Annotated in this window: 101 protein-coding genes and 3 pseudogenes (2 of these 104 only partly in view); 51 read left to right on the forward strand and 53 right to left on the reverse strand. The window is 63.9% G+C overall.

Annotated features, from left to right (window positions below; translation table 11 throughout):
• Window positions 1-111 carry the final stretch of an RNA 2'-phosphotransferase gene (locus N0B28_RS14840; RefSeq protein ID WP_253086992.1) on the forward strand. 441 nt of this gene lie to the left of the window's left edge, so only the last 111 of its 552 coding nucleotides appear in the window; its start codon lies off the left edge, out of view; it ends in the stop codon at window positions 109-111.
• On the opposite strand, the gene N0B28_RS14845 is transcribed toward N0B28_RS14840, so the two are convergent.
• Window positions 108-656: an XRE family transcriptional regulator gene (locus N0B28_RS14845; protein WP_043862935.1), complete on the reverse strand. Its 549-nt coding sequence runs from the start codon at window positions 654-656 to the stop codon at window positions 108-110. The genes N0B28_RS14840 and N0B28_RS14845 overlap by 4 nt on opposite strands.
• Window positions 657-817: 161 nt before the next feature.
• Between N0B28_RS14845 and N0B28_RS14850 the strand changes: the two genes are divergently transcribed.
• Both N0B28_RS14850 and N0B28_RS14855 read left to right on the forward strand, forming a co-directional pair.
• On the forward strand, window positions 818-1600 hold the full coding sequence (locus N0B28_RS14850; protein ID WP_043862936.1) for an aldolase: 783 nt from the start codon (window positions 818-820) through the stop codon (window positions 1598-1600).
• Between the two features lie 25 nt (window positions 1601-1625).
• On the forward strand, window positions 1626-2510 hold the full coding sequence (locus tag N0B28_RS14855; protein WP_100633914.1) for a dihydrodipicolinate synthase family protein: 885 nt from the start codon (window positions 1626-1628) through the stop codon (window positions 2508-2510).
• 81 nt (window positions 2511-2591) lie between these two features.
• Here the strand turns inward: N0B28_RS14855 and N0B28_RS14860 are convergent, their stop codons facing one another.
• The 4 genes from N0B28_RS14860 to N0B28_RS14875 form a co-directional block, all read right to left on the reverse strand.
• Entirely contained in the window at window positions 2592-4820 is a 2229-nt protein-coding gene (locus N0B28_RS14860; RefSeq protein ID WP_100633912.1) for a TonB-dependent siderophore receptor, read from the reverse strand.
• Between the two features lie 150 nt (window positions 4821-4970).
• Entirely contained in the window at window positions 4971-6389 is a 1419-nt protein-coding gene (locus N0B28_RS14865) for a TIGR00366 family protein (RefSeq protein ID WP_104573086.1), read from the reverse strand.
• 143 nt (window positions 6390-6532) lie between these two features.
• Entirely contained in the window at window positions 6533-7189 is a 657-nt protein-coding gene (locus N0B28_RS14870; protein WP_054915387.1) for a CoA transferase subunit B, read from the reverse strand.
• Between the two features lie 36 nt (window positions 7190-7225).
• Window positions 7226-7924, reverse strand: coding sequence for a CoA transferase subunit A (locus N0B28_RS14875; RefSeq protein ID WP_043862941.1), 699 nt, complete (start codon window positions 7922-7924; stop codon window positions 7226-7228).
• Between the two features lie 206 nt (window positions 7925-8130).
• On the opposite strand from N0B28_RS14875, the gene N0B28_RS14880 reads away from it, so the two are divergent.
• Window positions 8131-8952, forward strand: a complete 822-nt coding sequence (locus N0B28_RS14880) for an aldo/keto reductase (protein ID WP_043862942.1) — start codon at window positions 8131-8133, stop codon at window positions 8950-8952.
• Here the strand turns inward: N0B28_RS14880 and N0B28_RS14885 are convergent, their stop codons facing one another.
• Genes N0B28_RS14885 through lexA form a run of 4 tightly spaced genes read right to left on the reverse strand, consistent with a single transcriptional unit; the run spans window position 8953 to window position 14686 of the window.
• Window positions 8953-12051 (reverse strand): error-prone DNA polymerase, encoded by a 3099-nt coding sequence (locus N0B28_RS14885; RefSeq protein ID WP_275727126.1) that lies wholly within the window; start codon window positions 12049-12051, stop codon window positions 8953-8955. It abuts the gene before it with no gap.
• Window positions 12027-13445 carry a DNA polymerase Y family protein gene (locus tag N0B28_RS14890; RefSeq protein WP_078480165.1) on the reverse strand — a complete coding sequence of 473 codons (1419 nt, stop codon included), beginning with the start codon at window positions 13443-13445 and terminating at the stop codon, window positions 12027-12029. The genes N0B28_RS14885 and N0B28_RS14890 overlap by 25 nt, the downstream gene beginning before the upstream one ends.
• Before the next feature lie 6 nt (window positions 13446-13451).
• Window positions 13452-14069: a translesion DNA synthesis-associated protein ImuA gene (gene imuA, locus N0B28_RS14895; protein WP_043862945.1), complete on the reverse strand. Its 618-nt coding sequence runs from the start codon at window positions 14067-14069 to the stop codon at window positions 13452-13454.
• Window positions 14069-14686 carry a transcriptional repressor LexA gene (lexA, locus tag N0B28_RS14900; protein WP_054915390.1) on the reverse strand — a complete coding sequence of 206 codons (618 nt, stop codon included), beginning with the start codon at window positions 14684-14686 and terminating at the stop codon, window positions 14069-14071. The genes imuA and lexA overlap by 1 nt, the downstream gene beginning before the upstream one ends.
• 91 nt (window positions 14687-14777) lie before the next feature.
• Between lexA and N0B28_RS14905 the strand changes: the two genes are divergently transcribed.
• The 11 genes from N0B28_RS14905 to N0B28_RS14955 all read left to right on the forward strand — a co-directional run bounded on the left by N0B28_RS14905 (window position 14778) and on the right by N0B28_RS14955 (window position 29751).
• Window positions 14778-15434: an HAD-IA family hydrolase gene (locus N0B28_RS14905; protein WP_054915391.1), complete on the forward strand. Its 657-nt coding sequence runs from the start codon at window positions 14778-14780 to the stop codon at window positions 15432-15434.
• 430 nt (window positions 15435-15864) lie between these two features.
• The gene (gene glgA, locus N0B28_RS14910) at window positions 15865-17427 is read left to right on the forward strand and encodes a glycogen synthase GlgA (protein ID WP_058541106.1); all 1563 of its coding nucleotides are present in this window, start codon (window positions 15865-15867) and stop codon (window positions 17425-17427) included.
• 13 nt (window positions 17428-17440) lie between these two features.
• Window positions 17441-19213, forward strand: a complete 1773-nt coding sequence (gene treZ / locus N0B28_RS14915) for a malto-oligosyltrehalose trehalohydrolase (RefSeq protein WP_058541107.1) — start codon at window positions 17441-17443, stop codon at window positions 19211-19213.
• Entirely contained in the window at window positions 19206-21278 is a 2073-nt protein-coding gene (malQ, locus tag N0B28_RS14920) for a 4-alpha-glucanotransferase (RefSeq protein ID WP_054915393.1), read from the forward strand. The genes treZ and malQ overlap by 8 nt, the downstream gene beginning before the upstream one ends.
• On the forward strand, window positions 21275-24079 hold the full coding sequence (locus N0B28_RS14925; protein WP_275727132.1) for a malto-oligosyltrehalose synthase: 2805 nt from the start codon (window positions 21275-21277) through the stop codon (window positions 24077-24079). Before malQ ends, N0B28_RS14925 begins: the two co-directional genes overlap by 4 nt.
• Window positions 24076-24378 (forward strand): DUF2934 domain-containing protein, encoded by a 303-nt coding sequence (locus N0B28_RS14930; RefSeq protein WP_275727135.1) that lies wholly within the window; start codon window positions 24076-24078, stop codon window positions 24376-24378. Before N0B28_RS14925 ends, N0B28_RS14930 begins: the two co-directional genes overlap by 4 nt.
• A 102-nt stretch (window positions 24379-24480) precedes the next feature.
• Window positions 24481-26646, forward strand: coding sequence for a glycogen debranching protein GlgX (gene glgX, locus N0B28_RS14935; protein ID WP_054915395.1), 2166 nt, complete (start codon window positions 24481-24483; stop codon window positions 26644-26646).
• A 318-nt stretch (window positions 26647-26964) separates the two neighbouring features.
• Entirely contained in the window at window positions 26965-28023 is a 1059-nt protein-coding gene (locus N0B28_RS14940; protein ID WP_043862954.1) for an autotransporter outer membrane beta-barrel domain-containing protein, read from the forward strand.
• Window positions 28024-28141: 118 nt separating this feature from the next.
• Window positions 28142-29227, forward strand: coding sequence for a helix-turn-helix transcriptional regulator (locus tag N0B28_RS14945; RefSeq protein ID WP_043862955.1), 1086 nt, complete (start codon window positions 28142-28144; stop codon window positions 29225-29227).
• Window positions 29224-29469: a hypothetical protein gene (locus N0B28_RS14950; protein ID WP_275727141.1), complete on the forward strand. Its 246-nt coding sequence runs from the start codon at window positions 29224-29226 to the stop codon at window positions 29467-29469. The genes N0B28_RS14945 and N0B28_RS14950 overlap by 4 nt, the downstream gene beginning before the upstream one ends.
• Before the next feature lie 30 nt (window positions 29470-29499).
• Entirely contained in the window at window positions 29500-29751 is a 252-nt protein-coding gene (locus N0B28_RS14955) for a hypothetical protein (protein WP_275727144.1), read from the forward strand.
• On the opposite strand, the gene N0B28_RS14960 is transcribed toward N0B28_RS14955, so the two are convergent.
• Window positions 29748-30098, reverse strand: a complete 351-nt coding sequence (locus tag N0B28_RS14960; RefSeq protein WP_275727146.1) for a hypothetical protein — start codon at window positions 30096-30098, stop codon at window positions 29748-29750. The genes N0B28_RS14955 and N0B28_RS14960 overlap by 4 nt on opposite strands.
• 251 nt (window positions 30099-30349) lie before the next feature.
• On the opposite strand from N0B28_RS14960, the gene N0B28_RS14965 reads away from it, so the two are divergent.
• From N0B28_RS14965 to fdhE, 5 genes are all read left to right on the forward strand, one after another.
• Complete coding sequence (locus N0B28_RS14965) at window positions 30350-30550, forward strand: YceK/YidQ family lipoprotein (RefSeq protein WP_078480171.1); 201 nt, start codon at window positions 30350-30352, stop codon at window positions 30548-30550.
• Between the two features lie 230 nt (window positions 30551-30780).
• Window positions 30781-33831: a formate dehydrogenase-N subunit alpha gene (fdnG, locus tag N0B28_RS14970; protein ID WP_123752496.1), complete on the forward strand. Its 3051-nt coding sequence runs from the start codon at window positions 30781-30783 to the stop codon at window positions 33829-33831.
• A gap of 19 nt (window positions 33832-33850) precedes the next feature.
• Window positions 33851-34741 (forward strand): formate dehydrogenase subunit beta, encoded by an 891-nt coding sequence (gene fdxH, locus N0B28_RS14975; protein WP_269210608.1) that lies wholly within the window; start codon window positions 33851-33853, stop codon window positions 34739-34741.
• Window positions 34738-35385, forward strand: a complete 648-nt coding sequence (locus tag N0B28_RS14980) for a formate dehydrogenase subunit gamma (protein WP_043862960.1) — start codon at window positions 34738-34740, stop codon at window positions 35383-35385. The genes fdxH and N0B28_RS14980 overlap by 4 nt, the downstream gene beginning before the upstream one ends.
• Window positions 35382-36272: a formate dehydrogenase accessory protein FdhE gene (gene fdhE / locus N0B28_RS14985; protein ID WP_043862961.1), complete on the forward strand. Its 891-nt coding sequence runs from the start codon at window positions 35382-35384 to the stop codon at window positions 36270-36272. Before N0B28_RS14980 ends, fdhE begins: the two co-directional genes overlap by 4 nt.
• On the opposite strand, the gene N0B28_RS14990 is transcribed toward fdhE, so the two are convergent.
• The gene (locus N0B28_RS14990; RefSeq protein WP_275727151.1) at window positions 36269-36721 is read right to left on the reverse strand and encodes a GNAT family N-acetyltransferase; all 453 of its coding nucleotides are present in this window, start codon (window positions 36719-36721) and stop codon (window positions 36269-36271) included. The two genes, fdhE and N0B28_RS14990, sit on opposite strands and share 4 nt — an antisense overlap.
• A 112-nt stretch (window positions 36722-36833) precedes the next feature.
• Between N0B28_RS14990 and N0B28_RS14995 the strand changes: the two genes are divergently transcribed.
• A complete protein-coding gene (locus N0B28_RS14995) occupies window positions 36834-38357 on the forward strand; it encodes an FAD-dependent oxidoreductase (protein ID WP_253086984.1) in 1524 nt (507 codons plus the stop codon).
• A gap of 5 nt (window positions 38358-38362) precedes the next feature.
• Here N0B28_RS14995 and N0B28_RS15000 read toward each other — a convergent pair whose 3' ends face one another.
• Window positions 38363-39556 (reverse strand): sugar transporter, encoded by a 1194-nt coding sequence (locus N0B28_RS15000; RefSeq protein WP_275727155.1) that lies wholly within the window; start codon window positions 39554-39556, stop codon window positions 38363-38365.
• A 369-nt stretch (window positions 39557-39925) separates the two neighbouring features.
• On the opposite strand from N0B28_RS15000, the gene N0B28_RS15005 reads away from it, so the two are divergent.
• The 4 genes from N0B28_RS15005 (at window position 39926) to N0B28_RS15020 (ending at window position 43285) form a co-directional block, all read left to right on the forward strand.
• The gene (locus N0B28_RS15005) at window positions 39926-40639 is read left to right on the forward strand and encodes a GNAT family N-acetyltransferase (protein ID WP_229589264.1); all 714 of its coding nucleotides are present in this window, start codon (window positions 39926-39928) and stop codon (window positions 40637-40639) included.
• A gap of 137 nt (window positions 40640-40776) precedes the next feature.
• A complete protein-coding gene (locus N0B28_RS15010) occupies window positions 40777-41469 on the forward strand; it encodes an N-acetyltransferase (RefSeq protein WP_116054480.1) in 693 nt (230 codons plus the stop codon).
• Between the two features lie 234 nt (window positions 41470-41703).
• Window positions 41704-42393, forward strand: coding sequence for a hypothetical protein (locus tag N0B28_RS15015; RefSeq protein ID WP_054915400.1), 690 nt, complete (start codon window positions 41704-41706; stop codon window positions 42391-42393).
• A 304-nt stretch (window positions 42394-42697) separates the two neighbouring features.
• Complete coding sequence (locus N0B28_RS15020) at window positions 42698-43285, forward strand: biliverdin-producing heme oxygenase (protein WP_275727161.1); 588 nt, start codon at window positions 42698-42700, stop codon at window positions 43283-43285.
• Window positions 43286-43375: 90 nt separating this feature from the next.
• Here N0B28_RS15020 and N0B28_RS15025 read toward each other — a convergent pair whose 3' ends face one another.
• The gene (locus N0B28_RS15025; protein WP_054915402.1) at window positions 43376-44776 is read right to left on the reverse strand and encodes an amino acid permease; all 1401 of its coding nucleotides are present in this window, start codon (window positions 44774-44776) and stop codon (window positions 43376-43378) included.
• Between the two features lie 334 nt (window positions 44777-45110).
• Between N0B28_RS15025 and gcvA the strand changes: the two genes are divergently transcribed.
• The 8 genes from gcvA to N0B28_RS15065 all read left to right on the forward strand — a co-directional run bounded on the left by gcvA (window position 45111) and on the right by N0B28_RS15065 (window position 54211).
• Window positions 45111-46001: a transcriptional regulator GcvA gene (gene gcvA / locus N0B28_RS15030; RefSeq protein WP_043862969.1), complete on the forward strand. Its 891-nt coding sequence runs from the start codon at window positions 45111-45113 to the stop codon at window positions 45999-46001.
• Between the two features lie 90 nt (window positions 46002-46091).
• Window positions 46092-47342 (forward strand): aspartate aminotransferase family protein, encoded by a 1251-nt coding sequence (locus N0B28_RS15035; protein ID WP_054915403.1) that lies wholly within the window; start codon window positions 46092-46094, stop codon window positions 47340-47342.
• 70 nt (window positions 47343-47412) lie between these two features.
• Complete coding sequence (locus N0B28_RS15040; RefSeq protein WP_229589267.1) at window positions 47413-48321, forward strand: WD40 repeat domain-containing protein; 909 nt, start codon at window positions 47413-47415, stop codon at window positions 48319-48321.
• Between the two features lie 128 nt (window positions 48322-48449).
• Window positions 48450-48908: a (2Fe-2S)-binding protein gene (locus tag N0B28_RS15045; protein WP_043862972.1), complete on the forward strand. Its 459-nt coding sequence runs from the start codon at window positions 48450-48452 to the stop codon at window positions 48906-48908.
• The gene (locus N0B28_RS15050) at window positions 48908-51166 is read left to right on the forward strand and encodes a xanthine dehydrogenase family protein molybdopterin-binding subunit (RefSeq protein ID WP_275727172.1); all 2259 of its coding nucleotides are present in this window, start codon (window positions 48908-48910) and stop codon (window positions 51164-51166) included. Before N0B28_RS15045 ends, N0B28_RS15050 begins: the two co-directional genes overlap by 1 nt.
• 24 nt (window positions 51167-51190) lie before the next feature.
• Entirely contained in the window at window positions 51191-52540 is a 1350-nt protein-coding gene (locus tag N0B28_RS15055) for a cytochrome c (protein WP_275727175.1), read from the forward strand.
• Window positions 52541-52593: 53 nt separating this feature from the next.
• Window positions 52594-53640 (forward strand): XdhC family protein, encoded by a 1047-nt coding sequence (locus N0B28_RS15060; protein WP_275727178.1) that lies wholly within the window; start codon window positions 52594-52596, stop codon window positions 53638-53640.
• Window positions 53624-54211 carry a nucleotidyltransferase family protein gene (locus N0B28_RS15065; protein ID WP_275727180.1) on the forward strand — a complete coding sequence of 196 codons (588 nt, stop codon included), beginning with the start codon at window positions 53624-53626 and terminating at the stop codon, window positions 54209-54211. Before N0B28_RS15060 ends, N0B28_RS15065 begins: the two co-directional genes overlap by 17 nt.
• A 45-nt stretch (window positions 54212-54256) precedes the next feature.
• Here the strand turns inward: N0B28_RS15065 and N0B28_RS15070 are convergent, their stop codons facing one another.
• On the reverse strand, window positions 54257-55402 hold the full coding sequence (locus N0B28_RS15070) for a serine hydrolase domain-containing protein (RefSeq protein ID WP_123752485.1): 1146 nt from the start codon (window positions 55400-55402) through the stop codon (window positions 54257-54259).
• A 187-nt stretch (window positions 55403-55589) separates the two neighbouring features.
• Complete coding sequence (locus N0B28_RS15075; protein WP_275727182.1) at window positions 55590-56657, reverse strand: fatty acid desaturase; 1068 nt, start codon at window positions 56655-56657, stop codon at window positions 55590-55592.
• Window positions 56658-56954: 297 nt separating this feature from the next.
• Here N0B28_RS15075 and N0B28_RS15080 point away from each other — a divergent pair, with 297 nt between their 5' ends.
• On the forward strand, window positions 56955-57518 hold the full coding sequence (locus tag N0B28_RS15080) for a recombinase family protein (RefSeq protein WP_043862978.1): 564 nt from the start codon (window positions 56955-56957) through the stop codon (window positions 57516-57518).
• A gap of 56 nt (window positions 57519-57574) precedes the next feature.
• Here the strand turns inward: N0B28_RS15080 and N0B28_RS15085 are convergent, their stop codons facing one another.
• Together N0B28_RS15085 and N0B28_RS15090 are read right to left on the reverse strand one after the other, a co-directional pair.
• Complete coding sequence (locus N0B28_RS15085; protein ID WP_043862979.1) at window positions 57575-59068, reverse strand: DUF1254 domain-containing protein; 1494 nt, start codon at window positions 59066-59068, stop codon at window positions 57575-57577.
• A 33-nt stretch (window positions 59069-59101) separates the two neighbouring features.
• Window positions 59102-60556, reverse strand: a complete 1455-nt coding sequence (locus tag N0B28_RS15090; RefSeq protein WP_078480184.1) for a DUF1254 domain-containing protein — start codon at window positions 60554-60556, stop codon at window positions 59102-59104.
• 175 nt (window positions 60557-60731) lie between these two features.
• Between N0B28_RS15090 and N0B28_RS15095 the strand changes: the two genes are divergently transcribed.
• The 9 genes from N0B28_RS15095 (at window position 60732) to N0B28_RS15135 (ending at window position 71839) form a co-directional block, all read left to right on the forward strand.
• Entirely contained in the window at window positions 60732-62906 is a 2175-nt protein-coding gene (locus N0B28_RS15095) for a TonB-dependent siderophore receptor (RefSeq protein ID WP_275727188.1), read from the forward strand.
• Between the two features lie 562 nt (window positions 62907-63468).
• Complete coding sequence (locus N0B28_RS15100) at window positions 63469-65010, forward strand: class I adenylate-forming enzyme family protein (protein ID WP_275727191.1); 1542 nt, start codon at window positions 63469-63471, stop codon at window positions 65008-65010.
• Window positions 65011-65026: 16 nt separating this feature from the next.
• Complete coding sequence (locus N0B28_RS15105; protein WP_275727194.1) at window positions 65027-66061, forward strand: class I SAM-dependent methyltransferase; 1035 nt, start codon at window positions 65027-65029, stop codon at window positions 66059-66061.
• Between the two features lie 91 nt (window positions 66062-66152).
• Window positions 66153-67235: an acyl-CoA dehydrogenase family protein gene (locus N0B28_RS15110; RefSeq protein ID WP_256589753.1), complete on the forward strand. Its 1083-nt coding sequence runs from the start codon at window positions 66153-66155 to the stop codon at window positions 67233-67235.
• Window positions 67236-67271: 36 nt separating this feature from the next.
• On the forward strand, window positions 67272-67658 hold the full coding sequence (locus N0B28_RS15115; RefSeq protein WP_043862984.1) for an ectoine synthase: 387 nt from the start codon (window positions 67272-67274) through the stop codon (window positions 67656-67658).
• Between the two features lie 48 nt (window positions 67659-67706).
• A complete protein-coding gene (locus tag N0B28_RS15120) occupies window positions 67707-68933 on the forward strand; it encodes an MFS transporter (protein ID WP_104573061.1) in 1227 nt (408 codons plus the stop codon).
• 111 nt (window positions 68934-69044) lie between these two features.
• Window positions 69045-69677 (forward strand): hypothetical protein, encoded by a 633-nt coding sequence (locus N0B28_RS15125; RefSeq protein ID WP_104573060.1) that lies wholly within the window; start codon window positions 69045-69047, stop codon window positions 69675-69677.
• Window positions 69678-69876: 199 nt separating this feature from the next.
• Window positions 69877-70443, forward strand: coding sequence for a hypothetical protein (locus tag N0B28_RS15130; RefSeq protein WP_123752480.1), 567 nt, complete (start codon window positions 69877-69879; stop codon window positions 70441-70443).
• Window positions 70444-70855: 412 nt separating this feature from the next.
• Window positions 70856-71839, forward strand: a complete 984-nt coding sequence (locus tag N0B28_RS15135; RefSeq protein WP_043862986.1) for an LLM class oxidoreductase — start codon at window positions 70856-70858, stop codon at window positions 71837-71839.
• A gap of 38 nt (window positions 71840-71877) precedes the next feature.
• Here N0B28_RS15135 and N0B28_RS15140 read toward each other — a convergent pair.
• The 6 genes and pseudogenes from N0B28_RS15140 to N0B28_RS15165 form a co-directional block, all read right to left on the reverse strand.
• Window positions 71878-72060, reverse strand: a pseudogene (locus tag N0B28_RS15140) (potassium transporter); the annotation flags it as partial.
• Window positions 72061-72254: 194 nt separating this feature from the next.
• Window positions 72255-72557, reverse strand: a complete 303-nt coding sequence (locus N0B28_RS15145; protein WP_043862987.1) for a hypothetical protein — start codon at window positions 72555-72557, stop codon at window positions 72255-72257.
• Between the two features lie 228 nt (window positions 72558-72785).
• On the reverse strand, window positions 72786-73886 hold the full coding sequence (locus tag N0B28_RS15150; protein ID WP_275727204.1) for a low temperature requirement protein A: 1101 nt from the start codon (window positions 73884-73886) through the stop codon (window positions 72786-72788).
• 98 nt (window positions 73887-73984) lie between these two features.
• Window positions 73985-74317: a thioredoxin domain-containing protein gene (locus N0B28_RS15155; RefSeq protein WP_275727206.1), complete on the reverse strand. Its 333-nt coding sequence runs from the start codon at window positions 74315-74317 to the stop codon at window positions 73985-73987.
• Window positions 74295-74525: a thioredoxin domain-containing protein gene (locus tag N0B28_RS15160; protein WP_275727209.1), complete on the reverse strand. Its 231-nt coding sequence runs from the start codon at window positions 74523-74525 to the stop codon at window positions 74295-74297. The genes N0B28_RS15155 and N0B28_RS15160 overlap by 23 nt, the downstream gene beginning before the upstream one ends.
• 11 nt (window positions 74526-74536) lie before the next feature.
• Window positions 74537-75079 carry a redoxin domain-containing protein gene (locus tag N0B28_RS15165; protein ID WP_043862990.1) on the reverse strand — a complete coding sequence of 181 codons (543 nt, stop codon included), beginning with the start codon at window positions 75077-75079 and terminating at the stop codon, window positions 74537-74539.
• 510 nt (window positions 75080-75589) lie between these two features.
• On the opposite strand from N0B28_RS15165, the pseudogene N0B28_RS15170 reads away from it, so the two are divergent.
• Window positions 75590-75760, forward strand: a pseudogene (locus N0B28_RS15170) (FAD-dependent oxidoreductase); the annotation flags it as partial.
• Window positions 75761-76020: 260 nt separating this feature from the next.
• On the opposite strand, the gene N0B28_RS15175 reads toward N0B28_RS15170, so the two are convergent.
• Window positions 76021-76977 carry a LysR family transcriptional regulator gene (locus tag N0B28_RS15175; RefSeq protein ID WP_078480192.1) on the reverse strand — a complete coding sequence of 319 codons (957 nt, stop codon included), beginning with the start codon at window positions 76975-76977 and terminating at the stop codon, window positions 76021-76023.
• Window positions 76978-77018: 41 nt separating this feature from the next.
• Between N0B28_RS15175 and N0B28_RS15180 the strand changes: the two genes are divergently transcribed.
• Both N0B28_RS15180 and N0B28_RS15185 read left to right on the forward strand, forming a co-directional pair.
• Window positions 77019-77450: a GFA family protein gene (locus N0B28_RS15180; RefSeq protein ID WP_012051932.1), complete on the forward strand. Its 432-nt coding sequence runs from the start codon at window positions 77019-77021 to the stop codon at window positions 77448-77450.
• 411 nt (window positions 77451-77861) lie between these two features.
• Entirely contained in the window at window positions 77862-78170 is a 309-nt protein-coding gene (locus tag N0B28_RS15185) for a DUF3077 domain-containing protein (protein ID WP_275727221.1), read from the forward strand.
• Window positions 78171-78331: 161 nt separating this feature from the next.
• Here N0B28_RS15185 and N0B28_RS15190 read toward each other — a convergent pair whose 3' ends face one another.
• From N0B28_RS15190 to N0B28_RS15200, 3 genes are all read right to left on the reverse strand, one after another.
• Window positions 78332-79132: a hypothetical protein gene (locus tag N0B28_RS15190; RefSeq protein ID WP_275727224.1), complete on the reverse strand. Its 801-nt coding sequence runs from the start codon at window positions 79130-79132 to the stop codon at window positions 78332-78334.
• Window positions 79133-79608: 476 nt separating this feature from the next.
• Window positions 79609-79851: a hypothetical protein gene (locus N0B28_RS15195; RefSeq protein ID WP_275727227.1), complete on the reverse strand. Its 243-nt coding sequence runs from the start codon at window positions 79849-79851 to the stop codon at window positions 79609-79611.
• A gap of 203 nt (window positions 79852-80054) precedes the next feature.
• The gene (locus tag N0B28_RS15200) at window positions 80055-81527 is read right to left on the reverse strand and encodes a DNA/RNA helicase domain-containing protein (RefSeq protein ID WP_275727230.1); all 1473 of its coding nucleotides are present in this window, start codon (window positions 81525-81527) and stop codon (window positions 80055-80057) included.
• Window positions 81528-82293: 766 nt separating this feature from the next.
• Between N0B28_RS15200 and N0B28_RS15205 the strand changes: the two genes are divergently transcribed.
• Complete coding sequence (locus tag N0B28_RS15205; protein ID WP_078480193.1) at window positions 82294-82602, forward strand: DUF3077 domain-containing protein; 309 nt, start codon at window positions 82294-82296, stop codon at window positions 82600-82602.
• Window positions 82603-82728: 126 nt separating this feature from the next.
• On the opposite strand, the gene N0B28_RS15210 is transcribed toward N0B28_RS15205, so the two are convergent.
• Window positions 82729-83697, reverse strand: a complete 969-nt coding sequence (locus N0B28_RS15210) for an AraC family transcriptional regulator (RefSeq protein WP_043862992.1) — start codon at window positions 83695-83697, stop codon at window positions 82729-82731.
• A 103-nt stretch (window positions 83698-83800) separates the two neighbouring features.
• On the opposite strand from N0B28_RS15210, the gene N0B28_RS15215 reads away from it, so the two are divergent.
• Window positions 83801-85048, forward strand: a complete 1248-nt coding sequence (locus tag N0B28_RS15215) for an MFS transporter (RefSeq protein ID WP_275727236.1) — start codon at window positions 83801-83803, stop codon at window positions 85046-85048.
• 95 nt (window positions 85049-85143) lie between these two features.
• On the opposite strand, the gene N0B28_RS15220 is transcribed toward N0B28_RS15215, so the two are convergent.
• The 18 genes and pseudogenes from N0B28_RS15220 to paaF all read right to left on the reverse strand — a co-directional run bounded on the left by N0B28_RS15220 (window position 85144) and on the right by paaF (window position 104453).
• The gene (locus N0B28_RS15220; protein ID WP_147303882.1) at window positions 85144-85533 is read right to left on the reverse strand and encodes a hypothetical protein; all 390 of its coding nucleotides are present in this window, start codon (window positions 85531-85533) and stop codon (window positions 85144-85146) included.
• Window positions 85534-85661: 128 nt separating this feature from the next.
• Entirely contained in the window at window positions 85662-86528 is an 867-nt protein-coding gene (locus N0B28_RS15225) for a transporter (RefSeq protein ID WP_043862995.1), read from the reverse strand.
• 88 nt (window positions 86529-86616) lie between these two features.
• The gene (locus tag N0B28_RS15230) at window positions 86617-88710 is read right to left on the reverse strand and encodes a PQQ-dependent dehydrogenase, methanol/ethanol family (protein ID WP_275727242.1); all 2094 of its coding nucleotides are present in this window, start codon (window positions 88708-88710) and stop codon (window positions 86617-86619) included.
• 244 nt (window positions 88711-88954) lie between these two features.
• The gene (gene paaZ / locus N0B28_RS15235; protein ID WP_275727244.1) at window positions 88955-91009 is read right to left on the reverse strand and encodes a phenylacetic acid degradation bifunctional protein PaaZ; all 2055 of its coding nucleotides are present in this window, start codon (window positions 91007-91009) and stop codon (window positions 88955-88957) included.
• Window positions 91010-91041: 32 nt separating this feature from the next.
• Window positions 91042-92283: an OprD family porin gene (locus N0B28_RS15240; RefSeq protein WP_043862998.1), complete on the reverse strand. Its 1242-nt coding sequence runs from the start codon at window positions 92281-92283 to the stop codon at window positions 91042-91044.
• A 31-nt stretch (window positions 92284-92314) separates the two neighbouring features.
• Window positions 92315-93877: pseudogene (locus N0B28_RS15245) on the reverse strand (cation acetate symporter); the annotation flags it as partial.
• Window positions 93874-94182 (reverse strand): DUF485 domain-containing protein, encoded by a 309-nt coding sequence (locus tag N0B28_RS15250; protein WP_043863000.1) that lies wholly within the window; start codon window positions 94180-94182, stop codon window positions 93874-93876. The gene N0B28_RS15250 and the pseudogene N0B28_RS15245, both read right to left, overlap by 4 nt.
• Before the next feature lie 118 nt (window positions 94183-94300).
• Window positions 94301-95377, reverse strand: coding sequence for a 1,2-phenylacetyl-CoA epoxidase subunit PaaE (gene paaE, locus N0B28_RS15255; protein WP_275727248.1), 1077 nt, complete (start codon window positions 95375-95377; stop codon window positions 94301-94303).
• Between the two features lie 31 nt (window positions 95378-95408).
• On the reverse strand, window positions 95409-95942 hold the full coding sequence (gene paaD, locus N0B28_RS15260) for a 1,2-phenylacetyl-CoA epoxidase subunit PaaD (protein WP_054915435.1): 534 nt from the start codon (window positions 95940-95942) through the stop codon (window positions 95409-95411).
• The gene (gene paaC, locus N0B28_RS15265; protein WP_088515418.1) at window positions 95929-96693 is read right to left on the reverse strand and encodes a 1,2-phenylacetyl-CoA epoxidase subunit PaaC; all 765 of its coding nucleotides are present in this window, start codon (window positions 96691-96693) and stop codon (window positions 95929-95931) included. Before paaC ends, paaD begins: the two co-directional genes overlap by 14 nt.
• An 8-nt stretch (window positions 96694-96701) precedes the next feature.
• On the reverse strand, window positions 96702-96983 hold the full coding sequence (gene paaB / locus N0B28_RS15270) for a 1,2-phenylacetyl-CoA epoxidase subunit PaaB (RefSeq protein WP_043863004.1): 282 nt from the start codon (window positions 96981-96983) through the stop codon (window positions 96702-96704).
• Between the two features lie 25 nt (window positions 96984-97008).
• Window positions 97009-97998, reverse strand: coding sequence for a 1,2-phenylacetyl-CoA epoxidase subunit PaaA (gene paaA / locus N0B28_RS15275; RefSeq protein WP_054915436.1), 990 nt, complete (start codon window positions 97996-97998; stop codon window positions 97009-97011).
• A 229-nt stretch (window positions 97999-98227) separates the two neighbouring features.
• On the reverse strand, window positions 98228-99544 hold the full coding sequence (gene paaK, locus N0B28_RS15280) for a phenylacetate--CoA ligase PaaK (protein WP_054915437.1): 1317 nt from the start codon (window positions 99542-99544) through the stop codon (window positions 98228-98230).
• 82 nt (window positions 99545-99626) lie between these two features.
• The gene (gene pcaF, locus N0B28_RS15285) at window positions 99627-100832 is read right to left on the reverse strand and encodes a 3-oxoadipyl-CoA thiolase (protein ID WP_058541129.1); all 1206 of its coding nucleotides are present in this window, start codon (window positions 100830-100832) and stop codon (window positions 99627-99629) included.
• Window positions 100825-101274: a hydroxyphenylacetyl-CoA thioesterase PaaI gene (gene paaI / locus N0B28_RS15290; protein WP_043863008.1), complete on the reverse strand. Its 450-nt coding sequence runs from the start codon at window positions 101272-101274 to the stop codon at window positions 100825-100827. The genes pcaF and paaI overlap by 8 nt, the downstream gene beginning before the upstream one ends.
• Window positions 101267-102841: a 3-hydroxyacyl-CoA dehydrogenase PaaH gene (gene paaH / locus N0B28_RS15295; RefSeq protein WP_275727257.1), complete on the reverse strand. Its 1575-nt coding sequence runs from the start codon at window positions 102839-102841 to the stop codon at window positions 101267-101269. The genes paaI and paaH overlap by 8 nt, the downstream gene beginning before the upstream one ends.
• A 2-nt stretch (window positions 102842-102843) precedes the next feature.
• Window positions 102844-103635 (reverse strand): 2-(1,2-epoxy-1,2-dihydrophenyl)acetyl-CoA isomerase PaaG, encoded by a 792-nt coding sequence (paaG, locus tag N0B28_RS15300; RefSeq protein WP_043863010.1) that lies wholly within the window; start codon window positions 103633-103635, stop codon window positions 102844-102846.
• Window positions 103636-103679: 44 nt separating this feature from the next.
• On the reverse strand, window positions 103680-104453 hold the full coding sequence (gene paaF / locus N0B28_RS15305; RefSeq protein ID WP_275727260.1) for a 2,3-dehydroadipyl-CoA hydratase PaaF: 774 nt from the start codon (window positions 104451-104453) through the stop codon (window positions 103680-103682).
• Between the two features lie 261 nt (window positions 104454-104714).
• Between paaF and paaY the strand changes: the two genes are divergently transcribed.
• The 3 genes from paaY (at window position 104715) to feaR (ending at window position 107283) form a co-directional block, all read left to right on the forward strand.
• Window positions 104715-105311, forward strand: a complete 597-nt coding sequence (gene paaY, locus N0B28_RS15310; RefSeq protein WP_043863012.1) for a phenylacetic acid degradation protein PaaY — start codon at window positions 104715-104717, stop codon at window positions 105309-105311.
• A 73-nt stretch (window positions 105312-105384) separates the two neighbouring features.
• Entirely contained in the window at window positions 105385-106308 is a 924-nt protein-coding gene (gene paaX / locus N0B28_RS15315; protein WP_054915441.1) for a phenylacetic acid degradation operon negative regulatory protein PaaX, read from the forward strand.
• A 66-nt stretch (window positions 106309-106374) separates the two neighbouring features.
• The gene (feaR, locus tag N0B28_RS15320; RefSeq protein WP_043863014.1) at window positions 106375-107283 is read left to right on the forward strand and encodes a transcriptional regulator FeaR; all 909 of its coding nucleotides are present in this window, start codon (window positions 106375-106377) and stop codon (window positions 107281-107283) included.
• Between the two features lie 23 nt (window positions 107284-107306).
• Here the strand turns inward: feaR and N0B28_RS15325 are convergent, their stop codons facing one another.
• The 7 genes from N0B28_RS15325 to N0B28_RS15355 all read right to left on the reverse strand — a co-directional run.
• A complete protein-coding gene (locus tag N0B28_RS15325; RefSeq protein ID WP_058541132.1) occupies window positions 107307-108806 on the reverse strand; it encodes an aldehyde dehydrogenase family protein in 1500 nt (499 codons plus the stop codon).
• Window positions 108807-108985: 179 nt separating this feature from the next.
• Window positions 108986-109414 carry a MarR family transcriptional regulator gene (locus N0B28_RS15330; RefSeq protein ID WP_043863016.1) on the reverse strand — a complete coding sequence of 143 codons (429 nt, stop codon included), beginning with the start codon at window positions 109412-109414 and terminating at the stop codon, window positions 108986-108988.
• A complete protein-coding gene (gene hemE / locus N0B28_RS15335; protein WP_054915444.1) occupies window positions 109407-110492 on the reverse strand; it encodes a uroporphyrinogen decarboxylase in 1086 nt (361 codons plus the stop codon). Before hemE ends, N0B28_RS15330 begins: the two co-directional genes overlap by 8 nt.
• A 27-nt stretch (window positions 110493-110519) precedes the next feature.
• On the reverse strand, window positions 110520-111206 hold the full coding sequence (rpe, locus tag N0B28_RS15340) for a ribulose-phosphate 3-epimerase (RefSeq protein WP_043863018.1): 687 nt from the start codon (window positions 111204-111206) through the stop codon (window positions 110520-110522).
• Between the two features lie 12 nt (window positions 111207-111218).
• Window positions 111219-112145, reverse strand: a complete 927-nt coding sequence (locus tag N0B28_RS15345; RefSeq protein WP_043863019.1) for an alpha/beta hydrolase — start codon at window positions 112143-112145, stop codon at window positions 111219-111221.
• Between the two features lie 58 nt (window positions 112146-112203).
• Entirely contained in the window at window positions 112204-113781 is a 1578-nt protein-coding gene (locus N0B28_RS15350; RefSeq protein WP_052504287.1) for a class I adenylate-forming enzyme family protein, read from the reverse strand.
• Window positions 113768-114648, reverse strand: partial view of a phosphopantetheine-binding protein gene (locus tag N0B28_RS15355; protein ID WP_054915445.1) — the 3' portion only. 736 nt of this gene lie beyond the right edge of the window; 881 of the gene's 1617 nt are visible here — the last part of the coding sequence; its start codon lies off the right edge, out of view — the gene reads right to left on this strand; the stop codon is at window positions 113768-113770. Before N0B28_RS15355 ends, N0B28_RS15350 begins: the two co-directional genes overlap by 14 nt.

A 114648-nucleotide genomic window follows, 5' to 3' on the forward strand; every position in this document is an offset into this window, starting at 1 on the left:
CACGTCGATGCAGCGGCAATGCACGCCCAGGGCCTGGCGTTCTTCCAGGCCGACAATGGCGTATGGCTGACGGCCCACGTGCCGGTGGCGTTCATTCGACAGCCCGGTTAAACCGGCGAATCGGCGTCGTGCACCACCACCAGCAACTGCGCCTGCACCGCCCCGACCGAGCGTAGCCGGTGCGGTGTCTGGGCATTAAAGTGCAGCGCATCGCCGCGCTCGAGCAACACCCGCTCGTGCATGAAGTCCACTTCCACCTGCCCTTCGTGCACGAACAGGAACTCTTCGCCAAGGTGCTCCTTGAACGTCGAGTCGCTGAAGTCCGCCGGCGGGCAGATGATGAACGGCAGCAGGCTGCGCTGGCCGATATGCTGGGCCAGCACCGCGTAGCCCGGCCCTTCGGCGCTGCCGGACAACGCCTGGCGTTCACCCCGGCGTACCAGGCTGTAGCGCGCCTGCGCAGGCTGGTCTTCGGCGAACAGTTCTTCCACGTTCACGTTCAACGCCCGCGCCAGTTTCAGCGCCGCCGCAATCGAAGGCGTGTTCAGACCCCGCTCCACCTTGGACAGGTAGCTCTTGGTCATGGCCGTTTTCTCGGCCAGCGTCTCAAGCGTCAGCCCAAGTTTTTTTCTTAATACTTTCAATCGGATAGACATTTAACGCCGCTATTCCCGGTGCAATGGGCAACCTTTCCCTTGCCAATGACACTTTGTGTCATATAGCCTTGCTTGTGTCATGAGGTTGACCACCCCGCTCACCTTCCAAGCAACCGGGGCGGGCCAGCCCTGACGTCCGATCCGCCACCGAGGAAACCCCAATGGCCAAGACATTAGCACTCCCCAAGGACCAACTGGTCAAGCAGGCCCTGGAACAGATGCAGGGCTCGCTTGCCGATAATACGTGGACTGTGCGTGAAAAGCTGGCGCTGACCTGCCGAATCCTGTTCGACAACGGCCACGACTCCGGCCTGGCCGGGCAGATCAGTGCCCGCGGCCCGCAACCGGGCACCTTCTACACCCAGCAACTGGGGCTGGGCTTCGATGAAATCACCGCCAGCAACCTGCTATTGGTCAACGAGGACCTGGAGGTGCTCGAAGGCAGCGGCATGCCCAACCCGGCCAATCGCTTTCACAGCTGGGTGTACCGCGCACGCCCGGATGTGAACTGCATCATCCACACCCACCCGACCCACATCGCCGCGCTGTCGATGCTCGAGGTACCGTTGCAGGTGTCGCACATGGACCTCTGCCCGCTGTACGAGGACTGCGCGTTTCTCGAAGGCTGGCCCGGGGTGCCGGTGGGCAACGAGGAAGGCGAGCTGATCAGCGCGGCGCTGGGCGACAAGCGCGCCATCCTGCTCTCGCACCACGGCCAGCTGTCGACCGGCGCCAGCATCGAGGAAGCCTGTGTGATCGCGCAGTTGATCGAGCGCGCGGCGCGCCTGCAGTTGCTGGCGATGTCAGCCGGCCAGATCAAGCCCATCGAGCCGGTGCTGGGGCGCGAAGCGCACGACTGGATCGCCCGCCCCAAGCGCCACGGCGCGGCGTTCGCCTACTATGCCCGGCAGTGCCTGCGTCAGCATGCCGATTGCCTGAACTGAACCTGTTTTCTGCGGAGTGTTTTTCATGTCCACGACTTTTCACGGCATCATCGGCTACACCATCACCCCGTTCAGCGCCGACGGCACCCAGCTCGACCTGGCGGCCCTTGGCCGCTCCATCGATCGGCTGATCGAAGGTGGCGTACAGGCCATCGCACCCCTGGGCAGCACGGGCGAAGGCGCCTACCTGAGCGACCGCGAGTGGGACCAGGTGGCCGAGTTCAGCCTGGCGCACATTGGCGGGCGGGTACCGACCATTGTCAGCGTCTCGGACCTGACCACCGCCAGCGCCATGCGCCGCGCGCGCTTTGCCGAGGCCCATGGGGCAGATGCGGTGATGGTATTGCCGGCGGCCTACTGGAAGCTGAGCGAGGCCGAGATCCTGCAGCACTACCAGAGCATCGGCGACTGCATCGGCGTGCCGATCATGCTCTACAACAACCCGGCCACCAGCGGCACCGACCTGTCGGTGGAGCTGATCATGCGCATCGTGCGCCAGGTCGAGAACGTGACCATGGTCAAGGAGAGTACCGGCGACATCCAGCGCATGCACAAACTGCAGCAGTTGGGCGAAGGCCAGGTGCCGTTCTACAACGGCTGCAACCCGTTGGCCCTGGAAGCGTTCGTGGCCGGTGCCACGGGCTGGTGCACGGCGGCAGCCAACCTGATTCCGGCGCTCAACCAGCAGCTGTACCAGGCCGTGCTGGGTAACGACCTTGAGGCGGCGCGGGCGCTGTTCTACCGGCAGTTGCCATTGCTGGAGTTCATCCTCAAGGGCGGCTTGCCAGCGACGGTGAAGGCAGGGTTGGCGTTGACCGGGCTGGAGGTGGGCGAGCCGCGCAGGCCGGTGTTCGGGCTGGATGACGCCGGGCGTGAGCGGTTGCGCGGGTTGCTCGAACAGATGGGGTAAGGCCTTATCACGGCCTCAGCGCACGGTATCGCCGGCCAACAGGGCATGCATCGCCAGCCCTGTTGGCTCGGCTTCAGGGCGCTACAACCGCCAATCCAGGCTCACCGTCAGCGTGCGCGGATCACCCCAGTACACCCCGTTGTAGAACCCCACGTTGTTGTAGTACCTGGTATCCAGCAGGTTCTTCACGTTCAAGGACGCCGACAGGTGTTCGTCGAACTCGTAACGGGACATCAACCCCACCACCGTGTAGGACCGCTGGCGAATGTCAGCCGGCGCCGTGATGATCCGGCCATCGCTGCCTCGCCCCACCGGACGATTGCCGCTGCGGTAGATGTCGCTCTGCCAATCCACCGACCCACCCACGGTCAACCTGTCCATCACCCTGTAGGTGCTGTTCCAGCGCACCATGTTCAACGGCTGGGTGGTGTTGCGCCGCTTGTGCTCGGCATCCAGCGAGTGGGTGTAGCTGTAGCCCAGGGTCATGTTCCACCCCGCCATCACCTCGCCAGCGACCTCCGCCTCGAAGCCCTCCACGGTATTGCCCTTGCCGCCGGACTTGTAATACTGCTCGCCGTTGGGCCCTACCGGAATGGAATCGTCCACCTCGGCCACGTTGTCCTGCTTGCTGCGAAACACCGCCGTCGACAGGTTCAGGCGCTCGTCCAGCAGGCTGCCCTTCAGGCCCACCTCGTAGTTGCTGCCCACCACCGGTTCCAGGTACTTGTCGTCGACATCCTTGTAGTTCTGCGGCTTGAAGATGTCGGTGTAGCTGGCGTACACGGTGTATTGGTCGGTGATGTCGTACAGAACGCCCGCATAGGGTGTCCACACGTCATTGTGGGTGCGGCTGGAGCGCGGGTTCTCCACCACCTGCCCCGCCGCATCGAATGCCCATGAGCGCCCCGTGACCTTCCAGCTGCCGTAGCGGCTGCCCAGCACCAGGTGCAGTGCATCGGTCACGTTCAGCCGGGTGGCGACATAGCCGGCCTTCTGCTGCGTGGTATCGCGCGAACCATCCAGGTTGGTCACGGTATCGGCGAACTTGTCTACCCCGCCCAGGTACTTCCAGTCGGGGATGGTCGTGTAGCCGGGCGGCAGGTCCAGGGGCCGCTTGAGCGGCGCGCTGTTGCGCCGCTGCGACTCGCCATAGCCGATCATGAATTCGTGCTCGCGCCCCAGCAGCGCAAAGGGCCCGCCCAGGTTGAGGTCGGCGGCGCTCATTTTCTCGTCGCCGATGAAGTGGCTGACCCAGGCATTCATGCCGCTGCGGTCGGCCTCGGGGAAGCCCTGGCCACCGAAGTACACCTTGCCGTCGGTTTCGCTCTGGCGGTAGGTGTAGGCCGCCTTGAGGTGCCAGTCGCCGCCCAGGCGCTGGTCGAGGGTGGCGAACACGGTCTCGTCCTTGAGCGGCCACGAACTCCACGGCGCCGAGATGTTGTTCGAACGCGGCAGCTTGGCCTTGCCACCGGAGGCGTTCCAGTACGGCACGGTGCCCCACGAGGCACCCTGTACATGCTTGTTCTGGTAGTCGTACCCCACCGCCAGCACGGTGTCGTCGCTCAGGTCGCCCTCGAGAATGCCGTAGGCCACCTCGCGCTGGGTCTGGTAGCGGTCGCGAAACGAATGGGCGTCGCGGTAGGCCAGCACGCTGCGCCCGCGCAGACGACCGTCGAAGGCCAGCGGCCCGCCCACGTCGACATAGCTGTAGTAGTTGTCGTAGCTGCCGCCACGCAGGCCGGTTTTCACCGCCAGTTCATGGGTGGGGCGCTTGCGCATCATGTTGATGGTGCCCGACGGGTCGCCGGCGCCGGTGGTCAGCCCGGTGGCGCCACGCACCACTTCGATGCGGTCGTAGATGATGGTGTCCGAGTCGGACTTGAGCCCCGCGAAGGTGTTGAGCATGCCGTCGATCTGGAAGTTGTCGATGGCATAGCCGCGCGAGTTGTACGTGGGGCGCTCGGAGTCGTTGCGCTGCACCACCACGCCCGTCACCTGGCCCATGGCTTCGGAGAGGTTGTCGAGCTGGAAGTCGTCCAGCTGCTGGCGGGTCAGCACCGACATCGACTGCGGGGTGTCCTTGATCGACAGGTTCAGGCGGGTGGCGGTGCTCATGCTGCCGGTGGTGTAGGCCCCGGTGTTTTCGGTGGTGCTGCCCAGGCCCTGGGCACTCACGTTGGTCGAACCCAGCTCCAGCGCCTGGGGGGCGGCGTCGGGCAGGGGTTCGTTGTCAGCCAGTGCGACGGCGCTGCAGGCGGTGCCGTACAGGCCCAGTGTCAACGTCATGGAACGGGTAATCGGCGCGAACATCGCGGCCTTCTCCTTGTTTTACGACGGGAAATTCCGTTTAGAAATACACAGCGGGACATCATCGGATCACCCTTAATACGAATGCTTATCGATTTAATTTAGGCATGAAAAAGGCGATCCGAAGATCGCCTTTTTTACCCGCCGGATGCGCTACGGCATCACAGGTGGCGTGTACTGCAACGTGGTGCCCAGCGCCCAGAGCAAGAACAGCACCAGCGGCACGTGCACCAGCAACTGCACGAACGAGAAGCCGATCAGGTCGCGCGCCTTGAGCCCCAGCACGCCCAGCAGCGGCAGCATGTAGAACGGGTTGATCAGGTTGGGCAGCGCCTCGGCGGCGTTGTAGATCTGCACCGCCCAGCCCAGGTGGTACTGCAGGTCGTTGGCCACCAGCATCACGTAGGGCGCCTCGATGATCCACTTGCCGCCACCGGAGGGAATGAAGAAGCCCAGCACCGCGGAGTACACGCCCATCAGCAAGGCGTAGGTGTCATGCGAGGCGATCTGCACGAAGAAGGTGGAGATATGGTGCGCCAGGGTTTGCGCGTCCACGCCCTTGACCTGGGTGAGGATGGCCGCGATCGAGCCGTACAGCGGGAACTGGATCAGTACCCCGGTGGTGGTCGGCACCGCACGGCTCACCGCATCCAGGAAGCTGCGCGGGCGCCAGTGCAGCAAGGCGCCGAGCATGATGAACAGAAAGTTGTAGGTATTGAGCCCCGAGATCGCGGTGATGGCCGGCTTGGTCGAGAACTCGTGGTACAGCCAGCCAGCCGCCAGGGCCACCAGCAGCAGGGTCAGCACCGGGCTGTATTCCAGCCATTCACCCGGGCGCGTGCGCTGCGCCGGTGGTGGTGCGCTGAAGCTGGGGTCGATGCCACAGGCCTGAGCATCGCGGGCACTCTGCGGGCCGGGTGCAGTGGCGTAGGCCACGATCAGCGACACGATGACCAGCGCCGCCAGCATCACGCCCGACTGCCAGAGGAAGATGGTTTCGGTGAACGGGATCACCCCGGTGATCGCCAGGATCGACGGCGGCAGGCTGGCCGGGTTGGCTTGCAGCTGCGCGGCCGACGAGGACAGGCCCAGGGCCCATACGGCGCCCAGGCCCAGGTAGGCGGCGGCACCGGCGGCGCGGTAGTCCATCTTCAGGTCGGTACGGCGCGCCAGGGCGCGTACCAGCAGGCCGCCGAACACCAGCGACAGGCCCCAGTTGAGCAGCGAGGCGACCATCGATATCAGCGCCACCCAGCACACGGCCGAACGGCCGTTCTTCGGAATACGCGCCAGGCGGTCGATGAGTTTCACCGCCGGCGGCGAGCTGGCCACCACATAGCCGCCGATGACCACGAAGGCCATCTGCATGGTGAAGGGGATCAGGCTCCAGAACCCGTCACCGAAGGCGGTGGCGGTATCGAGGGGTTTGGCGCCCATGGCCAGGGCGGCCAGTGACACCAGCACCACGGCCAGGGCGGCGAACACCCAGGAGTCGGGGAACCAGCGTTCGGCCCAGTTGGAGCAACGCAGGGCAAAGCGGGCGGAGCGGCTGTCTTGGAGTTCGGCGGCCACGGGATTTTCCTTCTTATTGATTTTTTTTGAACGGCTGAAGGCCCCTTCGCCGGCAAGGCCGGCTCCTGCACAGGAATGCGTGGTTCCCTGCAGGAGCCGGCCTTGCCGGCGAAGAGGCCAGCACAGGCAAGGCGGTTATCAGCCTAGAACGTCATCTCTTTCACATCATCGGCCACGATCAGCTTGCCGGCGGTCTTGGCGACGATCTCTTCCACGCTCACCCCCGGCGCTGTCTCGCGCAGGATGAACGCACCATTCTCGATCTCAAGATAGGCCAGGTCGGTCAGCACCTTGCGGATGCAGCCGGCACCGGTCAGCGGCAGGCTGCAGCGCGACAGCAGCTTGGACTCGCCGTCCTTGGAGGCATGGGTCATGGTGACGATGATGTTCTCGGCACCGGCCACCAGGTCCATCGCCCCGCCCATGCCCTTGACCAGTTTGCCCGGGATCATCCAGGAGGCGATGTTGCCCTCCACGTCCACCTCGAATGCCCCCAGCACGGTGAGGTCGACATGGCCGCCACGGATCATCGCGAAGGACTCGGCCGAGTTGAAGATCGACGCGCCGGTGCGGGCGGTCACGGTCTGCTTGCCGGCGTTGATCATGTCGGCGTCCAGCTGCGCTTCGGTGGGGAATTCCCCCATGCCCAGCAGGCCGTTCTCCGATTGCAGCATCACGTCCATATCCGCCGGGACGTAGTTGGCCACCAGGGTCGGGATGCCGATGCCAAGGTTGACGTAGTAGCCGTCCTTGAGTTCACGGGCTACACGTTGTGCCATTTGTTCGCGGGTAAGTGCCATGCTCAGGTTCTCTTTGTTGTTCTGCGCGGGGTCGGGTCAGGCTTTGACGGTGCGTTTTTCGATACGCTTCTCGAACGTGCCGACGATGACCCGGTCGACGTAGATGCCCGGGGTATGGATCTCGGTAGGCAGCAGCACGCCTGGCTCGACGATCTCCTCGACCTCCACCACGGTGATCTTGCCGGCGGTGGCGGCCAGCGGGTTGAAGTTCTGCGCGGTGTTGCGGTACACCACGTTGCCGTAGTGGTCGGCCTTCCAGCCCTTGACGATGGCGAAGTCACCGGTGATGGCTTCTTCGAGGATGTACTTGCGCCCGTTGAATTCGCGCACTTCCTTGCCTTCGGCCACCGGGGTGCCGTAGCCGGTGGCGGTGAAGAAGGCCGGGATGCCGGCGCCGCCGGCGCGCATCTTCTCGGCCAGGGTGCCTTGCGGGGTAAGTTCCACTTCCAGCTCGCCGCTGAGCAGCTGACGCTCGAACTCGGCGTTTTCGCCCACATACGAGGCGACCATCTTGCGGATCTGGTGGTCTTCGAGCAGCACGCCCAGGCCGAAGCCGTCGACGCCGCAGTTGTTGGACACCACGGTCAGGCCGCGCACGCCACGGCGCTTGATCTCGGCAATGAGGTTTTCAGGGATGCCGCACAGGCCGAAGCCGCCTGCCAGTACGGTCATGTTGTCGGCAAGGCCTTCGAGGGCCTCTTCATAGGTCGCTACGCGCTTGTCCAGTCCGGCCATGCTGATTCGCCTTTTGTAGTTGTAGAACCGACGAGGGTCGTCGGAGAGCGTCTGGGGCCATCTTCACCCTTGGCCACTCATTTGTTAATTTTGTTTTTTTGATGGATTGATTGGTTATTCAAATCAATGTCGACGCGGGTAGGCTTGACCCGCCACAAAACCCTAAAGGACAGTAGACCACCCTCCCCACTTTGCAGGAGCCTTCCATGCGTACGCTCGAACTCGGCGACTCCACCGTACCCGTCATCGGCCAGGGCACCTGGTACATGGGCGAAGACCCCGGCCAGCAGAAAGCCGAGGTCGCAGCCCTGCAGCACGGCATCGACCTGGGCCTGACGTTGATCGACACCGCCGAAATGTATGCCGAGGGCGGCGCCGAGCGGGTGGTGGGCCAGGCCATCCAGGGGCGTCGCGAGCAGGTCTGCGTGGTCAGCAAGGTGTACCCGCACAACGCCAGCCGCAGCGGCATCCCCGCCGCCTGCGAGCGCAGCCTGCAGCGCCTGGGCACCGACCATATCGACCTGTACCTGCTGCACTGGCGCGGCCAGTACCCGCTGGAGGAAACCGTCGAAGCCTTCGAGCGCCTGCGCGAGGCCGGCAAGATCCGGCGCTGGGGCGTGTCCAACTTCGATACCGATGACCTGCGCGAGCTGGACAACCCGGCCTGCGCCACCAACCAGGTGCTGTACAACCCCGAGCAGCGCGGCATCGAGTTCGACCTGCTGCCCTACAGCCACAAGCGCCACTTGCCAACCATGGCCTACTGCCCGCTGGCCCAGGCCGGACGCCTGCTCAAAAACGCGACCCTCAACCAGATCGCCGAACGCCATGGCGCCACCGCGGCCCAGGTGGCGCTGGCCTGGGTAACCCGTGAAGACGGCGTGATCGCGATCCCCAAGGCGGTGGACAAGCGCCATGTGCAGCTCAATGCCGCCGCGGCCAGCCTGACCTTGAGCAGCGAAGACCTGCGCGCCATCGACCGCGCCTTCCCGCCGCCCACCCGCAAGCAGCGCCTGGCGATGGTGTGATCAGCGAAAGTCGCGGCTGCGCACATCCAGCCCGTGCAACAGCGGGCTGAGGTCTTCCAGGCGCTTCGCGATCAGGTGGCGCACGCCGTCGGCGCATTCGAGCGTACCCATCACCCGCAGCAGCTGCGAGCCCACCAGCACCCGGCGCTGACGCTCGGCCAGCTCGCGCCACACCACCACGTTGACCATGCCGAACTCATCCTCCAGGGTCACGAAGGTCACGCCGCTGGCAGTGCCTGGCCGCTGGCGCCCGGTGACCAGCCCCGCCACGCTCACCGCATCGCCGTGTTCGGCCCCCTCCAGGGCCTGCGAACTGCGACAGCCCAGGCCATTCAGGCGTCGGCGCAGCAGGCTCAGCGGGTGCGGGCCCAATGTGGTGCCGACGCTGGCATAGTCGGCAAACAGGTCCTCGCCCACACTGGGCACCGGCAGGTTCACCGGCACTTCACGGGGCGGCTCCACCCCGGCGAACAGCGGCAGTTGCGCCTGCACCGCCGCCACTTCCCAACGCGCCTGATAACGGTGCCCGGCCAGGGCGCCCAGGGCCCCGGCATCGGCCAGCAGCGCCCGCGCCCGCGCATCCAGGCCGGCACGCAGGCACAGGTCGGCCACATCGCCGAACGCCCGCTGCGCCCTGGCCTGTGCCAGGCGCAGGGCATCGTCCTGGCGAAAGCCGCGCACCTGGCGCAGGCCAAGGCGCAGCGCCAGTTCATCGCCGCCCACCGGCTCCAGGCTGCAGTCCCACTGGCTGTGCTGCACATCCACCGGGCGAATCTGGATGCGGTGGCGGCGCGCGTCCTGCAGGATCTGGTCCGGGCTGTAGAAGCCCATCGGCCAGCTGTTGATCAGCGCACAGGCGAAGATCGCCGGCTCGTGGCACTTGAGCCAGCAACTGGCGTAGGTCAGCAAGGCAAAGCTGGCCGCGTGGGACTCGGGGAAGCCGTAGCTGCCAAAGCCCTTGATCTGCTCGAAGATGCGCTCGGCGAACTCGACGCTGTAGCCGTTGTTCAGCATGCCCCGGGTCAGCCGCTCGCGGTGTGGCTCCAGCCCGCCGTGACGTTTCCAGGCGGCCATCGAACGGCGCAACTGGTCGGCCTCGCCTGCCGTATAGTCGGCGGCCACCATGGCCAGCTCCATCACCTGTTCCTGAAACAGCGGCACACCCAGGGTGCGCTCGAAGACCTTCTTCAGCGCATCCGACGGGTAGGTCACCTGCTCCTGCTTGTTACGCCGGCGCAGGTACGGGTGCACCATGTCGCCCTGGATCGGCCCGGGGCGCACGATGGCCACCTCGATCACCAGGTCGTAGAACTCGCGTGGCTTGAGCCGCGGCAGCATGGCCATCTGCGCCCGTGACTCGATCTGGAACACCCCCACGGTATCGGCACGGCCGATCATGTCGTAGGTGGGGACATCGTCCGGCGGCAGGGTCGCGATGGTCAGCTCGCGCCCACGGTGGTAGCGCACCAGGTCGAAGCAGCGGCGCAAGGCGCTGAGCATGCCCAGGGCCAGGATATCGACCTTGAGCAGGCCGACCATGTCCAGGTCGTCCTTGTCCCACTGGATCACCGTGCGTTCGTCCATGGCGGCGTTCTCCACCGGCACCAGGGTGTCCAGTGGCTGCTCGGAAATCACGAAGCCACCAGGGTGCTGCGACAGGTGCCGGGGGAAGCCGATCAGCTCGCCGGTCAAGGTCAGCACCCGGTGCAGCAGCGGGCTGTCGGGGTCGAAACCGGCTTCGCGCAACCGCTCCGGCGGCGGGATGCGGTCGGTCCAGCGCCCGCAGCAATCGGCCAGGGCGTTGATCTGGTCGGGCGGCAGCCCCAGCACCCGGGCAATGTCGCGCACCGCCCCGGCGGCATGGTAGGTGCTGGCCACGGCCGTCAGGGCGGCGCGGTGGCGGCCATAGCGGTTGAACACGTATTGCAGCACCTCTTCGCGCCGTTCGTGCTCGAAGTCCACGTCGATGTCCGGCGGCTCGTCGCGTTCACGCGATAAAAAGCGCTCGAACAGCAGGTGCGTGCGGGTCGGGTCCAGCTCGGTGATGCCCAGCACGAAGCACACCACCGAGTTGGCTGCCGAGCCCCGGCCCTGGCACAGGATGCCCTGGCCACGGGCAAAATGAACGATGTCGTAGACGGTCAGGAAGTAGCTCTCGTAGCCCAGCTCGGCGATCAGCGCCAGTTCGTGTTCGAGGATCTGGCGCACGGCCGGCTCGATTCCTCCCGGCCAGCGCCACGGCACCTGGCGTTCGCACAGCGTGCGCAGCCAGCCGGTCGGCGTGTACCCCTCGGGCACCACTTCGCGCGGGTACTGGTAGCGCAACTGGCCGAGGTCGAAGGTGCAGCGCCGGGCAATCTCCAGGGTGGCCTCAAGCAGGTGGGCCGGGTACAGCTCGGCCAGCTGCGCCAGGGGCCGCAGGTGCCGCTCGCCATTGGCGAACAGGTGCTGCCCGGCACCGGCCACGGTGCTGTGATGGCGCAGCGCGCTCATGCAGTCCTGCAGCGCGCGCCGCCCACGCGCATGCATGTGCACGTCGCCACAGGCCACGGCGCGCAGGTTCAGGCTCGCGGCCAACCCCTGCAGTTGTTGCAGGCGCTGATGATCGTCGGCACCGCGATGCAGTTGCACCGCCAGCCACAGGCGCTCGCCGAACACCTCGCGCAGCCACAGGCCGGGGCCGGCCTGCAACGGCTCGTCCGGCACCCACAGCGCCAGCAGGCCGTGCAGCGGGCCGGCGAAGTCTTCGCGCAGCAGCTGGTATTCGCCCTTTTTCGCCCGGCGCCGCGCCAGGGTGATGAGCCGGCACAGGTGCTGGTAGCCGCTCAGGTTTTCGACCAGCAGCACCAGCCTGGGGCCGTCGTGCACCCGCACCTCGCTGCCGACGATCAGCTTGAGGCCCGTCTCCCTGGCCGCCTGCCAGGCGCGCACGATACCGGCCAGGGTGCATTCGTCGGTGATCGCCAGGGCCTGGTAGCCCTGCTGGTGCGCCCGCTCGAACAGCTCGCGGGCACTCGAGGCCCCGCGCTGGAAGGTGAAGTTCGACAGGCAGTGCAGCTCGGCATAGCCCACGCTCATGCGAACCAGCCCTGCAGCCACAACGGCCCGCCTTCGCCCAATGGCCGGTAGGCCCAGCCGCGCTGGCCAGCCGGGGTTTCGACCAGGTAGTAGTCACGCCGTACATCGCCGCCATCCCACCAGCCAGATTCGATCCGCTCGGGCCCGGCCAGCAGGCGCAGGCCCTCGGGCGCCAAGGCCTGCGGCTCGGCCAGCAGCCAGCCCGGGCGCGGCGGCCCACCCGGCGCACGGGCCAGCGGCGGGGCGCCGCCTGCCGCCTGCCAGGCGCACTCGGGGCGGTGGTCGGCAAAAGCCTGCACAGCCCGCACGCTCTCATCGCCCAGGCGTGCACGCAAACGCTCGCGCAGTTGCTCCCAGCCCTGTTGCTGCTGGGGCCGCGCATTGAACAGCTCGCCCGGTTGCGGCACGAACGCCGGCAGGTCGTCGGCCACCAGGCGCACGCTGCGCACCGGTGCGGGCAGGCTCAACTGCTCCAGGCGCCCGCGTGCCAGCTCGAACAGCATGCCCGCCTCGCGTTCGGCGGCCAGCAGGCCGACCACCACCGGCGTGGCGACGCCCCGGGCATGTTCCAGGTGCAGGGTAAAACGCTGCACGCCGCCGTCACGGCTGGCCAGGAACGCCGCCAGGTCGGCAATCAGCCGGCGCAACGGAAACAACAGCGCCTGGTGCGATTCCACATCGAAGTTGAGTTCCAGCCGCGCCTCGAACCGGTCCGGCGGCCGGTAGCACGCCAGCGCCATGGGGCGCAGGCCCAGCAGGCGATCCAGGTGCACCTGCACGCTGGCGGCAAAACGCCTGGCCAGGGTGTCGCGCGGCAACCCCAGCACCTGCCCAAGGTCGCGCAGGCCCATGCGCGACAAGGCCGTGGCGGCCTCCACCGGCAGACCGATGCGGTCCACGGGCATCTGCGCAAGGGCGGCGCGGGTGGCCTGGGGGTCGTTCAGTGCCAGCCCGTCATGGGCGTTGGCCAGCATGCGCGCCGCCACCGGGTTGCTGGCCAGCACGATGCGATGACGCAGCCCCAGCTCGCCCAGCTCCTTGCGCAGGCGAGCCTCGAACAGCGGCCAGGGCCCGAACAGGCCCAGGCTGGATTCGACTTCGAGCAACACGGTGCGAGGGTAATGCAGGCTGACCTGCGAACTGAACTGGTAGGCCCAGGCGGCCAGCAATTGCTGCAACTGCTCGACCGCCGCCGGGTCATGCTCGACGCAGGTAAAACTGCTGGCCAGGGCCTGCGCGGTGCTCAGGCTCTGCCCGGCGCGCAGCCCCAGGGCCCGGGCCGCCGGGTTGACCGCCTGCAATACGCGCCGCTGCGCCGGGCCGCTGAGCAGCACCAGCGGTGCCTGGGGGTCGTCGCGACCGCGCAGCACGCTGTCGAGTGCCAGTTGCGGCAGCAGGATGCAGGCCCACAGCATCGCCCATCACCCTCGCCCGGCCATGGCGATCGGGGTGGCCGGGGCCAGCCCGCCACGGCACTTGAGCACCCGCCACTGCGCCGGGTGCAGGTCGACGGCAATGCGCAGCGCGGCCGGCGACGGGTTGAGTGCCGCCTGCTGCGGGCGGCAGGCAAAGGCCAGGGTCTGGCCGGTTTCGGCAGCCACCTGCAGGCGGCGCAGGGCGCGGTCGTCGACCTGCTGCGGCCAGCACAGCACCGCGCCGCAACTGCCCGAGCGCAGGCACTGCTCGGCGGCCCACAGGGCCTCGACGCGGGAGGCCTGGATCAGCGACAGCCAGCGCAGGTCGACACCGGCTGCCAGCCAGGCGGGCGGGTACGGAATGAACGGCGGCGCCACCAGCACCACCCGTTCGCCGCTGGCAGTCAGGCGCGCCAGGCTCGGCCAGAGCAGGTGCAGCTCGCCGGCGCCCTCGGCAGCCAGCAGCAGTTCGCTGAGCGCACCCGGTGGCCAGCCGCCGCCGGGCAGCACCGCGTCCAGCGCGGCATGCCCGGTGGGTTGCAGGCCCCGGGGCTGGGCCAGCGGGCGCCCCTTCCAGACCCGCCGCTCGTCGAGCAGCCCGTCGAGGCTGACCACCGCGCCCATCAGTCGCGCCTCAACAGGCCGCAGAACACCCCTTCGATCACGAAGTCGCGTTCTGGCCCCACGTCTATCGGTGCATAGGCCGGGTTGCGCGGCAGCAGGCGGTAGTGCGTGCCTGCGCGCTGGAAGCGCTTGATGGTGACCTCGCCATCGAGCCGGGCCACCACGATCTGCCCGTCGCGGGCATCGGGCTGCTGGTGAATGCCCACCAGGTCGCCGTCGAAGATACCGTCGTCGATCATCGAGTCGCCGCGCACCTTCAGCAGGTAGGTGGGGGTACGGCTGAACAGGTGCGCATCGAGCATCAGCTGTTCGTGGATGTCCACGTCGGGCCCGATCGGGCGGCCGGCGGCCACCTGGCCCAGTACCGGGATCTCCAGCACCTCGGGGCGGCGCAGCGCACCGGCCAGGCGGATGCTGCGCGCCTGGTTGGGGGTGACCTCGATGAAGCCGGCCTCGCACAGCGCCTGGATGTGCTTGCGCGCCACGCTGCGCGAGGCAAAACCGAAGGCCTGGGCGATGTCGGCCAGGCTCGGGGGCTGCCCTTGCTGCGCGATGCGGTCGCGGATGAAGGTCAGGATGGCGGCACGTTTGGGCGATAGTCTGTTCATGGAGCACATTTGTACTCTTTTCGGGTTTATCTGACCAGCCCCGCTGATCGCCACGGCAAAATGGTTATGATGGCCCGCCGTGCGATGGAAACCGCGCCCCATGCTTGAAGCCCTGCTGTTCGACCTCGATGGCACCCTGACCGACACCGATACCCTGCATTTGCAGGCACTGCAGCAGTTGCTGCGTGAGCAGGGTCGCGAACTGAGCGAGGCCGAGTTCGACGCCCACGTCAGTGGCCGGGCCAACGCCGACATGTGCCGCTACCTGTTCCCCGGGCGCCCGGTGGCCGAGCATGAGGCGTTCGCCGACCGCAAGGAGGCGCGCTTTCGTGCGCTGTCGCCGACCTTGCAGCCCACTGCCGGCCTCGAACGCCTGCTGGCGCATGCCGAGCGCCGCGGCATCGGCATGGCCGTGGTCACCAATGCGCCACGGGCCAATGCGCAGCACATGCTGGCAGCCATGGGCCTGGCCGAGCGCTTCGAGCATGTGCTGGTGGCCGAGGAACTGGCACGGGCCAAGCCCGATCCCCTGCCCTACCTCACCGGCCTGGAGCGCCTGGGGGCCAGGGCAGACCATGCGCTGGCGTTCGAGGATTCGGTGCCGGGCGTGACGGCAGCGAGCCGCGCGGGGATCCTTACCGTGGGCCTGTCGACCAGCCAGGCGCCGCAGGTGCTGCTGGAGGCCGGTGCGCAGCTGGTGGTGAAGAACTTCGACGATGAGCGCCTGTGGCAACTGATTGCGCAGATGAGCGGCTGAAGCCACCCACCGCGCCGGTTTCGCCAGCCAGGCTGGCACGTGCACCATCGGGGGTCACCTTCGAGCGGTGCACGCTCGCTGTCGGTGCACCCCTGTGCCGGCCAATTCACAAAACATGACCAACGGGTCACATTTATCCCGCCCCTCTCCTACACTGTTCAATCGACCTGATACCGTCCGGAAAACTCGATCGAAAATAGTCGAAACTTCTGCAAACCCGGTAGGTCAGCAACTAAGTAGGCCAACGACTCTGGTTACCCAGGCGCAGCCCACCCCCCACTCGTCAGCACGCCATCGGCAGGAGCGCCGGCTGGCGTAGCGCTTGCACGTGTGTCCGGGGCGTTTCACCGCATCACATGACATAGCGAGAACAACAGTACAGACATGCAGCGGGTGGGATACGCCCGCAGAACAAGGGACGGAGACAAGTATGATCAGCGCCGCTGTCGAACCTCATGCAGAGCATTTCAACCCGGATACCAGCGCGCAGGTGCGTGCTGCCCAGATCGTCACGACAGCCAAGGCCCCTGCCCTCGATACCCGGCGCAACCCGAACAAGCGCAAGGTGCTGTTCGTGACCTCGGAAATCGCCGACCTGGTCAAGACCGGCGGCCTGGGCGACGTCTCCGCCGCCCTGCCCCGCGCCATGCGCCACCTGCACGATGTACGCGTGCTGATCCCCGGCTACCCGCAGGTACTCGAAAGCGACAACCCGATCCACCTGGTGGGCGAGCTGGGCGGCCATGCCGCACTGCCCCCGTGCAAGATCGGGCGCATGGACCTGGCCGACGGTCTGGTCATCTATGTACTGATCTGCCCCGAGCTGTACCAGCGCGAAGGCACCCCCTACGGCGCCAACAATGGCCGTGACTGGCCCGACAACCATATCCGCTTCGCCCGCCTGGGCCTGGCCGCCGCCGAAATCGCCGCGGGCGAGGGCATGGTGCACTGGAAGCCCGATCTGGTGCACGCCCACGACTGGCCTGCCGGCCTGGCCCCGGCCTACATGCACTGGCGCGGCCTGAACACCCCCACCCTGTTCACCATCCACAACCTGGCCTACCAGGGGGTGGTCAGCCGCGGCTGCTGCCCGGAACTGGCGATTCCCGAACACGCCCTGCAACAGGAAGGCATGGAGTTCTACGGCAAGCTGTCGTTTCTCAAGGCCGGCCTGGCCTACTCCAGCCACATCACCACGGTCAGCGCCACCTATGCCCGGGAAATCACCACCCCGGCCTTCGGCTGCGGGCTCGACGGTTTTCTTGGCAGCAAGGCGCAGCAGGGCCTGCTCAGCGGCATCCCCAACGGCATCGACGAAAGCTGGGATTCGGCCACCGACACCCACCTGACCCACCGCTTCAGCATCAACGACTGGGAAGGCAAGGCGGCCAACAGCAGCCAGGTGCGCGAGCTGTTCGAGCTGGAGCCCTCCACCGGCCCGCTGTTCGCCGTGGTCTCGCGCCTGGTGTACCAGAAGGGCCTGGACCTGACCCTGGGGGTGGCCGAGTACATCGTCGAACAGGGCGGCCAGATCGCCATCATCGGCCGCGGCGAACCGGAGGAAGAACAAGCCATGCGCGAGCTGGCCAGCCGCTTCCCGGGCCGCGTGGGGGTGCGCATCGGCTTCAACGAGACCGACGCACGGCGCATGTTCGCCGGCAGCGACTTTCTGCTGATGCCCTCGCGCTACGAGCCCTGCGGCCTGAGCCAGATGTACGCGCAGCGCTTCGGCTCGCTGCCGGTGGCGCGCAACACCGGCGGCCTGGCCGACACCATCGAGAATGGCGTCACCGGCTTTCTGTTCGACGAATCGAGCGTGGAGAGCTACCGCGAAGCACTCTCGCGGGCCTTCTACGTATACGGCAAGAAACACCTGCTCAATGCCATGCGCTGCCTGGCCATGACCCAGCCATTCAACTGGTGTCAGGCCGTGGAACCCTATGCCCACCTGTACGAGGAACTGGTGACGCGCGCCACGCTCAACGCAGGCTGAGGAGAACTGCCGTATGCCCTTCAGGTCACAGGAACACGCGACCCACGGGGCCGTGATGCTGGACAGCCACACCACCCGCTTCGCCCTCTGGGCGCCCGATGCCCGGCAGGTGGAGGTGGAATGTGAAAACGCCGCCCCGCAACCCATGCAGCGCAGTGACGACGGCTGGTTCGTGCTGCGCCTGCCCTGCCCGGCCGGTACGCGCTATCGCTACCGTATCGACGGCGACCTGTCGGTCGCCGACCCGGCCAGCCGTGCCCAGCCCGACGGCGTGCACGGCCCCAGCCAGGTGCTGAGCACCGAATATGCCTGGCAACACCCCGACTGGCAGGGCCGCCCGTGGCACGAGGCAGTCATCTATGAAGTGCACGTGGGCCTGCTGGGCGGTTACGCCGGCGTGGCCAGGCACCTGCCGCGCCTGGCCGCACTGGGCGTGACCGCCATCGAGCTGATGCCCATCGGGCAGTTTCCCGGCCAGCGCAACTGGGGCTATGACGGCGTGCTGCCGTTCGCCCCGCAAGCGAGCTATGGCACCGCGCAGCAACTCAAGGCGCTGATCGACCAGGCCCACGCGCTGGGGCTGATGGTGCTGCTGGATGTGGTGTACAACCACTTCGGCCCCGACGGCAATTACCTGCACCGTTATGCCCAGGGCTTCTTTCGCGAAGACCGGCATACGCCCTGGGGCGCGGCCATCGATTTTCGCCGCCGCCAGGTGCGCGACTTCTTCATCGAGAACGCCCTGATGTGGCTGCACGACTACCGCTTCGACGGCCTGCGCCTGGATGCGGTGCACGCCATCGACGACCCTGACTTTCTGCATGAGCTGGCCCGCCGCGTGCGCGCCAGCACCGCACCGGGCCGGCAGGTGTGGCTCACCCTCGAGAACGAGCGCAACCAGGCGCACCTGCTTCAGGAGGGCTACGACGCCCAGTGGAACGACGATGGCCACAACGCCCTGCACGTGCTGCTGACCGGCGAGCAGGAAGGCTACTACGTCGATTACCGCGAGGCGCCGCTGAACAAGCTGGCGCGTTGCCTGAGCCAGGGGTTCGTGTTCCAGGGCCAGCCGGACCGCAACGGCGAACCGCGTGGCGAAGCCAGCGGCCATCTGCCGCCCAGTGCCTTCGTGCTGTTTCTGCAGAACCATGACCAGATCGGCAACCGCGCGCTGGGCGAGCGGCTCGAGCGCCTGTGCCCGCCCCAGGCCCTGCGCGCCGCCACCGGGCTGCTGTTGCTGGCACCGATGATCCCGCTGCTGTTCATGGGCGATGACTGGGGGTGCCGCCAGCCCTTCCTGTTCTTCACCGATCACCACGACGACCTTGCCACCGCCGTGCGCGAAGGCCGACGCGCCGAGTTCAAGGGGTTCAAGGCCTTCGCCGACCCCGAGCAACGGGCGCGCATCCCCGACCCGAACGCCGCCCAGACCTTCCTCGACTCGCAACCGCAATGGGGCGAGGACAGCGAGCAGTGGGTGGCGCTGTACCGTCGCCTGCTGTACCTGCGCCACCAGCACATCATCCCGCGCCTGCCGGGCACCCGCGCCCTGGGCGCCCAGGTGGTCGACGGCCAGGGCGTGAGCGCCCGCTGGCAACTGGGCGATGGCAGCGAGCTGCGCATCGACCTCAACCTCGGCCAGCAGCCACTGGCCCTGGACCTGCCGGCCCGCGAGCGGCACCTGTTCGAAAGTTGCGAACTGCCCCCGGGCCCACCCTGCCTGCCGCCGTTGAGCTGCGTGGTGAGCCTGACCCCTTCCTGCCCCACGGAGCCTGTGCATGCCTGACCTACCCTTGCTGCAACTGGCCGAACGCGCTGGCCTGGCGGTGGACTGGATCGACGCCAACGGGCGCGCCCAGCGTGTCAGCGAACCGGTCCTGCGGCGCATCCTGGCCGCCCTTGGCCACCCGGCCGCCGACGACATCGCCATCGCCAACAGCCTCAAGGCCCTGGAAAAAGCCCACGATTCCCGTCACCTGCCGCCACTGCTGACGGTCGACCAGCACCAGCCGCTGGACCTGTCGCGCTACTTCGCGGCCAACAGCCGCTGCGAGGTGCAGCACGAGGACGGCACCCGCCAGCAGCTGCAGCTGGATGCCCAGGCCCTGCTGCCGCCCGGGCTGCCACTGGGGTATCACCAGCTGCATATCGACGCCACCACCTTCACCCTGGCCGTGGCCCCGGCGCAGTGCTACAGCCTGGCCGATGCGCTGGGCACCCCGCACCCACGGTGCTGGGGCCTGAGTGCCCAGCTGTACAGCCTGCGCCGCCCGGGCGACGGCGGGCTGGGCGACTGCCTGGCACTGGAGGGCCTGGCACGCAGCGCCGCCGAGCGTGGCGCCACGGCCCTGGCCATCAGCCCGGTGCACGCCATGTTCACCCGCAACCACCCCAGCTACAGCCCCTATTCGCCATCCAGCCGGCTGTTTCTGAACAGCCTGTATGCCAGCCCCCAGGCAGTGATCGACGAGCGCACGGTGCGTATCACGGTCCAGGCCCTGGGCCTTGAGGCCCAGCTCGAACAGCTCGAAGGCCTGCCGTTGATCGACTGGCCACGGGCGGCCGGGGCACGCCAGCAGATATTGCAGGCGCTGTACCAGGGCTTTATCAAGGGCGAGCAACCGCAGCGCGCCGACTTCGACAGCTTTCGCCACGCCGGCGGCCAGGCGCTGGAAGACCACTGCCGCTTCGAAGCGCTGCTCGATGCCGCCGCCGAACGCGGCGAAAGCCAGGACTGGCGCCAGTGGCCGGCCGCCTGGCTCGACCCGCGCAGCGCCGAGATTGCCGCGTTTGCCGCCGACCACGTCGAGCAGATCGGCTTCTATGCCTTCTGCCAGTGGCTGATCGCGCGCAGCCTGGAACGTGCCCAGGAAGCGGCGCGCGGCAGCGGCATGGCGGTGGGCCTGATCGCCGACCTGGCAGTGGGGGCCGACGGTACCGGCAGCCAGGCCTGGAGCCGCCAGGACGAGCTGCTGGCCGAGCTGCACGTCGGCGCCCCGCCCGACATCCTCAACCGATCAGGGCAAAGCTGGGGCATCTGCGCGTTCTCCCCCGAGGGCCTGCGCCGCAACGGCTACCGCGCCTTCATCGAGATGCTGCGGGCCAACTTCGCCCACGCCGGGGGCCTGCGCATCGACCATGTGATGGGCCTGCAGCGCCTGTGGCTGATCCCCCAGGGCGCCGCCCCCAGCGAAGGCGCCTACCTGCACTACCCACTGGACGACCTGCTGCGCCTGCTGGCCCTGGAGTCGGTGCGCCACAAGGCAATCGTGCTCGGCGAAGACCTGGGCACGGTGCCCGAAGGCCTGCGCGAAAAGCTCGCGGCCCGCGCGATCCTGGGCATGCGTGTGCTGCTGTTCGAGCAGGACCCGCCCGGGCAGTTCACCCCCATCCTCGACTGGCCCGACAACGCCCTGGCCACCACCAGCACCCACGACCTGCCCCCGCTGGCAGGCTGGCTGCAGGCCCGCGACATCGACTGGGGCCAGCGCCTGGGGGCGATCGACGCGATCACCGAGCGCGACTGGCGCGACAGCCGCCAGCATGAAATCCAGGGCCTGCGTCGCCTGCTGCACAGCAGCTACGGCGACACCAGCAGCGAAGCCGACACCCTGATCGACGCCAGCCTGCGCCTGCTCGGGCATACCCGCGCGCCGCTGGTGCTGGTACCGCTGGAAGACCTGCTGGGCGTGGACGAACAACCCAACCTGCCCGGCACCGTCGACACCCACCCCAACTGGCGCCGCCGTTTCGCGTTGCCCGCCGCACAGCTGCTGGACGACAGCGATGCGGCGCGACGCCTCGAGCTGCTGGCCCAGGCCCGTGAACAAGCCTTCGAGCGTGACCGATGAACAGCCTCACCGCCACACTGCGCCTGCAATTTCATGCCGACTTCAGCCTCGACGATGCGGTGCCGCTGGTGCCCTACTTCGCCCGGCTGGGCATCAGCCACCTGTACGCCTCGCCCCTGTTGCAGGCGCGGCCCGGTTCGCGCCACGGCTACGACGTGGTCGACCCGACCCGGGTGAGCCCCGAACTGGGTGGCGAGGCGGCGCTGGAACGCCTGGTGGCCGCGCTGCGCCAGCACGGCATGGGCCTGATCCTGGACATCGTGTCCAACCACATGGCCGTGGGCGGCGCACACAACCCCTGGTGGCAGGACCTGCTGGCCTGGGGCCGGCGCAGCCCCTACGCCGAGTTCTTCGACATCCAGTGGCATTCGCCCGACCCGTTGCTCAAAGGCCAGTTGCTGTTGCCGTTCCTGGCCAGCGACTATGGCGCGGTGCTGCAGGCCGGGGAAATCCCGCTGCGTTTCGACGCCCGCCACGGGCGCTTTCACATCGAGCACCACGAGCACCGCTTCCCGATCAGCCCGCCGGACTATGCGCGCATCCTGTGCGTCAGCGGCCACCCCGAGCTGAGCGAGCTGGGGGCACGCTTTGCCGCCTTCGAGGGCCAGCGCCACGCCCCGGCCAACGTCGAGGCGGTGCACCAGGCCCTGGCCGAACTGGCCCGCGAGCCGCGCATCGGCCAGGCCATCGAACAGGTGCTGGCCGCCTTCGACGGGCGCACCCCCAGCGGTTTCGAGCACCTGCATCAACTGCTCGAACAGCAGCACTACCGCCTGGCCAGCTGGCGCACCGCCGGTGACGACATCAACTGGCGGCGCTTTTTCGACGTCAACGAGCTGGGCGGCCTGCGCGTGGAGCGCCCGGCGGTGTTCGAGGCCACCCATGCCAAGGTGTTCGAGCTGATCGAGCGCGGCCTGGTCGACGGCCTGCGCATCGACCACATCGACGGCCTGGCCGACCCGCGCGGTTACTGCCGCAAGCTGCGCCGACGCGTCGACGGCCTGCTCCCACGCCGGCCGCTGAGCGCTGCGCTCGAGCACTTTCCGATCTACGTGGAGAAGATCCTCGGCCCCGGCGAGCGCCTGCACGACGACTGGCGGGTGGACGGCAGCACCGGCTACGAATTCATGAACCAGGTCTCGCTGCTGCAGCATGACCCGCAGGGCGAAGCCGAACTGACCGCGCTGTGGCACGACCTGAGCGAGCGCCCGGCGTTCGTCGAGGAACTGCGCCTGGCCCGCCAGCTGGTGCTCAATGCCAGCCTGGCCGGCGACTTCGAATCGGTGGCCCAGGCCCTGCTGCAGGTGGCGCGCAACGACATCATGAGCCGCGACCTGACCCTGGGTGCCATCCGCCGCGCGTTGCAGGCGCTGGTGGAGCACTACCCGGTGTACCGCACCTACATCAATGCCTGCGGGCGCCCGGCGATGGACGAGGGGTTCTTCCAGCAGGCCCTGGCCGATGCGCGTTCGAGCCTGGGCGAAGCCGACTGGCCGCTGCTGGACTACCTGCAGCGCTGGCTGGGCGGCCAGCCCTGGCGCGAGCTGGGCCCGGGGCGGGCGCGCAAGCAGTTGCGCCACGCCTGCGTGCGCTTCCAGCAGCTGACCTCGCCCACCGCTGCCAAGGCCGTCGAAGACACCGCCTTCTATCGCTCGGCGGTGCTGTTGTCGCGCAACGACGTGGGCTTCGACGCCGAGCGCTTCAGCGCACCGGCCGAGGCCTTCCATGCCAGTTGCCAGCAACGCCTGGCGCACTTTCCCGACAACCTGCTGGCCACCGCCACCCATGACCACAAGCGTGGCGAAGATTGCCGCGCACGCCTGGCGGTGATCAGCGAACGCAGCCACTGGTTCTGCCAGCGCGTGGAGCTGTGGCGTGAACTGGCCTCGCCCCTGCGCACACAACTGGCCGATGGCGTGGCACCGAGTGCCGGTGATGAACTGCTGCTGTACCAGACCCTGCTCGGCAGTTGGCCGATGACGCTGCGCTGCGATGACACCCAGGCCTTGCGCGGCTACGCCGAACGCCTGCGCCAATGGCAGCGCAAAGCCCTGCGCGAGGCCAAGCTGCGCAGCAGCTGGAGCGCCCCCAACGAGGCCTACGAGCAGGCCTGCGCACGCTTCATCGACGCCCTGCTGCTGGAGCCGCAATGCCAGCAGCTGCGCCAGTCGGTGGCCGAGGCGGCGCAGGCCCTGGCCTGCCCGGGCGCGCTCAACAGCCTTGTGCAGAGCCTGCTGCGCATGACCGTGCCGGGGGTGCCCGACCTGTACCAGGGCAACGAATGCTGGGACCTGAGCCTGGTCGACCCGGACAACCGCCGCGCGGTGGACTACGCCGCGCGCCGCCAGGCCCTGGACGACAGCCTGCGCCCCGCCGAACTGCTCGGGCACTGGCAGGACGGGCGGGTCAAGCAGGCCCTGATCGCCCAGGTGCTGGAGCAGCGCCGGGCCTACCCAGAGCTGTTTCGCCACGGCCGCTACCAACCCCTGGAGGTACGCGGCAAACACGCCGAGCGGGTGCTCGCCTTTGCCCGTATCGGCGAGGCGCAACGTGCGGTGGTGGTGGTGCCGCGGCTGGCCTCGGGCCTGCTGGGTAACGCCACGCAACCCTTGATCCCGGCACAGAACTGGGACGATACCCGTGTGCTTTTACCGTTCGCCTTGTGCGCTGCCAATTGCACGGGACTTTTCGCCCAGGGCGCAGTCACACCCTCTAACGAGCTGTGGCTGAGCACTGCGCTCAAAGCCTTCCCCGTCAATCTCTTCATAGAACAGACTGAGTCATCAGGAGCGTCGAGATGAGTGCTGAGGAAAAACGTATCCGCGAATTCGCCTACCAGATCTGGGAGTCGGAAGGTAAACCCGAAGGCCAGGAGGAGCGTCACTGGGAGATGGCACGCAAGTTGGCCGAAGCCGAGGCCATTGCGCCCAAGGCCGCCCCGCGCAAGCCCCGTACCACCCCGCCAGGCGCACCGCCGGTAGCCCCTGGCGCCAAGCCAAAGCCCGGCGCCGCCGCGGCCAAGGCCAAGCCGCCGGCCCCTGCGGCCAAGCCCGACCCGGCAAAGAAGCCGCGTACCGCGAAGAAGCCCGCCACGCCCTGACGCCGCCGTACCTTGCGTCACTACCGCCCCGGGGCAGCGCAACGCTGCCCCGGCGCCCAGTGCGTCGCCTTTCGCCCCCCAAGGATCGCTACAAGGATTGCCATGACCCAGCCCAAGTCCAAACACAACACCCAGCCCGACGCCGTTGAACCTTCGCGCATCCGCGAGGGCCTGCCCTTCCCCCTGGGCGCCACCTGGGACGGCCTGGGTGTGAACTTCGCACTGTTCTCGGCCAACGCCACCAAGGTCGAACTGTGCCTGTTCGACGCCAGCGGCGAACATGAGCTCGAGCGCATCGAACTGCCCGAGTACACCGACGAGATCTACCACGGCTACCTGCCCGACGCGCACCCGGGGCAGATCTACGGCTACCGCGTGTACGGCCCCTACGAGCCGCAGAACGGGCACCGTTTCAACCCCAACAAGCTGCTGATCGACCCGTATGCCAAGCAGCTGGTCGGCGAGCTGCGCTGGTCCGAGGCGTTGTTCGGCTACACCATCGGCCACCCCGATGGCGACCTCAGTTTCGACGAGCGCGACAGCGCGCCGTTCGTGCCCAAGTGCAAGGTCATCGACCCGGCCTACACCTGGGGCCGCGACCAGCGGGTGGGCGTGCCGTGGGACCGTACCGTGTTCTACGAAGCGCACGTGCGCGGCATCAGCATGCGTCACCCGGCGGTGCCGGAAGCGGCGCGCGGTACCTTCGCCGGGCTGATGAACGACGAGCTGCTGGGGCACATCAAGGGCCTGGGCGTCAGCTCCATCGAGCTGCTGCCGATCCACGCCTTCGTCAACGACCAGCACCTGCTGCAAAAGGGCCTGAACAACTACTGGGGCTACAACAGCATCGCCTTCTTCGCGCCCCACCCGCGCTACCTGGCCAACGGCAAGATCGCCGAGTTCAAGGAGATGGTCGCGCACCTGCACGACGCCGGCCTGGAGGTGATTCTGGACGTGGTCTACAACCACACCGCCGAAGGCAACGAGCAGGGCCCCACGCTGTCGATGCGCGGTATCGACAACGCCTCGTACTACCGCCTGATGCCCGACGACAAGCGCTACTACATCAACGACTCGGGCACCGGCAACACCCTGGACCTGAGCCACCCCTGCGTACTGCAACTGGTCACCGACTCGCTGCGCTACTGGGCAGGCGAGATGCACGTTGATGGCTTTCGCTTCGACCTGGCGACCATCCTGGGCCGCTACCACGAAGGCTTCGACGAGCGGCACAGCTTTCTGGTGGCCTGTCGCCAGGACCCGCTGCTGAGCCAGGTCAAGCTGATTGCCGAACCCTGGGACTGCGGCCCCGGTGGCTACCAGGTGGGCAACTTCGCGCCGGGCTGGGCCGAATGGAACGACCGCTTTCGCGACACCGTGCGCGCCTTCTGGAAAGGCGACGAAGGCCAGCTGGCCGACTTTGCCGCGCGCATGACCGCCTCCGGCGAGTTGTTCAACCGCCGCGGCCGGCGCCCCTATGCCTCGGTCAACTTCATCACCGCCCACGACGGCTTCACCCTGCGCGACCTGGTGTCGTACAACGACAAGCACAACGAGGACAACGACGAGAACAACCAGGACGGCAGCAACAACAACATCTCCTGGAACCACGGGGTCGAGGGGCCCACCGACGACCCCGAGATCAACAGCCTGCGCCAGCGCCAGATGCGCAACTTCTTCGCCACCCTGCTGCTGGCCCAGGGCACGCCGATGATCGTGGCCGGCGACGAGTTCAGCCGCACCCAGCACGGCAACAACAACGCCTACTGCCAGGACAGCGAGATCGGCTGGATCAACTGGGACCTGGACGAGCAAGGCAGCGCCCTGCTCAAGTTCGTCAAGCGCCTGACCAAGCTGCGCCTGGCCTACCCGATCCTGCGCCGCAGCCGCTTCCTGGTGGGCGACTACAACGAGGCGATCGGGGTCAAGGACGTGACCTGGCTCGCGCCGGACGCCAGCGAGATGAGCGTGGAACAGTGGGAAGACCCGCAAGGGCGCTGCCTGGGCATGCTCATGGACGGGCGCGCGCAGGTCAGCGGCATCCTGCGCCCGGGGGCAGACGCCACCTTGCTGCTGATCGTCAACGCGCACCACGACGGCGTGGACTTCACCCTGCCCGACGTGCCCGAGGGCGAGTACTGGAACTGCCTGATCGACACCGACCGGCCGCAGCTGCGCAAGGCCCAGCGCCTGGAATTCGGCAGCGTGTTCAACGTCACCGGACGCTCGTTGCTGCTGTTGGAGCTGCAACGGGACGAGGACGCCTGACGCTTTAGCAATCATTCGAAATAGCCAGCCGCGTTGTCATTCGCAACGCGGCTATGCCCATTCAGTAACCGCTATTTTTCAACCGCTTACCCCCTCCAACACGGCCATCACAAAATAATCACACTATCTTGACGCCTGCCTGCGACTCTCCTTAGCTACACCTAGAACCACCGTGTTCAACTTCATTCCGGGCCTCTGGCACGCGGCTTTGCGCGCGCCATGGGGCAGGTTTGCTGGTTTGGGTCGCTCTCTGTTCCTGCCTTACAGCCCGTGACATCAGGCCAGACCTTTGGCTGTAACACACAGAGGAGATCGGCCATGAAAAGCGCACCCTGCCCTTCGGGGCTCGAGTATGTTTTCTACGCACTGTCGACGTCGCTGCTGCTCGCAACCCCGCTGGAAAGCCTGGCGGCGGGGCTGGAAGACGACGACCCGATGTTCAACCCGGCACACGGCCTGGCGCTGCCGTCGCTGGTCCCGGCCAGCGTGTCGGGGCTGAGCCTGGGTACGCTGGGGGCGTTTTCCGAACGCCTGGCAGAGCGCACGGCGGTGTTCGGCGACGAAGGCATTGCCAGCCAGTGGGCGCAGTTCTTTCCCACCCCGGTCAGGACCGCCCCGCAACGCCTGGATGCCCCCAACCAGAACCTGCAGATCGCCCCCGACCTGTTCGTGCGGGAAACCGCCGGCGGCAACACCCACCGCGCCGGGATCTTCATGGGCCACAGCAACCTGCAGGGCGGCCTGGACAATCGCCGGCCACAGCTGGGTGACAAGCAGAACGCCGTGCGCCTGGAAGGGCAAAGCCTGGGCATGTACTGGAGCCTGCAGCATGACCAGGGCTGGCATGTGGATGCGGTGGCCATGGGCACCCGTTTCGACGCCAGCGGGCGCGGCAGCGACGGCGAACGGCTCGATGGCAACGGCCACGCGCTGACATTCTCGGTGGAGGGCGGCTTCCCCATCGGCCTGGGCAAGCACTGGGTGATCGAGCCCCAGGCGCAGTTGATCAACCAGCAGTACTACCCCGGCAACGACGCCCAAGCCCAGACCCTGCAGGCCTATGACAGCCAGCCGAGCTGGACCGGCCGGGTGGGCGCGAAGCTGTCGGCCCGCTACGAGGTGCGCGGCATGCCCATCGAACCCTATGTGCGCACCAACGTGTGGTACGACTTCTCGAACGCCGACACGGTGAGCCTGGACAAGGTCGACAAGATCAGCAGCGGACGCAACGCCACCACCGTGGAGGTGGGCCTGGGCCTGGTGGCACGGGTGACGCCCAAGGTGGCGCTGTTTGTCAGTGCCGATTACAGCAGCGACGTGGACGACAACGACTTGAACGGGTTGATCGGCAACCTGGGGGTGCGTGTGCGCTGGTGAGCGGCGCTGAATGCATCGCGGGTCAGGCCCGCGATGCGACACGCATACCCCCGTCAACCTGAGGTTGACAGCTTATGTATACTGGCCGGCCATGCCCTCGCCAAGGACACCCCAGCGCATGACCGAAAACAGCTTCGCCTTTCGCCTCAAGGAACTGCTCGAACACCACAAGCTGACGCTGCAGGCGGTGGGCACGGCCCTGGGGATCTCGCGCACCGCCGTGCACAAATGGACCCGCGGCGGCGAGATCGACTACGCCAACCTGCGCAAGCTGGCCGACTTTCTCAAGGTCAACTGGATCTGGCTGCGCTACGGCGAAGAAGCCCTGCAGGACGTGCAGCAGACCCAGGTGGTGGAGCTGCCGATGACCGACCTGCGCCGGCGCTACACCGCCGAGATCATGGAGAGCGAAACCCGCATGAAGCTGGCCCAGGAAGGCGCCCGCATCGTGACCTGGGAATGGAACCTGATCAGCGACGAACTCACCTACTCGCCCAACGTCGAGGCCGTGTACGGCTGGCAGGTGATCCGCAACGAAGACTTCTGGGTGCACCTGCCCCCCGAAGACGTCGAGATGCTGCAGGCGCTGTACAGCAAGACCCTGCTCGAAGGCGAAGGCTGCGAGTGCGACTTTCGCATCTATCGCCCCGACGGCGAGATGCGCTGGATCGCCTCCCGCGCCACGGTGGTGCGCGACAGCGCCGGGCGCGCGGTGAAGATGGTCGGCATCAGCATGGACAACACCGAGCGCAAGGTCGCCGAAGAGCAACTGCGCAACAGCGAGGAACGTTTTCGCGCCATCTTCGAACTGGCCTGGGGCGCGCTGGCCTACATCGACCCGGACGGCACCTGGCAGCGGGTCAACGGCAGCTTCTGCGAGCTGCTGGGCTACAGCGCCGAAACGCTGTACGGCATGACCTTCCAGCAACTGACCCACCCCGACGACCTGGCCGCCAACCTGCAGTTGCTGCAGCGCCTGCTGGCCGGCGAGATCGAGCGCTACGAAGTGGAAAAGCGCGTGCGCCACAAGCAGGGCCACTACATCTGGGTACGTGCACGTACCGCCCTGCAGCGCCGCCAGGACGGCCAGCCGCAGCATCTGATCAGCGTGTTCGAGGACATAGGCGCCGAACGCCAGGAACGCGAACGCCTGCAGGCACGTATCGAGGCGCTTGAAGCACAGCGCGGGGCTTCGCAGGCATGAGCCGCTTCGTGGGGGTGTTTCACCTGCGAAGCCGGCATGCCGTGGACAGGGGCTTCAAGGTGCACGCGCTACACAGCGACAATCATGCCGGTGCGCACCTTGAAGCGGGCGACATACGCAATGAACAGGGCTACCAGGACGATCAGACCTGCGACTTCACCGTGATCGAGATTGCCAGCACTGCCCAGGCGCCCCGGCGCCTGAGCTGGCTGGAGCGCATCACGGGCAAGCTGCATGCATGACCCCATCCCTGATCTGACTGCGGGGCGCACATGAGCCGCTTTGTCGCTGTGTTTCACCACTGGCATATCACCAAACGCAACCTTGGCTTCGAGGTGCACAGCCTGACAGGTCGCGATCAGGCACAGGCGCACCGCGAAGCCTGCGCACGGTTGGCCGATCAGGAAGTGAGCGATATCGTGCGCTGCGCCTTCACCCTGGTTGAGATCGGCGCGCATGAACACGTTGCGCGCCCGCTGAGCTGGCGCGAGCGCATCACCGGGCGTTTCGAGGGGCGTGGCTAGAGGCAGGTGGCCAACGCCGCCATGCGCCGCTGGGCCAATGCATCGTCCTTGAGGGTGTAGAACTTGACCACCGTGCCGCCGGCTTCGGCGCGCACATCGGCGAAGTATTCGGCATCGCGTGTCGACACCGTGGCCCCACCGTTGGGGCCGGCGTCGAGGTAGCCGCTGGCATCCACGCCGAAGACGGCTTCGTCCTGCCAACCGAACTGGATGCACTCGGCCACCAGCGGCTCGGCCTTGGCCGAGGTGAAGGTCTTGTGCGGTGCGCCCAGGCGAGCCTGGTTCATCGTCGACGAGACGCATCCGGCCAGCACCAGTGCCGTACCCAATAGCATTGCTGCGCGCATGGTTGTCTCTCCCGTTGGTTGTGTGTCGGCAGCACCGGGCTCTTCGCTGGCCCTGCAGAAGCTGGCCTTGCCAGCGAAGAGCCCTGGCCTGCTGATTGAAAAAGGAGCGACTGTAGCATTGCCCCGGCCCCCGGTGAGAGAATGCCGCGCAGAAAAACGGACCCTCCCCCCCTGTGCCAAGGAACAGCACCATCCGAATCCTCTCGCTCGCCCTCATCGTCTCTACCCTCGCCCTCACCAGCTGCGGCACCATGATGCGCGGTGGGTACTGCGCCGAATGTGCATCCCCAGGCATGTACCGGGGCGTGCGCAACAACTTCTCGTTCCTGTTCAGCGCCACCTCGGCGCAGTTCTGCTGGCCGCTGATCGTGTGCCCGCTGGCGTTTATCGTCACCGCGCCCGTGGATATCGTGATCGATACCGCGATGATCCCCGCCGACCTCTCGCGCTGAGTGCCAAACAATCGAATCCCTCTATAGGTTCATCGACAAGGTCGATTAGTCACAAATTAAGTAAGGGCATAAACTGCCCCCGAATGCGCGCAATACACCCACGATAGAAAGGGTCTTGGCGCGCACCCTCTGTGACTAGCCTGCATACCACTTACCGATCCTGACGCTGATCTCGGCGGGCCTGCGCGTGCGCGGCCGATTCTGGAGCTCGTTTGTACAAGGAGATAACCATGGGACTGGGCAGAAGACAGTTCTTCAAGCTGTGCACCGTCGGCGCTGCCACCGCCACTGCGGCCAGCCTGGGCTTCGCCCCGGGCATGGCCCAGGCCACCCAATCACGCCAGTACAAGCTGCTGCGCGCCAAGGAAACCCGCAACAACTGCACCTACTGCTCGGTGGGTTGCGGCGTGCTGATGTACAGCCTTGGCGACGGCGCCAAGAACGCCAAGGCGCGTATCTTCCACATCGAAGGCGACCCCGATCACCCGGTCAGCCGCGGCTCGCTGTGCCCCAAGGGCGCGGGCCTGGTGGACTACATCCACAGCGAACAACGCCTGCTCTACCCCGAATACCGCGCCCCTGGCTCGGACAAATGGCAGCGCATCAGCTGGGATCACGCCATCGAGCGCATCGCACGCCTGATGAAGGACGACCGTGACGCCAACTTCATCGAGAAGAACGACAAGGGCACCACGGTCAACCGCTGGCTGAGCACCGGCATGCTGTGCAGCTCGGCCGCCAGCAGCGAAACCGGCTCGCTGGACCAGCGCTTCACCCGCGCCCTGGGCATCCTGGGCACCGACAGCCAGGCCCGTGTGTGCCACGCCCCTACCGTCTCGGCCCTGGCGCCGACCTTCGGGCGCGGCGCCATGACCAACAACTGGGTCGACATCAAGAACGCCAACGTGGTGCTGATCATGGGCGGCAACCCCGCCGAGGCGCACCCGGTGGGCTTCAAGTGGGTGATCGAGGCCAAGATCCGCAATGGCGCCAAGGTCATCGTGGTGGACCCGCGCTTCAACCGCAGCGCCGCCGTGGCCGACATCTACTCGCCGATTCGCGCCGGCTCCGACGTGACCTTCCTGATGGGCGTGGTCAACTACCTGATCACCCACGACAAGATCCAGCACGACTACGTGCGCGCCTACACCAACGCCAGCCTGATCGTGCGCGAGGACTACAGCTTCGACGACGGCCTGTTCAGCGGCTACGACCCGGCCAAGCGCAGCTACGACCGCAGTTCCTGGACCTACGAGCTGGGCGCCGACGGCTTCGCCAGGCGCGACATGACCCTGAGCCACCCGCGCTGCGTGTGGAACCTGCTCAAGGCCCACGTCAGCCGCTACACCCCGGACATGGTCACCAACGTCTGCGGCACGCCCAAGGCCGACTTCCTGCAGATCTGCGAGATCCTCGGCACCACCAGTGCCCCGGACAAGACCGCCACCTTCCTCTACGCCCTGGGCTGGACCCACCACACCAACGGCGCGCAGATGATCCGAGGCTCGGGCATGATCCAGCTGCTGCTGGGCAACATCGGCATGGCCGGTGGCGGGGTCAACGCCCTGCGCGGCCACTCCAACATCCAGGGCTACACCGACCTGGGCCTGCTCTCGCTGCGCCTGCCCGGCTACATGAACCTGCCATCGGATGCGCAGACCGACCTGGCCACCTACCTCAAGCAGACCACGCCCAGCGCGGTGCTGCCCGACCAGGTCAACTACTACAAGCACACCCCCAAGTTCTTCGTCAGCCTGATGAAGAGCCTGTGGGGCGACAAGGCCACCAAGGACAACGACTGGGGCTTCGACTGGCTGCCCAAGTGGGACGACAGCTACGACGTGCTCAACTACAGCAACCGCATGTACGAGGGCAAGGTCAACGGCTACATCGCCCAGGGCTTCAACCCGGTGGCGGCGTTCCCGGACAAGAACAAGGCCCAAGCCGCGCTGGAGAAACTCAAGTTCCTGGTGATCATCGACCCGCTGGCCACCGAGACCTCGAGCTTCTGGCAGAACCACGGCGAGGAGCACGACGTGGACACCGCGGCGATCCAGACCGAAGTGTTCCGCCTGCCCTCCTCCTGCTTTGCCGAGGAAGACGGCTCGATCGTCAACTCCGGGCGCTGGCTGCAATGGCACTGGGCCGGCGCTGCGCCGCCCGGCGAGGCCTGGCACGACGGCAAGATCCTCGGCCACCTGTTCCTGAAGATCCGTGAGCTGTACGAGAAGGAAGGCGGTGCCAACCCCGCGCCGATCCTCAACATGGCCTGGGACTACGCCGACCCGTTCGACCCCAAGCCCGAGGAAGTGGCCAAGGAATCCAACGGCCGCGCCCTGGCCGACCTGCACGACGAACAGGGCAACCTGATTCTGCGCAAGGGCCAGTTGCTCGACGACTTCTCGCAGCTGCGCGACGACGGCACCACTGCCAGCTTCAACTGGATCTTCGCCGGCTCCTGGACCGAAAAGGGCAACCAGATGGCACGGCGCGACAACGCCGACAGCGGCCTGGGCTGCACCCCGGGCTGGGCCTGGGCGTGGCCGCAGAACCGGCGCATTCTCTACAACCGCGCCTCGGCCGACCCCCAGGGCAAGCCGTGGGACCCCAAGCGCAAGCTGATCGGCTGGGACGGGGCGCGCTGGAGCGGCGTGGACGTGCCGGACTTCGCCGTCACCGCTGCACCGGGCAGCAACACCAACCCGTTCATCATGCTGCCTGAAGGCCTGGGCCGGCTGTTCTCGGTGGGCGCGATGAACGACGGGCCGTTCCCCGAACACTACGAGCCCACCGAAAGCCCGCTGGCGAACAACCCGCTGCACCCGAACGTGACCTACAGCCCCACCGCGCGGGTGTACGAAAGCGATCGCAAGCGCATGGGCAGCCGCGAGCAGTTCCCGTATGTGGCCACCACCTACTCGATCACCGAGCTGTTCCGCCACTGGACCAAGCATGCGCGGCTCAACGCCATCGTGCAGCCCGAGCAGTTCATCGAGATCGGCGAGAAGCTGGCCGCCGACAAGGGCATCGTGCAGGGCGACCTGGTGCGCGTCAGCACCCAGCGTGGCTACATCAAGGCCAAGGCTGTGGTGACCAAGCGCATCCGCCGCCTGGCCATCGACGGGCAGGACGTCGATACCATCGGCATCCCCTGCCACTGGGGCTATGAAGGCACCACGCGCAAGGGCTTTCTGGCCAATACCCTGACCCCGGGGGTGGGCGATTCCAATACCCACACGCCGGAATACAAGGCGTTTCTCGTGAACATCGAAAAGGCCTGAGGGAGCGAACTTCATGTCCATGCAATCCCAAGACATCATCAAGCGCTCGGCCACCAACGTGCTGACCCCGGCGCCGCGCGCGCGCGACCACCAGGCCGAAGTGGCCAAGCTGATCGACGTGAGCATCTGCATCGGCTGCAAGGCCTGCCAGGTGGCCTGCAACGAGTGGAACGACCTGCGCGACGAGGTCGGCCACAACGTCGGCGTGTACGACAACCCGGCCGACCTGTCGGCCGAAACCTGGACGCTGATGCGCTTCGATGAAGTCGAAGATGAAAGCGGCAAGCTCGAGTGGCTGATCCGCAAGGACGGCTGCATGCACTGCGCCGACCCGGGCTGCCTGAAGGCCTGCCCGCAACCGGGGGCGATCATCCAGTACGCCAACGGCATCGTCGACTTCCAGTCCGACCACTGCATCGGCTGCGGCTACTGCATCGCCGGCTGCCCGTTCGATGTGCCGCGCATCAGCAAGAAGGACAACAAGGCCTACAAGTGCACCCTGTGCGTGGACCGCGTGTCGGTCGGCCAGGAGCCGGCCTGCGTCAAGACCTGCCCCACCGGTGCGATCAACTTCGGCAGCAAGCAGGACATGCTGCACCAGGCCAGCGAGCGCGTGACCGAGCTGCAGGGCCGCGGCTTTGCCGGCGCCGGCATCTACGACCCGCAGGGCGTGGGCGGCACCCACGTGGTGTACGTGCTGCAGCACGCCGACAAGCCGCACCTGTACCACAAGCTGCCCACCGACCCGCGCATCAGCAGCGCCATCCATGGCTGGAAGGGCTGGCTCAAGCCGGTGGCGGCCGTGGCCTTCTTCGCTACCCTGGCCGGCACCCTGTTCCACTACGTAGGCGTGGGGCCGAATGAGGTCGAGGAAGCCGACGAGAAACACGAGGAGGACACCCACGCATGAACAAGGACAAACTGATCCTGCGCACCCGCTTCATCGAGCGTGCCAGCCACTGGGTAATGGTGCTGTGCTTCCTTGCCGTGGCCCTGTCGGGGCTGTCGTGGTTCTTCCCGTCGCTCAACGGGCTCAACGCCGTGTTCGGCACCCCGCAGCTGGCGCGCATCCTGCACCCGTTCTTCGGGGTGGTGGTGTTCCTGCTGCTGGCGTTCCTGTTCGTGCGCTTCGTCAAGTACAACCTGCCCGAGCGTGAAGACCTCGCGTGGTTCAGGAACGTGCGCCAGGTGCTGGCCGGCGAGCACGAGCCGGCGCTGCAGATCGGCAAGTACAACGCCGGGCAGAAGATCCTGTTCTGGGGAATCATGGGCCTGATCAGCGTGCTGCTGGTCAGTGGCGTGGTGATCTGGCGGCCTTACTTCGCGCCGTGGTTCAGCATCCCGTCGATTCGCATCGGCCTGCTGGTACACGCCATTGCCGGCATCTGCCTGATCCTGCTGATCATCGGCCATGCGTACCTGGCGTTCTGGGTCAAGGGTTCGATTCGCGGCATGGTCACCGGGTATGTGAGCCGCAGCTGGGCCAAGACCCACCATGACCGCTGGTACCGGCAGATCAGCAACAAGCAGAGCGGGAGTGGCAAGCAGCAATGAACAGCATCCAGATGACCCCTGCCGAGCAGCGTAGCGCCGGCGTTGGCGAAATACCTGCCGTGCTGCTGCCGACCCTGGGCGAGCGCTACCGCCAGCGCGCCACCCGCCTGCGTCAGCTGGCCGAGGGGCACCCGATGGCCGACTACCTGCGGTTCGTAGCACAGGTGGCCGATGCCCAGCAGCAATTGCTCGAACGCCTGCCGCTACCGGCAACGCTGGTGAGCAGCCTGGCCGGGCGGGTAGCCGCCGGCAAGGCGCCGCTGGCCTGGGCCAGCCTGCCGCGCGATGCCTACTGGCAGCAACTGTTGCGCGGGCTTGGCGAGCACATCGAACACGCCACCCTGCAGGGCCTGTGTGCGCAGGGCGAGGCCGCCCTGGACGTGGCGGCCGATGCGTTGCTGGCAGGCCGCTTCAGCGAAATCGACAGCGGTCAGGCGCTGTTCCTGTGGGCCGCCCTGTCGCTGTACTTCACCCAGCTGGCGGCGCACCTGCCCGCCATCGGCAATGCCGGCGTGGGCGAGCAGCGCCAGCATTGCCCGGTGTGCACCGGGGCGCCGGTGGCCAGCGTGATCATGACCGGTGCCCAGGCCGGGCTGCGCTACCTGCACTGCGGGTTGTGCGAGAGCCGCTGGCACATGGTGCGGCTCAAGTGCAGCAACTGCGAAGAGACCGGCAGCCTGGACTACTGGTCGCTGGATACCCATGAAACCGCGATCAAGGCCGAGAGCTGCGACGACTGCCACAGCTACCTGAAGGTGTTCTACCCCGAGCACGAGCGCGACCTTGAGCTGGTGGCCGATGACCTGGCCTCGATCGCGCTGGATGCCGAGGTGGAGCGCCAGGGGTTCGATCGCAGCGGCGTGAACCCGTTTCTGTTCCCGGGCTAGAGCGGGTACTGCATCAGCCAGTGTGATTTGCCCCAGGCCTGGAACTGCTCGAGGTACTGCCACCCCCGCTTGTGGTAGTACTCGGCGCGGTCGTGGGTGTGCAGGTAGAGGTGCGTGTGCCCCAGGGCCCTGGCCTTGGTGCAGATGCCCTCGATCAGCGTTTCGGCCAGGCCTTTGCCGCGGGCTTGCGGGCTGACGAACACGCAGGCCAGCCACGGGCTCAGGTCGGGCCGCAGGGGCAGGTCGTCGCGGGCCAGTGAAGCGCTGCCCAGCAGGTTGCCGTCATCCAGCGCCAGCAGGCTGCACAGGCTGCCGTCAGTCTGGCCATGGGCGAACTCCTGTTGCCATTGGGCCAGCGGTACATCGGCGTATTCGTAGGCGAACTGCTCGTGCAGCCAGCGGGCCAGGGTATCGCTGTGGTGTGGGTGGTTGCTGAGCCAGTCGATCATGGGTGTGCTCTGGGCGTTGGGGGGATGCAAAGGTACACCGAATTGGATGAGGGGTGTGGCCACCTGCATCTACACTTGTCAGTGCCACCGCACCTTCCCGGAGGACCGCGCCATGCCCCACTCTGACGTCCTGATCATCGGCGCCGGGCCCACCGGCCTGGTCCTGGCCCTGTGGCTGAGCAAGCTGGGCATCTCGGTACGTATCCTCGACAGGACCAGCGCCGCCGGCACCACCTCCCGCGCGCTCGCCGTGCAAGCCCGCACCCTGGAGCTGTACCGCCAACTGGACCTGGCCGACGCGGTCGTTGGCGCCGGCCACCAGGTGCCCGCCGCCAACCTCTGGGTCAAGGGCGAGCCCGCCGCACGCCTGCCTTTGGACAGCATCGGCGCCAACCTCACGCCCTACCCCTTTCTCGAAATCTACCCGCAGGACCAGCACGAGAACCTGCTGATCGAGCGCCTGCGCGGCCTTGGCGTGGAGGTCGAACGCAGCACCGAACTGCTCGGTTTCACCCAGCACGACACCACCGTCAGCGCACGCCTGCGCCTGCCCGACGGCAGCGAGCAAGACTGCGAGGCGCATTACCTGGCCGGCTGCGACGGCGCCCATTCGAGCGTGCGCAACGGCCTGCATGTCGACTTCCCCGGCGGCACCTACCAGCAGCTGTTCTATGTGGCCGACGTGGATGCCAGCGGCCCGCCCATGAACGGCGAGCTGCACGTGGACCTGGACGAGGCGGACTTTCTGGCGGTGTTCCCGCTGGCCGGCACAGGCCGCGCGCGGTTGATCGGCACGGTGCGCGACGCACGCGCCGAACACCCCGAGCAACTGCGTTTCGAGGATGTCAGCCAACGTGCCATCGAGCACCTGCAACTGCAGGTGCTCAAGGTCAACTGGTTTTCCACCTACCGCGTACACCATCGCGTGGCCGGGCATTTCCGCCAGCAGCGCGCCTTCCTGCTCGGCGACGCCGCGCACGTGCACAGCCCGGCCGGCGGCCAGGGCATGAACACCGGCATCGGCGATGCAATCAACCTGGCCTGGAAGCTGTGCAGCGTACTCAAGGGCAAGGCCCACGACGACCTGCTCGACAGCTACCCGGTCGAGCGCATGGCCTTCGCCCGGCGCCTGGTGGCCACCACCGACCAGGTGTTCACCTTCGCTACCGCCGATGGCAGCATCGCCAACCTGTTGCGTACGCGCCTGGCACCGGTGCTGATACCGCGCATGGCGGCATTCGCCAAGGCGCGCAGCCTGCTGTTTCGCACGGTCTCGCAACTGGGCCTGAACTACCGCCTGATGCCGCTGAGCTTCGGCAGCGCCGGCCATGTACAGGGCGGCGACCGCCTGCCCTGGGTGGTGACGCAGGAACACGACAATTTCAGCGCGCTGTCGCACCTGGGCTGGCAGGTGCACGTGTACGGCCTGGCCAGCAAGGAACTGAGTGCCTGGTGCGCCGCACGCCAGCTGCCACTGCAGGTTTACCCCTGGTCGGCCGCCTGCACGGCCGCCGGCCTGGCACGCAACGCGCTGTACCTGCTGCGCCCCGACAGCTACGTGGCGCTGGCCGAACCCTCGGCCTCCACCGCCGCCGTGGAGCGCTACTTCAGCGAGCGGGGCCTGCGCCCCTGGTGAGGTGCTTACGCCGGTTTGTCGGCGCCCAGCACCCCGGCATAGCGGTAGGTGGTCACGCAACACAGCACCAGGCCGCTGACCGCGACCGCGCCGCCCACCAGGCCGATGTCGCCAAGGCCCATGTGGGTGCTGACCAGGCTGCCCAGCAATGCCCCGCCACCGATGCCCACGTTGTACAGCCCCGAGAACATGGCCATGGCCACGTCGGTGGCATCGGAAGCCAGCACCAGCACCTTCGATTGCAGGGCCAGGCTGAAACACATGATCGCCATGCCCCATACCATGCTCAGCGCGCAGAGCAGGGTCGGGTTGACTGCCAGCGGGGCCAGCAGCAACAGGCTCAGGGCGATGGCGCCGATGGCGCCAATCGCGAACCCCCGCGGGAAACGCTCGCTGTAGCGACTGAACAGGATCGAGCCGAAGATGCCCGCCCCGCCATACAGCAACAGCAGGATGGTGGTCATTTCGCCGCTCATCGCCGCGACCTGCTGGCTGAACGGCTCGATGTAGCTGTAGGCGGTGAACTGCGCGGTGATGCCCAGCACCACCAACGCATACACCGAGATCAGCGCCGGCCGCTTGAGCAGCATCGGCAGGCTGCGCAGCGAACCGGAGTTCTGGCTGGGCAGGCGCGGCAGCGAGCGCATCAGCCACAGCAACGTCAGTACCGAGACCCCGGCGATGCCCATGAAGGTGGTGCGCCAGCCCAGCGCCTCGCCCACCACTCGCCCCAGCGGAATGCCCAGCACCATGGCCAGGGTGGTGCCGGTGGCCAGCACCCCGAGGGCCTTGGCCTGCTTGCCCGGCGGCGCCACCCGCACCGCCAGCGACGCGGTGATGGCCCAGAACACCGCGTGGGCCAGTGCGATACCGATGCGGCTGAACAGCAGCATGCCGAAGCTGGTGGCCATGCTCGACAGCACATGGCTGGCAATGAACAGCACGAACAGGAACGCCAGCAGCTTGCGCCGCTCGATGTTGCGGGTCATCAGCATCATCGGCAGCGAGGCCAGCGACACCACCCAGGCATAGATGGTCAGCATCAGCCCGACCTGGGCGGTGGGCATGTCGAAGCTGCGGCCGATATCGCTGAGCAGGGCCACCGGCACGAACTCGGTGGTGTTGAAGATGAATGCAGCCAGGGCCAGCGCGAAAACGCTGAGCCAGCTGCCATTACGGGTATCTGCGGGGTTGTTCATCGGACGGGGCAAGGCTCCGGGGCGGGCGCGTCAGACGCGACCCTGGGTTCAATGAAACCTGCGCGGCAAAAGGCGCGCAGGCAAAAGCCACCCCTGGGCCGGCGGCCTGGGTGTTGCGCTGCAGAAGGTTGTTATAGGTAGGTGCGGGTCGCAGGCCCGATGGTACGTCATGCGTCGGGGGGGCGACAATAACGCTCGCCGCGCCGCGCCGGCCCCACCGATGAAACTTGCCACGGACATGCAGTGTCTTTGTCATGAGCCCGTAGTAGTGCAAAGCCTGACAAGGGCTGCAGCATTGTCCGATGGTCAGGGTTTACCGACACACGCCTAATCGGGGTCCCTTGAGTACCGGATCTGCCAGGAGGCCGTATGCGCCTAGTTTCGCAACTGCTCCAACGTCTCAGACAAAAAGGCCTGCGTCGCGCCTTGCGCCCGCTGTGGCAACGCCACGTGTTCCAGCACTGGCAACTGGTGTGGCTGGACCGCGACCCGTTGGCCAGGGTGCCTCGACAACGCACCCGCCCCTGCCCTCCCGTGCGGCTCGTCCAGATCACCCCGAGCAATACCGACGCGTTCGCGCGCCATTTCCCCGGCCAGTTGCAGGCCATGAACGACCTTGCACGCGAAGGCCACACCGGCCACATGTACCTGGACGAAGCCGGTGACGCGGTGGCGATGGTGTGGGCCAGCACCCGTGACTATCACGACCGGCACTACTACGGCTGCACCTTCCCGGTACAGCCCGGCGAATACTTCCAGTTCGCCGGCGAAGTCGAGCGCGCCTACTTCGGCACCGGCCTGTCCACGCGGGTACAGACCGAGCTGTGGGAGGCCATGCTCGCCAAAGGCTGCACGCGCATCGTGGTGGTGGTGGCGCTGGACAACGCACAGGCAGTCAAGATGCACCTGCACCTGGACTACCACGAACAGGGTCGCATCACCCACGCGTACAGGTTCTTCGGGCGCTGGTACTTCTCCCGCGTGACCCACTACAGCGGCTCGCGCCTGGCCCACCTGGCCCCGCGAGCCAGACGCAAGGCCGACAGCGAGCCGGCGCCGCAGCTGCACGACACCGACGCCTGAGCGCCTACGCCCCGGGTTGCAAGGTCATGCAGCGCGCATGACCTTCAGCTTACCGGGGCTGTAGAGAAGGCCGATGGCATGCAACTGCCGGTGGACGCCTAATCGGAGCTCCTGGAATAAAACCTGTCGGAGTTCTCATGCAATTGATCGAAATCGCCCACCAGCGCATCAGACAAAAAGGCTTGCTGCGTGCGCTTCGCCCGCTGTGGCGCCGCTACATCTTCTCGCACTGGCAACTGGTGTGGTTGCAGCGCAGCCCCCTTGCGCCCGTCGCCGCGCAACGCAGGCGTACCTGCCCGCCAGTGCACCTGGTAGCGATAACACCCCACAATACCGAGGCCTTCAGCCGTTACTTCCCTGGCCAGGTGCAGGCCATGACCGACCTCGCCGAACAGGGCCACACCGGCCACATGTACGTGGACAGCCACGGCAACGCGGTGGCGATGGTGTGGGCCAGCACCCGCGATTACCACGACCGCCATTACTACGGCTGCACCTTCCCGGTGCAGCCGGGCGAATACTTCCAGTTTGCCGGGGAAGTCGACCGCGCCTACTTCGGTACAGGCCTGTCGACCCAGGCCCAGCTCGACCTGTGGTCCACCATGCTGGCCAAGGGGTGTACGCGCATCGTCAATGTGGTGGCGCTGGACAACGTGCAGGCGGTGAAGATGCACCTGCAGCTGGATTATCAGGAACAGGGTCGCATCACCCACGCCTACAGAGTGTTCGGTTGCTGGCGGTTCTCGCGCACCACCCACTACAGCGGCAAGCGCCTCGCTCACCTGGCGCCGCGGGCCCGGCCACGGGCCCCTGACACCTTCATCGCCTGAGCAGAACCGCGCCTTGATTCAGGCGCCATTAAATCGTCAAAAAAGCGTCAGACCTTTCCGATCAACTGCTCTATGCCGGTAACCTCCGGTGTAGAGCGGTTCACCCTTGTTACACATATTTTGAAACAACCGCTGCGATGGCTTTTTGACACGCCGTCAAAACGCTGGGCTATACCATGAAAAAGATTTCATCAAACCCACCGTTTCATCCGCCCTATCCGGCAAGGAGGCACCATGGGTGCTTTGCAGAACGTGCGCGACAAGATCAGAAGAAAAGGCCTTCGCCGCGTCGCCAGAACCCTCTGGGAACGCCATGTGTTCTATCACTGGGAACTGCTGTGGATGGAGCGCGACCTGGTCAGTGCGGTACCGCCGCACAACCTGCGACCGCACAAGCCGGTGCGCCTGGTGACCATCACCGAGGACAACGCCGTCGCCTTTGCCCGCCACTTCGGCGACCGTGTGCAAACCATGGCCGAGCTTGCCCGCGAAGGCCACACCGGGCACATGTACCTGGACGATGCCGACAATGCGGTGGCGTTCATCTGGGGCAGCAAGCGCGACTACCTGGACCGTCACTATTACGGCTGCACCTTCCCGGTCAAGGAGGGCGAGTTCTTCGAGTTCGGCGGCGAGATGACCCCGTCGTACTTCGGCACCAGCCTGTCGGTGGATGCCCAGGTCAACCTGTGGGCGGCCATGCAGGCCCAGGGCTGCAACAAGGTGGTGGACGTGGTCGAGACGCACAACGTACCGGCCATGAAGCTGCACCTGCGCATGGGTTATCACGAACAGGGGCGCGTGGCGCACGTGTACTGCCTGTTCGGGCGCTGGAAGTTCTTCCGCGAGACCACCTACAGCGGTTCACGCCTGGAACAGCTGCGCAAGCCGCGGGCAGTCAAGACAGCCGCCGCACCGGCATGAACCTGGCAGCCCCTGCGCCCGCGCTGCGGGTGCAGGGGCCTGCTCGACATCCCTGCTCAACCCCGCATCTACCCGCCCTGCGCGGCGCTTGACCGTACCTGGAGCGCATGCAAGCATCCGCCGGCCATGACGCCCACGAATGCAGTTCAGAGACGAATGACCCGGGATGAAGATTCCATTGCAGATCCACGCATTGAAGACGCTCGCCTGGCAGGCCGGGTGCTGCACGGAACGACAATGGCGCGAGAGAGTCTAGGCATTGGCATTACCAATGCCTGCTCACTGCCGACATGAGACCCCGACCATGAATGCCCCCGCCTCCCCTGCGCCCGAACCCGGCCGCTGCCAACGCCTCAAGGCCGCCAGCCGCCGCGAGCACGACAGTGTCGATACGCTGGTGCTGGGCGTTCGACCGTTCGAGAGCCGCGAGCGCTATGCATTGTTTCTGCAAGTGCAGCACCGCTTTCATGGCAGCCTTCAAGCCTTGTATGGCGATGCGCAGTTGAACCGCACATTGCCCGGGCTGGCGGCGCTGTCGCGGTTCGAGGCAGTGCAGGCCGACCTGCGCGACCTTGGCCTGCCGGTGCCCGGTGTACCGGCCCCTGTGCAGCTGTCTGCGCCAGCTGAAGCACTGGGCTGGCTGTACTGCAGCGAGGGCTCGAACCTGGGGGCGGCGTTTCTGTTCAGGCAGACCCAGCAACTGGGGCTGGACGCGCAGCGTGGCGCCCGGCATCTGGCGCCGCACCCGGACGGGCGTGCGCTGCAGTGGCGCCAGTTCGTGGGGTTGATCGATGCACTGGTGCTGAGTGAGGAACAGGAGCGCCAGGCGGTGGATGGGGCGCTGGCGGCGTTCGAGTTCTATCGCAGCAGCGTGCGCGACATTTTCGGCTGAGGCCTGTGGCGACGTCTTCGCCGGCTCCTGCAGGGTTCACGATGATCCTGCAGGAGCCGGCCTTGCCGGCGATCGAGTGCGCAGCGCTCGCTAACCCTGCTCGGTCATCGCCTGCGGCTGATGCTCGATACGCGCCCGCTTGCGGTAGAACGCGATGCCCAGGATCAACGCCGTCACCGCCGCCGTCATCAAGGTCTCATAGCGGTAGTCGGGGCTGAACAGCATGTAGCCCAGCACCAGCGAAATCACCACGATCACCAGCCAGGTCAGCCAGGGGAACAGCCACATCTTGAACGCCAGCTCGGTGCCCTCGCGCTCGACGATGGCACGCATGCGCAGCTGCGACACGGCGATCACCAGGTACACCAGCAGCGCGATGGCCCCGGTGGTCGACAGCAGGAAGCCGAACACCTTGCCCGGGAAGGCGAAGTTCACGAAGCAACCGACAAACCCGGCCAGGGTCGACAACAGCACCGCCACGGTGGGCACGCCACTGCCGGAAATACGCTTGGTCAGCGGGTGCGCCTCACCCCGTGCGCCCAGCGAATAGAGCATGCGCGAAGCGGTATACAGCCCCGAGTTCATGCAACTGGTCACCGCCACCAGCACCACCACGTCGATCAGGAACTTGGCACCCGGCACGTTGAGGATTTCCAGCGCGCGCTGGAACGAACCCACCTGCAGCAGGCGCGGGTCATTCCACGGCACCAGCGCGACGATGAAGAAGATCGAGAACACGTAGAAGATCGCGATGCGGTACACCACCAGGTTGGTGGCGCGGCGGATCTTGTCTTTCGGGTTGGCGGTTTCGTCGGCGGCAATGGTGACGATCTCGGCACCGAAGAACGAGAAGATGGTCACCAGCACGCCGGCCAGCACGGCGCCGAAGCCGTTGGGCATGAAGCCGCCATTGGACCACAGGTTCTCGACGCCCGAGGTCTGCGCCAGCGGCCATACACCGCTCACCCCCATCAGGCACACCACCAAAAAGCCGATGATCGCCACCACCTTGACCAGGGCGAACCAGTACTCGAACTTGCCGAAGTTCTTCACGCTGATCAGGTTGCTGCACGACAGCACGATCATGATCAGGAAGGCAAAGGCCCAGGACGGCACGTCGGGGTACCAGGCGTGCAGGATGTCGGCACCGGCGATTGCCTCTACCGGAATGATCAGTACCCAGAACCACCAGTACAGCCAGCCGATGGTGAAGCCTGCCCATGGCCCGATGGCCCGCCCGGCGTAGGTGGAGAACGAGCCGCTGTTGGGGTCGGCGATGGCCATTTCGCCGAGCATGCGCATCACCAGCAGCACCAGCAGGCCGGTAATCATGTAGGAGATGAGGATGGCCGGACCGGCCTTGGCGATGGCGTTGGACGAACCGATGAACAAACCGGCGCCGATGATGCCGGCGATGGAGATCATCGAGACCTGACGCGAGGTCAGGCCGTGCTTGAGCGAGCGTTGCGGTTTTTCTTGTAGGGACGACATGGTTGCCTCTCTGGCCAATGCCTGCTGCACCTGGTTGCGCGATGACCGCGCAGGTCAGGCCAAGGTCTTCATGGAAAGTGTGCGGCAGCAGAAATGTAAGGAGCCGTTATTGTTTTTTGGGCATCAAACGTGATGTAACGGGTACTGATCGGCCTCTTTTCGATAAGTTTCGGACGCACTTTTCCCGGTCCCTCGGGGCATCGAAACTAGCAGTTGAAATGATTGACGCAGGTCAGTATTAATCTGCGAACAGGCTGCTTACAAACGACCTTTTATCACCACATGATTCCTCCATGGAATGAACTCAGTCCTTTTCATCTGCCCGGTGCCCTCGATGTCCAAGCGTTTGATGCCCTCCACCACCACCCTGCAATGCTTCGAAGCGGCGGCCCGCCACCTGAGCTTCACCCGCGCCGCGCAGGAGCTGCACCTGACCCAGAGCGCGGTGAGCAAGCAGGTGGCGCAACTCGAGGAAATGCTCTGCCACAACCTGTTCCAGCGCGTGCGCCGGCGCCTGCACCTGACCCCTGCAGGCTCGCTGTACCTGGCCGAGGTGAACAAGATCCTCACCCAGCTGGACATCTCCAGCCGCTACATCCTGACCTACGGCGGCGAGACCCAGGTGCTGACCGTGGCCACCCAGCCCACCTTCGGCGCACGCTGGCTGGTGCCCAACCTGCACGGTTTCAGCCGGCAGCACCCGAACATCCATCTGGACATCAAGAGCGAGCTGGAACCCTTCGACCTGCTCAACAACAAGGCCGACATCGCGTTTTTCTTCGGCCAGGGCACCTGGCCGGGGGCCACCTGCATCGAGCTGTTCCATGAAGAGGTGGTGCCGGTGTGTCACCCCGAGCTGATCGCGGCAGCGCTGCCACGCAGCGCCGAAGACCTCGCCCGCCACCCCTTGCTGCAATGCACCTCGCGCCCGGAGGCCTGGCACGAGTGGTTCCTGCAGCAGGACCTGCAGTCCCAGCACAGCTACCACGGGCCGCGCTTCGACACCTTCTACCTGTGCATCCGCGCGGCCCAGGCCGGCTGCGGCATCGCCCTGGTGCCACGCTACCTGGTGGCCGAAGAACTGGCCGAGGGCAAGCTGGTGGTGGCCTGGGCGCACACCATGCCCAGCGAGGGCGCGCACTTCATCGCCCATGCCGAGCATGCGGCGCAGGTGCCGAAGGTGAAGGCGTTCGTCGAGTGGATACAGGGCAGGATCACGATTTGACGGAATGATTGCTCGACTTTATTTCGCTTGTGGCGTTTGCCGGATGTTGGCTTAGATATATAAAAACTTCCGTCACCCAGGTACTTGCCCATGACGCACGAAACAATCAGCCGATCTCTTTCCATTGTGCATCCCATTACACTTTCACACGGGCGCAATGCCCAGGTGTGGGATACCGATGGCAAGCACTACATCGACTTCGTGGGCGGTATCGGCGTACTCAACCTGGGGCATTGCAACCCGGCGATCGTCAGCGCCATCCAGCACCAGGCCACGCAACTGACCCATGCGGCGTTCAACGCCGTCCCGCACGGGCCCTATGTGCAGTTCATGCAACGCCTGGAGGCGTTCGTGCCACTGAGCTACCCGATGGCAGGCATGCTCACCAACAGTGGCGCCGAGGCGGCGGAGAACGCCTTGAAAGTGGCCCGCGCCGCCACCGGGCGTACGGCGGTGGTGGCCTTCGATGGCGGCTTCCACGGACGTACCCTGGCCACGCTCAACCTCAATGGCAAGGTGGCACCCTACAAGCAGAAGGTCGGCGTGCTGCCCGGCCCGGTGTTCCACCTGCCCTACCCCAGCGCCGACAACGGCGTGACCGGCGAGCAGGCGATGCAGGCGCTGGAGCGCCTGTTCAGCGTCGAGATCGACGTCAACGAAGTGGCCTGCTTCATCTTCGAGCCGGTGCAGGGCGAAGCCGGCTTCCTGGCAATGGACCCCACCTTTGCCCAGGCCCTGCGCACGTTCTGCGATGCACACGGCATCCTGATCATCATCGACGAGATCCAGTCGGGCTTTGGCCGCACCGGCCAGCGCTTCGGCTTCCCGCGGCTGGGCATCGAGCCGGATCTGCTGCTGTTGGGCAAGAGCATTGCCGGCGGCGTGCCGCTGGGCGCGGTGGTAGGCCGGCGCGAGCTGATGGCCAGCCTGCCCAAGGGTGGCCTGGGCGGCACCTATTCGGGCAACCCGCTGGCCTGTGCGGCAGGGTTGGCGACCCTGGAACTGATGAGCGATGCCAACCTGGCGACCTGGGGCGAGCTGCAGGAGCGCGCCATCGTCGGGCGTTATGAAGCGTGGAAGGCCCGCGGGTTGACGCCGTACCTAGGGCGCCTGACCGGTGTGGGCGCCATGCGCGGCATCGAGCTGGTCACGCCACAAGGCAAGCCGGCCACCGCACAACTGGCCGAGGTGCTGGAGAAGGCACGCGCGGCCGGGCTGCTGCTGATGCCGGCGGGCAAGGCGCGGCACATCATCAGGTTGCTGGCGCCATTGACCGCCGAGGCAGACGTGCTGGAGCGCGGGCTGGATATCCTGGAGCGCTGCCTGGCAGAACTGTCATGAGCAAGTGCTTTTGCCCAGCGCAATCAGGCTTTATCCTGCATCGTTTCGCACGCTGGCCCTGGGAGTTCCAATGTACATCGATGTACCGCGCCGCCTGGTGTTCTTCGACAAGGACGACACCGTTCGCCCGCCCTGCCTCGTGCAGTACCATCCCGACACCGGCACCCTGAGCCGGCCGGCTTTCGCCCAGCCCGACGACAGCGTGTGGGACATCGCGCGCGACCAACGCCGCATCGCGCTGAGCGGGGTCAAGTGGCTGGTGGTGCGCGGGGCCAGCCGCTCGCGGCTGAACCTTGTGCACGACGGCGCGCCGCTGCATGCAACCCAGAACCTGCTGTCGTACTGGGCACGCTTCGACCCCAGCGCCCGCTACGCGCTGGTCAGCGTGGCCAATGGCAAGAAACGCCCGGTGATCATCGACCTGGACAGCGGTGAACACAGCGACCCTGTGGAGCGTGACGTGGACGCCAGGTTCGGCAGCATCGACCCGTTGCAGGGCAGGCTCTGGGCCCCCGACGAGCGTGCCCGCAATGGCGTATTGACGGTCGATTGCGCCAGCGGCGAAGTCGGCAGGGTCAGCGTGCCGCTGGAGGCAAAGGTGCGCAGCCTGCGCTTTTCCCGCGACGGGCAGTACCTGTTCGTGACCGGGGAAAACAACCGGCTGTTGTGCTGCGACCGCGAGGGCGCAACGGTATGGACCAAGGACGTCAGTGCGTATGGCCATGTCGGCTCGGGCCGGATCCTGTTCAACGAATCCGGCAGCCACCTGTGCCTGCCGACCTCGCCCACCGACAGCTCCACGCTCGCCGGCAATCTCATCATCGCAACCGCCACCGGCCATACCGAGACCACCATCATGCCCAAGGCGCGACTGGCCGCTGACTGGTTTGGCGACCACGTGCTGAGCCATCGTGGCGAGGTGGTGGACTTCTTCACCGGCGCCATCGTGGCCAAGCTGGACCTGGCCAGCCCCTGCTGATCGTCACCTGACCCGCCCCTTCAACGGCCACCGCCGCCCCGTGTGCTAGCGTCTATGGGTGGCCTGCGCCTTGCGCACGGCCACGCCCATAAGAAATCAAGACCTGACCGACTGATGACGGGTGAGCCATGCAACTGCGAATCAACCAGACGACCTACGAGGTCGATGCTGACGCGGACACGCCCCTGCTGTGGGTGATCCGCGATGACCTGGGCCTGACCGGTACCAAGTACGGCTGCGGCCTGGCCCAGTGCGGCGCCTGCTCGGTGCTGGTGGACGGCGCCGTGGTGCGCGCCTGCGTGACCCCGGTGGCAGGCGTGGTGGGGCGCGAAATCACCACCATCGAAGCCGTGGAGGCCGACGCCGTGGGCAAGCGCGTGGTCAGCGCCTGGGTCAAGCACCAGGTGGCCCAGTGCGGTTACTGCCAGTCGGGCCAGGTGATGGCGGCCACTGCCCTGCTCAAGCACACCCCGCACCCGAGCGATGCCCAGATTGCTGCCGCGATGGTCAACCTGTGCCGTTGCGGCACCTACAACGCCATCCATGCCGCCGTGCACGACGTGGCCGCCGCGCAGGAGAACGCCTGATGAACGACAGCCTGCGCGTTACCGGCGTGGCCCAGCCCTTCCCTGTGGGCGAGCCGGTCAATATCTCGCGCCGCAGCTTTCTGCTGGCAAGCGCCGGCACGGCAGTGGGCGCACTGGTGCTGGGCTTCGGCCTGCCCCTGGGCCTGAGCCGTGTGCAGGCCGCCACGGGCAACGCAGCGGCGCCCGGCACCCAGGTGCCGGCCTTCCTGGAGATCCGCCCGGACGGCCGCATCCGCCTGCTCAGCCCGTTCATGGAGGGCGGCCAGGGCATCTTCACGGCCATGGCGCAGATCGTGGGCGAAGAGCTCGATGCCGACCCCGTCACCTTTTTGATCGACAGCGCACCGCCCGGCGAGCAGTACGTGGTGATGGACAACGGCATGCGTATCACCGGCGGCAGCATGTCGGTGCGCACCAGCTACCCGACCATGCGCCGCCTCGGCGCCCTGGCCCGCGCCATGCTGCTGCAGGCCGCTGCCGAGCGCCTGGGCGTGCCGGTGGGCGACCTGAGCACCGAGCCCGGCCGGGTGATACACGCCGCGTCGGGGCGCACGCTGGGCTATGGCGAACTGGCAGCCCAGGCCATGGACCTGCCCGTGCCAGACCCTGCCGGCGTGACGCTGCGCGACCCCAGCCAGTTCCGCTGGATCGGCAAGCCGGTGCAACGGGTGGACGCCTATGACAAGTCCACCGGCAAGGCCGTGTACAGCATCGACGTGAAGGTCGACGGCATGCTGCATGCCGCGGTGCAGCATGCACCGCGCCTGGGCATGCGCGTGGGCGAGCTGCGCAACGAGGCGCAGGTGAAAGCCATGAAGGGCGTGCATTCGGTGCATCGGCTGCCCGGTGCGGTGGCCGTGGTGGCCGAGCGCTGGTGGCACGCCAAGCGCGCGGTGGAGGCCGTGCAGGTGCAGTGGCTGGAGGCATCGGCCGACTCGAAGGTGCGCCAGATGCCTGCGGACTTTTCCAGCGACGCCTTTCGCGACCAGTTGGCCGCGGCCACCGGCCCGGCCCGCGACGAGGAGAATGAAGGCGACTTCGGCAAAGCCTATGCCGACGCCGCCACCCAGGTGGAGGCCACCTACCACAACCAGTTCCTCAACCATGCGCAGCTGGAGCCGCCTTCGGCCCTGGCGCGCTTCAACCCCGACGGCACGCTGGAGGTGTGGCTGCCCAACCAGGCGCCCGACATGTTCCGCGCCGACATGGCCAAGCGCACCGGCCTGGACCCGTCACAGATCACCCTGCACTCGCCGCTGCTGGGCGGCTTTTTCGGCCGCCACTTCCTGTACGACAGCGCCAACCCCTACCCGCAGGCGATCCTGCTGGCCAAGGCGGTCGGGCGCCCGGTCAAGCTGATCTGGAGCCGCGAAGAGGAGTTTCTGCGTGACGCGCTGCGCCCCATGGCCGTGGTCAGGTTCCGCGCCGCACTCGACGCCCAGGGCCTGCCGGTGGCCATCGAGGCAGTCAGTGCCACCGAAGGCCCCACCGAAGCCATCGCCGGCAAGCAGGGCGAGAAAATCGACCCCACGGCACTCGAAGGGCTGTCGGGCAAGGCCTACGCCATCCCCAGCAAACGTATCGCCCAGGTCTATGTGAAAGGCCCGGCGATGCTCGGTTACTGGCGTTCGGTGGGCAACTCGCTGAATGACTTCTTCTATGAGGCGTTCCTCGATGAGCTGGCCGACAAGGGCAAGCAGGACCCGTTCGAACTGCGCCTGCACCTGCTGCGCGACAACCAGCGCCTGACCAACCTGCTGCAGGCGGTGGGCGATCTGTCCGGTGGCTGGAAGCGTGGCCCGTTCACCGCCGAGGACGGCTCGCGGCGCGCTCGGGGTGTGGCCATGGCCTCGCCGTTCGGCTCGGAGGCGGCGGTGATCGCCGAGGTGTCCATCGAGCAGGGCCAGGTGAAGGTGCACGATATCTGGGAGGCCATCGACCCCGGCAGCATCGTCAACCCGGCGATCATCGAGGCGCAGGTCAATGGCGCGGTGTCGCTGGGGCTGTCGCAGGCACTGGTGGAGGAAGCGGTGTACGTGAACGGCCAGCCGCGCGCGCGCAACTATGACCTGTACCCGATCCTGTCGGCGCAGCGCATGGCGCGGGTGCATGTACGCATCGTCGAGAGCGGCGCGAAGATGGGCGGTATCGGCGAGCCGCCATTGCCGGCGGTGGCCCCGGCGGTGGCCAATGCGGTGGCGCACCTGACCGGCCAGCGCATCCGCAGCATGCCGCTGTCGCGCTACACCTTCAGCTAGGCCTCGATCAGGGACACCGCGCACATGACCAAGAGTCGACTCGCAACAACGCTGGGCTGTTTCGCGCTGCTTTGCCTCGTCATCGCAGCCGTGCTGGCCTGGTACGTGACCCGCACGCCGGCGTCGCCCTTCGCTGCCCAGGCCAGTGCCGCACCGCCAGACCCGGCCCTGGTGCAACGCGGCGAGTACGTGGCGCGGCTGGGCGACTGCGTGGCCTGCCACAGCCTGCCAGAGGCGGCGCCGTTTACCGGCGGGCTGAAGATGGCCACCCCGCTGGGCGCGATCTACGCCACCAACATCACCGCCGACCGCGCCACCGGCATCGGCGCCTACAGCCTGGCCGACTTCGACCGCGCCGTGCGCCATGGGGTGACCCCGGACGGTCGCCGGCTGTACCCGGCCATGCCCTACCCCTCGTACGCCAAGCTCAGTGACGACGATATCCGCGCGCTGTATGCCTTCTTCATGCACGGGGTGAGCCCGGCGGCGCAGGCCAACAAGCCCAGCGAAATCCCCTGGCCACTGAACCTGCGCTGGCCGATTGCGCTGTGGAACGGCCTGTTCACCGACCCCGCGCCCTACCCGGCCAAGCCGGACCAGGATGCGCAGTGGAACCGCGGCGCCTACATCGTGCAGGGGCCGGGCCACTGCGGCAGTTGCCATACGCCGCGCGGCCTGGCCTTCAACGAGAAGGGCCTGAGCGAGGCCAGCAAGACGTACCTGGCCGGCGGGCTGCTGGATGGCTGGTATGCGCCGAGCCTGCGCAACGACCCCAACACCGGGCTTGGGCGCTGGAACGAGGCGGATATCGTCAGCTTCCTCAAGCACGGGCGCAACCGGCACGCGGTGGTGTACGGCTCGATGACCGAGGCGTTCAACAACTCAACGCAGTTCATGAGCGACGAAGACCTGGGCGCGATCGCGCACTACCTCAAGTCGCTGCCCGGCGACCCCAGCCGCGACGGGCCGGCATGGCAGTACCAGGCGAGCGAGCTGTCGGCCGCATCCACGGCCCCCGGCGCCCACACCTACGTGAGCCGCTGCGCGACCTGCCATGGCCTGGACGGGCGCGGCCAGGCCGAGTGGATGCCACCCCTGGCCGGCGCCACCTCGGCACTGGCCGGGGAGGACGCATCGGCCATCAACATCACCTTGAACGGCTCGCAGCGCATCGTCGCCGCGGGCGTGCCGGACGCCTACCGCATGCCGGCATTTCGCGAACAGCTGTCGGACCGGGAAATTGCCGAGGTGCTGAGTTTTGTGCGCAGCACCTGGGGCAATCATGGTGGCGCGGTAGAGGCCAAGACGGTGGGCAAGCTGCGCGAGCACACCGGGCCGGCCAGCAGCAACCCGATCATCTTGCAGATGCGTTGAGCATCACCACCAGGAAGCCCCCATGCCATTGCAACGCCTGTCGAGGACCCCCCATGGAAAGCATTGACCTGCTGGTGCTGCGAACTGCCCGGGAGTGGCTTGCCGGCGGCGAGCGCTGCCTGCTGGCCACCGTGGTGCGCACCTGGGGCTCGTCGCCGCGACCGGTGGGCTCGATGATGGTGCTCAGGCAGGACGGGCGCGCGGTGGGCAGTGTGTCGGGCGGGTGCATCGAGGACGACCTGATTGACCGGTACAGCAGCCTCCATGGCGGGCCGGGGATGCCAGGCGGCGCGCCACAGGTGGTGCGCTACGGCGTGAGTGCGGACGAGGCGCACCGGTTCGGCCTGCCATGTGGCGGCACCCTGGAACTGGTGCTGGAGTTCGCACCCTGCGCGCAGGCGCTGGGCCGTTTGCTGGCGCTGCTTGATGAGGGAGTACTGATGCGCCGCGAGCTTGACCTGGCCTCGGGCGAGGTGACGGTGCAGGCCGACCAGCCCCATGCACCGTTCAGCTTCGATGGGCAGCGGCTGAGCAACCCGCTGGGGCCGGCTTACCGGATGCTGCTGATCGGCGCCGGTGTGCTGGCCGAGTACGTGGCGGTGATGGCGCTGTTCAACGGGTTCAAGGTGTCGGTGTGTGATCCGCGGCCGGAGCACATGGACGTGTGGACGGTCGCCGGGGTAGAGAAGCTGATGGGCATGCCGGACGACGTGGTGCGCGCGTTTGCGGTGGATGCTCGCACCTGCGTGATTGCCCTGAGCCATGACCCCAGGCTGGATGACCTGGCGCTGATCGAAGCGCTGCGCGGGCCGGCGATGTACATCGGGGCGATTGGCTCGCGGCGCAACAGCGAGAGCCGCCGCCAGCGCTTGATCGGGCATTTTGGCCAGACGCCGGAATCGCTGCGGCGCCTGCATGGGCCCATCGGGCTCTACATCGCCAGCAAGACCCCAGGGGAGATTGCGGTGAGCGTGATGGCCGAGGTGCTGGCGGTGAAGAACGGCGTGCCCCTGCCCGGCGCTGTCGGCGCGGGGCCGACCCAGCCCCAGGTGGAGCACCCGCCACTGACTCAGGCATCGTGTTGTGCGCACCCAGGGTGACTGCATCGCCCTGGTGCTGGCTGCAGGCCGTGCCAGGCGCTTTGGCAGCGACAAGCGCCTGGCACGGCTGGCGTCGGGGCAAACGCTGCTGGCAGCCACGCTGGCACGGGCATTGGAGGCGTTCGACGACGTCCGGGTGGTACTCAGGCCCGGGGACGATCCCGCGACCCTGGCAATTGACGGGCGGGTACGGGTTCTGTGGGCCGAGCAGGCCGACCAGGGCATGGGCAGCAGCCTGGCAGCCGGGGTGCGTGCGCTGGAACAGTCACCGGCCCCGGCCGTGGCGGTGTTGCTGGGCGATATGCCCTGGGTGCAGGGGCAGACGCTCAAGCAGTTGAAGGCCCTGTGCAACGCCCGGCAGATCGTGCTGCCGCTGCATCACGGGGTGCGTGGGCATCCGGTGATCTTCGGTCGACAGTTCTGGCCGGCCCTGGCATGCCTGCAGGGCGATCAGGGCGGCAAGGACATCGTGCGCGGCGCGCACGACGCCTGCGTCCAGGTGCCGGTGGAGGATGCGGGCGTCATCAGGGATGTGGATCAGCCGCGGGACATCCCGGCTGGCTCGAGGTGAGCGACGCCACCCGCGCCCAGCCGCCGCTGCGCGCTGGCGCCTTGCTCAAAGCGCCGCATAGACAAGGGCTGACAGCCGGCCGGGGCGCGGATCGATCATGCTGTGGCCGCCCGAGGTCGTGGTGACGAAACCGAAACTCACGCGCCGCTCGGGGTCGGCAAAGCTGATCGGGCCGCCCAGCCCGATATGGCCGAAGGTGTCCGGGCCCATGGCGTGGGTAGCCGCCGGGTCGATTTGCTGCTCCAGCATGCAGCCCAGCCCGTAGCGCATCGGCCGCATCCAAACCCGATCCATGCCATGACTGTGCTCTCGGGTGAATTCGTCGAGCAGTTCAGGGCCGATGAAGTGGCCCGCCAGCAGCGCACTGTAGAAGCCGGCCAGGCCGTGAGCGGTGGCATGGCCACACACCCCCGGTTGCCGATAGGCCCACCAGCGCGGGTCACTGGTGCGCCGGGGCACCATGCCGGGGTTGGTGAAGGCGAATGTGGCGATATGCGAGGGCTCGCTCTTCACCACCGTGCGCAGCGCTTGCGAGTAGGGGTCGCCAACGCGCCCGGTGGCACTGTCGAAGCGAGCGATACGGTGAAACTGCGTCTCGTCCACCCCAAGGTGCACGTCCAGGCCGTGAGGGTCCAGCATCTGTTCATGGATGAAGGCGCAGGGGTCACGCCCGTCCACCCGACGAATCAGCTCGCCCAGAATCCAGCCAAAGGTGGTGGTGCCGTAGCCCAGGTCGGTGCCCGGTTCCCACCACAGCGGCTCGTCTTCCAGCACCCGCACCATGTGCTCCCAGTCATACATCATCGGGTTATGGTCGGGGCCCCGCAGCGCCGGCAGGCCGGCGGTGTGGTTCATCACCTGACGCACACTGACCCTGGCCTTGCCGTTGCGGGCGAACTCGGGCCAGTAGCGGGCCACCGGCGCATCCAGTTCCAGCCGGCCCGCCTCGACCAGCATCAGGATGGCCACTGCCACATAGGGTTTTACAACACAGAAGGTGTTGGCCAGCGTGTCGTGCGTCCAGGGCCTGCCGCCCTCCTGGTCCGCCACACCGGCCCACAGGTCGACGACCCGCTCCCCGTCCACCTGCACACAGAGCCCGGCACCCCGCTCCTGCGGATCATCGAACATCGCTTCGAAGGCCTGCCGGACCGCCTCGAAGGGCTGGGCACATATCCCTTGCGCTTTCATGCCTCGTCTTCCTCGTCGTTGAAATGTTGCCCTGTAACCGAGCGACGTTGCTGCGTAGCAGACCTGCCAGGCGACAATGATTGTCTCGGCGCCTGACAGACCCGAACGCATTACTGTTGGCTCGTGAACCTGACTACCGACTGCGCCCCCTGGGGCGCCCCCTCAAACACACAGGTTGATGGAACGTTCATCCACGCGAGCACGTGTGCGTGTGTGCCAGGGAATAACGATTCGCGCGTTTATAGGTGCCGAAGTCATTGAACCGAACACCGGCCTCGGCCATGACTTGATGCGCATAAGGCACGGTCATCTGGCGCAGGTAGAACGGGTCCCTGACAACGAAGTGGTGAATACTGTGGGTGCTGCCGAAGTTGAAGCAGAACAATTGGAACGGCCATAGCCACCAGGCGTTCATGACCTGAGTTTGCTGCAGCGCATTGCGCGGTGCCACATCACCGTAATAGTGCATGTTCGAACTGATGAAAAACAGGCAGAACTGCCGGATCAGGTTGGGCGCGACCAGAATCACGACCACACTGTTGACCACATCCATTACCGCCAGGGTGGTCGCGGAACTGTGCACCTCGTGCCCGCTGACCGCGCCAAGCCAGGCATACAGGTGGTAGCTGAGAAACACATACCAGCAACCCCAGTACAACAGCCCAAAGGGTGTATTGAGCCGGACGATCTTGACCAGCAAGCGGACTTTCTCCCGCCAGCCTGGGGCAAATACCGCATTGAGAAAACCGAAGATGAACCCGTCCACCAGTTTCAACAACCGCAGTACACCCCAGGGGCTGCCACTGGTGGTGATCCAGGCTTCCACATCCGTCTCGGTGCCTGACTCTTTATGGTGATGAAAGTGCAAACTTCGCCTTAACCAGGGGCTGGGCATTCCCGGCCGAGCCAACCAGCATAAAAACATCATGGCATTGTGCGCCAGCGGCTGTTTTCTGAAATAAAGACGATGAATCAGATCGTGTTCTATTTCATGAATGAACGAGGTCAGCAGCGCGTTGATCAGAATGCAGCCCCAGGCAGGAATGGACCCCTGCAGGTAGAGCCCCCCACTCACCACCATGCCGATCAGCGACACCGCCATGACACCTGCGCCCAGCGCATTCTGATGTTGCAGGATCGGATAGCGCTGGCGCAGGTAATTACCATGTTCGGTAATACGCCGGGTAACATGATCAATCTTTTGCTGATCGGTAGTGGGGCGTTCAAGTTCCATTGTTGCCTCCAAGACTTTCATACCTCATCCTCTGTTTGTGTCGGACAATCCCCCGCCAGGTTAAACCGGCCGCGTCAATTGTTCGGGCTATACAACGGGTAGGTGAATGCATGCGCGCATTATATAAACGCAAATCGACTGTTTGCGTGAAGCTTGTTAAGATCCTTTCAAGCTTCAAAATGATAAGGCAAGTAAAAGTCTTTGCAACTGTGTATTTTGGGTGGGTTCAGCGTGACAGTTACGTGTAAGGATTTTTAATTTAGTTACAGGTTGTACAGTTATAAAACGACGCCGTACAAGTATTGCCAAGGAGGCACCATGAGATTGCATCGCATCAGATATTGCCGGCTCGCCTCACCGAAACCAGACGCCAGCGTACCCAGCCCAGCCAGCCCCGATGCCTTCGACGCGGTGTTTTACGATGCCCCTGCAGACACGGCCACCCACCGCGCAGGCTTTGAAAAGCTGCTGCGTTACCTGCAGTGCGGGGATACCGTGATCGTGGACAGCATGGCCTCGCTTTCGGCCAATACCGAGCAGTTGTGCAACTTCATTCGCCGCTTGATCGAAAAACAGGTCACGCTCAAGTTTGTGGATGAAAACCTGACATTCCGAGATGACGGCCGTGAAGTTGCGGGCCCCATCGTCGCGGCCATGGAGTTGCTTGCAGAGTTCGAGCGCGCGGCACTGCGCGAAAAACAGGCCGCCGGTATTGCAACTGCAAGAAATCGGGGTTCCTACCGAGGTCGAAAGAAGAAACTGTCCGACAATCAGGTTGTAAGTTTAATTGAGCGCGCCCGCGCGGGAGAAAGTAAATCCCGGCTGGCGCGTGATTTCGATATCAGTCGCCAGACGTTATATCGGTATTTGAAATCGACCTAGGGCTCTTCAGAAGAAGAGCCCTGGGTACTAGTTGTTCCAGGCCGGCTGGACTACCCTCACTGCTTGACTAGGTCGCTCGGCTTCCAGCTCTGGTCGAAGAACGCCTGTTTGGGCCCATACAACCGCACGATCACCAGAAAGCCCTTGTCTGGCAGGGTCTTGATCCAGTTCTTGCCCTCGCCCGGCGAGGTGGGGCCGAAGTAGATGTCGGTGGAGCCGTCGCTGTTGGGCGTCGGCTTGTCCATCTGGTTGAGCGACGGGAACGGCTGGCCGTTGTCCAGGCCCGATGCCGTGAGGTTGTCGTAGGCGGTAACCGACCAGAACAAGGCCGCCGGCACATTCGCCGGCAGGTTGAGCTTGTAGGTGTGGGCACCGTCGAGGAACTTGCCCTCGGCATCGCGGGTGGTGGCCGGGTATTTGGCACCGGCGCCGACCAGGTTCATCACCATGCCCGGGCTGTCCGAATAGGCCGAGGTGAAGAACGCCACGCGCTGCTCCAGGTTGGTGAAGGTGCCACTGGCCTGGAACTCGGTGTTCTCCCCGGCAAAGGTGTTCACGAACTGGCGATCCTTGTAGTACAGGCCGCCAGGCTCTTTGGGCAGCAGGTGGCTGGTGACCACCTTGCTCATCTTGAACGCGGTGCGCGCCGCTTCATCGAGCAATTTGCGCCGTTCGGCATCCGGGGCGAAGGGCTTGCCCTTCTCGATGCCCAGGGTGTGCAGGAACCCGCGCATGTCCATGTCGGCCGGGTCCACCGCTTCGGCGTCGATGAAGCGCGACAGCATGTCGAAGTAGCGACCGTCCTCGGGGAACAGCATGTTGATCGGTGCGCCGGTGGCATCGGGAAACTGCATCGCCAGTGCCGAGTCCTTCTTGCCCAGCGGATAGATCCTGGTGCGCTCGACCTCGGCCACCGGCACGCTGAGGTCGTTGGGGTCCTTGAAGAAGGTGCGCCAGAACAGGAACACGTTGTTGGTGCGCGAGCGATAGACGTAACCCTCGGTCGGCTCCGGGCCATTGTAGCCCGGCGGCAACAGCACGTAGGTGCCACCCTTGCCCTTGTCAGGGCCGGCCAGGCCCACGTCGCCGCGCCAGGTCTTGCCGTCGATGGTCGGGCCGACGATGGGGCGCTGGAAGAAGTCGTCGAACATGCCCTGCACCCCAGGCGGGGCTTCGACCACCAGCGGGCCGTACTTGGCCAGGTCCAGGTAGCTCATGGCGTAGACCAGGTCGGAGTTGGGCGTGGTCACCAGTGTCTTGGCGTTGATGCGTTTCTTCCAGGTGGGCAGGATGTTGTAGCCGGCGCCGAAGTGCTTCTCGGAGGCCTCCTTCATCGACCAGATGTTGATCGCCGGCAACGCCCACAGGTACGACTGCACGGCGCGCTGGAACACCAGCTCGTCGATGAGGCTGCGTGCGGTTGCTTCGGTCGGGAAGCCCTTTTCGAAGGGCTGGTTGGCCAGTTCTTCGTAACGGGTGGCGGCATTGGCCACGCTGCTCAGGGAAATGGCTACGGCCAGGGCCGTCACGGTGCTGCTCAAACGGTTCATGAGGTGTCCTCGTGGCGCGATGGGGTAATCCGTTCAGTTGACCTTGACCACTGCCGGCGGCGTCCACTGGCCGTTCATCGCCGCCGCCTGTGGCCAGTAGGCCCGCACGTAGAGCGAGAAGTCGGCCCCCTTGGGCGCGGGCAGCCAGTTGCTTTCCTTGTCCGCGCCGGGCGAATCGCTTTGTACGTAGAGCGTCAGCGAGCCATCGGGGTTGGTCTTGAGCGACGTGTTCTTGGTACCCAGGGAGTAGCGCCCCAAGGGGTTTTCGGCGAAGAAGTGCTGCTGGTTGTACAGCGTCAACGACCAGAACCCCTTGACCGGCGGCAGCGCGCCCTTGGGGAAGGTCACGCTGTAGCGCTGGCCGCCGTTGAGCCGGGTGCCGGAGGCATCCAGGTCTTGGTAGAAGTACTTGGTCTCGATCTGCTTGTTGACGAAGATGTTCGAACGGGCCACCGCGGTGCGCAGGAAATAATCGGTGCCGAACGCCGCGCCGTTGCTGATGGTGCTCCAGTGGTGGGGCAACTGCTGGCCGTAGTTGCGAAACTGCAGCAACGGCTTGACCACCTCGCTGTCAGCCTTCTGCGCCTCGTCGATCATGGCTTTCTTCAGCTCGGGATCGCGCTGGGCGATCTGCGCCAGCACCGTCAGTTGCGCATAGCGCGCCTCTTCGCCGGGCAGCGGCCTGGCATCCTTGAGAATCGCCGGCAGCTCGTCGAAGAAGGTTTCCGGGAACACCCAGCGGGTTTCCTCTTCACCCGCCGCCTCGGCCGGGAATTTCGGCGACTGGCTCCAGTCACGCTGCTTGGGCTTGCCGTCGTACTTGGACAAGGGGTACATGTCGATGCCCGACAGATAGTGCTGGATGGCCTTGCGATCGTCGTCGGTATCGTCCTGGAACACCCGTGGAATCACGAACCCGGTGTTGGTGCTGGCGCGGAACACCTGGGTGATGCCCTGCGGCACCTTGCCGTTCCAGTCCGGGCCCACCAGCAGGTAGAAGCCGGGCTTGGTGCCGTACATCTTGCCCAGCTCGGCGAAGCTGTCGGAGCGCAGGTCCACCATCTGGTACACCCAGAAACGGTCACCGAAGTCCGGTACCTGGATCACCACGGGTTCGATGTCCAGGGCGATGCTGCCTGCGCCATACACCACATCCTGGTTGGGGCAGGCCACGAGCCGTTCCCCGGGCGAGATGTAGTCGGTGAGCATCGACAGGTGGTTGATCGGCGCCACAGGCACGATGCCGCCCATCAACCCCGCCTCGGGCAGGTCCTTGAACTTCTGCCGGCGGTTGAAGATGTTGGCCATGGGCCAACCCCAGAAGTACGCCTCCCTGGCCATCATCCGCACGTAGGTTTCCGTGACCTTCACATCCGCTTCGGGCCCGGAAACCTGCACTACCGGCTGGGTATGTGCCTGGGCCGCTGCGCTACCGAACAGTACCGCGGTAGCGAGCAATCCACTGAAAAACAGGGGTGTCTTGTTCATCGGGTGCTTCCTTGCCTGTATGCCTGGGGGTGGGGTGACAAAAGGTGGTGGTTAGAAACCTAGCAGAGGACGCGGCATCGGCCAGAACGCCGCTATTTATTGCGACACACCTTGACACATCATTTGGTAACGATTCTCATATGTATTATATTTATCACTACCACTGGAACCCTTCATGTCGCGCCCTACCCCGCCGCATTGCTCCGGCCTGCCCCGCAATCTGTTGGCCATGGCCATCTGCATGGCCACCCTGACCCCCGCCCTGGCCGATGACAGCTCTGCGACACCGCAGCCAGCCAAGGCTGCGACCCTGGAGCTGGGCGCCACCGAAATCGTCAACACTCAACTGGGCAGCACCACCGAAGGCACCCAGTCATACACCACCGGCGCCATGTCGACGGCGACCAAGCTGCCGCTGACCCTGCGCGAAACGCCCCAGGCCGTTACCGTGATTACCCGCCAGCGCATGGACGACCAGGCCATGACCAGCATCAACGACGTGGTCAAGGCCACCCCGGGGCTGTTCCTCGACTTCTCCAGCGGCCCTGGCCGGCAGACGTATTCGGCGCGCGGTTTCGATATCGACAACCTGATGTACGACGGCATCCCCAGTGGCTACCAGGGCTGGACCGTGGGCGCCCAGCCGAACCTGGCGATGTTCGACCGGGTGGAGGTGGTGCGCGGCGCCACCGGGCTGGTGACCGGTGCGGGCAACCCTTCGGCTGCCATCAACCTGGTGCGCAAGCGCCCGCTGGCCGAACAGAAGGTCACCCTCACCGGTGCGGCCGGCAGCTGGGACGACTACCGCGGCGAGGTCGATGCCTCCAGCCCGCTCAACGACAGCGGCACCCTGCGCGGTCGGGTGGTGACGTCCTACCGCGACAGCAACAGCTTCGTCGATGGCGTGGACGAGACCCACGGCCTGTTCTACGCCATCACCGAGGCGGACCTGAGCGACGACACCACCCTGACCCTCGGCTTCTCCAACCAGAAGGACAAGACCAACTACTTCTGGGGCGCCTCGATGATCGGCCTGGACGGCCATCACCTGAACCTGCCGCGCTCGTACAACCCGGGTACCCCCTGGGAGAACAAGGACCAGGAGATCAACACCGTCTTTGCCGAGATCCGCCAGCGCCTGGCCAACGACTGGAAGCTGCAGGTCAACGCCAACTATTCCGAGCAGAACGCGCTGTTCTCCGGCTCGTACCAGTCGCGCTGGGTCAACAACACGCTGGCACGCACCGTGTACCAGTCGGCCCACGATGAAAACCAGGCCGGCGTGGATGCCTTTGTCAGCGGGCCCTTCGAGGCGCTGGGGCGCACCCATGAACTGGTGGTGGGTGCCAGCAAGCGCATCTACGACATGACCACCCACAACTATGCCCCCTACGACCCCAACTGGCCGATCGATGCCGGCAAGCCGAACTTCACCCACACCGGCAACAGCCGCGAAGTGACCACCCAGGATGGCGTGTACCTGACCACCCGCCTGAGCCTGGCCGACCCGCTCAAGCTGATCCTGGGCGGGCGCCTGGACTGGTATGACTACGACAACCGCGATGGCGACGGCGACTACAAGGTCACCCGCAACGTCACCCGCTATGCCGGGCTGATCTACGACCTGGACGAGCATCACTCGGTCTACGTCAGCTACAGCGACATCTTCACCCCGCAGAGCAGCAAGGGCACCTCCGGCACCCCGGTCAAGCCGATCGTGGGCAAGAACTACGAGGTGGGCATCAAGGGCGAGTACTTCGAGGGTGCGCTCAACGCCAGCCTGGCGCTGTTTCGCATCGACCAGGAAAACCGTGCGGTGCAGGTGTTCGTGCCGAACTGCCCGCAGACCGAATGCTACGAGGCCTCGGGCGAGATCCGCAGCCAGGGCATCGACTTCGAGCTGCAGGGTGCGCTGACCGAGAACTGGCAGGTGGGCGGCGGCTACACCTATGCCCGCGTGCACACCCTCAAGGACGCCGCCAACCCGCAGAACGTCAACCAGCGCTTTGACACCGACACGCCCGAGCACCTGTTCAAGCTGACCACCACCTACCGCTTCCAGGGCCCGCTGGAGAAACTGCGCGTGGGCGGCAACGTGTCGTGGCAGAGCCGCCTGTACAACGACGTGGCGCTGGCCAACGGTGGCAGCTATCGCCTGGAACAGGGTGGCTACGCCGTCACCGACCTGATGGCCGGCTACCGGCTGACCCGCAACCTGGACCTGCAGCTGAACGCCAACAACGTGTTCGACCGCAAGTACTACTCGTCCATCTCCAACTCGACCAGCTACGGCGGCGACACCTACGGCACACCGCGCAACATGATGCTCACGGCCAAGTACAGTTTCTGATGTGAAGTGGCGCAGGGATGCGCCGTGTTGTTGTCTGTACGCAGTGCGCCACGCACGTCCTGCCGTTCGATCAAACCGTCCCTGCCCTTCAACCATTGCGCGTGGGTTTTCTGGGGCGACATCCTCAATCCGTGATGACTTAACTGTTGCGGTCCATCCGCTTTAGATAATGTCACCTTTCACTTCAATCAAAATATCTCGCAACTACTGAACGCCACTTAACACAATATCTGAATCAAACAAGCTATCAATCATAGGAAACTTCCTACCACTGCAGCAACCAACACCTCTCGACCAAAAACACCATTAACACTCAAAACTTAAGTACGTCACCGGGCAGTGACAAAATAACTTCTGCCCAGTCGCACCGCGACTTGACAGGCCTGCCCGCCAGATGGAAGTATATTTTTCATCACGTAGCCGCCCGGCACTTTTAAATAACCACCACCCCATAATAAATATAGAACTGCCTCGTCATCCGGAAGAGCCAAGGCTGATGAAAGCCTTGCTGCATAACAAACCGAAGTAACTGCCAACGTTGAGTCTGAAAGGATGTTCAGCCATGCAGCTTCTCCATCACGTCATTGCAGATAATGCTACTAAATACCCTACCAAGTCGGCCATTGTGCTGGATGGCATCACAACGCCTTATCAAGTGCTGCAACAGCATGCGGATGACGTCGCCTCCTTGCTGCAGACGGTGGGCATTGCAACAGGCGACCGTGTGGGTCTGTACTCAGCCATTTCCGTCGAGCTGATCGCTGCTTATCTGGCCATCCTGCAAGTCGGGGCAATCACCGCTGCAACTCATCACACACTAAGTCGCGAGAAGCTGGTTCATCAGCTCAAGGATTCAGGCACGCGTGTGCTGATTACCGACTGTACCGAGGGTCTGCCGGATCTGATTGAGGAAGTCGGACTGGAGCTGATTTTGCTCACCGGTCCGGTATTCGCGGCTGCGCCAAAGGTCATCCGACTGGCTGATGCCATCGCCTCGTACAGGGATCAGAATGCCCCGGCCGCTATGCCGCTAGTCATAGACTCCGAGCAACCCACCTCGATCTTCTATACCTCGGGTTCGAGCTTCAATCCCAAAGGGGTGCTGGTCAATCATCGGATCATGCTAGCGGCCTGCAGCCGGGTCACCGAGTACCTGCAGATCAAACCCGACGACCGCATCCTCAGCTATTCGACGCTGGGTTCCGACTATGGCGTCTACAACGTGGTGATGCCGCTGTTCGCCGGCGCCACCAGCGTCATAGAAAGCCGCCCCGCCAGCACCGCCGACGATGTGCTCGCGGTTGTCGAGCGCGAGGCAGTCACGGCGATGCATGTCTTCCCCCCGGTATTTTCCCTGCTAGCCAATGCTGGCCCTGAATGGCAGGTTCGGGTCCCCAGCCTGCGCTACATTTCCAGCAGCGGACAGGCCCTGCACGTCCGCCAAATTCAGCAGGTACGCAATGTGCTGCCCAGGGTGAAGCTCTTTTCCAGCTACGGGCTCACAGAGTGCAAGCGCGTCAGCTACCTGCCCCCCGGGCAAATCGACGAGCGCCCAACTTCAGTGGGCAAACCCCTGCCTGGCATCAGCATTTGCCTTGTGGACGAACAGGGTCGAGCCATCGACCAGCCCGGCCAAATCGGTGAGCTGCTGGTAACCAGCGACTACCTGATGCTCGAGTACTGGAACATGCCCGAGGCCAATGCCAAGGCCTTCGTACACGATGCCTTCGGTCATTCTCGGATGTTCCGCACTGGCGATCTGTTCAAGCAGGACGCTCAGGGTTACCTCTACTACGTGGCCCGCAAGGACGATGTGTTCGCACGCAATATCTGGATGGTCAACCCGCTGGAAATCGAGCAGTGCCTGGCCGCGCACCCAGCGGTGGCCGAGGTGCTGGTTGTGCCTGTCGCCGACGAATCGGCCGGCCACGTGCCAAGGGCCTGCATCGTGCTTGCAGCGGGCCATGACCAGACCAGCGAGCAAGCTCTGCTCGATCACTGCAAAGCCCGGCTGGACTGGCACATGGTGCCCACCCACTTCGTATTCCTCGAAGCTTTGCCGAGAACCGACTCAGGCAAGTTCACCACCCAAGGACTGATCTGATGGCAGGAATGACAAAATGACCACTTGTACCCAGCCTCTACTGGACGACGCCAATTTGGACCAGGACCTGCAACAAAGCGCCATGCTCAAATTGGCCGGCCACTTCCATAGCCTGGCAACAGGCGCCAGCCAAGTGCCCTTGCAATCCCTGCACAGCCATCTGAAGTCGAAGATCGAAGACCCACGAGTCCTTGACTACCATGACCGCTTGATAGAGGGTGCGGGGCCACTCTTTTCTCATTTCCTCGCCAGTGTTCCATACATTCTCGAAGAGCTGTCTAGGGTTGGCGTAGCCCTGACCCGCCTGGCCCAGGCCCGCACCACAGAAGCCGGCCAGACCTTCAGCCTGTTCGAAGTAGATGCCTTTGATGGCAGTAACGGCCGTGCTCTGGCCGGCCATTCGCAAGGCCTGATCCGCAGCTTCACCTCATCTCCCAATCGGGCGAACCAGATCACCTTCGACAGGCACGCAGACCCGGCATTGTCGCGGTTCTATCCGCAGTCTTTCTTCAAGGTGTGCCCGCCCCTCTTGCAAAGCCCCGAATACGAGAGCTTCAACCTGGGTTTTGAGTTCATTTATGAAATGGCCGCGTTCCAGTTCTATAGCCGTGACCGCAATCGGCAAATCAGCCATATCAAGCAATTTCTCAAACCTGGGGGGTTGGCATTTTTTCTTGAGAAGCTTAACCACCCCGACCCTATGGAATACCTGCGTCGGGAGCGCATCAAGGACGAGGTGTTCAAAGCTCGCTACTTCAGCGAAGAAGAAATTCGCTGGAAACGCCAACAGATGCTCCAACAGATGCAAAACGGCCAGGTCACCTTGGAAGAGTTAGTCAGCACCCTCTCGACCCATTTCAATCACGTTCACCTCCTCTGGAGCAGCAGTAACTTCTGCGAATTCGTCGCCTCTGACGACCCGGAGAAAATCGAACACTTCCTCAGTCTGCTGGGCCCGGTGGTGCAACCCGCAGACTTCAGCTTTGAAAGCACGCGCCTGGGCGCCATTTCGTCCTCGCCGAGCGATGATGGGGGCTCGGGTAATGTTTGATTTCGCTGAACAGATGCCTCACCAGGCGGCCCTGCCCGCACTCTGTCAACGAGCCCGACAACACCTGCCAGGCTGGCGGGAACGAGCGAGCGTGGCAGAAAAAAACCGCCGCTTGAACAGCGCTACGTTCACCGAGCTGTTTGCTGGCGGTTGGCTGGACCTGCTGTCACCCCGCGCCCCGGCCACCAGCAGCGGGCACTGGCCAACACTGGTGGAGAGCGCGCGCATCGCAGCCATGGGCTGTGCCTCCACGGGCTGGATGCTGGCCCTGGTGGGCGGCCACAGCTGCATCGCTCGGCGCCTGCCTCCATCCTGCCAAGCCCGGCTATACGCCGAAGGCCCTCGACAGCTGTTCGCCTCAGCTTCCAACAGCGCAGACAGCCAGTTGTCATTCGAGGCCGAGGGCGTTCGGGTTAGCGGGCGCTGGCGCTTCAGCTCGGGCATCGAGAACGCCACGTGGTTGATACTCAATGCCCCCTGCCCGAACCACCCGGATGCCGAGCGGACCCCGCGTTTCCTACTGCTGGTCGCTGCGCACAAGGTCCAGAAGCTGGACAGCTGGGATAGCTACGGCATGGCGGCAACCGGTTCGCACGATGTGCTGGCCCACCAGTTGCTGGTGCCCCACGAACAGGCCTTCCCCTTGAACGAAATATTTGGCCAGCGCCCGCTCGCACCCGGCGCCGACTATATCGACGGGCTTCCGCTAGCACCCTACCTCACTACCTCCATCATCGGCCCGCTACTGGGTTGTGCCGAGGGCGCGCATGCCGAATATGTGGCGACCCTGGCCGGATCGCCTCTGTCCAGCGATCCACGCTACGCCGAAAAGGTGTCCCACTCCTCGGCGCAGCTCTACAGCGCCAGGCTGCTGTATGACTCGCTGATTTCCCGGTTGCATGACGCCGGTATTCGTAGCCACGCTCTGGACGCAGCGCAACTGTTGCTACTCAAACGCGACCGCGCCTATCTGGCACGACAATGCGTGCAGGTGGTGCAGCGCCTGGTCGAGCGGCTGGGCGCCTCGTCGCTGGTGACTGGCAATCCGCTTCAGCGTCACTGGCGCGATATTCAGGCCATGGCCGCGCACCGCGACCTGGTCTGGAGCGACGCGATGCTGGCCTGCGGCAAAAACATCCTGCTTCCCGTCAGTACAAATACAGAACCGGCCTGACCCCTTCTTAATCCCTGCATTGCCAGAGAGGCCTATATGTTCGTTCGCAACAAATCCGACGTCGAGAAAACCCCGTACTTTGTCGAATGGGGCGCCGGCACAAGCCATCGCCTGCTCACCGAGCGGGACGCCATGGGTTTTACCCTGTGCCACACCTTGGTCCGTGCTGGCACTGAATCACTGCTGCAGTATCGCAATCACCTGGAGGCGTGTTACTGCATCGCAGGGGAAGGCGAAGTCGAAGACATGCAGGGTAATGTCTATCCGATTCGACCCGGTGACGTGTATGTGCTCGACCAGCATGATCGCCATTACCTGCGCGGGGGCAAGCAACAGGATCTGATTCTGGTGAGCGTTTTCAACCCGCCCTTGCGCGGTGACGAGCGACATAACCTCAACGACAACTCGGGCTCTGCCTATTGATGTAGCGGCATGCCGTCACGCCACGCCGCCAAGCGGCAGGAGGTTGTTGTGCGTAAGGACTACCTGGCTTTTTTCACCTCACTGTTCTTCTCTCGACTGGCAGACCAGATACTTCTGTTCATCGTGCCGCTGGTGGTGTTTCAGGTCACCGACAGTGCGTCCTGGGCCGGGCTCGCTTTTTTCGTTGAATCACTGCCACGCTTTCTGGCGTTTCCTGTGTGCGGGGCCCTGTGCGACAAGTTCTGCCCCATCAGGATCCTGCACATCAGCCAGATCTACCGAGCGCTTCTGTGCGTGCTGGCGGTGGTGTTCTACGCCCTTTTCGGCGGCATTGCCTGGCTGGTGGTGCTGTCGGCGCTGTGTGGGGTACTGACCACGCAGGGCATCATGGCCAGAGAGGTGCTGATGCCGCATATCTTCCAGCACTACAGCTACGCCAAGACCCTGGCCTACTCGCAGATAGCCGACCAGACCGGGCTGGTGCTCGGGCCGCTGGTGGCAGCGCTGTTACTGGAAGTCTGGGCCTGGCATTGGGTGGTGCTTGGGGTGGCCGTGCTGTTCTTGCTGGCCGACATCGGCATGCTGGTGTGGCAACGTCTAAGCCGCATCACGCTGGGAGTGTTCGAGCAGCATCAGGATATCTGGCTGCAGCCACTGCGCATCGCCTTCGGGCATATCCGCGCATTGGCGGAGCTGAAAAAGATCATCGTGCTAGCGGTTGGGGTCAACCTGATCGTCGGGGTCACCTTGGCCACCTCGGCGGCCATGGTGCTCGGCGAGTACAGCGCCGGCAAGGATGACTACGCAGGGCTGCAGACAGTTGGCGCAGTGACCACCATCGTGATTCTGTTTTTTCTCGCCCGGGTGGTGTTGTCTTTAGGTGTAATGGGGGGCGTGGCCTATTCGATGATCGTCGCAGGCGCGTTCATCAGCGCCTGGAGCCCAGATCTGATCGGTTACGTGGTGGGGTTTCTGCTGATCGTCGGCTTCGACAAGATGTTCAACGTCTACATGCGCAGTATCCGTCAGCGGGTCATCGCGCCTCAGGACTTTGGCAAGACGGTGGGGGTGATCACCTTGCTCAACAATCTGTCGCAGCCCCTGGCCGGCTTGCTGGTGGCATTGTTGGCTGCCCCTTTGGGCACGCAAGGGGTGATTCTGATGCTGGCTGTGTCGGCTACGTTGCTGGGTGCGGGGGCGCTGTGGTGGTTTGGAAAGGCACCGGGCCAGCTCGACGCATCGGCACTGGAGGCAGGCCAAGATCCCGGCAAGTGAGTGAGGGGGCGCATTGACTGAGGTTGATTTTGCTATTAGTTAAATTTACAACTCTATCGTGCACTGGCTAGAATCAAGTAAACTTTAAAAAACCATGCCCTGGGCGAGCTCATGAAAAGTATCAACATTGCATATATCCTGTTCGGCTCCGTGCTTTCTTTAAAAGTGATGGCGAGCGGGCTAGACGTCGAGCACACACTAATTGAGCATCGCTGGTACACTTTTGAAGACGTGATAGAAAAGAGAAAAATATACAACAGGGTGGATATTTCGCGAGGGTACATCGAATACCATTTCGAGGGTGATGAATATAAACCCAAGCAGCCAGAAGAGAAATTGACGCCCCGTCAAAAATTCTATTCCAACCATGGCAGCGTTGGAACCTACGCGGCTGCTGATTATGAGACCGCGCTAGACAAGGAGTGCATAGATGTTGTCTCCGGTTCTTTAGGATCATTTATAGGGGACTATGAAAATTCCAAAAGACCTGACAGACAAAAATACAAGCGTACCGTTGTTGGCATAAAATCCTTAATGTACAAAGGCCCTGAGTATAACTTCAAGAGCCCTTCATCCTGGTCGCCTGCAGCGTTGCCCAAGAACAACAAAAGTCTTCTTTGTGAAATCTATGAAGTCAAGAGCAAAGAAAGTGATGTGAAATACATTGTTTATGCTGCTTCAGTGGCAACCGCTATGTTTGACGAAATTCATACGGCCCCATTGCCAGGTAAAAAGGTCGAGTAATTAAAGGACTTCGCACTCATGCTGCGGCGCCCACTGCTGCGGCATTGGCCGAATGCGGCCCTTCGTGAATGGCTGCTATGGGTCGATTGCTGCCACACGTAGACTGAATAGATGTCAACCCTGACCCTATTCGCCGTCATCGAACCGCTGGGGTAAGCTTCGCGCCAGAGGCTTTACCCACCAAGGAGAATAAACGGCGATGGGCTTGTTCAGTCGATTGTTCGGCGATCGCTTCACACAACCCCCACCCGATGAACCAAGGTTGAGCGATGCCGCGATTATGCGTGAGCTTTATCCATTCGGTGCGCAACTGAAAACGTTCACCCAGGCCCTGTTGGCGCGGCTGCCTGAAAAGGAACGTGCGCGTCTCGTGAGAAGGGTGTCGCGCTATTACAACCTAGGTGAAGACCCGGCCACCGCGTTGGTCAGTGGTCTTTTGGACGCTGATAAAGGCCAGTTACTCAATAATCTGGTTCTAATGGCCGTGGACGTGCACGGCTTCGATGATTTCAAGTACCTGGCACCGAAACTGATTGAAGCCAGCGGCATTGACCAGATTTATGCCTACAAGCTGGAAGAGACGCCATCACTGATGCAAGTGCTGATCGATTTCGATCAATGGCTGACCGGGTTCGGGAAGCGCTTTCTGCATGTGGATACAGGCGGCGCCGATTATGTGGGTTGCATCATTGAGCAAGATTGCGTCGAAAACCTGATCTCGCTGGCTAAGCAGGCTGGCATCGACGCACGGCTCGATCCCTTTTGAGACACGTTGGCTGACCGCTATCGGCCAATAGCGGCCGTTCTGGAATGGCAGGAAACGACCGATAACTGCCTTCGATACGCGACTTTCGCCCACCAGCGGCTCGATTGTAAGAATATGGCGGAGAGCTGCAAAACCGCCTACGCTTATAGAATGATTCCTCGAACGCCTTGCCCATCTGGTGGTATAGAGCCGAGAGATCTGACTTCCTTTGACCGTCCGCTTAACACCCACCCGGACCAACCCGCGCCTATCGCCAGCAACTGCCCCCTGAGTCCGGTCCACACGACCAGCAGTACGGCGCAACGGGTAAAAGCCAGACCCAGTCCCCCCACCTGCCGTTCAAAAGCGACCGATGCCGCAGCACCTCTGGAAACGGGGGCGCTGTTCACGTTCTGCCATGAGGTCAATCCGTATGTATCGGCCGAGCACGATTCCTTACCAGCAGCATCGAGGGTTCAGCCGAACCTTCACTCAGGGGCATTTGAGCCTTGGATTATTCTTTCCCATGGAGGCGTTCGACGGGGACACTCCGAGCATGCTCAACCAGGTCACACTGGCTAAACAAGCCGAGGCGCTGGGCTTCTGCGCGCTCTGGTTTCGCGACGTGCCGCTTCGCGACCCTGGCTTCGGCGATGTCGGCCAAGTCTTCGACCCCTGGGTTTACCTGGGTTATATGGCCGCCCATACCTCGGAGATTGCACTTGGCACCGCCTCCATCGCCATCCCGCTGCACCATCCCCTGCACACGGCCAAGGCGTCTGCCAGCGTAGATCAGTTGAGCACTGGTCGCTTGATTCTGGGGGTTGCTTCGGGAGATCGGCCAGTGGAGTTTTCGGCATTTGGCGTCGATCCCGAAAGGCGTGGAGAGATCTTTCGAGAACACTACGAAGTGATTCGCCGCGCCCACAGCACCAGTTTTGAGCCCATCCACTGGAGCACTGGTGAAATGCAAGGCGCAGACCTGATTCCGAAACCGACCACCCAATTCATTCCAATGCTCGTGACCGGCAACAGTCGCCAGTCACTGGATTGGATCGCGCGTGAGAGCAACGGATGGATCAACTATCCACGCATTCCGAACATGCAGCGGCTGGTCGTGGAAGATTGGCGACTGGAGGTCACGAAACAATGTGGTTCTGTGTATAAGCCCTTTACTCAGTCGCTGTACATCGATCTCGATGAGAATCCGTCAACGCCACCCACACGTATCCATTTGGGGTTCAGACTTGGACGTTACCATCTACGTTTTTTGCTGGAGTCGCTTGAGGAAATCGGCGTGGACCACGTCATTCTCAATCTCAAATACGGCAAGCGCCCTGCGGTGGAAGTTATTGAGGAATTGGGTACGCACATCGTTGCGCAGTTCGGAGTGCAGCCGCGTCAGGCAGCTCATTGAACATCGGTCACTGCTACGCCGACGAATGCTCACTTGACGAAACCATAAGGTGTCACGGCGCGGATGACCTCCGGTTCTATATCAATGATGGAGATCTTCGCGCCATGAGCGACCGGTGCCCGGCAAACAATCTACCCTACCCAGCCTAAACCCGTGATGAGCACGTTGCCTTGCAGATTCTGTGCGGCTTCCACGCCGTCCCTGGACACGATTTGCGCGCGTATCCTTTCACTTATACCGGGCGCGCAAGCATGGCATGAATCCTGGACACGGCACTTTAGCCATGACATTTATCTTCAATACAAGTGTTTTGATTGATCACCGCCCGGAACAGCAGCAGGCCCAGGCTATCCTGATTTTCACAAAATACATCGTGGGCCTCCCAGTACTGACTGGAGCTTCCTATTGGGTTTGCTTAGCTGGGTAGCTTGGCCGCAAGGACGTCAACCTTCTCGATTGATGGCGGTTCGGCAAATAGCTCGGCAGCGTTTGCCATAAGCGCCGCCGCGACCTTGCCCGAAAGATGAGCCTGCCGGCCCGCTTCATCCGGGAATGCGTCAAAGATGCCAAAGGTGGACGGCCCCAAGCGGATTCCAAACCAGGCTGTAGTGGCTGGCTCCTCCTCCACTAACCGAAGGCCACCCAAAAGAAAGCTCTCTACATCCTTTTCTTTCCCGGGTTTTGCTTTTAGGCGAACGAACAACGCTACTTTGACCATGATGTGGCTCCTGTTGTTACGATGCGGCTGGCGCTATCAGATCGCGATAGCTAAGAGGGGCATCCGAGACTCTTAACTATGGTCGACGATACCAGGATTACAAACCCAAATAGACCAAGGGTAGCGGCGAGTAGCGCACGAGCAGTGAGAACGACGTAGTGGGCAGCATGTAACCGCAAGTCAGCCACTTGCTCACTTGGTCCCACCCTCTGGTCTGATAATGATGATTCAACGATATCTGAAATTTAGAAAAACGTAAGAGATCATGGTTGCTGTCAGGCCGACCAATATGTACTCGACGCGGGGTAAAAACACGACTAACCCGCCCAAAGAAAACACTGTCAACGTGTTTTGTAGGATGTATTTCCTTATTCTACTCACGGCTATGAAATAGCCATATTGCTTACCTAGGAAAAACAAGGCCATGCCGGTGATCGACATAATCTGGAAATCGCGTATCGCAATGTCGTTCAGGATCGCATGCCTAATCAAATTTGCCAGAAGTGCCAGCCCCATAAAAAGAAAAAGGTGCGAGTAGATTAAGGCGTGCCCACTCATCCTGCTTTGATGTTTGTTCAGCAAGTAAAAACTATCAAAATAGATCCACCAGATACTGCAAATCATGATAAATCCGGTGATGGCCGCCATCACATTATAATAACCCCATTGAATGTTAGATAAGCCTCCGGAAAGGCTAATAATTGACTCCCCCAATAAGATTAGGGTGAGTAGGCCTATGCGCTCAACCAAGTGCTCTGTGTGTGCTGGCAACGGTTTTAGTTTAGTCCAGAAAAATACAGGAAACAGAATATCAAGAACAATCCCAATATAAGCAACAAGGTAACGCAAGGGCGGGTCAAAAATAACGGATGAAAGGCTAATAACTGCGCTAACTAATAGGGCGAAGCCAAGCCTTGAGGAAAGTTCGCCGCGAGAATCGAGTTTACTAATGGATGAAATATACATAACACTGATGATTGCACGTATACCAAAATAGCAGACAATAATGAGCGGGTAGTTCACTTCCAAGTCTTCCCCGATCCGTGCCGATAGCACAATGAGCAGGAGCATTATGAATAATGTTGCCAAACGGTGAAGATTGCTGTCTGTATCGAACCTGTTGGAATAAATCGTGTGACTGGACCAGATCCACCACAACGGCACAAAAAGCAGTAAGAATGTCCATAATTGCTTATGTTCAAAGTGCCTATCATGAACATGTCCGAGAGTGTGCGTAACTTGACCTATCGTAACAACGAAAGTCAGGTCAAAAAACAACTCCAACCATGTGGCGTGTCGATTTTCTTCATAATACTTCAAAGATTTCATTAGTTGCCGGCTCCGTGCCCACCTCTTCAATGTAAAAGGAAGCTAACGTTGGTTTTTCCCCGGCTCCGATGTGGGTGATGCCAAGCCGATTTGGCTCTCTAGCGATTTCGTCCACGCACTAACAAAAGCTCAATCATCTGACTCATCCCGATGAACTCTGGAACTCCGTCATACCGAAGCCCGTCAATGTAAAACGCTGGGGTGCCATTCACGCCGCTGCGTACACCGCCATTGAAATCGGCTTTTATTTTGGGAATGTAAGTATCCTCTTGCATTGCAAGATCGAATTCCTCCCTGGAAAGGCCGTGTTTGAGAACGATGGCGCGATACAGCGGCAGGCCCAATCGATCCTGATTTTCGTACAATCCGTCGTGGGCCTCCCAGAAGAATCCTCGACTCCCGGCATACTCAGCGGTGACCGCTGCACCCAATGCATGGGGGTGAGCCGGTGGTCAGAGGGAAGTTACGGAACACAAACAGCAAGTCATCGCGAAAATGCTGTTGCAGATTCTTGACCATCCAATAAGCTTCACCGCAATAGGGACATTCATAGTCGCCAAATTCGACCAAGGTGACCTTGGCATGCGCACTTCCCTGGCGATGGTCGTCGGCACTTACCGGGACTTTGAGAGTGGCCATCTAATCACCTGTTAATTTTTGGTTGGCGTGCTTTGTGGCGAATTCGCCAAAGCATCCAGCGCATCCAGAATACCGTCCGCACCAGGGTTGATTGCCATCGGGGAGACGTAGCTCCAGGCAACCATCCCGTCCTTGTCAATCACGAACAGCGCACGCTTACAAACCCCGAGCTGGGACTCGTACGCTCCATACTGTCGTGCCACAGCCCCTTTGGGCTCGAAATCGGCCAGCAGGCTGAAGTGAAAATTCCGATCTTTGGCAAAGGCCTGATGACACCAGGCGCTGTCAACCGAGATACCCAGTAGTGCCGCACCGTATTCTCTGAATGTGGGTAGCAACTGGTTGTACAAAGTCAGTTGGTCACCACACACCGAAGTCCAGTCAGCGGGATAAAACGCCAATATCACGGTATTTCCCTTTAGCTCACGCAGCGACAACTGTTGATCAGGGGTTGCTTGAAGAGTGAAGTCGGGCGCGACAGTGCCGGCCGGCAGCGGCCCCTGAACCCGGTCGCCATTGGTTTTTTGTGCATCATCGAACTCTAAAGTATTCATAGCTTGAACCTTGATAGATGGGTGGTTGGGACGTGCTCAGTGGGATGCGACGTGCCCGGCGGGATAACTCCATCCACCATCAAGGGGTTCAAAAAAAGACAACGCTACCTCGATCTCAGCCTGAGCCTGAGTGATTTCGGCAGCGAAACGTTCACGTTCCGCATCAAGGAACACAAGAAGATCCGCCGTGTAATCGCGGAATTGGATTAGGCCAGGTTGGCAGGGGAATGGTCAGATTCGCTCTGGCTCACCAATGACTATAGTCGTTGATGACGCTTACCGTAGTAGCTGAACGATTTTTCGCTACCCTCCAGTGCCAACAACACTCACGCGCTTATCTTGCTGCCATTTCAGGCGGCGTTTTAACACGATGATTTTGGCAGCTATTTCGCCACTTCAGACAAATTTACATCTGCTTTCTGGACGACAACTGCTGCCCCTTACGACAAGCAGAAATCGACCAGAGGCAGACACTGAAACCGCCTTCAGGTCTACAGAATGAAGGTTGCTATGGGAAATGCTCTGGACAAACGAGTCGTTGTCATTAGTGCCGGCATCGTGGGCGCTTCGCTGGCGTAACACCTGGCTGATAAAGGCGCGAATATCACCTTGGTTGAGGCTGAAGGTATCGCGTCGGGAGTGTTTGGAGATTCACTCGCATGGAGCAACATCCTATACGGATAACGTGACCCCATTGCAGCACTGCGCGGAGCAGCAGTCAAAGATGCGGCTCGCGCAGCGATGGTGCTGTACCTAACGAATAGTCGAGATCGGTCTTCGGGAAGCTGAGCGGTAGACTTTGCGAATATTGTCACTGACCGCTTTTGGCCGTTAGCTGCCCTCCGCCAAGGGCAGCTATTGGGTCGAAAGCTGCCGGTCGCGCCTAACCGCTATCGACCCATAGCTGCCCTTCGGATGGAGCGGCAGCCGACCTACGCTGCTCACTGATCGGCTAAGCATAGATACTGATGTAACTGCTCTCCAAGAACCTCGAACGCCTGAGCGATCCTGTTAATTTTGCGCAGGTCATTGTGCATTGCGATCCACACCTCAACCTCAAAGCCAAAATCGTGTGGTAGCACATGTACCAGTCGGTGCGATTTTGCGATTTGAGTCGGGCAGAGCCCGAAGCCTAAGCCCGCTCTCAGAGCGGCCAGCTGAGCAAGGTGATGATCAGAGGCAATGGCGAAATGCTGGTCGGCATCGCACAGACCAGAGTCGATAAACCGACGCAAATCCGCTGAGCGTCTGTCTGGCCCGATCAGCGGTCGCTGGCGCAGCGACAGCAGGGAGGTTGGGTTACCGTAGCGCTCCAGGCACCCGGCACTGGCATGGATGCCAATCTGCAAACTGCCGACACGCCGCACCGTGATATCCGCTTCATTGGGCCGCATCAGCCGCACCGCAATATCCGATTGCAGCCTGGCGATGTCTTCAAGGGCATCGCTTATGCTCAGCTCAAGTTTGAGTCCGACGTGTTCGTAATGGAAAGGGCGCAGCAGGTCGGGCAAGACTTCGACGCCAAGCAACTCGCCACAGGTCAGCCGGACTGTACCGTGATCCATCGACGCTTCAGAGCTGGCCATGCGGTTGAAGGTTTGCGCGGCCAGATCCATGGCCTCCACATGTTCGATCAGGCGCTGCGCTCCGGCAGTAGGCGTCAGTCCTTGAGGTGTGCGGGTGAACAGACTCACACCGAGAGCGTGTTCAAGACAGTCGAGGCGCCGGCGCGCAGTGGCCTGGGCGATACCCAGCAGCTTCGCCGCGCCGCTCAGGCTACCAGAGCGCAACACGGCGAGAAATACACGCTGGCTTTCCCATTCAATACCGCTCATACATTCTTGGCCAACAGTTGCTCCTAATTTGATCTTCTGCCAGAGCCCGTGAAAAGCGATCATTCGCCCACATTTTTCCGGGCGTCATTGTAAGGAACTAACGCATGAGAATCACCGGTCAGTGCCGATGTGGGCAAGTCACCCTTGAGATCGTGGCGCGGCAATTGCCGCCGCTGTATGCCTGCCACTGTTTGAACTGCCAGCGCTGGAGCGGCAGTGCGTTTGGTCTGCACATGCTGAGCGCGGCTTCGGCTGTTCAGGTGTCTGGCGAAACGGCGATCTTTGAGCATGAACACCAAGGTCAAACGTCTACCCAACATGCCTGCGGTACATGTCATACCCGGCTGTTCAACGAGACGACGGCAGCACCCGGCATGCGAGTGGTACGGGCCGGCATCCTGGAAGGGGCTGAGCGCTTCGAGCCGGTTGCGCATATCTGGACTCGGCGCAAGCAGCCATGGCTGGTGCTGCCGGGAGCAATCGCACAATGGCAGGAGAGCCCCACGCCAGAAGCATTTGCCGCCGCATTAGGGTAAGAGCTTGCTCTTCCATAAGTGAAGATGTCGCTCGCCGAGCGGCAAATTATCAGGGTTGACTACGTCCGCTTTGGGTCGTAAGCGGTCTTTCACCCAAGACCGCATACGGCCAGAATCTCTAGCTGCCGCAACAGACTGCAACGTATTAGTCAGCCTCAAGCGCAGGCCGCTCTGCGCGCCTTAAACCTTTGAATTCAAAAGCAAGCCAGATCGTCAAAATGAATGCATCAGCACTCAGACGGTAACGCCTCCTCCTTCCCTCAGCCAGAAACTTGAATCCCCACCCCAACCCCTTTAACCTTGCCCGGTCGCTGTAAACCCAGCGTCCAGGTTTGGTCACCTGAAATAAATCAAGGCGCAAAAAGCGCCGAATCCGAATCAGGGTCGACTCCACTAATCAAGGAGCACCACATGGCTAAGTTCGTCCCGAATCCCCCACTCCCCAACACCCCGCGCAAACCCGTCTACACCTCCTTCGGCTGTTGCCACGGCGATCACCCTCCCCTGTTTTCCGTGCGCGAAGACATCAAGCTCGAAGATGCGCTGGTCTACCTGTCGATCATGATCCAGTGTGCAAAGGACACCACCGCACAAGCCTGCGAACGCGCCGATGAGCAGTTCAAAAGCCTGCTGATGGCCTCGCAACACTCGCTGGAATTGAGCAATGCGTTGATCGAGTCGGTGCTTGATGGCATGGAGGCGAAAGCGGTCAGTAACTGATAACGCAACACACGGGCCGCAGACGCGGCCTATCGAAAGCAAAGAGGAGCGAGCGACTGCGTTCGGCCAGAAGCGGACGGTCACGCCACGGGAAATAAATCTGTCCAGTTTTCCATTTTTCCCCTTTCCGGCGAAGGCTGAGGCTGGTGTGTAGTAATATGTTACGCATCAACCTCAGAGGAAAAGCGGGCGTTGCGGGCGTCCTTGAGTGAGTCCCACGCACCGATGCCATCGCAGAAAAGTTTTACCTTTTGGTTGGAGGGGCGAAGGAGTTGTACGCCATGCATCCCTAGATTGAATACTTCCGCAAAGTCGTTTTGCTCTGCACGCCCGCCATTGGGCTGCCAATATGCGAGATAAAAAGTATAGGAACGCAGATGTATCGCCCTGAGAGTCTTTTGTCCGACTCCGTGGGCGCGGAATATCACATGTCCTAATCTGTGTATTGACGGCTCAACCAAGATCTTCTTTTGCGGATCACCACCCTTGTTAGCCTCGATCTCAGAAATTTCTTGAGGGTGTACGAGTTGGACGAAAAGTTGGATTGATCGTCCCACTCGAAGGTCAGTGCCCAAGATGTACGGAAGAACACATTCAAGGGCGCCGCGGTCTGGCGAATTGTGTATCCGTGCGGAATTGTAGCTCATTTTCAGTAGCCACCTTTTGAGAAGATGGTAGTCGTATTCGAACACCAACTCTGCGTGGCGCTCTGCAATGTTTTTGAAATTAGAGTCGAAAAGCTTACATATATAATCGTCGAGCTTAGATAGTGTGACATTGTTGCAGTGCGCGCAAACATCACGTATTTGTGGTTCATTGGGAATGTCGCGCTGTAGCCTGCTTAGCCAGAACATGTTTTTGGTCTGCTGATTGATAGCATAGAGGCGCTTGTGTAAGGAGGCTGGCCACAGATGCTCCTTCGTCAGGGTTGCTGGTTGGCGGCAGTATTCGCAATTTGGCATCGACGTAGACCCCGAAATAAATTCAGCGTAATTTAGCTAAGAACTTCAACATTTCAAACAAATCGATAGCTTACTTTTGTCAAAAACCGGTTTGACACCCTCAAGGTAGACCTTCTCCAATTGGCTGCCCCCAGTTAAAGGCGCATGACCATTTGCAACAACTCAATTTGACAACTGTACGCCGATTTCGCTGGCGACTTTAAGAGCCCAATTACCAGCAACTTTAAGGCACTTTAAATAGCCCCCAATTTCTTTGACCACATTGAACAAGATATCTATTGATGGCCAAGTCGCATGATCAGTCTTCGGGCTGGTCATGCGCCTCGATTGGTTCTATGAGTACCGCCAAGGGCACAGACCGTAACGCAGTATCGGGGCTATAGGCAAGAACCTGGCGTTGAATCGGCGTATATGAATCCGCCGCTGCGAATTGCCAAGCTGAGCCGTGAAGCGAAGCGAGCCGTGTCTTCAGTTTTCTAGTGCTGAGCTGCGGCGTCGAGAGCTGATGCTGCTTTACCGGATATTTCATCGACAAGCTCAGCTTCTTCTTCACAGTCCAGCAGGGCACCAAGAAGCTTCCCTAAATACGGTGCGCACATCAGCGAATGCATTAGTTTCCTGTAGGGGGGCTCGCAGGTTGCCACGTCGAATGCTTTCAGCGCGTCATCGTAAAAATCATTCATTGGTCTTTCTTGTAGTGGGATTCGCAGTTCGGTCATTGTTGGGTCGCTCATCAGTTGAATGAAGAGTGCGCTGCCACGTGGAGCAAGGTGATTTAGGGCAAGGTGCCTTACAGGATCTTCCCTCGGTGCTTGCTGAGTCCATAGATTGCCTGTCCAAGCCGCCCCGCGTGCAGCTGGTACCTAAGCACGAGAAAGGCGGCGTCCTACAGGCAAGCTGGAGGACGCGCCGTCTTCATCACTCATTGTAAAATTGACACGCACCGATTCAACAATTTTTCATTGTCTACTATTACTAAATTCAAATTTTTTCTAGCCCGAGTGATATTCTGAAAAAGCATCATAACGGGGTGATAATATGCGCGCCCTGTGTAGCAAAGCTCCCCGTCATCATCGTAAGAAAAATACCGGTCCAACGTGATCACAACGCCATCAAATTCTTGACCTATGACTTGATGAGAATTCTTCTCATCCTGGCAAAAGTAATCTTCGTGATGCTCCTTGTTATACTGAGACGGAGTGAATCGTAAAACCTCCCACCCAGGTTCACCCAAACCAGACAAATAGAACTTGGCATCCTCCGGACTTTTGAAATAATTAATCTGGATATTGTTCCTCCCCTCCAAAGCCAATTTACGCTTGTTATTGAACAGCATCTTTACAAAAGCGGCAATTTCTTTGTTGGTTCTAATTTTCTCCGACAACTTATGCACAACCAGCCCGTTTATGGCATTAATTTTCTCATCGATTTTTGCCCTCTCCTCCGAATTTGAGAGCGTCTGTACCTTATCGTAAGAGAATATGCAATTCCCCTTCGCTAGCTCGACTTTCTCAATCACGTCCTTAAGTTGCCTTGCGTAGATACGCTGTGCTTCGTCGATCACAACCAGATCATAAGCAGCCAGGTTGTAACTGGCGTAGTTCCTTATAGACACAATATTCCAGCCATTTCTAACCAGCTCATTTTGTCCTTCATTCAAGTAGCCACAATGAATGACAAGAACATTCCTAGTAGCTCTCCTAAGTTCATCTACCATATCGTATACAAGCAGAGTTTTCCCAGTACCTGCGCTACCCACAACGCTGACGAATCTGGCTGCTTTAGGACCGCTAAAATGTCGCAACACTAGACTCTTAATTTCTTCCTGCTGATGAGTGAGAAAATACTTTCCCTCTAGAAATTTTTGAGTAGAGTTAAATGGAGAGACCAGATAATCTGACGGATCAAAGAGATCATCCACAACCTCCGTTCGATCAACTTCTTGGCTATCAAGCAGATCTCGAAGCGATACAAGATCAACTTTAACTAAGCTATCATCATCTTGAAGGCCATACAATGTTGCGACATCAACAACATACGTACAGGCATACACCTTTCTCCCAATGCAGCCAAGATAATACTTATTCCTGATGAGCTGCGCTTTAACTTTATCCTCCGAACAAGTTTTTTTGAGTTCAACATTAACAATGAACTCCCTCCCAAACCTCAGCAGGTCGAACTCCTTACCTATCTGAGGAATTTTGTAGCCAACATAAAATTTATCAAAGACGCTTATCTTGCTTGGCAAAGCATATAATGCTTTAAGCAGAACCTTTAAGTCTATTATTTCGGAGGGTTTGATCAGGATGCCATGAAGATCCAAAAAAGCATTAAAGCTCAATGGAGCCAACGAGTCACTTGCCTGAACCAACGACAGCAGATTGATATACTTCACGCGACACCCCTACTAATCCCCTGCAAGACCTAAGCCCTGCGCATTGGCAAATTTATTTCACTGCTCGGATCTAATGTCCGCTCTACACCCAGTTGTTATTTACTAGTTGAAATGCTTCTTTTATAGGCGATTTTTCGCGATCCGGCCAGCAGTTAACCCCCTTGCCAAACTGAGTACACCCATGGCAATCAGGAACGCTGAACACGTGGGTAACCCTGGTCGGGGAGATTCGGGGGCAGTCTCGACCTTGCATCCTGTTTGAGACTCTAGGAGTGGCGCAACTACAGTCCGCCATGGGTCGTAAGCGGTCTTTCACCCAAGACCGCATACGGCCAGAATCTCTAGCTGCCGCAACAGACTGCAACGTATTAGTCAGCCTCAAGCGCAGGCCGCTCTGCGCGCCTTAAACCTTTGAATTCAAAAGCAAGCCAGATCGTCAAAATGAATGCATCAGCACTCAGACGGTAACGCCTCCTCCTTCCCTCTGCCAGAAACTTGAATCCCCACCCCAACCCCGTTAACCTTGCTCAGTCGCTGTAAATCCAGCGTCCAGGTTTGGTCACCTGAGATAAATCAAGGCGCACAAAGCGCCGCATCCGAATCAGTGGCGCTTTTTTGTGTCTGCTGTTTCGTGTTATGGCGGCTGTGCGTGGGGCGCATTCGTGCGCGCCGGGTTCCTTGATTCCCGGTTGACCAACCTGCGTACAGCCGCCACCCATCGTTTGGTCACGATGCTGGTCGGCTCCACCAATCAAGGAGCTGCACAATGACAAAAATCGTCCCTGATCCCCCACTCCCCAACACCCCGCGCAAACCCGCCTACACCTCCTTCGGCTGTTGCCACGGCGATCACCCTCCCCTGTTTTCCGTGCGCGAAGACATCAAGCTCGAAGATGCGCTGGTCTACCTGTCGATCATGATCCAGTGTGCAAGGGACACCACCGCACAAGCCTGCGAACGCGCCGATGAGCAGTTCAAAAGCCTGCTGATGGCCTCGCAACATTCGCTGGAATTGAGCAACGCATTGATCGAGTCGGTGCTTGATGGCATGGAGGCGAAAGCGGTCAGTAACTGATGACGCAACACACGGGCCGCACACGCGGCCTATCAAAAGCAAAGAGGTGCGAGCGACCGCGTTCGGCCTTGTCTCAAATAGTGCCAAGGCCGCCCAAGATGGCCCACTCGCCCATCCCACTCAGCTTCAGACGGCAGCCGACTGCCTTAACCTGCGACTCAACCCAGGCGTCTTACCCGTAACACGCTTGAACGCCCGACTGAACGCCGCCTGAGACGTATAGCCCAAACGCTGCGCGACCTCTTCAATCGGCAACCTTTCCAGCGTCAGCCACTGGCTGGCAAGCCGCATTCGCACTTCGGTGACGTAGCGCAGCGGGGTCATGCCAATCGTCAATTGAAAACGCTCCGCAAAGACCGAGCGGGACGTATTGCATTGCTCCGCCAACTGCTCGACGGTCCAGTCGCGGCCCGGCTGTTGATGCAGCGCCAGCAGTGCACCAGCCAGGCGCGGATCGCGCAGGGCGGCAACCAGGCCAGAGGCGTTACCGCAGGCGCACTCGACCCAACCTCGAACGACCATGGCGGCGACCACGTCGGCCAACCGCGCGAGGATGCCGGCGAAGCCGATGCGTGCGGCGCTGACCTCGCGCTCCATGGTGGTGAGAATCGGCACCAGCCCGGGGTAACGCTGGCCGCCGGCATCAATCAGCATCAGGCCCGGCATCAGCTTGCCAAGGCCATGCAGGCTGCCCAATTCGAACTCCATGCAGCCACTGAACAAAAGCGTGGTCGGCATGGCACCGACATCGGTTCCGGTGTCCACCGCGCTGACGGCGTCGCCCAGCGGCTCGCCGTCCAGAAGGTCGATTTGCTGCACGGGCACGTGTGTATCCGAGAGCAATTGATGGGCCGCGCCATGGGAGATGAAGACGGCGTTACCGGCGCACAGCGCATAGGTTGTGCCGTCTTCCATGCGCAGCACCGCGTTGCCGACCGCCAGGAAGTGGAACCAGGCATGCCCGGGTTTGGCAGCGAAGCCCAAGCCGAAGGCCGGGCCCGCCTGGATACGCCGGTAGTCGACACCGCGCAGGCGCATGCCGCGCAACAGCTCGTTGATGAGATCGGAAGAGAAGGCAGAGGGGTCCGTCGGCATGATTCAGGTGTTCTGGTCAAAAAATCGAGTTTTTCGATCATAGATCATCCGGATTCTCGCGCCTAGACTGCGGGTCGCAATTGAAGATTGGGAGATCCGTGCAATGACTGACCTTGTTTGCAATGCCGTACCCGACAGCCGTCCCGGCGCCGGGCCGGATGCAGAACCTGCAACCCCCGCGTGGATGGCCGTGTTCTCGCTGGCCATGGGCGTGTTCGGCTTGCTGACCGCGGAGTACCTTCCGGCCAGCCTGTTGACGCCAATGGCGACCGAGTTGGGGGTATCCGAAGCGCTGGCTGGCCAGGCGGTAACGGTGACAGCCGTGGTGGCGCTGTTCGCCGGCCTGTTGGTGCCAGGCCTGACTCGCAGCATCGATCGCCGCTGGGTGTTGCTGGGTTTTTCCACGTTGATGATCGCGTCCAATCTGTTGGTCGCCGTTTCCTCCAGTTTCGCGGTGCTGTTGCTGATGCGTATCTTGCTGGGCATCGCGCTTGGCGGGTTCTGGAGCATGGCGGCGGCGGTGGCGATGCGTCTGGTGCCGGGGGCATTGTTGCCGCGAGCGCTCTCGATCATTTTCAGTGGCATCGCCATCGGGACGGTGGTTGCGGTTCCGCTGGGTAGTTATCTGGGTGGGCTATATGGCTGGCGCAGCGCGTTCTTTGCAGCGGCGGCGGTGGGCGTGGTGACCCTGGCGTTCCAGTCAATCACGCTGCCGAGCCTTGCGCCGCGCCGCCCGGCACGCCTGCGCACGGTGCTTGAAGTATTGCTGCGCCCAGGCATTGCCATGGGGATGTTCGGTTGTGTGCTGGTGCACAGCGGCCACTTCGCGATGTTCACGTATGTTCGGCCATTTCTCGAAGGCACGACCGGCATTGGCCCGCAGGGGCTGTCGCTGATGCTGCTGGGTTTTGGTGTGGCGAACTTTGTCGGCACCCTGGTGGCCGGGTGGATGCTTGCTCGCCACCCGTTGGCCACCCTGGTGTCGATGCCCGCGCTGGTGGGCGTTGCGGCACTGGCGCTGGTCCTGTTGCCGGCGTCGGTGCCGGGGCAGGCCGTACTGCTGGCGGTATGGGGCCTGGCCTTTGGCGGTGTGCCGGTGGCGTGGTCGAACTGGGTCGCCAACGCGGTCCCTGACCAGGCGGAAAGCGCCGGGGGCATGGTGGTAGCGTCGGTACAGTCGGCCATCGCCACAGGCGCGGCCGCGGGTGGGGCAATGTTCAGCCTCGGTGGCAGCGCAGGCGTATTCGTGGCGGCGGCGGTGCTGATGCTGCTGGCCGCGTTGCTGATTGCACTGCGGGTGCGAGTTCCTTCGGTAGAGGCCGCTGTGCTGAACCGGTCGGCACGCCACTGATGATTCAGCTCTGCGGCGCCGATCCGCGATAGCGCCTTGCGCGCCGCCCTCCCCTTGGTCGATACACGCCAGGCGACACGGCAGCGAAGAATCGGTCAGCGGCCCCGGGGGCTATCTGCGAGCCAGTAATAGTCTGGCCAGTAAGGCCAGACATGGCGGTCGCGATGCACATGCTTGAGCGACAGGGTCTGGCCCGGGTGAAAGTGATCAGCCGGGTACTGACCTGACAACAGCACGGTGCGCGTTGTTGCGATCAGCGACTGGCAATAGTCACGCGTGGCTTTGTCGGCCCCCAGCACCTGACTGTGCGCAATTGAAAAGCCGAAGGCCGTCATCGGATGCCCGTCATTTTTCAGCCGGGTGAAGACAGGGGTCGGCTGCCGATACTCGGCAACGGGAACGATCTTGCCACCCAGTTGGCAGGCGAACTCCTGGGCCAACAGCGGTGGGCAAACAAGCAGCAGCAGGCACAGTTTGAGCTTCATGTTCACGTCACAGTTCAAGTGTCCGGCCCGGCGCGTGGCGACTGACAGGCCCAAGCCACGCAGTCTAAGCCCGGCCATGGCGTGTGACCACACCGGGTGCCCCTCACCCGGTGTGCGTCAGGCTCGCCTCAGTAGATATACGCCAACCTGAACTGCAGCGAATGGTCGGTCATGGGCCCCGAGCGCACGTCCACATCCCGCCAGTACTGCCCCATTACCTGCCACTGCTTGCCCAGCATGGTGGTCGCCGACAGGCCGACCGTGCCGTTGTTGTGGCTGGTTTCCAGGGTCTGCCCGTCCAGCGTCTCGCGCGAGCCCCAGTTGTGCCGGTACGACAGCGCCACCGAGGTGGCCGGGGTGAAGTTGTAGCGCAGGTGGTTGTGCAACTGGATCAGCGGGTCACGGTGCGCACCGGTGTCGCGCTGCTCCTGGTAGAACTCGGTCTCGGCGATCACGTCCCACGTCCAGCGCTCGTTGAAGCCGTGCACATAGCCCACCTGGAAGTCCGCCGCCCAGCGGTTGCCGCTCAGGGCAAAGCCCTGGTTCTTGTCGGCGCCGGTGGGCGCGGTGACAAACAGCGACCAGCCCAGGTGGCGGTTGCGCTCCATGTCGGCCAGGCTCCACACCGTGGCGCCGAAGGTGATGTCGCCCAGGCCGCTGTTCTTCTGGCCGGTGGCGCCGATTTCCTGATGGCCGTAGGGGATGATGATCTGCGGGTCCCAGATCAGGCCGGTGTTGAAGAACTCGGTGAAGTGCACCAGACGCAGCACGCCCACGGTCAGGTCCAGGTCGAGGTTGTCGGCGGCCCGCTTGCCGCCCATGTACGAGCGGTCGATGCGCGGGTTCTGCTGGTACAGCAAGGCCAGGTCGGTGCCCGGTGGCAGCGCGGCATAGTCGCCGGAGTCGGGGCGTACATCGGCCAGCGCGGGGCTGGCGCACAGGGCAAGGAACAGCGAGCACGGCAATGCGCCGCCTTTGTGCAAAAGCGCTTTCATGGGGGTCACCTGTCTACCGGTTAATTGTTATTGGAACGGGTTGAGGCTGCCCCGCTCGCACGCCTGGCGAGCGGGGTCGAGGGGTGGCTTACTGCGCCGCAGTGGCGTCGGCGGCGGCGCGCAGGTCAAGGCTGCGCTTGATGATGTATTGCTGGATCAGTTGCATCTGCGGCATGTCCAGTACCCCGGCAAAGCTCGGCATGCCCTTGCTCATGAACGCACCGCTGACGATGCCGACGAAGGCCTGGTGCTTGTCGGCGCCCAGGTAGCGCAGGTCGGGGATCACCCCGCCGCTGGCGGCGTTGAGGCCGTGGCAGGCGCCGCACATGCCGTTGAACAGGGTGCGGCCCTGGGCGATTTCATCCGCCGAAGCGGTCAGCGCGGGCACCTGCGGTGGCAGCACCGGCGCCTTGCGCGGCGGCGGTAGTTCGCCCTTGGCGCCAAGCTTGAACACCAGCACGCGGGATTCGGGTTGCACCTTGCCCTTGTCGGTCAGGCCGCCTGCGATCAGCGGCATGATGCCGCCCCAGCCGGCCATGAACGCCACGTACTGCTCGCCCTTGACCTCATAGGTGACCGGCCCGCCGAGCACGCCGGAGTTGGCGCGGTGCTCCCACAGCTGCTTGCCCTTGTCGGCGCTGAAGGCCATGACGCGGCCGTCCGAGGTGCCCTGGAACACCAGGTTGCCGGCGGTGCTGAGGGTGCCGCCGTTGCCGGACTCGACATAGTCGTGGGTCCAGGCGGCCTGCTGTTTGACCGGGTCCCAGGCAATCAGGTGGCCGCGCCAGGCGCTGCGGATCTGGTTGAGCACCTTCGGGTCTTCCGGCAGGTCGGGCACGTCCAGGCCGAAGTTCACCACCGACTTGGTCGGCAGGAACAGCGGCTTGTCGGCGGCCTTGAGTTCGGCCACGGTGTCCTGGGCCGGGATGTACACATAGCCGGTGTTGGGGTTGTACGACATCGGGTGCCAGCTGTGGCCGCCGAGGAAGCTTGGCTGTATCACCTTCGGCGCCTTGGCGTAGTCGGCCTGGTCGGTGAGGATGGGGCGCCCGGTCTTGGGGTCCAGGCCGCTGGCCCAGTTCACCTGCACGAAGTTGTTGCCCGAGATGAACTCGCCGTTGGTGCGGTCGATCACGTAGAAGAAACCGTTCTTGGGTGCCTGCATCAGCACCTTGCGGGTCTTGCCGTCGATCTGGATGTCGGCCAGCACGATCTGCTGGGTGGCGGTGAAGTCCCAGCGATCGCCGGGCGTCACCTGGAAGTGCCACACGTACTCGCCGGTTTCCGGGCGCAGCGCGACGATCGACGACAGGTACAGGTTATCGCCCTCGCCCTGGCTGCGGAACTGGTAGTTCCACGGCGAGCCGTTGCCGGTGCCCACGTACAGCAGGTCCAGCTCGGGGTCGTAGGACATCGAGTCCCATACGGTGCCGCCACCGCCCCACTTGACCCAGCCATTGCCCTTCCAGGTTTTCATGGCCTTGGCCATGGCCTCGTTTTCCGGTGGCAGCGCCGGGTCGCCGGGCACGGTGAAAAAGCGCCAGGCCTGCTTGCCGGTATCGGCATCGTAGGCGGTGATATAGCCGCGCACGCCGAACTCGGCGCCGCCGTTGCCGATCAGCACCTTGCCTTTGACGATGCGCGGGGCGCCGGTGATGGTGTAGCTCTTGTTGGGGTCCAGAACGGTGTCGACGCTCCACACCTCCTTGCCGGTGGCCGCATCGAGGGCGATCAGGCGCCCATCGAAGCTGCCCACGTAGACCTTGCCCTGCCACACGGCCACACCGCGGTTGACCACGTCGCAGCAGCCCTGGCTGAGTTTTTCCATGGGGATCTTGGGGTCGTACTTCCACAGCGGCTTGCCGCTGGCGGCGTCGAAGGCATACACGATGCTGAAGGCACCGGTGGTGTACATCACGCCGTCGACCACGATGGGGGTGGCTTCGGTACCGCGATCGATGTCGAGCTTCTGCGTCCAGGCCAGGCCAAGCCCGGCGACGTTCTGGTCGTTGATGCGGGTCAGCGGGCTGAAGCGTTGTTCGTCGTAGGTACGCCCGTGGGCGAGCCAGTTGGCGGCGTCCTGGTTGGCGTTGAGCAGTCGGTTGGCGTCGATGTTGCCGGGCGTGCCGGCGTGGGCGAGCGTTGACACGTAGAGCACGGCAAGCGGCATCAAGCGTTTCATTTTTTATTGTTATCCCGTTCTGGGTGGATCAATGAGTGGCGTGGCAGGCCATGACGGGATTAGAGCAAAGTCGGAGGGGGTAAAGCGCTTGCGTGTGTGCCAGGTATTTTTGTGTGCGTGCCATATTGGTTTGCAGGCCCGGCCCCTTGGCCTGTAGGAGCCGGCCTTGCCGGCGAAGAGGACATGGCACGCTGGCCAGTCATGCCCCTTCGCCGGCAAGGCCGGCTCCTACAGGCGAACAAGGTCAGGCCGGGCGCTTGAGCACCAGCGTCAGGATGTCGTAGCTGGCCACCAGCTCACCCAGCTGGTTGGTCACTTCCACATCCCACGCCACCACCCCTTGCGGCTGGCCCAGCGGGCTGGATTTGCCCTGATCGATCTTGCGCTTGCAGGTCAGGCGCGCCTGGATGGTGTCGCCAATTCCCACCGGGCTGATGAAACGCAGGGTGTCCAGGCCATAGTTGGCCAGCACCGGCCCCTCGCCCGGCGACACGAACAGCCCCGCCGCCGCCGACAGCACGAAGTAGCCATGCGCAATGCGCTTGCCGAACTGCGATTGCCTGGCCGCAATGTCGTCGAAGTGCATGTAGAAATGATCCCCCGACAGGCAGCCGAAGTTCACCAGGTCCGCTTCGGTCACGGTACGTCGATGGGTCAGCAGCGACTCGCCGATGCGCAGCTCTTCGAAGTGACGACGGAACGGGTGCACCTCGCTCTCGAACACCTGGGCACCGCGCACATACTCGCCGGTCACCGCCATCAGCATGCTCGGCGAACCCTGCACTGCCGCACGCTGCAGATAGTGCTTGACCGCCCGCAGCCCGCCCAGCTCTTCGCCGCCACCGGCACGCCCAGGGCCGCCGTGCTTGAGTTGCGGCAAGGGCGAACCGTGCCCGGTGGACTCCGCCGCCGCCTCGCTGTCGAGGATCAGCAACCGACCGTGCCAGGCCGCAGCCACCGGAATGGCCTTGGCTGCCACCTCGCGGTCGGCGGTCACCAGGCTGGCCACCAGGCTGCCCTTGCCGCGCGCGGCCAGCGCCAGCGCTTCGTCCAGGTCGTGGTAGGCCATCAGCGTGCTCACCGGGCCGAAGGCCTCGATGTCGTGGGCACCGCCGTCGGCATGCGGGTCGCGTGCCTGCAGCAGGGTCGGCGCAAAGAACGCCCCTTCGCCCACGCCCTCGCCCCGTGGCTCGAAACCATCGCTGGCACCGAACAGCTGGTCGCAGCTCTGCAGCAGGCTGCGCACCCGCTCGCCCACGTCGCGCTGCTGGTCATGGGAAGCCAGCGCGCCCATGCGCACGCCCTCCACCGACGGGTCGCCCACCACCACCTTGCTCAGGCGCTCGCGCAGGCGCGTGGCCACGGCGTCCAGGTGCTTGGCCGGCACGATGGCGCGGCGGATGGCGGTGCACTTCTGCCCCGCCTTGGTAGTCATCTCGCGCACCACTTCCTTGATGTACAGGTCGAACTCGGCATCGTCCGGCTTCACGTCCGGGCCCAGGATCGCGCAGTTGAGCGAGTCGGCCTCGGCGGTGAACGGCACCGAGTGGCGGATCAGGTTCGGGGTCACACGCAGCTTGGCCGCGGTGTCGGCAGAACCGGTGAAGGTCACCACGTCCTGGCCTTGCAGGCGGTCGAGCAGGTCGCCGGTACTGCCCACCACCAGTTGCAGGCTGCCGGCCGGCAGCAGGCCGGACTCATCCATCAGGCGCACCACCGCCTCGGTCAGGTAGCTGGTGGAGGTGGCCGGCTTGACGATGCACGGCATGCCGGCCAGAAAGGTCGGCGCGAACTTTTCGAGCATGCCCCAGATCGGGAAGTTGAACGCATTGATGTGCACCGCAAGCCCCGCACGCGGCACCAGGATGTGGCTGCCGGCGAAGGTGCCCTGCTTGCCCAGCGGGATGGCCGGGCCTTCGTGCAGCAGGTTGCCCGAGGGCAGTTCGCGGCTGCCGATGCCGGCATAGGCGAACAGCGTGGCGTTGCCGCCCTCGATGTCGATCCAGCTGTCGGCGCGGGTTGCGCCGCTGTGGTGGGACAGTGCGTAGAGCTGTTCCTTGCGCTCGGCCAGGTACAGCGCCAGGGCCTTGAGCCGCGCGGCACGCTGCTGGAAGTCCATCGCCATCAGGCTGCGCAGGCCGTCACGGCGCGCATGCTCGATGGCTTCGGCAAAGTCGGGCCGCTCTTCATGGCTGTACGCCAATACGTGCCCGTCCAGGGCGCTGCGCAGCGGCTGCGCGCCATGCTGGCCGAGCCAGCGGCCGGCGATGAAGCTTTGCAAGGTTGGGGCAACAGACATGAGGTGTCCTCCGGTTCTTTTAAGGGGCGCGCTTACCACAGCGCCAGGGTGTAGCCGATGATCAGGCGGTTCTCGTCCAGGCTGTTGGTCAAGCCGTTGCCTGAGCGGAAGGTGACGTTGCGCCAGCGCAGGCTGACGTTTTTCAACGGGCCGCTCTGCACCACGTAGGTGATGTCGGTGTCGCGTTCGCGCTCGCGGCCGTTGTCCACGGTCGCGGTCCTGGCATGACGCCCGTCGGTGTAGCGGGTCATGAAGCTCAGGCCCGGGATGCCCAGGGCGACGAAGTCGTAGTCGTAGCGCAGTTGCCAGGAGTCGAGCCCGGCGCGGGTGTAGGTGTTGTAGGTCACCAGGTTGACGGTGTACGGGTCGCCGCCGTTGAGGAACGGGAAGGCGCTGTCGCCCGACATCTGCTGGAAGGTGGCACTGACCTTGTGCGCGCCGCTGGCCAGGGTGAACATGCCGTTGAAGTTGCGGTTGTCGATGCGCCCTGCCCGCTCGGCGCCGTCGCCACGGCTGTCGAAATAGCGCAGGTCGCTGCGCAGGCTCAGGCCCTCGCCCAGCGGCTGGGTGTGCACCAGGCCGACGAACTGCTGACGGTAGATCTGGTCGAGCTTGGCGTAGTAGTACGTCAGGTTCAGTTGCGGGGTGAAGGCATAGGTGCCGCCACCAAAATCGAAGCGGTCGCTGCTGGCCGCGCCGTAGCCGATGTCGTCGCGGCTGGAGGAATCGCGCAGGTTGGCCTTGGTCAGCCGCCCGGCGTTGAACGTCAGGCCGTCGATCTCCTGGCTGGTCAGCAGGCCGCCCTGAAAGCTGGCGGCCAGCAGGCGGGTGTCGTTGTATACCACCACCGGCAGGATCGGCTGCAAGGTACCCAGGCGCAGCACGCTCTTTGAGGCGCGCAGCTTGGCGGTCAGGCCCAGCTCGCTGTAGTCGTCGGCTGGTTCCAGGCTGTCGGGCCCGAACGGCAGCAGCCCGGTGCCGCGCCGATCACGGCTGGAGTCGAGCTTGATGCCCAGTTGCCCCATGGCATCGACGCCTACCCCGATCGGGCCATCGGTGAAGCCGGACTCGAACTTCACGGTAAAACCCTGGGCCCACTCCTCGGCCTTGGATTGCGGCGCGTTGCTCTGGCGAAAATCGCGATTGATGTAGTGGTTGCGCAACTCGACCTTGGCATGGCTGTCGTCGATGAAGTCGGCCAGGGCCGGCGCGGCGACCAGGGGCAAGGCAAAGCCGGCCAGCAGCGAAGCCGGCATGAAGCGAATGTGGTTCATTATTTTTATACCCGACAATCGTTTTGGTTTATTAGTGTTTGCTTGCGCCTGCGGCACCGATGCCGGTCATCGAGCGGATGAACTGCGCCAGGTAGCGGCCGCGTTCCTGCGCTGCCCGCTCCGAGGTGTCGGTGACCGAGAACACCCAGGCGCCCAGGAACGCCAGGCTCATGGAGAACAGCGCCGGGTTGCTGTAGGGGAACAGCGCCGTTTCGTTGTGCAGCACGTTGACCCACACCGCCGGGCTGAGCACCAGCAGCACGATGGCCGAGACCAGCCCGCTCATGCTGCCGATCACCGCGCCACGGGTGGTCAGGCCCTTCCAGTACATCGAGAGGAACAGCACCGGGAAATTCACCGAGGCGGCAATCGCCAGCACCAGCCCGGACAGGAACGCGATGTTCTGCGACTCGAACATCAGGCCCAGGATGATCGCCAGCACGCCGATGGCCAGGGTGGCGATGCGCGACACGCGCATCTCTTCCTTCTCGGTGGCCTGGCCCTTGCGGATCACGCAGGCGTACAGGTCGTGGGACACCGCCGAGGCGCCGGACAACGCCAGCCCGGCCACCACTGCCAGGATGGTGGCGAAGGCCACGGCCGAGATGAAGCCCAGGAACAGGTTGCCGCCCACGGCCTGCGCCAGGTGCACGGCGATCATGTTGCCGCCGCCGATGATCGCGCCGTTGACGTCGCGGTAGCTTGCGTCGGTGCCGACCATCACGATGGCGCCGAAGCCCACCATGATCAGTAGCAGGTAGAAGTAGCCAATGAAGCCGGTGGCGTAGAACACGCTCTTGCGCGCTTGCTTGGCGTCACTCACGGTGAAGAAGCGCATCAGGATATGCGGCAGCCCGGCGGTGCCGAACATCATGCCCAGGCCCAGGGAAATCGCGTCGATGGGGTTGGACAGCAGCCCGCCCGGGGCCATGATCGCGGTGCCCTTGGCGTGCACCTCGGTGGCGGCGCTGAACATCGCCTCGGTGCTGAAACCAAAGTGCTTGAGCACCATGAACGCCATGAAGCTGGTGCCCGAGAGCAGCAGCACGGCCTTGATGATCTGTACCCAGGTGGTGGCGAGCATGCCGCCGAAGGTCACGTAGAACACCATCAGCACGCCCACCAGCATCACCGCATACAGGTAGCTGATGCCGAACAGCAGCTCGATCAGCTTGCCGGCGCCGACCATCTGCGCCACCAGGTACATCAGTGCCACGGTCAGGGTGCCCAGGGCCGAGGTCAGGCGTACCGGGGTCTGGTCCAGGCGGTACGACACCACGTCGGCGAAGGTGTACTTGCCCAGGTTGCGCAGGCGCTCGGCAATCAGGAACAGGATGATCGGCCAGCCGGCCAGCACGCCCAGGGCGTACAGCAGGCCGTCGTAGCCGTTGAGGAACATCATCGCGGAAATGCCCAGGAACGAGGCGGCGCTGATCATGTCGCCGGCGATGGCCAGGCCGTTCTGAAAGCCGGTAAGGCCGCCGCCTGCGGTGTAGAAGTCACTGGCCGAGCGGGTGCGCTGTGCGGCCCAGCGGGTGATGCCCAGGGTGAACACGACGAACAGCAGGAACATGCTGATGGCTGTCCAGTTCATTTCGCGCACTCCTGGCGGACCTTGTCGTTGAGCGGGTCGAGCACGTTGTTGGCGCGGTACACGTAGATCCCGGTGAGGCCGAAGGACACCAGCACCACCAGCACGCCGACCAGCATGCCGACGGTGGTCACGCCGCCGCTGAGCGATTGCCCCAGGGTGCTGGGGGAGAACGCCACCAGCAGCACGAAGCCGTAGTAGATGACCAGCATGGCCAGGGTCAGCGACCAGTTCAGGCGCTGCTTGCGCCGTACCAGTTGCTTGAAGTCGGGGTGCTTGCAGATGCTGTCGATGTCTTCGGGGGTCATTGGGGCGCTCTCTTGGTGTTGTTGTTTTAGTTTTCAGGGCACACAGGTGTTGCGGTGTTCAGGCGGGCCTCATCGCCGTGTAGGAGCCGGCCTTGCCGGCGATGGGACCGACGCGTTATCAGACCTGATCGAAGTCCAGCACCACCCTGTCGCTGACCGGGTACGTCTGGCACGACAGCACATACCCCGCCGCCACTTCGTAGTCCTCCAGGGCGTGGTTGCTGTCCATCTCCACCTCCCCTTCGATGACCTTGCACTTGCAGGTCGAGCACACCCCGGCCTTGCACGAGTACGGCAGCTCGGCGCCGATGGCATTGCCGGCATCCAGCACGCTGACGGTGTTGCGCGGCAGGTCGAAGGCCAGCGCCCGACCGTCGCTGATCACGGTGATCTGGCTGACGGCGGCGTCCAGCTGGCGCGCCGCCTCGCGGGCCTCACGCTTGCGTTCGTCGCCCGCCGCTGCGAACAGCTCGAAATGGATCTTCTCCCCCGCCATGCCATTGGCCTTGAGGCTGTCGCGCACGGTCTCGGTCATCGCCTGCGGGCCGCAGATGAAGGCGGCGTTCAGCGCCCTGGGGTCGAGCCAGCGCGAGAACAGCTGACCGCACTTGTCGGCGTCGATGCGCCCGTTGTACAGGTCCACGTCCTGCTGCTCGCGGCTGAACACGAAGATCAGGTTCAGGCGTTGCAGGTAGCGGTTCTTCAGGTCTTCGAGCTTGTCGCGAAACAGCGCGCCGGAGCTTGAGCGGTTGCCGTAGAGCAAAGTGAAGCGGCTGTCGGGTTCGCGCTCCAGGGTGGTCTTGATGATCGACAGGATCGGCGTGATGCCGCTGCCCGCCGCCACCGCCAGGTAGTTGCCGCGACGGGTCGGGTCCAGTGGCACGTGGAAGCTGCCCGAAGGCGGCATCACTTCGAGGCGGTGGCCGACCTTGAGCACCTCGTTGGCAAACGCCGAGAAGCGCCCGCCGGCCACGCGCTTGATCGCCACGCGCAGTTCGCCGTCTTCCACGCCGCTGCAGATCGAGTACGAACGGCGCACTTCCTCGTCGTCCAGTTGCGTGCGCATCACCAGGTACTGGCCCTGGGTGAAACGGAAATCGTCCTGCAGGTGCGCCGGCACCTCGAAGGCAATCGACACCGCATCGCGGGTCTCGGCGCGCACATCCTTGATGGTCAGGCTGTGAAATTGACTCATGCTGTTCTCCCGCTGCACGGCGCCAGCGCGCTCAGATGCATTTGAAATAGTCGAAAGGTTCCAGGCACTCGCGGCACCGGTACAGGGCCTTGCAGGCCGTGGAGCCGAACTGGCTGAGCAGCTCGGTGTGGCTGCTGGCGCACACCGGGCACAGCACCTGCGGGCTTTCGCCCAGCAGGCTGCGCTTGCTGGCACTGCCCACGGGCGGCGCGATGCCATAGGCACGCAGGCGCTCGCGCCCCTGCTCGGTGATCCAGTCGGTGCTCCAGGCCGGCGTCAGGCGCCGCTCCAGGCACGGCGCGGCGAACCCGGCCTGCTCCAGCGCCTGGCGGATATCGCCCTCGATCACCTCGGTGGCCGGGCAGCCCGAATAGGTCGGCGTGACCACAAGGTGCAGGTGGCCGGCCTGCCAGTGCAGGTCGCGCACTATCCCGAGGTCGACCACGCTGACCACCGGCACTTCCGGGTCCATCACCTGCTCCAGCACCGTCCAGGCGTGGCTCAGGTCATCGGCCCGCAGTGCCCGCGCACCGTGGTCGCTGGCGATCAGCTCACCAGGTTGCATCGGGGTAGGCCCGTGGCAAAAACTGCATTTCGGCCAGCAGGATGCCCAGGTGCTCGGTGTGCATGCCGGTACGTCCGCTGAGGTAGAAGTGGCTGGCCGCAGGCGGCAGCGGCAGTTCGACCGAGGCGAAGGTGGCCTCGACCTGGTGCAGCCATGCCGCGCCGACCTGCGCCGGGTCGGCGCCGATGCCCGCTGCGGCCAGGCGGGTTTCAGCCTCGCTGCCGCTGGCCAGCTCCACGGTGAAGCGCCACACCTGCGTGATGGCCGCGAGCATGCGCCGGCGACTTTCGTCGGTGCCGCCACCCAGGCGCTGCACCCATTCACTGGAGCGACGCAGGTGGTAGGTGACCTCCTTGAGCGCCTTGGCGGCGATGCCGGCGATGCGCAGGTCGGTGGAGTCGCACAGGCCCTTGAGCACCTGCAGGTGCCAGGCGTCGAACAGGAACTGCTTGGCCATGGTCACGGCGAAATCGCCGTTGGGCTGCTCCACCAGCAGCAGGTTGCGGTAGGCGCGTTCATCGCGGCGAAACGCCAGGTCGTCGGCATCGCGGCCGTCGGCCAGCAGCTCGGCGGCGTAGTCCAGCCAGTTGCGCGCCTGGCCCACCAGGTCCAGGCCAACGTTCATCAGCGCCAGCTCTTCCTCGATGGCCGGCGCCTTTCCGCACCACTCGCACAGGCGCTGGCCCTGGATCAGGGCGCTGTCGCCCAGCAGCAGCAGGTAATGGATCAGATCGTCTTGGGTGCTGTTCATGGTCGACCTCACATGTGTCCGACTTCGTCGGGCAGCTCGTAGAAGCTGGCGTGCCGGTAGACCTTGTCGTCGGCCGGGTCGAACAGCGGGTCCTTCTCGTCCGGCGAGGAGGCCACGATCAGCGCCGAGGGCACCACCCACAGGCTTACGCCTTCGCTGCGGCGGGTGTACAGCTCGCGGGCGTTCTCGATGGCCATGGCGTCGTCGGCGGCATGCACGCTGCCCACATGCTTGTGGTTCAGGCCGTGCTTGCTGCGCACGAACACTTCGTAGAGGGTCCAGACAGACATCGTGTATCTCCCATCAGTCGCCGGTTCAGGCGGCGTTCTTGTTCTGTTGTTTGCGGGCGTAGGCGACGGCGGCTTCACGCACCCAGGCGCCGCTTTCGATGGCATTGCGCCGGGTGGCCAGGCGTTCCTGGTTGCACGGGCCGTTGCCCTTGAGCACGTCGAAGAATTCCTGCCACTGGATGGCGCCGAAATCGTAGTGGCCGCGCTCAGCGTTCCACTTCAGGTCGGGGTCGGGGGCGGTGCAGCCCAGCAGTTCGAGCTGCGGGATGGTCTGGTCGACGAAGCGCTGGCGCAGTTCGTCGTTGCTCTGGCGCTTGATTTTCCAGGCCATCGACTGCGCGCTGTTGGGCGAGTTGTCGTCGCTGGGGCCGAACATCATCAGCGCCGGCCACCACAGGCGGTTGATCGCGTCCTGCACCATGTCCTTCTGGGCCTGGGTGCCGTGGCGCATCATGGTCAGCAGAATCTCGTAGCCCTGGCGCTGGTGAAAGCTCTCTTCCTTGCAGATGCGCACCATGGCCCGTGCGTAGGGGCCGTAGGAGGTGCGCTGCAGCACCACCTGGTTGACGATGGCCGCGCCATCCACCAGCCAGCCCACCGCGCCCATGTCGGCCCAGTTGAGGGTCGGGTAGTTGAAGATGCTGGAGTACTTGGCCTTGCCGCTGTGCAGCTTGGCGATCTCTTCGTCGCGATCGGCGCCCAGGGTTTCCATGGCGCTGTACAGGTACAGGCCGTGGCCGGCTTCGTCCTGGATCTTGGCCATCAGCTGCAGCTTGCGCTTGAGGGTCGGGGCACGGGTGACCCAGTTACCCTCGGGCAGCATGCCGACGATCTCGGAGTGGGCGTGCTGGGAAATCTGGCGGATGAGGGTCTGACGGTAGGCGTCGGGCATCCAGTTCTTGGCTTCGATCTTGATTTCGGCGTCGATCTTTTCCTGGAAGGCACGTTCCTGGGGCGACATCTCGTCCAGGGACTTGATGCGTTTGACGCCGGTTTCGACAAGCTGTGCGTACATGTTCGGGCTCCCGCCTCAAGGCTGGTTGGGCATGGGAGTATTTATAAGCGATACACAATTCAATATCAAACAGCTTTTTAGTGTATCTAATGTTTTTTTGTATCGCTTTGCTCTGAAAGCGGACCGCTACGCGCTCCATCGCGGGTCAAGCCCGCTCCTACAGGAAACACGCTTTACCCAAGAACAAAAAAAGCCCCGACCAGGTCGGGGCTTCGGCAGCCATCAGCTATCAGCTGGCCAGACGCTTGTCGTACACATGACAGGCCTTGCCTTCCGAACGTTTCAGCGTGCCCAACGGCTGCAGCACGATGCGCGTGCTGATGCCGATGTAGGTCTTGATCTGCTTGCCCAACTCGGCGGTCAGCAGCCTGCGCTGGGCCTCGTCGTAGTGCTGGCATTCGGCGCGCAGTTCCACGTGCACATCCACCGTGTCGAGATTTCCATCACGATACAGATAAATCTCATAGCACTCTGAAAACTGTTTTATTTTCAGAACCTGTTCCTCGACCTGGGTCGGGAACACGTTGACCCCGCGCACGATGAGCATGTCGTCGCTGCGCCCGGTGATCTTGTCGATGCGCCGCATTGGCCGCGCGGTGCCGGGCAACAGTCGCGTCAGGTCGCGGGTGCGGTAGCGGATCATCGGCAGCGCCTCCTTGCTCAGCGAGGTGAACACCAGCTCGCCCATCTGCCCGTCGGGCAGCACCGCACCGGTCACCGGGTCGATGATTTCGGGGTAGAAGTGGTCTTCCCAGAGGGTCGGCCCGTCCTTGGTCTCGGCGCACTCCATGGCCACGCCCGGGCCCATGATTTCCGACAGCCCGTAGATATCCAGCGCGGTGATGCCCATGCGCTGCTCGATGGAGCGACGCAGCTCGTCGGTCCACGGCTCGGCACCGAAGATCCCCAGGCGCAGCGCCAGCTTGTGCGGGTCCAGCCCCTGGCGCTCGATCTCGTCGGCCAGGTTGAGCATGTACGAGGGCGTGACCATGATGATGTCCGGCTGGAAGTCGTTGATCAGTTGCACCTGCTTCTCGGTCTGCCCGCCCGACATCGGGATCACCGTGCAGCCCAGGCGTTCGGCGCCGTAATGCGCGCCCAGCCCGCCGGTGAACAGCCCGTAGCCGTACGACACATGCACCTTGTCGCCCTTGCGCCCGCCCGCGGCGCGGATCGAGCGCGCCACCACGTTGGCCCAGGTGTCGATATCGTTCTGCGTGTAGCCCACCACCGTCGGCTTGCCGGTGGTGCCGCTGGAGGCGTGCACCCGCACCACGTCATGCATGGGCACGGCGAACATGCCGTAGGGGTAGTTGTCGCGCAGGTCGGTCTTGGTGGTGAACGGGAATCGGGCCAGGTCGTCCAGCGAACGCACCTCGTCGGGGTGCACCCCCAACTGGTCGAAGCGCTGGCGGTACAGCGGCACGTTCTGGTAGGCGTGGGACAGGCTCCAGCGCAGGCGGTCAAGCTGGTGCTGGCGCAGTTCATCGATGCTGGCGGTCTCCAGCGGGTCGAGTACAGCAGTGTTCAAGGCGGCCATGTTCATGTGTTCACTCTGATTCTTTTTATGGTTCAGCCCCTGACGGGCCCGAGTGTGGGAGCTGCACGGCTCCCGCTGTGTTGCTGGCTCAGGTTCGCTCGATGATCATCGCGATACCCTGCCCCACGCCGATGCACATCGTGCACAGCGCGTACCGCCCGCCGCGCTGCTCCAGTTCCACCAGTGCGGTGGTCACCAGGCGAGCGCCGCTCATGCCCAGCGGATGCCCCAGGGCGATGGCGCCACCATTGGGGTTGACCCGCGGGTCGTCGTCAGCCAGCCCGAGCTCGCGCAGCACCGCCAGGCCCTGCGCGGCGAAGGCTTCGTTCAGCTCGATGACATCCATGTCGGCCAGGTTCAGGTTGGCCAGTTCCAGTACCTTGCGCGTGGCCGGCACCGGGCCGATGCCCATGATGCGCGGCTCGACGCCAGCCGTGGCCATCGCCACCACCCGCCCACGGGCCTTGAGCCCGAAGCGCGCAGCCTGCGCCGGGCTTGCCAGCAGCAGCGCACAGGCACCGTCGTTGACCCCCGAGGCATTGCCCGCCGTGACACTGCCGCCCTCGCGAAACGGCGTACCCAGGCGTTGCAGCATCTGCAGCGTGGTGTCGCCACGCGGGTGTTCGTCGTGCTCGACGCGCCTGGGCTCGCCCTTGCGCTGGGCAATCGACACCGGCACGATCTCCTGCGCCAGGCGCCCGCTGGCCTGGGCAGCCGCCGCACGTTGCTGGCTGCGCAGGGCGAAGGCGTCCTGGTCGGCACGGGAGATGCCGAACTGTGCGGCGACGTTTTCGGCAGTCTCCGGCATCGAGTCGATACCATACGCCTTTTCCATCGCGGCGTTGACGAAGCGCCAGCCAATGGTGGTGTCGTACAATTGCGCCTGGCGCGAGAAGGCCTGTTCGGCCTTGCCCATCACCAGCGGGGCGCGTGACATCGACTCTACCCCGCCCACCAGCAGCAGGCCGGCTTCGCCACTGCGGATCGAGCGTGCGCCCAGGCCGATGGCGTCCATGCCCGAGCCGCACAGGCGGTTGACCGTGGTGCCCGGCACGTCTATCGGCAGGCCGGCCAGCAGCGCCGACATGCGCGCCACGTTGCGATTGTCTTCGCCGGCCTGGTTGGCGCAGCCGAACAGCACGTCGTCCACCTGCGACCAGTCCACCTGCGGGTGGCGCGCCATCAGCGCACGCAGCGGCACCGCGCCCAGGTCGTCGGCACGTACCGTGCTCAGCGCGCCGGCATAGCGCCCGATGGGGGTGCGCACGGCGTCGATGATAAGGGCGTCATTCATCTGCGGTCTCCTGGGCAAGCACTGTGCCTTGCACCTTGTAAGATTTGCCATGGAACAGCGCGATCAGCTGCCCGTTCTGGTTTTCCACACGCACGTCGTAGTTGCCGGTGCGTCCGCCACGGCTCTGCTCCACGCAACTTGCATTGAGCGTGTCGCCCATCAGTGCCGGGGCGATGTAGTCGATGCTGCAGCCCAGGCCGATGGTGACCTGGTTGTAGGTGTTGCAGGCCACGGCAAACGCCGAGTCGGCCAGGGTGAAGATGTAGCCGCCATGGCAGGTGCCATGGCCCTGGATCATGTCGGCGCGCACCGGCATGCTCAGGCGCGCCCTGCCCGGCGCGACGCTCAGCAGTTGCATGCCCAGCGCGAGGCTGGCGCGGTCACGGGCGAGCATGGCCTGGGCACATTGGCTGGCAAGCTCGGTGGCGTTCAGGTCAGTCATGCAATGCCCTCCCCTCGGCGACCGTGCGCCGCAGCAGCAGTGATGGCCGGTAGCGGCTTTCGCCGTAGGCGGCCTGCAGATTGTCGAGTACCGCCAGCACCTGCGTCGGGCCGATGGCGTCGGCCCAGGCCAACGGGCCTTGGGGGTAGTTCACGCCCTTGCGCATGGCCAGGTCGACATCCGCCGCCGTGGCCACGCCCTGCAGCACCGCGTCGGCGGCTTCGTTGGCAAGCATGGCCACGGTGCGCATCACCAGCAGCCCCGGCACGTCGGCCAGCGGGCTGACCACCAGGCCCGCGGCCTGCAGCAAGGCCACAGCCTGGTCGCGGGCAGCGGGGGTGGTGTCGGCGGACCAGCTGATGCCGATGCGCCCAGCGGTGGCGTAGTCCAGCGCCAGGTCGAACAGCACGAGGTTGTTCAAGCCTTCGTCGCGGGCACGCTGGCTGGCCAGGCGACCGTCGGTCAGGGCCAGCACGGCGTCGCCCACGCGTATGACTGCGTGCCCGCATCGCGGGTCAAGTCCGCTCCCACAACGACCGGTGGGCGCGGTCTCGACCCGCGATGGGGCCCGCAACACCTTGATGCCGTGCGCCTCGATACGCGCCAGCAAGCCCTGCGCAATGCCCAGGTCGCCTTCGACTTCACAGGCCTCGATGCGCAAACCACTGCGCAGCTCGCTGACCACCGGGCGCGCGGCCGAGGGCCCATAGTCATAGAACCCCTGCCCGCTCTTGCGCCCCAGCCGGCCGGCATCCACCAGCGCCGCCTGGATCAGCGACGGCTGGAAGCGCATGTCGCCGTAATAGGCATCGAACACCGAACAGGTGACCGCGTAGTTGACGTCATGCCCGATCAGGTCGGTCAGCTCGAACGCGCCCATGCGAAAGCCGCCGGCCTCGCGCATCAGCGCATCCAGCGTGGCGCACTCGGCCGCACCCTCCTGCAACAGGCGCAGGCTTTCGGCATAGAACGGGCGCGCCACGCGATTGACGATGAAGCCCGGGCTGGAGCTGGCATGCACCGGCGCCTTGCCCCAGGCCCTGGCCGTTGCATACAGGCTGGCCGCTACCTGCGGCGCCGTGGCCAGCCCCGAGACGATCTCGACCAGCGCCATGACCGGCGCAGGGTTGAAGAAGTGCACGCCCACGAACCGCTCGGGCCGCGCCAGGCCGGCCGCGATGCGGGTGATCGACAGCGACGAGGTGTTGCTGGCCAGCACGCAGTCGGCCGTGCAGATTGCTTCCAGGCGAGCAAACAGCTCGCGCTTGGCGTCGAGGTTCTCGACGATGGCCTCGATCACCAGCCCAGCGTCCGCCAGCTCGTCGAGCGCCTGCACCGCGTGCAGGCGCGCCAGGGTGGCCTCGCGCTGCGCGGGGTCGAGCTTGCCCTTCTCCACCCGCTTGCCCAGTTGCACACCCAGCCCCTCGATGGCCGCGCTCGCCGCCCCCGGGCGGCTGTCGTGCAGCAGCACCGGATGCCCGGCCTGCGCCGCCACCTGGGCAATGCCGGCGCCCATGGCCCCGGCACCGATCACCGCCACCACAACGCTTGTGTCCAGTGCGCTCATGCTCAGCACCCCTTGAACACGGGGGCGCGCTTGGCCATGAAGGCGGCCACGCCCTCGCGGTAGTCCTCGCTGCGCCCGGCCAGGCGCTGCAGGTCGCGCTCCAGGTCCAGTTGCTGGTCAAGGCTGTTGTCCAGGCTGGCATTGAGCCCTCGCTTGATCAGTGCCAGGCCCGAGGTGGGCTGTGTCGCCAGCTGTCGCGCCAGGCCCAGGGCCTCGTCGCGCAGGGCCTCGTCGTCGACGCAGCGGTAGATCAGCCCCCACTGCTCGGCCTGCTCGGCCGACAGCTTGTTGCCCAGCAGCGCCAGGGCCTTGGCCCGCGCCACGCCGACCAGCCGCGGCAGGAACCAGGTACCGCCCGAGTCGGGCACCAGGCCGAGTTTGCAGAACGCCTGGATGAAGCTGGCCGACCGCGCCGCCAGCACCAGGTCGCAGGCCAGCGGGATGTTCGCCCCGGCGCCGGCGGCCACGCCGTTGACCGCGCAGATCACCGGCAGCGGTAAATCGCGCAGGGCGCGAATCAGCGGGTTGTAGAATTTTTCGATGGACTCGCCCAGGTCGGGCATCTGCGCACCGGGCGCGACGTTGCGGTCGGACAGGTCCTGCCCGGCACAGAAGCCGCGCCCTTCACCGGTAAGCAGCAGCACACGCACCTGGGCATTGGCGCGTACCTGCTTGAGCGCCTCCTTCACTTCGGCGTGCATCTGCGCGTTGAAGCTGTTGAGTTGCTCGGGACGGTTCAGGCGCAGAAAGGCCACGCCGTCGTCTATGTCGAAAAGAATGTGCTCGAAGGTCATGACCAGTACCGCTCGCAAGGTTGAAGTAAAAGGGGCCGGCGCACTCAGCGGCCGGTGAACACCGGGGCGCGTTTTTCGCGAAAGGCACTGATGCCCTCGCGCCGGTCATCGGTGGCGGCCAGCACGGTGAAGGCGTGGCGCTCGAAACGCAGGCCGCTGGCAAGGTCGGTATCCATGGCCTTGAGCAGCGATTCCTTGGCCAGGCGCACGGCCAGCGGGGCCTTGCGCGAGATGGCCTGGGCGATCTGCATGGCGCGCTCGACGGTGAATTCGGGTTGGGTGATTTCGCTGACCAGGCCGGCCTGTTGCGCGGTGCGCGCATCGATGGGCTCGCCGGTGAGCACCATCTGCATGGCCATGGACTTGCCCACCGCGCGCAGCAGACGCTGGGTACCGCCGGCGCCAGGCATGATGCCCAGGTTGATTTCCGGCTGGCCGAAGCGCGCATCCACGCCCGCCACGATGATGTCGGCGTGCATCGCCAGCTCGCAGCCACCGCCCAGGGCAAAGCCGTTGACGGCCGCCACCAGGGGCTTGCTGAAGCGGCTGATCTGCTGCCAACAGGCAACACGCGGGTCGTTGAGGATGCCCACCGCATCGCGCTCGGCCATCTCGTTGATGTCGGCGCCGGCGGCAAACGCCTTGCGGCTGCCGGTGAGCACCACGGCGCGGCAGCTGTCGTCACGCTCCAGGCGCTCGAGTTCGGCTGCCAGCTCGCCGAGCAGGCGGGTGTTGAGGGCATTGAGCACCTCGGGGCGGTGCAGCGTCACCAGGCAGATGCCGGCGTGGGAGTTATCAAGCAACAGGGTGTCAGGCATGACGGTCACCGCACGGGCCAGTCGAGGCTGGCTGTTATTGTTGGGTCGAGGCCGATTGCGGCAGAGTATAGCCACAATACGATACACAAAATCAACATTACCGCGACTTGTCTGTGTCTATTTATTTTCCATGCGTGCCAAACAAACCCAGCAAACACTGCGCTTATAGCGAGTAAAGCGCCAAGAAGCGATACATCAAAGCATTGCAAACAAGTAACAATACGTTATATTCGCTGTCATCCCCGTCCACAGGAAACCGACATGACCTGCTACAGCCTTGGCGGAATCACCCCGGTCATCGACCCCAGCGCCTACGTGCACCCTTCGGCGGTGCTGATTGGCGACGTGATCGTCGGCCCCGACTGCTATGTAGGCCCGCTGGCCAGCCTGCGCGGCGATTTCGGACGCATCATTCTCGAACAGGGCGCCAATCTGCAGGACACCTGCGTGATGCACGGCTTCCCCGACAGCGACACGGTGATCGAGCGCAACGGGCACGTGGGCCACGGCGCCGTGCTGCACGGCTGCCGCATCGGTGCCGATGCGCTGGTGGGCATGAATGCGGTGGTCATGGACGGCGCCGTGATCGGTGCCTGCTCGATCGTCGGTGCCACCGCCTTCGTCAAGGCCGGCTTCGACTGCCCGCCCCGCTCGCTGGTGGTGGGCTCGCCGGCCCAGGTAAAACGCAGCCTGAGCGACGCTGAAGTGCACTGGAAGCAGGGCGGCACGGGCGAGTACCACGCACTGACCCGGCGCTGCCTGGAGCAGATGGTGGAATGCAGCCCCTTGAGCCAACCCGAACAGGACCGCAGACGTGTCAGCGACAGTACGTTCCGCCCGAAAAACCACACGGCCTGAAGTGCCGGCGGCAACGCTGGCCTTGAAGGACAAACGGCAGTTATATTCCGGGGTTTCACCCAGCGGATCCTCCATGTCGTCGCTCGCGCCCCTCAATCAGCTCGTCACCCGTTTCCAGGAACAGATCCCGATCCGTGCCAGTTCGCTGATCGTCACCCTGTATGGCGATGCCATCGAACCCCACGGCGGCACCGTGTGGCTGGGCAGCCTGATCCAGTTGCTCGAGCCCTTCGGCATCAACGAGCGGCTGATCCGCACCTCGATGTTCCGCCTGACCAAGGAAGGCTGGCTGACCGCCGAAAAGGTCGGCCGGCGCAGCTACTACAGCCTCACCGGTGCCGGGCGGCGGCGTTTCGACAAGGCCTTCAAGCGGGTGTACAGCTCGGTGGTGCCGCAGTGGGATGGCTCCTGGCACCTGGCGATGCTCACCCAGCTGTCTGCCGACAAGCGCAAGCAGGTGCGCGAAGAGCTCGAATGGCAAGGCTTTGGCGCCATCTCGCCGGTGGTGCTGGCCAGCCCGCGGGCCGACCGCACCGACATCAACGCCACCCTGCTGGACCTGGATGCGCTGGAAGACACCATCCTGTTCGAGACCACCGGCCAGGACGTGATGGCCTCCCGCGCCTTGCGTGCCCAGGTGCGCGAAAGCTGGCGTATCGAGGAGCTGGGGGCGCAGTACAGCGAGTTCATCCAGCTGTTTCGCCCGGTGTGGCAGGCGCTGCGCGAGCAGGACAGCCTGCAGCCGATGGACTGCTTCATGGTGCGCCTGCTGCTGATTCACGAGTACCGCAAGCTGCTGCTGCGCGACCCGCACCTGCCCGACGAACTGCTGCCGGGCGACTGGGAGGGCCGCGCCGCACGCCAGCTGTGCCGCAACCTGTATCGACTGACCTGTGCCCCGGCCGAACAGTGGCTGAGCAGTGCGATGGAAACCGCAGACGGCCCGCTGCCCGATGCCAGCGAAAACTTCTACCGGCGCTTCGGCGGGCTGCGCTAACCTGCAGCGCGTGCCCCCAGCCATCACATGCACCCTAACAACAATGCCAGGTGTGAGGTGTGACCCATGAATACCGCTACTGCCCAGCAGCACTTCCAGCAATGGCTGGCCGACATCAACCATGCCTGCGGCGAGTTCGACGGTGCCGCGCTGGGGGATGCGTTCAGCGGTGAGATTCGCCCCCGCCAGCTGGGCGCCCTGCGCTTCAGTCACGTGAGCAGCTCTCACGCGCGGCTGCTGCGCACGCCGCGCGAGGTGCAGCGCAGCAGCGAACACAAGTACTTTGCGGTGTTCCAACTCAAGGGCATGGCCAACATGGCCCAGGACGACGCCCGCGAAGTGCTGATGCCGGGGGACATCCTGCTGATCGACAGTGCACGCCCCAGCGACTTCACCTTTGGCGATGCCTCCCAGCAGATCTCGCTGATACTGCCCCACGACCGGGTCGACCAGCTGCTGCGCTTCACCCCGGTGGAGATCGGGCGCAAGATCCCGGCCGGCTCGCCGGTCGCCCTGCTCGCCCAGCAGATGCTGTTGTCCTCGACCCAGCTGGACGAGGTGAGCCTGGCCGAAAGCGAAGCGGTGATCGATGCGCTGATCAGCCTGATGCGCCCGGCACTGTGCGGCAGCGACAGCAACCCCGACCCGCATGAACGCATCTTTCGCAAAAGCCTGGCGCTGATCGAGACGCACATTGCCGACGAGGCACTGTGCCCGGAGATGATCGCGCGGGACATCGGCGTGTCGATGCGCGGGCTGTACCGGGTGTTCGCCAAGAAGGGCCTGGTGATCGCGCAGTACATCAAGAACCGGCGCCTGGACATCTGCGCCGAAACCCTGCGCAACCCGCAGTCGACCCTCAAGCTGTCGGCGCTGGGGTACACCTGGGGCTTCTCCAACAGCAGCTACTTCACCACCGCGTTCAAGCAGCGCTTCGGCGTGTCCCCCGGCGAGTACCGCAAGCGCTACAGCTGAGCGCCTGCGGCCTGCCAGCCGCCTCAGTGGCGGATGCACACCGACTTGGTCTCGGTGAAGGCGTCCAGCCAGTCGACGCCGAAATCACGCCCGGTACCGGATTGCTTGAAGCCGCCAAACGGCATGTTGGCATCGATCAGGGTGTGGCTGTTGACCCACACGGTGCCGGCCTCGATGCGCGGGGTGAGGTCCATGGCCGACTTGAGGCTGGTGGTCCACAGGCTGGCGGTCAGGCCATAGTCGCTGTCGTTGGCGCGGGCCAGCGCTTCTTCCACATCGGCCACGCGGGTCAGGCTCAGCACCGGGCCGAACACTTCGCTGCGGGTCAGGCGCAGGTTGTCGTCGGGGTTGAGGATCAATGACGGGCTGACGTAGTAGCCATTGGCATCCGGCGCGCTGGCACCGCTGATGATCTGCGCGCCCTGCTCGCGGGCATCGGCCAGGTAGGCCTGCACCGACTGCTGGTGCGCGCCGGAAGCCAGGGCGTTGATCTGCGCGCTGGGGTCCAGGCCCGGGCCTACGCTCAACCCCTTGATCGCCTGCTCGAAGTCCGCTGCCAGGCGGTCGAACAGCGGCGCCTCGACATAGATACGCGAACTGGCGGCGCACACCTGCCCCTGGTTGAGGAAGCTGCCCATCATCAGGCCTTCGATCACCTGCTGCGGATCGGCGTCGGCCAGCACGATGGCCGGGTTCTTGCCACCCAGCTCCAGTGACAGGCGCGTCAGGCGGTCGACCGCCGAACGGGCAATGTGCTTGCCGGTGGCGGTAGAGCCGGTAAAGCTGATCTTCGCCACCCGCGGGTGGCTGGTGAGGGCGCTGCCGCATACGCTGCCGCTGCCGGTGATCAGGTTGAACACGCCGTCCGGGATGCCGGCCTCGGTGGCCAGCTCGGCCATGCGCATCAGGGTCAACGGGGTGATCTCGGAGGGCTTGATGACGATCGAGCAGCCGGCCGCCAGGGCGGGCATCACCTTCCACATGCCGATCATCAGCGGGAAGTTCCACGGCACGATGCCAGCCACCACGCCGACCGGCTCCTTGCGCGTATAGGCGGTGTAGCGGGCGCCTTCAGGCACCGGGATCGACACATCCAGGGTGCGCCCGCAGATCTTGGTGGTGAGGCCGGCGGTGTAGCGCATCCAGTTCAGGGTACTGCCGACTTCGAAGGCGCGGGCGATGTTGATCGACTTGCCTTGTTCCAGGGTTTCGAGCTGGGCCAGCTCTTCACCGTGCTGTTCGAGCAAGTCGGCGTAGCGCAGCAGGATACGCTCGCGCTCGGCCGGGGCGCGGCGCGCCCACACGCCACTGACGAACGCCCGATGCGCCGATTGCACGGCCTGGTCGACATCCTCGGCGCTGGCATCGGGGGTCACGGCAATGGGTTGGCCGTTGGCCGGGTTGAAGACGGTAAGGGTCTGGCTGGAGGTGGACGGCCGCCAGCCGCCATTGATGTACAGGCCGTGTTGGCGTCCGAGAAAACGCTGGACACTGGCTAGCAGGGGTACGGTGCCGGCAGTCATGAACACTCCTTTTGTTATGGTTGGGAACATCCCAGGAGAGTGTATGGCGCCGCCGCAGGCGGGATGTTTCGCTGGCTGCCAGGGAGGTTGGCGGGTGTGCCAATGTGGTGGGTGGTGTGGCTGTTCGCCAGCAAGGCTGGCTCCTACAGGAGCAGGCCTTGCTGGCGAATGGGTGCGGGTCAGCGCAGGCGGGTACGGATCCGGTGGCACACGTTGAGCACCTGCTCCACCTCGCCCTCGCCCAGGTCGATCTTGCACGCCATGTTGCTGAACACCTGCGCCGCCTCGGCCTTGAGCTCACGGCCCTTGTCGGTCAGCAGCAGGTTGCGTCGGCGTCGGTCGCTGGGGTCCAGGTACACGGTGATGAACCCCGCATCCGCCAGGCGCTTGACGATTGGCGTCAACGTGCCCAGGTCGAACAGGGTGAGCTCGCTCAAGGCGCTGATCGACACATCATCCTTGCCCCACAACCCGGCCATCACCAGCAGTTGCGGGTAGGTGACGCCACGTCGCTTGAGCGGTTCGGCATAGTCCCGAACCATGGCGTTGGCTGTCGAATACAGCGAGAAACACAGCATCTTGTCGAAGTCGAACGTCGGGTCAAGCATGCACACCTCCCGCGACGCGGCTGTAGTGATGCACCGCGTCGACCAGTACTGCAACCGCCTCTGGCGAAGTGGCCGGCGAAATGCCCTGCCCCAGGTTGAACACATGGCCGAAACCGGCCGCCGGTGGTCCGAACGTCTGCAGGGTGCGTCGCACCTCGCGGCGAATGCTCGCCTCGTCTGCCAGCAGCACGGCCGGGTCGAGGTTGCCCTGCAGCGCCACGCAGTTGCCCACCAGCTGGCGTGCCAGCGCCAGGTCACACGTCCAGTCCAGGCCCAGCGCATCGGCGCCGCTGTCGGCCAGCGGGCTGAGCCACTGGGCGCCACCACGGGTATGCACGATGGAGGGAATGCGCACGCCATGCTGGGTCTTGTGCAGGCGCGCCAGCACTTCACGCAGGTAATACAGGGAGAAACGCCGATAGGCAGCGTCGGCCAGCACACCGCCGAAGCTGTCCACCAGCATCACCGCCTGGGCGCCGGACTCGATCTGTGCATTGAGGTCGGCAGCCACCGCGTGACCGAGCACCTTGAGCAACCGGTGCAGCAGTTCCGGGCGACGGTACAGCATCTTCTTGATCAACTGGCAGTCGCCCGGCGGGCCACCCTCGACCATGTAGCAGGCCAGGGTCCAGGGGCTTGCGGCAAAGCCCACCACCGGCACCTTGCCCTCCAGCTCGTGACGCACCTGGGCAAGGGTCTGGTAGGTGTGCTCCAGCGCCTCGGGTTCGGGCACGCGCAGGCGCTCGATGGCCGCCTCGTCACGCAAGGGGTGACGAAAGCGCGGGCCATCGCCGTTCACGCAGTACAGGCCCAGCCCCATGGCGTCGGGCAGGCTGAGCATGTCGGCAAACACCACGGCGGCGTCCAGGCTGAAACGGCGCAGCGGTTGCAGGCTGGCCTCGGTGGCCAGGTCCGGGTTCTTCACCAGGTCCAGATACGAGCCGGCCCTGGCACGCAGGGCACGATGCTCGGGCAGGTAGCGGCCGGCCTGGCGCATCAGCCAGACAGGCGTATGCGCCGTGGGTTGGCGCAGCAAGGCCTTGATAAACGTATTATTGTGCAAGGACGGGTAACTCATGCTGGTTCGCGAAATTCACTGCACAGCTCATGACTGGCGCCGCGGGGCGGCATCGGCAATCGTGCTGCGCAAGGCGTGGAGCGTGGCGCGGTAATCGGGCTGGGAAAAGATCGCCGTACCGGCCACGAACATGTCGGCACCGGCCGCAGCGACCTGGCCGATGGTGTGAAGGTTGACCCCGCCATCCACTTCCAGGCGGATGTCACGGCCACTGGCATCGATAAGCTTGCGCGCTGCTTCGATCTTGGGCAAGACCGCCGGGATGAACGACTGCCCGCCGAAGCCGGGGTTGACCGACATCAGCAACAACAGGTCGAGCTTGTCGAACACATACTTGCATTCCTCCAGCCCTGTGGCCGGATTGAAGGCCAGGCCCGCCTTGCACCCCAGATCCTTGATCAGTTGCAGGGAGCGGTCCAGGTGAACGGTGGCCTCGGGGTGAATCGAGATGTAGTCGGCACCCGCCTCGGCAAATGCCTGGATCATCGGGTCCACGGGGGTGACCATCAGGTGCACATCCAGCGGCGCGGTGATGCCGTAGCTGCGCAGCGCCTTGCAGAACTGCGGCCCCATGGTCAGGTTGGGTACGTAGTGGTTGTCCATCACGTCGATGTGGATGACGTCGGCACCGGCAGCCAGAACCCGCTCGGCTTCCTCGCCCAACCGGGCAAAATCGGCCGCCAGCATCGACGGGGCAATCCAGAACTCTTTCACACGCCTACTCCGTTACTCATTGGCTATTCGTCGCACCGGGCCCTGCTCGTTTTGCGCAAGGGCGGTGTTGATCTGTGCGATCAGGCTGTCACTTGCCGCTTCGAGATGAAAATGGTGCCCGCCATCATGCCAGTGCACACGGCTGGCCCAGGGCAACGCTTTTTTGCGCTTGTCGAATTCCGGGCCGGCAAACAGGCCCTGGCGCCCGAGCATCACATGCAGCGGGCAACTGATCTGGCGCAGGAAGTCGCAGGCCTGACGCTCGGTCAGCTGCATCGGTTCGGGCAGCACCAGCCGCGGGTCGTGACGCCAGCGGTAGCCATCCCCCACGCTGAGCAGGTCGCGCATGGCCAGCAGGCGTGCCGAGGCCGGCGAGAGCAGGCCGTCGATACTGTTGCGCCGCTCGTTGACCGCCGCCTCGACGCTGCTGAACTGCACGCTGTCGGGGGCCGAGAACCCATGCAGGCGGGTGCGCAGGGCCAGGCGCATCAGGCGATGGGCCTTCTTCAGGTGCTCCACGGTGTCTTCTTCGGCGATGGTGAACGGAGCGCCCATGCCATCGAGGAAGATCATGCTGTCGATGGACTTGTTCATCGCCCCCAGGATCGACGCGATGCCGCTGCCCATGGAATGGCCGATCACCGAAAAGCGCTTCCAGCCCATGCACTCGACCAGGGTATTCATGTCGTCGGCATGTTCCCACAGATAGTAGCCACTGTCGGCACGCCGATGGTCCGAGCGTCCGTGCCCGGCGAGGTCCGGTGCCACCACGAAGCAATCCTTCAGGTACGGCGCCACCTGCTCGAACGAGGCGGCGTTGTCCAGCCAGCCATGCACGGCCAATACCGGATGAGCCCCCTCCTCGCCCCAGACCCGCAGGGCAAACGTCTGCCCGTTGACGTCCAGGGTCTGGTCCCTGCCTTTATTGCCAAGACGCATGTAGATACTCCCTGCGTAAGCATTGTTTCGAGGTAACGGGCAACACCCGCAGCGCCTGTCAGCCGGCGGCCGCCAGCTGTGCCGAGCGTGCCGTGTGTTGCAACTGCTTGAGGTCGAACTTGCCGTTGGCGGTCCGCGGCAAGGTGAGCTCGATACTGATTGCCAGTGGCACCTTGTGCGGCTCGAGCCCGGCGCGGCAGCGTTCGAGCAACTGCTCGGCGCTGAGCGTGACGCCCTGGCTCAAGGTCACGAAAGCCCACAGCCCTTCGCCGGCCGCAGCATCCTCGACACCGACCACCGCTGCCGCGTCGATGCCTGCCATGGCATAGAAGAAGTCTTCCACTTCCGCCGGGCTGACCTTCATGCCGCGGGACTTGATCACGTGGTCCATCCGGCCTTCGAAATACAGGTAGCCGTCTTCGTCCAGGTGGCAGTAGTCGCCGGTATGCAGCACGCTCTCCCCGGGATAGGGGCCGGGCTTGAGCTTTTTCGCCGTGGCCTGCGGGTTGCGCCAGTAGCCGGCCATGACCGTGGCGCCGCGAATCACCAACTGGCCCACCTGGTGGGCCTGGTCGATGCGCTGGCCGTGCTCGTCGATCAGCCACAACTCGGTGTTGGGAATGGCGATGCCGACGCTGCCCGGCTTGCTGTCGATGTCCTCTGGCGGCAGGTAGGTGCAGCGCTTGCACTCGGTCAGGCCGTACATGGAGAAGATCTGCGCCTGCGGAAACAGTGCCTTCATCTGCGCAATGTGCGGCGGCTTGAGCGCCGCGCCGGTATTGGTGACCATGCGCACGTGCTCGAAACTGGCGTTGCGCTTGCTCGCGTACTCATGCAGCAGCATGAGCATGGTGGGCACGAACGGGATGACCGTGATCTGGTACTGGCGGATCTTCTTGATCAGGAAGATCGGCCAGGTGAATTCCTTTTCCAGTACCAGGGTGGCGCCCGCGCTCAGCGCCATGATCATCTGGTACAGGCCATAGTCGAACGACAGCGGCAACGAGCAGAGCACGTGGTCGCTGTCGTTGTAGCCCAGGTAGGTGTGCAGCGACGACAGCGCCGCGAGCATGTTGCGATGGGTCAGCATCACGCCCTTGGGCTCGCCGGTGGACCCGGAGGTATAGATGATCGCGGCCAGGTCCAGGTCCAGCGTGCCGCAAGGCACCGGAGCTCCGTTGCCCTGCATCAGCACACCCTCGAAGGTGCGTGTCAGCGCCGAGTCGGCCTCGCCGTCCAGCAGCACGATGGTGCGCAGGTACGGCAGGCTCGGGGTGTCCACCGACAGGCTGGCGAACTTCTCCGAGGTGGTGATCAGCACCGAGGCCTCGGCGTCCCGCACGATGTAGTCAAGGCCCTCGGCATGAGTCTCCAGGCCGACATTGACCACCACGCCACCGGCCTTGAGCACACCCCAGAAGGCACAGATGGTTTCTACCCGGTTGCCCAGGCACAGCACCACCCGTTCCTGACGCTGCAGGCCACAGGCCTGCAAGCCCGAGGCCAGCCGCGAACTGGAATCGTCGAGGTCGGCATAGGTGTAGGTTTCATCGGCATAGATGACTGCCGCCTTGCGCGGGTACAGGCCGTTGCTGGCCTCCAGTACCTGCTGCAGGAGCACGCTAGACCGGCTCATACTGTACCTCTGGCTGGCCTTGCGAGGCGGTTTCGGGGGCGTTCTGGCGGTTGGCGTCGATGTACTGCGCCAGCGTCGTCACGGTATTGAAGTGCCCGGGGGCAATGGTGTCGGGGTTGACGAAGAAGCCTTCGATCTCGTCCTCCAGGCTGACCAGCAGCTCCATCGAGGTGAGCGAGTCGAGCCCCAGGTGGTCACGCAGGTGCGAGTCGGCACGCACCTCGGTACTGGCTGGCAGCTTGAGCACCACCCGCAGGATCTCGATCAGTTGCGCCTGCGTGGCGCCGCTGGCCGTCACGCCCGGTGCGCTGCTGGCAGCAGGTGCGCTGGCCGGGGCGGCGAGCATGTCGTCCAGCGCCACGTCGGCGTGGCTGTCGCGGATCTCCAGTGCGGTCTGACGGGCCCTGGCCAGGAACAGCCGGCCGTGGCTGACGATCACCTCGGCCGGGTGACCATGGCTGTGGAACAGGGTCGGCGAGGCCGTGGGGCCATAGGCACCGGAGGCCGTCACCGCCAGCAGGTCGCCTTCGCTCAGGGTCTCGATGCGCACGTCACGCCCCAGCAGGTCGTCGGGGCTGCACAGCGGGCCGGAGATATGGTACTCGCGCAGCGGCGCGCCGTTGCTGCCGGTGGCGTGCACGATGCGGAAGTTGCGCTTGAGCACCTGGCCGCTGCCCGCCGCGGCACCGTGGCAGTTGGTGCCGCCGTCGGTCACGGCGAAGGTCTTGCCGTGGTTGTGCTTGATGTTGTCGACGGTGACCAGCAGCGCGCCGCATTTGCCGGCCACGAAACGGCCGGACTCGACGATGATGCGGGTACGCGGGAACTGGCGATGGAAACTGTCGAACAGCGGCGCCAGCAGCTGCT

The organism is Pseudomonas sp. SD17-1 (genome assembly GCF_029201585.1).
In the GTDB taxonomy this organism is placed as follows: domain Bacteria; phylum Pseudomonadota; class Gammaproteobacteria; order Pseudomonadales; family Pseudomonadaceae; genus Aquipseudomonas; species Aquipseudomonas palmensis.

What these genes read in the sequence shown, in the direction of transcription:
- N0B28_RS14990 (WP_275727151.1), bottom strand. Translation starts at nt 36,721, where the DNA reads ATGATCGACTGGCTCAGCAACCACCCACACCACAGCGATACCCTGGCC.
- N0B28_RS15350 (WP_052504287.1), bottom strand. Translation starts at nt 113,781, where the DNA reads ATGAGCCGGTCTAGCGTGCTCCTGCAGCAGGTACTGGAGGCCAGCAAC.
- N0B28_RS15000 (WP_275727155.1), bottom strand. Translation starts at nt 39,556, where the DNA reads ATGAACAACCCCGCAGATACCCGTAATGGCAGCTGGCTCAGCGTTTTC.
- N0B28_RS15100 (WP_275727191.1), top strand. Translation starts at nt 63,469, where the DNA reads ATGCAGCTTCTCCATCACGTCATTGCAGATAATGCTACTAAATACCCT.
- N0B28_RS15055 (WP_275727175.1), top strand. Translation starts at nt 51,191, where the DNA reads ATGACCAAGAGTCGACTCGCAACAACGCTGGGCTGTTTCGCGCTGCTT.
- N0B28_RS15240 (WP_043862998.1), bottom strand. Translation starts at nt 92,283, where the DNA reads ATGAACCACATTCGCTTCATGCCGGCTTCGCTGCTGGCCGGCTTTGCC.
- N0B28_RS15105 (WP_275727194.1), top strand. Translation starts at nt 65,027, where the DNA reads ATGACCACTTGTACCCAGCCTCTACTGGACGACGCCAATTTGGACCAG.
- N0B28_RS14950 (WP_275727141.1), top strand. Translation starts at nt 29,224, where the DNA reads ATGAGCCGCTTCGTGGGGGTGTTTCACCTGCGAAGCCGGCATGCCGTG.
- fdxH (WP_269210608.1), top strand. Translation starts at nt 33,851, where the DNA reads ATGCAATCCCAAGACATCATCAAGCGCTCGGCCACCAACGTGCTGACC.
- paaE (WP_275727248.1), bottom strand. Translation starts at nt 95,377, where the DNA reads ATGAGTCAATTTCACAGCCTGACCATCAAGGATGTGCGCGCCGAGACC.
- gcvA (WP_043862969.1), top strand. Translation starts at nt 45,111, where the DNA reads ATGTCCAAGCGTTTGATGCCCTCCACCACCACCCTGCAATGCTTCGAA.
- N0B28_RS15205 (WP_078480193.1), top strand. Translation starts at nt 82,294, where the DNA reads ATGACAAAAATCGTCCCTGATCCCCCACTCCCCAACACCCCGCGCAAA.
- fdnG (WP_123752496.1), top strand. Translation starts at nt 30,781, where the DNA reads ATGGGACTGGGCAGAAGACAGTTCTTCAAGCTGTGCACCGTCGGCGCT.
- paaA (WP_054915436.1), bottom strand. Translation starts at nt 97,998, where the DNA reads ATGTACGCACAGCTTGTCGAAACCGGCGTCAAACGCATCAAGTCCCTG.
- N0B28_RS14855 (WP_100633914.1), top strand. Translation starts at nt 1,626, where the DNA reads ATGTCCACGACTTTTCACGGCATCATCGGCTACACCATCACCCCGTTC.
- N0B28_RS14980 (WP_043862960.1), top strand. Translation starts at nt 34,738, where the DNA reads ATGAACAAGGACAAACTGATCCTGCGCACCCGCTTCATCGAGCGTGCC.
- lexA (WP_054915390.1), bottom strand. Translation starts at nt 14,686, where the DNA reads ATGTGCTCCATGAACAGACTATCGCCCAAACGTGCCGCCATCCTGACC.
- N0B28_RS14925 (WP_275727132.1), top strand. Translation starts at nt 21,275, where the DNA reads ATGAACAGCCTCACCGCCACACTGCGCCTGCAATTTCATGCCGACTTC.
- N0B28_RS14995 (WP_253086984.1), top strand. Translation starts at nt 36,834, where the DNA reads ATGCCCCACTCTGACGTCCTGATCATCGGCGCCGGGCCCACCGGCCTG.
- paaI (WP_043863008.1), bottom strand. Translation starts at nt 101,274, where the DNA reads ATGACTGACCTGAACGCCACCGAGCTTGCCAGCCAATGTGCCCAGGCC.
- paaH (WP_275727257.1), bottom strand. Translation starts at nt 102,841, where the DNA reads ATGAGCGCACTGGACACAAGCGTTGTGGTGGCGGTGATCGGTGCCGGG.
- N0B28_RS14940 (WP_043862954.1), top strand. Translation starts at nt 26,965, where the DNA reads ATGAAAAGCGCACCCTGCCCTTCGGGGCTCGAGTATGTTTTCTACGCA.
- paaX (WP_054915441.1), top strand. Translation starts at nt 105,385, where the DNA reads ATGTCGTCGCTCGCGCCCCTCAATCAGCTCGTCACCCGTTTCCAGGAA.
- N0B28_RS14890 (WP_078480165.1), bottom strand. Translation starts at nt 13,445, where the DNA reads ATGCTGTGGGCCTGCATCCTGCTGCCGCAACTGGCACTCGACAGCGTG.
- N0B28_RS15220 (WP_147303882.1), bottom strand. Translation starts at nt 85,533, where the DNA reads ATGAAGCTCAAACTGTGCCTGCTGCTGCTTGTTTGCCCACCGCTGTTG.
- N0B28_RS15115 (WP_043862984.1), top strand. Translation starts at nt 67,272, where the DNA reads ATGTTCGTTCGCAACAAATCCGACGTCGAGAAAACCCCGTACTTTGTC.
- N0B28_RS15185 (WP_275727221.1), top strand. Translation starts at nt 77,862, where the DNA reads ATGGCTAAGTTCGTCCCGAATCCCCCACTCCCCAACACCCCGCGCAAA.
- N0B28_RS15085 (WP_043862979.1), bottom strand. Translation starts at nt 59,068, where the DNA reads ATGAACCGTTTGAGCAGCACCGTGACGGCCCTGGCCGTAGCCATTTCC.
- paaK (WP_054915437.1), bottom strand. Translation starts at nt 99,544, where the DNA reads ATGAACATGGCCGCCTTGAACACTGCTGTACTCGACCCGCTGGAGACC.
- N0B28_RS15325 (WP_058541132.1), bottom strand. Translation starts at nt 108,806, where the DNA reads ATGACTGCCGGCACCGTACCCCTGCTAGCCAGTGTCCAGCGTTTTCTC.
- N0B28_RS15025 (WP_054915402.1), bottom strand. Translation starts at nt 44,776, where the DNA reads ATGTCGTCCCTACAAGAAAAACCGCAACGCTCGCTCAAGCACGGCCTG.
- imuA (WP_043862945.1), bottom strand. Translation starts at nt 14,069, where the DNA reads ATGGGCGCGGTGGTCAGCCTCGACGGGCTGCTCGACGAGCGGCGGGTC.
- N0B28_RS15010 (WP_116054480.1), top strand. Translation starts at nt 40,777, where the DNA reads ATGCAATTGATCGAAATCGCCCACCAGCGCATCAGACAAAAAGGCTTG.
- paaZ (WP_275727244.1), bottom strand. Translation starts at nt 91,009, where the DNA reads ATGTCTGTTGCCCCAACCTTGCAAAGCTTCATCGCCGGCCGCTGGCTC.
- N0B28_RS15035 (WP_054915403.1), top strand. Translation starts at nt 46,092, where the DNA reads ATGACGCACGAAACAATCAGCCGATCTCTTTCCATTGTGCATCCCATT.
- N0B28_RS15195 (WP_275727227.1), bottom strand. Translation starts at nt 79,851, where the DNA reads ATGACCGAACTGCGAATCCCACTACAAGAAAGACCAATGAATGATTTT.
- N0B28_RS14965 (WP_078480171.1), top strand. Translation starts at nt 30,350, where the DNA reads ATGATGCGCGGTGGGTACTGCGCCGAATGTGCATCCCCAGGCATGTAC.
- N0B28_RS14945 (WP_043862955.1), top strand. Translation starts at nt 28,142, where the DNA reads ATGACCGAAAACAGCTTCGCCTTTCGCCTCAAGGAACTGCTCGAACAC.
- N0B28_RS15095 (WP_275727188.1), top strand. Translation starts at nt 60,732, where the DNA reads ATGTCGCGCCCTACCCCGCCGCATTGCTCCGGCCTGCCCCGCAATCTG.
- N0B28_RS15180 (WP_012051932.1), top strand. Translation starts at nt 77,019, where the DNA reads ATGAGAATCACCGGTCAGTGCCGATGTGGGCAAGTCACCCTTGAGATC.
- pcaF (WP_058541129.1), bottom strand. Translation starts at nt 100,832, where the DNA reads ATGAATGACGCCCTTATCATCGACGCCGTGCGCACCCCCATCGGGCGC.
- paaG (WP_043863010.1), bottom strand. Translation starts at nt 103,635, where the DNA reads ATGACCTTCGAGCACATTCTTTTCGACATAGACGACGGCGTGGCCTTT.
- N0B28_RS14960 (WP_275727146.1), bottom strand. Translation starts at nt 30,098, where the DNA reads ATGCGCGCAGCAATGCTATTGGGTACGGCACTGGTGCTGGCCGGATGC.
- N0B28_RS15160 (WP_275727209.1), bottom strand. Translation starts at nt 74,525, where the DNA reads ATGGCCACTCTCAAAGTCCCGGTAAGTGCCGACGACCATCGCCAGGGA.
- glgX (WP_054915395.1), top strand. Translation starts at nt 24,481, where the DNA reads ATGACCCAGCCCAAGTCCAAACACAACACCCAGCCCGACGCCGTTGAA.
- N0B28_RS15150 (WP_275727204.1), bottom strand. Translation starts at nt 73,886, where the DNA reads ATGAAATCTTTGAAGTATTATGAAGAAAATCGACACGCCACATGGTTG.
- N0B28_RS14850 (WP_043862936.1), top strand. Translation starts at nt 818, where the DNA reads ATGGCCAAGACATTAGCACTCCCCAAGGACCAACTGGTCAAGCAGGCC.
- hemE (WP_054915444.1), bottom strand. Translation starts at nt 110,492, where the DNA reads ATGAGTTACCCGTCCTTGCACAATAATACGTTTATCAAGGCCTTGCTG.
- N0B28_RS15040 (WP_229589267.1), top strand. Translation starts at nt 47,413, where the DNA reads ATGTACATCGATGTACCGCGCCGCCTGGTGTTCTTCGACAAGGACGAC.
- N0B28_RS15070 (WP_123752485.1), bottom strand. Translation starts at nt 55,402, where the DNA reads ATGAAAGCGCAAGGGATATGTGCCCAGCCCTTCGAGGCGGTCCGGCAG.
- N0B28_RS15345 (WP_043863019.1), bottom strand. Translation starts at nt 112,145, where the DNA reads ATGCGTCTTGGCAATAAAGGCAGGGACCAGACCCTGGACGTCAACGGG.
- glgA (WP_058541106.1), top strand. Translation starts at nt 15,865, where the DNA reads ATGATCAGCGCCGCTGTCGAACCTCATGCAGAGCATTTCAACCCGGAT.
- paaF (WP_275727260.1), bottom strand. Translation starts at nt 104,453, where the DNA reads ATGCCTGACACCCTGTTGCTTGATAACTCCCACGCCGGCATCTGCCTG.
- N0B28_RS15005 (WP_229589264.1), top strand. Translation starts at nt 39,926, where the DNA reads ATGCGCCTAGTTTCGCAACTGCTCCAACGTCTCAGACAAAAAGGCCTG.
- paaY (WP_043863012.1), top strand. Translation starts at nt 104,715, where the DNA reads ATGACCTGCTACAGCCTTGGCGGAATCACCCCGGTCATCGACCCCAGC.
- N0B28_RS15225 (WP_043862995.1), bottom strand. Translation starts at nt 86,528, where the DNA reads ATGAAAGCGCTTTTGCACAAAGGCGGCGCATTGCCGTGCTCGCTGTTC.
- N0B28_RS14880 (WP_043862942.1), top strand. Translation starts at nt 8,131, where the DNA reads ATGCGTACGCTCGAACTCGGCGACTCCACCGTACCCGTCATCGGCCAG.
- N0B28_RS14905 (WP_054915391.1), top strand. Translation starts at nt 14,778, where the DNA reads ATGCTTGAAGCCCTGCTGTTCGACCTCGATGGCACCCTGACCGACACC.
- N0B28_RS15215 (WP_275727236.1), top strand. Translation starts at nt 83,801, where the DNA reads ATGACTGACCTTGTTTGCAATGCCGTACCCGACAGCCGTCCCGGCGCC.
- N0B28_RS15165 (WP_043862990.1), bottom strand. Translation starts at nt 75,079, where the DNA reads ATGAATACTTTAGAGTTCGATGATGCACAAAAAACCAATGGCGACCGG.
- N0B28_RS15050 (WP_275727172.1), top strand. Translation starts at nt 48,908, where the DNA reads ATGAACGACAGCCTGCGCGTTACCGGCGTGGCCCAGCCCTTCCCTGTG.
- paaB (WP_043863004.1), bottom strand. Translation starts at nt 96,983, where the DNA reads ATGTCTGTCTGGACCCTCTACGAAGTGTTCGTGCGCAGCAAGCACGGC.
- N0B28_RS14955 (WP_275727144.1), top strand. Translation starts at nt 29,500, where the DNA reads ATGAGCCGCTTTGTCGCTGTGTTTCACCACTGGCATATCACCAAACGC.
- feaR (WP_043863014.1), top strand. Translation starts at nt 106,375, where the DNA reads ATGAATACCGCTACTGCCCAGCAGCACTTCCAGCAATGGCTGGCCGAC.
- N0B28_RS15125 (WP_104573060.1), top strand. Translation starts at nt 69,045, where the DNA reads ATGAAAAGTATCAACATTGCATATATCCTGTTCGGCTCCGTGCTTTCT.
- N0B28_RS14860 (WP_100633912.1), bottom strand. Translation starts at nt 4,820, where the DNA reads ATGTTCGCGCCGATTACCCGTTCCATGACGTTGACACTGGGCCTGTAC.
- fdhE (WP_043862961.1), top strand. Translation starts at nt 35,382, where the DNA reads ATGAACAGCATCCAGATGACCCCTGCCGAGCAGCGTAGCGCCGGCGTT.
- N0B28_RS15060 (WP_275727178.1), top strand. Translation starts at nt 52,594, where the DNA reads ATGGAAAGCATTGACCTGCTGGTGCTGCGAACTGCCCGGGAGTGGCTT.
- N0B28_RS15190 (WP_275727224.1), bottom strand. Translation starts at nt 79,132, where the DNA reads ATGCCAAATTGCGAATACTGCCGCCAACCAGCAACCCTGACGAAGGAG.
- malQ (WP_054915393.1), top strand. Translation starts at nt 19,206, where the DNA reads ATGCCTGACCTACCCTTGCTGCAACTGGCCGAACGCGCTGGCCTGGCG.
- N0B28_RS14845 (WP_043862935.1), bottom strand. Translation starts at nt 656, where the DNA reads ATGTCTATCCGATTGAAAGTATTAAGAAAAAAACTTGGGCTGACGCTT.
- N0B28_RS15045 (WP_043862972.1), top strand. Translation starts at nt 48,450, where the DNA reads ATGCAACTGCGAATCAACCAGACGACCTACGAGGTCGATGCTGACGCG.
- N0B28_RS15020 (WP_275727161.1), top strand. Translation starts at nt 42,698, where the DNA reads ATGAATGCCCCCGCCTCCCCTGCGCCCGAACCCGGCCGCTGCCAACGC.
- N0B28_RS15090 (WP_078480184.1), bottom strand. Translation starts at nt 60,556, where the DNA reads ATGAACAAGACACCCCTGTTTTTCAGTGGATTGCTCGCTACCGCGGTA.
- N0B28_RS15015 (WP_054915400.1), top strand. Translation starts at nt 41,704, where the DNA reads ATGGGTGCTTTGCAGAACGTGCGCGACAAGATCAGAAGAAAAGGCCTT.
- paaD (WP_054915435.1), bottom strand. Translation starts at nt 95,942, where the DNA reads ATGCAACCTGGTGAGCTGATCGCCAGCGACCACGGTGCGCGGGCACTG.
- N0B28_RS15075 (WP_275727182.1), bottom strand. Translation starts at nt 56,657, where the DNA reads ATGAAAGTCTTGGAGGCAACAATGGAACTTGAACGCCCCACTACCGAT.
- N0B28_RS15130 (WP_123752480.1), top strand. Translation starts at nt 69,877, where the DNA reads ATGGGCTTGTTCAGTCGATTGTTCGGCGATCGCTTCACACAACCCCCA.
- N0B28_RS14930 (WP_275727135.1), top strand. Translation starts at nt 24,076, where the DNA reads ATGAGTGCTGAGGAAAAACGTATCCGCGAATTCGCCTACCAGATCTGG.
- paaC (WP_088515418.1), bottom strand. Translation starts at nt 96,693, where the DNA reads ATGAACAGCACCCAAGACGATCTGATCCATTACCTGCTGCTGCTGGGC.
- N0B28_RS15135 (WP_043862986.1), top strand. Translation starts at nt 70,856, where the DNA reads ATGTATCGGCCGAGCACGATTCCTTACCAGCAGCATCGAGGGTTCAGC.
- N0B28_RS14870 (WP_054915387.1), bottom strand. Translation starts at nt 7,189, where the DNA reads ATGGCACTTACCCGCGAACAAATGGCACAACGTGTAGCCCGTGAACTC.
- N0B28_RS15250 (WP_043863000.1), bottom strand. Translation starts at nt 94,182, where the DNA reads ATGACCCCCGAAGACATCGACAGCATCTGCAAGCACCCCGACTTCAAG.
- N0B28_RS15145 (WP_043862987.1), bottom strand. Translation starts at nt 72,557, where the DNA reads ATGGTCAAAGTAGCGTTGTTCGTTCGCCTAAAAGCAAAACCCGGGAAA.
- N0B28_RS15080 (WP_043862978.1), top strand. Translation starts at nt 56,955, where the DNA reads ATGAGATTGCATCGCATCAGATATTGCCGGCTCGCCTCACCGAAACCA.
- N0B28_RS15230 (WP_275727242.1), bottom strand. Translation starts at nt 88,710, where the DNA reads ATGAAACGCTTGATGCCGCTTGCCGTGCTCTACGTGTCAACGCTCGCC.
- treZ (WP_058541107.1), top strand. Translation starts at nt 17,441, where the DNA reads ATGCCCTTCAGGTCACAGGAACACGCGACCCACGGGGCCGTGATGCTG.
- N0B28_RS15210 (WP_043862992.1), bottom strand. Translation starts at nt 83,697, where the DNA reads ATGCCGACGGACCCCTCTGCCTTCTCTTCCGATCTCATCAACGAGCTG.
- N0B28_RS15330 (WP_043863016.1), bottom strand. Translation starts at nt 109,414, where the DNA reads ATGCTTGACCCGACGTTCGACTTCGACAAGATGCTGTGTTTCTCGCTG.
- N0B28_RS15175 (WP_078480192.1), bottom strand. Translation starts at nt 76,977, where the DNA reads ATGATCGCTTTTCACGGGCTCTGGCAGAAGATCAAATTAGGAGCAACT.
- N0B28_RS14875 (WP_043862941.1), bottom strand. Translation starts at nt 7,924, where the DNA reads ATGGCCGGACTGGACAAGCGCGTAGCGACCTATGAAGAGGCCCTCGAA.